Raw genomic sequence first — 115,343 nt, forward strand, 5'->3', positions numbered from 1 at the left:
ACATTATACATTATACATTATACATTATACATTATACATTATACATTTTACATTATACATTATACATTATACATTATACATTATACATTATACATTATACATTATACATTATACATTATAAAAACCGTCTATCATTCATTTCACGTTAAAAAATCACAGATACCAGCTTTTTAAGTATCGGTTGTCTAGCTTTGTGATGATTAAAAATTAGAACTATGATTACAGGATTATATGAAACACATGTTCAGGTAAGCGATTTGGAAAAAGCAGTAGCGTTTTATACAAAAGTATTAGGATTACAATTAGCACACAGAGATGAGACAAGGCCTATTGCCTTTTTGTGGATTGGAGAGGACAAGAAATCTATGTTGGGATTATGGGAGCAAAAAGAGAATCTTCAAACCAGACATTTTGCATTTACGAGCCATAAAGAAGATATCCTGAATTACTCTGTGAAATTTTTAGAAACTAAGAATTTACAACCTTATAATTTTTTAAAGAACGGCACCGTTCAGCCAATGGTTTTTGCATGGATGCCGGCTCTGGCCATTTATTTTAATGATCCGGATGGCAACCAACTTGAGTTTATTTCAATTCTGGAGGGTGAAGGAAAACCAGAGCTGGGAGTACTTACCTATGAAGAATGGATCAATCTTCAATAAATCCCATATGAATCCTGAAATCCTTTATACCCAGGATACCAACCGTTTTCTGGCAGCTATTCCGCAAAAAAACAATTATTATGTGGTTTTATTATGCTTGAAAGGAAACACACTGGTCAAAATCGGGCATCATAGTTTTGAGCTTGGCCCGAATATGATTTCTATTCTTTCACCCGGTAAAATTTTTTCTACCGAAAATCCTTCAGTTGATCTGGAAGTTATTCAATTACATTTTGATCAATCATTTCTCAATAAAACTTTTGTACGGGAAGGGATTGTAGATGAACTTTTAGAACTGAATACCGACTATCCTCCTGTTTATGCTCTGGATGATTCTTTCCCCCGTGTGCTGGAAAAATTCAGATCCATCAGGAATGAACTGACAGAGCAGTCAGCTTATCATCTGGATCTCGTGCGTCTGATCACATTAGAAATATTATATGAGTACAACAGGGCTTGCGAATTCTGTTTGCTAGGCTTCAAAAAAAATATGAATCGTAATTATCAGATCACTTATGAGTTCAAAAAACTGGTTGACAAAAATTTTACCCATTGGAAAACAGTGGCAGATTATTCTTCTTTTTTAGGGATCACGGCCAAACACCTCACAGAAGTCATCAAGATAGAAACCGGATATACGGCATTACAACTTATCCATGAAAGGCTGTTGCTGGAAAGTCAATATTTATTAAAGCATACAACTTGCTCTGTCAAGGAATGTGCCTATATTTTGGGATTCGAAAGTCCTTCCTATTTCACCCGTTTTTTTAAAAACAATACCGGAAGTAATCCTAATACATATCGTTGTCAACCGTAAAATGTGACAGATAAACCGCAGTTTAGATATTGCCTTTCTTTGGCTTAGTCCTGAAATTTGTACTCTTATATTATCACATCATATGAAGGGTACAAACAATCGATCAACAGCTATAGAAAATACCTCCTGGTATGCTTTATTTTCTAATGGAAACGGAATAAAAGCCGTCACCTTGGCATTGGGGGTTATGCTTCACGCTACCAATGTTTATCTTGCTACAACAGTGATGCCTTCCATTATAAAAGAAATTGGAGGATTAGAATATTACGCATGGAATACTACTCTATTTGTAGTAGCTTCCGTTATTGGCTCTGTTATTTCTGCTAACCGGATATCAAAGCTGGGGCCCAGAAAATCTTATCAGCTGGCCATTCTGGTTTTTTCAGTGGGAACCTTAGTCTGCTCCCTGGCTTCATCAATGCCTATTTTACTACTAGGTAGGTTTATACAGGGACTTGGTGGAGGATTGTTGTTTGCATTGTCATATGCCATGATCAGAATTGTATTCTCGGAAAATTTATGGCCCCGTGCTATGGCACTCATTTCAGGAATGTGGGGTATTGCAGCTTTTTCAGGGCCGTTTATAGGGGGGATTTTTGCGGAACAAAATGAATGGCGATGGGCGTTTGGGGTCCTTTTGATTATTTGCCTGGTTATACTGATCATCTCTTCCCTTATTCTTCCTAATACAAAAAGTGCAAAGGAGATTCCTTCCATTCCTTTTTTGAAACTTTTAATGCTTGTTCTTGCTTCTTTTTCTGTTTCGGCCGGAAGTATTTTTGAGAATAGTTCAGTCAATATTGCCGGAGTAGTTCTTGCCTTATTTTTCCTGTATATGGTAAAGATCAGAGAAAATAAAAATTCAGAAGTCCGTCTTCTTCCTTCCGGTTCTTATAGCCTCTCTTCCTCTTTAGGAAAAGTATATGCTGTTATGTTCCTTTTGACAATTGCAACCTCCATTGAAATTTTTGTCCCTTACTTTGCTCAGGTACTTAATGGATTCTCACCAATACAGTCTGGATACCTTACCGTACTTATCGCTATCGGCTGGACTCTCTCTTCTATATTATTTTCGGGGGTGAAGGCTGATTTTTCCAACAAGCTGATTCTCTCCGGATGCACCCTCATGCTTATAGGTCTAGCCGGGCTCACTATCATTTCATTTCCTATGGATATCACCTCAACATCTACAAAGCTTGTTTTAACCTGTATTTTCCTGTTTGCCATAGGCATGGGAATCGGAGCCGGCTGGCCCCATTTATTAACCAAAGTATTCTCTTTAGCTCCTAAGGGAGAAGAGGAACTGACTTCAACTTCAGTAACTACAGTACAGCTCATCGCCACAGCTTTTGGAGCTGCATTGGCAGGTCTCGTGTCAAATATTGGAGGCATCACAAATCCCGGAGGTTTTGAAGGTACCCAAAATGCATCCTTAGTATTATACGGAACATTTTCATTAGCCCCTCTCCTTGCGATGATAATTATAGTGTTTAGAAATAAAAAATAAATAGATATTGAATGTTACCGTTATCCTAACGGATTCCGGCAAGCCCAAAGGGCTTGCCGGAACTATATATTAAACCTTAATCGGTCTTATTCACAATCTTTTTCACTGCCAGAACATGTTTACAGGGGCCTCTCTCCCCCTGGTATTTACTGAACCATTCGCAGGTACAGCGTTCTTTTTTATCTTCAATAATTACCGTATGATGAACACCTGTTCCTTCTACTCTGGCTTCAGTTCTTTCTTGAGTATGATGTAAAATTTCAACCTTTCCTTCTTCAATTAGTTTTTCAGCATTCTTCAGACGGGGATTTAACCCTACAATACGACTCAGTTTAAACGGCAGTTTCCGGTAGAAAAATCCATTATCATCCAAATCATAGCCCAATATTCCCATTGCTGCCAGCCTACCTGTAAGATCAGCAACCTTTTTCAGGCTGACATTTTCTTCCAATGCCAGAACTGTTGTGTTAAAAGATTGATTGGCATAAGCATATTTATCCAATGCATCTATCCACTCATCAGCAACATCATTAATTAAATTGTCTAATACAGCACCTTCTCCGGAAAATCCACGCCAGCTTTCTCTTGATAAAGAAAAACTGAATTTTATATTCCCCATATAAAGCTGCCATGTAGTAGACTGCATATTGGGATGGGCAAAAACCTTCATATGATCTATATAAGGAAGAAGAGGTTCCAGCAGACGAAGCCTGTGAATACCTCCCACACAAACTGCATCCATAGATTTCACAGGAGAAAACATGGGTTTATTTCCTCTTACAATAAGGTAATAGTCTGATTTCACTACTCCTTTCGGCATTCCTCTGAACAGCTGCTGTGTCTGAATTTTATTGAATGTATGCAGCCTTTCTGATTTGGATAAGTAAACCTGAACGGTTCCCAATCCATTGATCCATTTTAAAGGCAGAGGAACTTTCCTCTCCACTACTTTTGTTTCTTCTTTATACAGGCCCACTTCTTTTTCGCCTACCGAAAGTACAATACTCTCGTTGGGACGAATGCTTCCTAAAGCATTAATCATAGGTTGGTTAAAATCTACATTTGTAGTACCACTTTCCAGAAATTCTCCATCCAATCCATCAGGCAGAACATCTATACGTGCATACACTCCTGCACAGTGCGAAAATCCTTCAAAACGTAACCTTTCATTCCCTGCAGTCACAATCGGATCTTTAAGCAAGGCCATTTGAAATGGAGAAAGATTAAAGCTCGACTTTACAATATTTGAAAGACTAATCAGGCATCGGGCCAGGATAAATGGCTGTCTCACATTGCCCCAGAAAAAACAGGGGACATCAGTATTCTTCTGAATCTCGCTATATTTTGCAAGAAACAGTTCTTCCAGCGCTCCCTTTTTTACCAAAGATGATGATCTGGAATAGTTGTAAATAAGCGTATCTTCCATAAATTTATTTTTTAAGAAGAAGATTGCAGATTTTTTTCAGGCTTGAGTTTTCTTTCCAGTCGTTTAATTTTTGTTGTACATCTCCATTAGCTTCCGACTGGTTTAAAGCTAAGACTTCGTGATAAACCTCCAGTAATTTTTTCAAATTAGTGACAGGTTCTTCCATTTGAAGTAATATATTTGATATTAATTCTTCCAGTGCATGATTATGATTTTTACTGACATTCAGCATATGATGCTGCATAAGATCAGTAAGCCTTTTAACAGGCGCCCATTCCAGTTTTTCATGCAAGCCGATCACTTTTCCTAACCGTGCATTGTTGATCATTTGATGGGAAACATGTTCCAACCATATTTCGGCAGCAATCCCCCTGATTGTTTTATCGCCATCCAGGAAAATAGTTCCCAAAAAGAGATATCCCATTTCATCCAAAGGCTTTTTAATCTGATAAAGGGCCTTGGCAGTATTCAGAACCAGATTTCTTTCATATACTTCTGCCAATCCCGAATAGAACAGACATATTTTAATCACTCTGGCAAGAATATTGGCCTGGGCATTGGGGAAACTCCACATAAAAGCAGGAATTTCAGAAAAATCCTTTTGCTCCGCAATAAAATACTCCATAAGCAGCTGATCCTTTCTCTTTTCAAAACGGTATTTTGGAATACTTATATTGAGCTCAACAGGGTAATATGAATTCTTATTACTGTCTATTGTCTTCCATTCATAAATTCCGGAAAAAAACTCCTGAGGGATATTTTCATAGCCAAAATCTTTAAACTCGTCAAAAGCAACGTCCTGAGATCTTGTGATTCCAGCGGTCACCCACCATGCAGGATGTTCAAATTTTCCTTTAGGGCTTTTATGTTTTCCAAACAGGAACAACAGGAGATCTTTATATTCTCCTTTCAGATTTTTCTCAGCCAGTGACACTGCTTCAGAAACATGGTCTAATGCACATCGTTGTAAAGCCAGCTGCACATCCAGCGGATTGGGCTCAATATTTTTATTTTGGTAGCTTTCAAATCTTTCTACCAACTTCACCGGAGAAATCCAGCAAGGAGCATGGGTTATGGTAGACAGCAATGGGGTCTTATCACCTGATTGGATTTTATGATAAGCATCCATGGCAATTTCCTTGAATACGTTCATAGCAAGACCTCCTACACCAACCCCTTCTATTGGGCCTATTTTTTTATAATAACTTGAATAGGATTCTCTTGACGCCTCATTTTCACGCGTCTTAGCATATATTTTCTCCAGGTTTTTCAGTTCTAATGGGAATTTCTTCAATAAGCTTAATCCATAATTAATAACCAGGTTGCAGAGGATCACATTAAAATAGGGAACCTCCCATTTCGCAATTGTTTTACAGGCTTTCAGAAATACAGGTTCTATTAATATTACAGATTCTGTATTCACTTCATCACCAAAACGGATGAGCCCGGCCAACGCAATATCATAATAATAGCTTTCCGGATTTTCTATTGCCAACGGAAGAAGGAACATTAAATCTTCAAAGCTTTTAGGTTCTTCAACCCTGTTTTCTTTGGTAATTAATGCTAATTTCTCAGTCGTAATATCCTCCAGCTCTTGTTGCTGTGTATCTTCAATATACTTTGCCAAAACAGGACGTATATTAGTCAGTATATTATCTGAATAATGAGAAAGGGCTTCTTTTATATTTTCAGAAACAGGAATATATTTTATAATAATCTTTGATGCTTTAGACTGTATTCCGTCATCCTTACTTACAAATGCCGTGCTTAAAGCTATTCCCAACATCTCCGGGTTAACTCTTCTTCTCTGGAAAATTTTTTCCGTGAGGATAAGGCTGGAGGCCACTACGGTTTTGACTTCAGAACTTAATAAATTAGGCAGATAATGGGAAAATTCATCTATTTTAAATTCAGGATTCTGAATTATTTTTTTCAAATGTATCAATATGGTATTGATTGCTTTGGATTGGGCAGACGTTAATCCTGCCAATAATTCATTCTGAAGCTCCACAAGCTCCTCATCTGTTGGTTTTAATGCAGTAAATACATCCATAAACCAACCGGTAACATTTTTATTAAAGTTTCTATTGGAAGCCAGCAGGCATTCTCTCAAAAATCTTTTTCTGTCAATTTTCTTTTCTGCAACCAGCTTTTGAATGATAGGAAACCATTCTTTATGGAATGGTAATGATTTAGAAGGATATTCACACAAATACCAGAAATGGGTTTTCAATGTTTCAGGATGTTTATCCAGGTTCTTCGGATAATTGCACAGATGATACCCCAACAGCTCAGGTTTAGGGTGTATATATCCTTTCTCAGCCCATTCCAAAACGTTCTGATAATTAAATGTTGTAGATTCTGCCTCTACAGATTCATTGATAAAGTCTGAAAACCAGTCCGGGCATCCCCACTCCAGTATTTTCTCAGTCTGCTCTATATTCCGGAAAAGACTCCAGTAGTTTTTTCCAAAATTTTTCTGATCCATACAGGCAAGTGATGCAATATCTACAATAGAATGCTGATCTACAGAACCGGCAGTATGGTAGGAGTTTTTAGTCATGACGATCTTATTGATCTCCCTGTCCATTTTTTTTATCGTCGGTACGAGTGCTTTTCTTTCGTCAACAGAAAGTTGTTTCAAAAAAGGTACGATCTCATGTATTTTTCCCTCATTAAGGATCTCATAAAGTCTTTCTTTCATGTGTTTTAATTTGATGAATAATTTTTTTCAGGTTATTTTCTCTTTCCCAATCCTGGAGCTTATCAGCAATAGCTTCGTATGCTTCGGATTGGTTCAGGTTTAGTAGTTCATAATAAAGCTCAAGGATTTTTTTCAGATTAAAAACAGGTTTTTCAATGGCTGTAAGGGTGGAGATCAGCAGTTTCTCAAAAAGCTGATTATGTCTGGAACTCAAATTGATACATCCAGCCAGTCCGTCTGTCAGTCTTTTAACCGGAGCCAATTCAAAATTGATATTTTCACCGATTAACATTCCTAGTTCCCGGGCATCAAAATCCTTTGAAAACGCCCTATTTATCAGTACTTCAAAAGCCATACCAGAGAATGTTCTATCTTTATTCAGCAAGCCGGCAGATAGAAATACATAATGTATAGGCTGAAAAGGTAAATTCAGCTTCATCCATGCATCAAGGAATTTTATATTTCCTTTAATATCATACTGATAAACAGCATTGGATAAAGTCTCATTATATTTTTTTGCGAAAACAGAGCCTGAAAAATAAGGAGCTGTATATAGAATACAAGTCAGGTCATCATGATAAACGCCATGATAAGAATTGAATAAATAATCTAAAAGAGTTGAATCTTCCGGAATTTCTTTCCGGTTTTCAATACTTACCAATAATTGAGGAATTTCCTCCGTATTATTCCATTTATAGACTTTTCTGCTGCTTAGTTTCCAATCAAAATCACCTTCAAGATAGGCATTCTCATACCTGTCTGTAAAGTAATCCGGGTTGAAAACAGGTTTCAGAAAATTAAAATATTCTGCATTTAGCAGTTCTTTTGCATATTGTTCAGCTTGTTTCAGGTTTTCTTTTTTCACCCGAAGGACAGCCATTTGAAGGTCGAAAGCTATAGGCTGCTCATGCTGATCCTGGTATATCTTTATTTTATCAATCAGTGTAAAAGCAGAAATCCAGCAGGGGGTATGATCCGGAACTGAAAGAAGCGGAAACTTCTTTCCTTCTTTTAAAGATTCGAAAATATCTAAAAAAAACTGTTGATAGGCCTTGAAAATTAAAGGAGTTCTTTTTTCACCCCAATTTTCCAATCGGGGAAATTCTAACCGGGCTTCCAGCAGAATATCAGAAGCTTTCTTTTGCTTCAGCAAGCCATAATTGATGAAAAATGTAGCTAATAAATGGTGTAGCCCCGATGTTCCTTTTAATTTATAGGCTGCTTTAAATGCGGGCTCAAGCTTATTAAAATGATCATCTTCAAGTTCGTGATTAAGCCTCATCAACGTTGCCAGAAACTGATCGATATGATAAGTTTCTTTGTTATTGAACACCCGGGAAGCCAAAAATATAAAATCTTCTATCGTTTCTACAGAAGCTATAGGCTGTGGTTCATACCACAAACCACTTACAAAATTCTGCCCTTCCTGATGTTCAGGTTTTTCTTCGTCAATCAGAAACTGACCTAATAATGTGTGGGTATCTGAAAGAAAATTCTCTTTATAATACTTGAGTTCTTCTTTTATAGTATGAGATTCCGGGTTACCATATTTAGCAATAATTTTGGCTCCTTTCGTCTGTATCGTTTTATCTTTATTTAAAAATACAGGCATCAAAAGAACACCTATCTTTTCTCTGAATTTTTCATTGCTTTTGGCAATCTTTTCCAATGCCAGCAATACTCCATTTAAAACATTCTTTGTAGAGAGTGTCAACAAAGGTTCTACAGCATCTAAAAATGCTTCTGTTTTAAAATCTTTTTCCGTAATAACAGGATTTAAAATCTTTAGTATTCCGGAGAACAATGACTGTTGTGTAGAATGAAAGACAAGAAACAGCTCTTCCTGTAATCTCAAAATTTCTTTATCTGTAGGCTCAAGATAGGCAAAAAGCTCCAGGTACCAGGCGTTATATTCTTTGGAAAAATTAAAGTGAATAGCCTGCAGAGCTGATTTTAGCACCCTGTTCCGGTCAATTTTATTTTGCTCAACAAGATTTTTTAACAGATCCTTCCAGTTTCTATCACCATAACGTTCCGTAACACTGCTTTCATATTCAAATAAAAGCCAGATATGTGACTCCAGGGTAACCGGATAGATAGATAATTCATCTTCTGAAAGTGATGATGTAAGCAGGGATGCACCTATTTCATCATTCACGGTAAGATAACCTTTCTGCTCCCATTCCAGCATTTTTAAATATCCAACTTCCCGTAAAAATGAATAGCTTTCCCCCAGCCATTCGGGAACATAAGATTCCAATAACTCATCAATAAGTGCTACCGGCATAGAATAATATCCCGGGCTTACTTTTTCATATTCATTTTTGGTTTTACAGCACGCCAAAGCCGCCAACACAGAAATACTATTGTGCCCCCATTCTTTATTTATAAATTTCTTTAAAAGAGCGGCAATTTCTTTTTTGTCTTTCGGTGTAAGCTTCTTCAGAAAAGGAACAATCTCCTTAATTTTATAGTCTAAATATATGGCTTTAAACCCCTCCTCAATAAGCATAAATTCATTCTTGGCGGCTAAAATAACAAAAAATGCCAGACACGCAGTAAATTATCCCATAAAAGTGATTTTTTTAACAAAATATTAAGTTAATAAAAGCCGTTGTACCACATATTTTACATATTAAACTAAAATCCCCTATTTAAGATATATGTTTACAAGGGGCTCAGGAATTCACTCCCCTCCTTAAATTAAACCTTAGGTTTGTTTGTTTCATTTCAACCTTATTCTACATTCTAAAAAATGGGTTAAAAAATGATCCTGTTTTTCAGCAGCACTGCGGAAAAGATATCGTTGATTACCTCGAGAAAATGGATTACATTTTAAAAGTTCTTTCCACTTCTGTTAAACCCATTTTTGCCAGATGCCTGTAGACTGTTGGCAGGCTGAGATTTCTTTTTTCGGCAATTTCAAAAGGAGGCATTCCCTCATCAAATAATTGGAATGTAATAAGATGCGTGGGCTTTTTTACAACAAGTATAGAAGTATCCATTTCATTGACTTCATCAAATAAAGCAACATCCAGCAAATAACATGCTTTCAGCCTGTCGATATAGTCTGCAAGGTCAGCAAGGAATATCTTAGTTTCTTCATTATAAGCTTTTAAACCTTTAGTACCTATCGTTTCTGAGTAAAAATCTTTTAAAGGCAGCAAAAAATCTTCAGCCACACTTTTATAAAAAAAGGTTACCGCGCCTTTACATTTATCTTCAATTTCGGACCATTGACTATTTCCTGCTGTAAAGCTTTTGGCCATTTGCTGAATGACCCTTTTAAATCTTTCAGATATTTTAAAAAGTTTTTCACTTTCTGCTTTACAATTCTTTGACAACACTTCCCATCTTTTCTGATCCGGAATGTCTGCTGATAATGCAGTATTTGTCCAGACCATTACTGCATCTTTTAACCATCCTGCATCTACGGTCATCTGAACTTTATGCAGCGTATGATCATATTTTTCCTGTTCAAGGAGCTCCTTCAGAATATCAGTAGCATCGGTAGCAGTCTGAAAATCTTCAATCCTGGGATCTTTATAGATTGCTTTCTGCGGAATTTCAGATTTCAGAACAATTCCATCCAGTGTACGACAACGGCTTAATGCTACATATACCTGACCACTGGCAAAAGATTTTCCGGCATCAATAATCACACGATCAAATGTCAGTCCCTGGCTTTTATGAATGGTAACAGCCCATGCCAGACGTACAGGATACTGTTCAAAACTACCCAGGACTTCTGTTTTGATATTCTTGTCAGCATCAAGGCTGTATTTTTTATGTTCCCAGACCTCCTGCGTCAGCGTTATTTCTTCTTTGGTTTCATGTAATATGGCTTTTACAGTCTCATCATCCAAATAAGAGATTTCTGCAAGTTTACCGTTATAGAATTTCTTAGCAGGTGATGAATCATTTCTTATGAACATAATCTGGGCTCCTTCTTTTAACTCCAGAGTTTCCTCATTCGGATATTGGGATTCTTTAAAATCACCAATCACCGTAGCCTTATACAAGTGGGAATCCTCAGTGAGCTCAGCCAGTTTTTTCTGGTTAATATGATCTGCAATACGATTGTGTGAACACAGGTGGATATAGGATTCATTGTCAGGTTCAAATTCCGGTTTGTACCGACTATTCAACTGATCAAGCTTTTGACTGCTAATATCTGCATGCCGGACTGCGTTAAGAATATCGAGAAATTCTTCGTCCTGCTGACGGTAAACTTTCATGAGCTCTACGGTCACCAAAGATACTTTCTGTAATGCTTTGGCAGAAAAGAAAAACGGTGTTTCATAGAATTTGGATAAAATTTGGGCCGCATCATCTCTTACTACCGGAGGCAGCTGGTATAAGTCCCCTATTAACAGAAGCTGCGTTCCTCCAAATGGTAACTGATTTCTTCTGACCCGTCTCAGAGAATGATCCATCATATCCAGAAGATCTGCTCTTAACATGGATACTTCATCAATAATAATCAGTTCGATCTCGCGGAAAAGATCCAGTTTGTCTTTTCTGTATTTGAAATGAGGAAAGAGCTCATTGATATTCATTGCCAGGTTAGGATCAATGTGTTCTGTGGTGGGCACAAACGTTCGTGACGGAATAGCAAACAGCGAATGAATTGTTACGCCACCGGCATTTATTGCAGCAATACCCGTTGGTGCCACAATGATATGCTTTTTACGCGTTTTTTTCACAAAATCGTTGAGGAAGGTCGTCTTCCCTGTTCCTGCTTTGCCTGTCAAAAATACGCTTCTGTTTGTATGTTCGAGTAATTCGACGAGTGCCTCCAATGAATAAAAAGTTTTAATCAAAGTTAAATCATAAAAAGCGATTCGCAATAGTAGCCATAAAAAAACTCCCTTTTTCAAGGGAGTCCATAGGATCATAGCGTTTAGCTGACGACTGCATTTTAATAGTTTTTCAGGCACCAGTGCAGAATCTTTGCAATATTCCTGGCATCATCAACTCCCCGGTGATGGGTTCCTTCCAATGTAAGTCCCAATTCACCTAGAGCCCTGTTCATCCCTACACTTTTTCTTATGGTAGGATGAATCTCTCCGAATAAGGTTTTCACATTCATATGGTCATCTCCATGGGATAATCCAGATAAAATCTCTGTGCCTGATCTTTAAGCATATTCAGGTCATAGTTTCCATAGCTGGCCCATGTCAATTCTTCAGAATCGTACTCTGCTCTCAGGATGTCAAATGCATCTTCCAGCATGATTCCTTCGTTATCCAGCATGTTCTGGGTAAGGGTTGTAAGTTCCGTACAAAAAGGACTTACTTTCGAGTATTGCGGCTTCACCAAAATACCTTCATTTTTGGAGATCTTTCCAGTCTTTGCATTCATAATACAAACCCCGATTTCGATGATCTCACTTTCCTGACCTCTGGGCGGGCGGTTGTCCCAGCACGTTGCTTCCAGGTCTACAATTAATATATTTTCTGTTGTTTTCACTTGTTTAATTTTTTTAAAATGTTTTAATTAGAGGGTTAAGAGCGAAGAGTCAAGAGCCAAGAGTCAAGATTCAAGATTCAAGAGGTTGGGAAATTTAAATACCTAACCTTACGTTTAGCTTTTGGGGCAAAAATTCTCCTGCTCTATAACTCACTCATTATTCTCTCGGTCCAAATGGAGGTGTCCATTTTTTCTTTTTCATTATTTCTTTAACTTCCTCATAGGAAACCGGATAGAAATCATGACAGTCTACCCCTACATCAAAGCTCAACGCCATTTCATCATCCGGTAATGTTCCGTGTGAGTGCCCGTATAATTGCCAGATTCCACGATGGGATCCGTTCCAGGTGCGCATGGCGTAATGAAAGAGAATAATTTTCTGTTTTCCATTACCGTTCTCGGGTTCATCAACCTTAAGCTCATGGTAATCCCTTATCGAAGCAAACCGTTTGGGGTAAGTCAATGCTGCCCCTTCATGATTTCCTTTTATTAAATGGATATTACCATTCAGCCTGTCTAAAATTTCTTTAGTAAAATCAGGTTTTCCTAAACTGATATCTCCCAAATGGTACACGGTATCCCCGGGTCCGATTTTCTCATTCCATCTTTTAATCAGTTCTTCATTCATATGTTCCAAAGACTCAAAAGGTCTTTCGGAAAATTTTATAATATTTTCGTGACCAAAATGATGGTCTGCGGTAAAAAATATATTAGGTTTCATTTTTTTTAATTGTTGTTTAACCACCAAAGGACTTCACAATAAATAGTCATCTGATCTTCTTTATTTGCTGTTGAGATTCCTACGGAATGACCAACTGGATGTATTATGAAAATCAAGTATTTTCAAAATAACATAGGTGTTCTTCTCAAACGATTCATCGTGACTAAAAAATAACTAAATGCTTACCTTCTTTTGTGGTTTAGGTTTTATACATAAAAAAGTTCCGGTAAAAAATACCGAAACTAAACTTTAACGGTCATCAATTCTTCTTTGATAAAATCAATGACTAATGCATTCAACTTTTTGTTGATTCTTTTCTGCTCTTCTTTTTCAATGGTTGTGAAGACTGCCGGAAAGTCTTTTTCAAAATCTTCCAAAATATCCTGAGCAAAAAGCCCGATAACTTTCCCTATGATTTTAGGTTCAAATTCACCAATCTTGCTCACTACATTATTCAGCCTGTTGACTGTTGCATACCTTTGTATTTCTTCCCAAATATTCTGAGCTGTTTCACTAAAATGGATTTGTTTTTGAACGGTTTTAGCCTGTTTTCTCACCATTTTAGATTTTTCAATCCATTTTTCATTCTTATTTTTTAGAATGACTCTTGCACCGTTTCCAAAATATTTCGTTTTCAAAGTCTTTACAATAGTTCCTTCACACATATTGTTCATTTCCGGTAACCCTAACCAGGTTGGAATTTTAGAATTGAAAACATTAGGGAACCTCAAAGCTTCTTCCAGGCTACCCTGAAACAAGGTCTTAGCATAGAAAAATCCCGTTTCCTCAAAAATTGAATTGATCATTTCTGTATCCAGATAAGTGACTCCGTTTAATTTGATATCGAAAGCATAAAATTCGTTGTAAGGGGCATACTCAATACCTTTTTGCACTTTTACAGCACCTTTTACCGGTTCTACATCTTTATGTTCGTAGCCACCACCGAACAATTCGCCATAGATCACTATAGTTTCAACATTCGGATCAATAGTTTTCACTTTCTGAAACACTTTAATTACATTTTTCCTGTAACGTTCCAAAATCTGATGGGCATTGAAAAATTTTTCATCTTTTTCAATAAAAGCAGTTCTCTTCGCGATCTTAATTTCCTTTCCGTCGGTAAAGAATGAGAAATTGGCACCGTGAACTTTTTCCTGTACGATGAAAACCTCATCTCCAAAACCCTGCATCCTGATCTGTTCGATCACGCGGGCCTGGTAAGCATTTTCTATAGAGTTATATGTTTTGAAAATCATTTTTTTTAGTTTTTAATAGTTTTAAAATTTTTTAAAAGGCTCATAATATTGTCCTTTCCTACAGGATTCATCGAGTGGCAGTAGAATTTGGGTAAGTCTAAAGAATTATCCATACAAAATTCTATCAGCCATTTGGCGCACTCATATCCTGTTTTTTCAACACCTTCCGGGGAATCTGTTTTCAGATAACTTACATCTGCAAGGTCGTGGTCAAAAGAGATCATTTCCGGAAGTCCTTTTTCCAAAATCCTATTGACAAACTGTTCGTAATTCCGAACGATATGCCAGTCTTTTCTGAGAGAAATTTCCTGTTTGGTATAATGATATGCTTCAACAGGAAACCTTATATCATCCAGAAATAATAATCTTTTTGTCATTTCTATAATTTAATCTTTATAACTTGCATTTCTTACTGCTCCCAATTTGCATTAGACTGAACTAAGAAAAACATGGTTATTAATTTTTAAAGATTCTTTTATTTACTTTTTACCATATGAATAAATGATCACAATATCTCCTTATACCATCATATCAGCACAGTTGGAACTTGCGAAAGCAAAAGGCTTTGCTTTGAACACATATCCCATTCCCAGAATATATCCCATCGCGTCTTTTAATGCTACATTGGATTTAAAATCAGGATCGGTATTAATATCCGCGTGTACCTCCATTTCTACTCCATAGGTATCCAATACAGAACAAATTGTGTAGGCAATTTCCACAGATTTGTTGACTTCATTCAGCATTCTCTCTTTGATACTGATACTCTGTATTTCTCTTTCTTTTCTAATAAAGGTAAACGCTCCTTTTCCTTCACGAATAAATACTACTGCCGTAGCATAATTGATGGCTTCCCCATATACATGAGAATCTGATCCCACACATACTTTCAGACGATGTCCGTTTGCCAATTCGCGAATGATGGCTTCTTCTACCAGCTGTGTGATAGAGTGTTGGAAAATCTTTCCGTTCATATTCTGCCATGTTTGTTGTTGCGTTTCCATTTTTTCTACATATGTTTATTGATAATTAATAAATGATTACTGATTGATGAATGGCCAACAGTGAATTTAAAAAACTGACCGCAATGCGGATTGACTATTCATTTTTTTGCACTCCGAACTGGACTCGAACCAATACTGTCAGTTTTGGAGACTGAAATGCTACCATTACAATATCGGAGTGGATGATGTTAATTCATTAGGATTCGAACCTAAACTACAAGAATCAAAATCTTGTGTGCTCAACCATTACACTATGAATCAGGCTATGAGTAATAAGCAATGCCAGAACTAATCATGTAGTAATGATTGCTTATTACTTATCATTCATGTTTTGTGGAACAGACAGGAATTGAACCTGTACCTTTAGTTTTTCAGACTAACGTGCACACCTTGTACACCACTCTTCCGGCTTTTTATAGGTAATGAGTCATCGATAATTTCACATTGCTCATTCCTTATCATTTATGTTTTGGTACGGAAAAAGGGACTCGAACCCTTAAAACCCTGATCCTAAATCAGGTGTGTCTGCCATTCCACCATTCCCGCAGTTTTTTATTAGTAATGATTTGTTTTTCTATGATTATTCATTACTTATTTAGGTTTGAGAAAGCTCTGTCTATTTAAAAACTATGCCTGTTAGTATTTGTAAAGATCAACTGCGCTTGACAAACCTTTCTCTTTTCCTAATTTCCATGTGCATGATGACTGGCCAAATGTATTTTCAAACTTGAATTTTCATGGTATTATTGTCATTCAATATTGACCAGTTCATGTACATTCTGTACTCTATAAGGGGATCGAACCCTTATTTTCTGCTCGAAAGGCAGGCGTCCTCACCATTAGACGAATAGAGCAATAAAACCAACTGATCAGGAATCGAACCTAAACAACAAGAGTATATTTCCTGCATGCTGCCATTACATTATCAGCGGTTGTGGAAGTAGTAGGATTCGAACCTACTCAGCAATGAAGCAACAGATTTACAGTCTGCCCCGACTCTCCAACTTCGGCGTACTTCCATTTTCATGAGTAACTAGCAATGAGTCCCGTTTTCCAAGGGAGGAAATAAAGCTTGTCTTTATTTTTTTGTTTGATATAAGAACTTCTACGCTCGACAAACTTTTATATTTTCTCCTGAACTAATCTCATTTTAGTTATTTGAGATGGCTATGGGATTCAAACCCACTCAGCATATGCAACGGTTTTGCAGACCGCCCCGACTCTTCCACTTCGGCGAACCATCAGATGATAAATGATGAATGGTAATGGATTGATTTTTACCACTATCATCTCGTTTAGATATTTAAAAACAAGAGCCTGTCATTATTTTTTATTTGATATAAGAACTTCTACGCTCGACAAACTCTTCTTTTTTTATCAATGTCAATCAGTTTGTGGGAGAAGGAAAAAGCTTGTCTATAATTTTCGTGTTTGGCGTAAAGATCTTCTGCTCTCGACAAACTTTTACTTTTCTCCTGAAACAATTAACATTTTATTATCTGCGATTCTGGAAAGACTCGAACTTTCAACTTCCGGTTTAACAAACCGGTGCTCTACCATTGAGCTACAAAATCTTTTGTAATTCCGGAAGGACTCGAACCTTCAACCTTCGGTGTATCAGACCGACACTCTAACCACTTGAGCTACGAAATCATTTTACTATGTGAACAGTCAGTGTTCTTTATGGTTGTATTTTAATTCACTTATATAACAACATTTACCATTGACTTATTCACTTTTTTGTCTGGAAAGCAAGATTCGAACTTGCGACCTCCCGCGTCCAAGACGGGTAAACAACCACCGTTATCTTTCCAGTTTTACAGATTCACTTCAAAATTCTTTTCCGAGAGACAGTCGGAGCTGAAATTTTCCGTGAATCTTTGTGATTCCGAAAGGAGTCGAACCTCTAACCCTGGGTTTAGAAAACCCATGCTCTATCCAGTTGAGCTACGGAACCGTTTTTGTAATCTCAGAAGGACTTGAACCTTCAACCTTCGGTGTATCAGACCGATACTCTAACCACTTGAGCTATGAGATCATTTTGGGTGTCTTCGGGGATCGAACCCTGTTCTCCGGTTCCACAGACCGGCGCTTTACCAAATAAGCTAAAGAAACCATAAAAAAAGCACCTCTTTTCGGGAGGTGCTTTATATATTCTAACGTAAGAAATCATTCACTGACCCACGTATATAAGCACCTTTTATCCACAATTCCACGATCAATAATACACAGAGGAGATACCGGCTCTTGTCCGAATACTCTTGAATACAGATTGAATATGTTATGTAATTGTTTCATTTTATTTTTTGTTTGTTTTTAAATTATTTTTTGAAATTCTGAAAACCTGTTGCTTTCAATTTTCGGTTGCAAAGTAAATATGATTTTTTGAAACCCGCAAATAAATATTCAAATCAACTCATTGAAAATCAGTGAATTATGTTATGTTTTAAGAATAAGGAATACCTGTCCGCAATATATTGCGGATATCTTAATTACCTAAATGACTGTCTCTCACCGGGTTGCTTATCACTCTATTTTATCGTATTAAAGTTTCATTGTTAGTTATTAAATTTTCATGTTTATGGTTATTTTTTTTCATTCTAAATAATTTCTGACCTAAAAAACAAAAAACGCCTCGAAAAATCGAGGCGTTTTTGCAGTATTTTGATTAAATTTTTACGGGTTTACAGTAAATAATTTCCAAAGTCAGCACATTTTGCCTCATTCCATATTGTCCATTCATATCCGAATAACCCCTTTGTAGATGGGCGTCCGCATAGTTCTGCATTGATATGTGCTCTTTGTATTGTCATAATTTTCTGGGGCAAAGATAAATCTTTTTTGTAATTATTTTATAATTTTCACAGGATGGGGTAATAAAACAGTTGTTTTGAGCGCTCATTTTTTTGCTACAACTGACTTTAAAATTCATACTATTTTCTAATGGATTTTAAATGCAACGTTTACTTTCAATGTCTGAACATCTTATTTCTTCCGGTCTTAAATCTGGAGATATCTTTCAGGATCACCTCATCATCGGGATTGAAATATTTCAGTTCGTTTACAATTTCCGAACGTGTTCCTACTTTTTCGGCAATGATTTGATAAGCAATGTTTCTGGTTGTTGTTTGTAATTTCGGATCTTTTCTGAACTCATGTTTCATCGCATCCAGGTAGGTCATCTTTTTATAATCCGGGGTCTTTTCATATAAATTCCTAATTTCCGTTTCCAGCTTCTGAACATCATGGATATTGGCAAAATAGTTATTCAGGCAGTTGAAAGGATCTTTATCCTCTTCCCATCCTTTCAACAATACTTTTTGTGCCTCTTCTCTATTTTCCATCTTTTTACGATAGACCAGAGAAGCCTTTACCATCTGATTATTGGCTGTATAGTCATCAGCAACCATTTGGTAATAAGTATGGGCGTTTTCAAGGTCATTGATTTTTTTATAAAGATCACCTACCTTCTCCTTCTGCTCCATCTCTTTGTAAAGATCAATAGACTTTTTGTATTGTTTTGCTTTTTCATAGCAGATGGCAGCATCAGATTTATTGTTTAATTTCTTAAGATATACCGCAGCAGCTTCATTGTAAAATGCCCCATCTTCCAGTGTTTTTGCTCCTCTGTAATTGTCCTGAAGTAAATTCATGTAGACTCTTGCTGCTTTTTTATACTCTTTTTCTGCAATATATTTCTCAGCGAGTTCTTCATATTTACTTCTTATTCTGTCAAACAATGAGCTTTCCAGATAAAAGCTTCCTCCACCTGCGCCTCTTTTTCCTGAGTTTTGTGCATTCCGTTCTTTATCTTTTAAAGCAGCAATTACAATAAGGATAATAAATGCCACTACTAAGAAAATCACCAAAGTACCTACCACGCTCCAGAAACTTTCATGAAACAGCTGGGCTACGATTCCGATCACCTTAAACATCACTAAAAGGACAAAGGCAGCCATGAATTTGTCTATAAATTTCTGTTTATTCATCATCTTCAGTGTTTAAAATGGTTTTATCTTCCCTGAACAGACGGTAAAGAAGTAATATAACACAAATGATAAGGGCCCATACAAACCAGTTATAACCAAACATTTTCACTAACGGATAAAACAGGTATACCAACATGGTGATAAGTATTGCAATTAAAAGAAATTTTATCCAGCCCGGTACATTATCACCTCCGAGATGTAAGGCTTTTTTCTTAAAAATAAAGAGATAGATTCCCACCGCACCAATCATAAAAATAATCAGATAAAGAATATCCGAAACCGGAGCCTTTTCTTCCGGCTTACTCCCTCCTGCTTCCACTCCTTTTACCTTAGATTTTCCAACAGGTGCTGAAGAAGCATCTATGAGATCTATGGTACCATAAAGTCGTCCTAAAGAATCTGCCATCAGGACCTGTTTCTTCTTTACCAGGTATTTTACCACATCTCCATTGACAGGTTCTCCTCTGCTATATTGTTTCAGGGAATCTGAAAGCCTCCGTTTCAGTTTTTCTGTTCTCTCTTCAATATGCTTTTTAATCTTCTTGGTGTACACTATTTTGAGAGAATCCCTGCTCTGTTTTTCTTTGGTAACAAGCTTGTCTATATCAGGGCTGATTTCATTAAGGCTTCTTCCTCCTGCTTTTCTGTACTGTTCTCTTTCCTTCTCTTTGGCCGCTATCATTGTACTCGCCACGCGTACTTCCTTAGATAAGGCTGTCCTTTTTTCCTGATATATGGAATCAATTTTCTGATCTATTTCCGAGATTCCGGATTGAAAGGCCACCATATCTGAAGGGGCTTTGACTGCATCGGTAACAATACTTCCTGAAGAAATGCCAGTCTCTTCCTGTTCTTTCTTATTTTTATCGGATGGCAATGCAAATCTTAAAATAACAGCAATCACCAATACTGCCCAAAAAATCCGTCTTGAGTTTCTCACCCTTTTAGTTTCAGGTTTTCCATCAGAGCTTCCAAATAAACCTTCAAACCAGGTAAATTTTTCAAAACCATCTCCTCTGGAAGTCCCCATAATATCCAAAGGAACTCCTAGCTCGATAGCTCTTTCAGGATATTTTTCAATATATTTTAAATACTTTTCAATTTCTTTTTTATTTCCGGCCATTACCTTTTTGAGATCAAAAGGCAGGTTTTTCATCCATTCTTCTTCAGTTTGTTTTGGCTGTAATGCTTCCAGGATTTTTTCATCATCCATTTCTACAGTATAGCTCTCAATGTTCTGAGGAATATGAACACCATTTAATGGCTTTCTGATTATTTCCTTTATTTTGTCAGGTTCCTGAATTAAAGTAATCCAATCGATTTCTTCCGATAGTTTGACCAACCCAAACTCTGGATGCATAATGATAAGCCGGGAATCCAGATGTTCCCAGTCTTCCGGATTAATCTTAGGATAAAAGGTCGTATTTTCAGGTATAAAAAACCTGTCATTTACCGACTGAAAGTAAGCATTTCGCCCAATCTCATGTGGAATTTGATCGTTAAAAATAAGAAAACACCCATACAGTATATTGGGAATATCTGATGGGATAGCAAAAGATTGAACGTGATTTAGGTTGATCTCAAGTACCTCCATTTCCTGAAGCCATACTACAGGTGAAGAGCCTTTAATTAAAAGCCCTTTTTTAGGATATCTGTTTTTCGGAAAAGGTTTAATTCTAAGCTCCATAATCCAAGATCTGTTCTATAAATGCTTTTAAAAACCGGGAACACATTTCTTCCATAGTTTTCACTTTCAACAAGGCATGTTCGGGAAGATAATATTCTGAACCTCCAAATTCTGTATACGTAGCCAACGATAAAAATCCGTATGCTGTGGAGGGAACAAAAAACTCTTCAATTCTTTTATTACTGCTTATAAAAGTCAGTATTCCCCGGGAATCTGTAATAATTTCGCTTCCATCGGGAAAGGTAAATTTATTTTTATTCTGCTCTGCAAAAATTTTAATTTCAGATTTGTTTTTGCTAAGATTTAGTGAATTTTCGTAGAGACTGCTAAGCTCATTATCTGAAATCACGAGATTATGATTTTCATTAATTCCTATTTTATTAAAACTATTGATAATTTTTAATCCGCTTCTATCGAGTTTGGCTACTTCCGCCTCAACTTTCACTTTGTTTCTTTCTATTTCTTTTTCCTTGCCGGAAATAGCTTCCAGCGAAACATTTCCATCAATATTTATTTTGTAATGAACTGGATTGGCAGAATGGTACAGATAAAAACTTTTACCAAAATACAGCAGTTCATAGGAATCTCCAATATTCATTCCGGTGAGATTCTGCTCAGAATATTCTTTTGTATTGATGTTAAGCTTGGAAATTAATTTTTTATCGGCCTGATATTGACACAGGATAAAATGCTGCTGTTTATTTTTTGCCAATGCAAACTGTCCTCTTGGTTTTACAGAGATCTTTTCAAATAAAACCTCACAGCCATGGAATGTTTTATAATAGTCATAAGAATGTCTGTCATAATAGTTATCTGACAGATAGGTTTTCAGCAAATGCTTTTTGGAACTTAAAACAAAAAATTCCCCTTCATATAAAAACTGAGCTATCTTGCTGACAGGCATTGGAAATAAAATAGGATAATTTTGAGGAAGATCTGTTTTTTTTCCGTTGATATTTTCAGCCACATGCTTTCTTCGTGGCGGATTAGCCCATAATTCCTGTAGAGGGAGTTTTATTTTCTGAATATGTTTTCTTGCTCCTTTATCATGTTTATAAAAATTGATCTCTCCGTCTGATGTAGTTGTTACCAGAAATTTGAGTTTTTCTCTGTTTTCATGGATTACTCTCTGAACCTTTTCATCTTTTATATTTTCCTGATGGGTAATAAAAAAAACTTCAATATCTTTTTCAGAATACTGTCCGCTAAAAAAACTTTCCAGTGTCTCTGAAACCTCAAGAACGGGGCTCACTTTATTAAGGTTTTCAATAACTTCTTCTACCTTGTTGAGCGACATCGGAACACTATCTTGTCCCAAGGCAAAAACCCTGCATTCTGAGTGGGCTTTGGGATGTTTAATAATTGCCAAAGCTGAAGCAAAAGCCAACACTTTTGGGGTTCCCCAATTTCTAAGGGAGGTGTCGATCAGGATTACCCGCTCAAAAATATTTTCTTCAGGGGGAATTTCTCTTTGTATATAAAGAGCTTCATTATTGGCCACACGGCTCATAAATATTTCATCTTCATTGGCAAATTCTGAAAGAAGCATTCTGTGAAAGTCGCCTTTATTAGTCATATCAGAAATTCCTCCAATGGGTTGCTCTCCCGGAGAAAGGTGACGCATCGGAATTTTCAGTCCGCTCCAGATCCTTTTGATAAGGCTTCCTACCTGAAATGTTTTGGGCTCTTCCACCAATTCCTTAATAAAGTCTTTATCTGTATCTGAGGTTGTTTCTTCCTGTACCAGTTCATCATCCAGTTCAGGTTCCTCCACAAGTCCTTTCATTGCATCAATGATAGACTGAACGGTAGGAAATTTCTCATTGAGATCCAATGCTTTTAAATCTCTATTCAAAACAGATGGTCCGGCATATTTTTTTTCTGCACTTGAAGCCAGTTCGTGAGGTCTTTTATAATAGGCATTCAGATTAAGTTCTGCATTCACAGAAGAGATCCTGTGATGTACATCTTTAAAGAGAATCTGCAAAAGTATAATTCTATTTTGTCCCTGTTTATAAGTTTTGGGGAGTGATTTTATTTTTTCAAGAAATTCAATTTCTCTTTCTGCATTAAACTCAAAATTCCCCATACTGTAGAAGTCAGCTGTACGTTTTAAGGGAGTTTCAAAATCGGTATATCCTTCCTGCATGGCATATAAAACCATAAGCAATGCTCCAAACGGAGGCCATCCCTGCAGCTGCAGCTCTTTCAGGATTTCCATTACATAGGGTCTGTAAGCAATGGCTCCCACTCCCGGGACAGAGAGCAGGTTATGATCATGATACCCGGAATCTCCGGGAACATCTTCATCGGTTTTCCATTCCCAGAAATAATTTTCATAGGACTGGAAGTATACCTTTAATTCCATTCTTTTGATTTTTCAGTAAGACGGAATGAGCTGACAGACAACTGACGGAAATCAGTATCCTTTAAGGAAAGATAATTTCCATTTTCATCCCATAAAAGCCACCCGTCTGATTCTTTATTATATTTCTGCTGTAAAAATGTACTCATATTTTTAAACTCAAAATCCAAACCTGAAGGCAGAAGATGCTTATCTTTTGTCCAATATGTTTTTCCCGGAAGGCTTAATAACGGTGTTCCTAAGAACAGTGCTTTATCTCCTATGATTGTCCAGTTTATTCGTTCAAGTTTAAATTTTGCTGTTCCGGCTATGCTTTCACTAATGTCTGATATTCGGCTTAATAAAGCAATTACCGGCTGTTCTTCATTATTTTCTTTTAAGCGGATCTGAATTTTTTCACTAATTCCGAAATAATTTTGATTAGAAGCCGGAAATGTAAGGCGCAATGCCTTATCTATCGGCGTCCAAAGTAAAGCAGAGCGCATCTTTTTACTTGGAACCAACGCATCTTTCCGGAATAAAAGACCATCATGCAGCTCATACAGTAAAAAATCTGGAAACTGATAAATTTTCGAAGCTATAACCTGTTCATCGGTAAAACCTTTGAGCCAAATCGTTTCATCGTCCACTGCAATCAGTACATTTTTCCAGTCTCTGATTGACCCCAGAAAATCTTCATCCCTTCTGGGAAGTTCTGCCCAAAATTCTTTTATACACTTTGAAGGATCTTCTGCCATAAGCTTTCAATTTCTTGCCGGATATATTCTTTCTGTTCGGGATTTCTGATCCAGTCACAACGGGTCTGGAGGTATCTCAGTTTATCTTTAATTACATTCTGTTCTTCAAAACTCAGTGTTCCGCCATTCCATTTATCGGTAAGGATCTTCACATCCTTCATTACTTCTTCCGGATTGGGCGTTTTGTTGTGCATCGCCTGTGGATGAGAATTGGGGTGGTCATCTTTTTCAATGGTCCTGTTGATGATTCCTTCCAGGATCTCAATCTGCTCTTCTGTATCCCAAATATGTTTCAGAACCCAGAGATCGGAGAGAATGGCCTCATTTCTTCCACAGATCAGGGCACTTGCAGCAATCAGGTTTTGAAGCTTCACGGCTCTACGGTCTGAAATGGCAATTCCGGTATTTCGTAGATTTATAATAGTATTCAGATAAACTTCATAAATGGGTCTAAGATCAATTGTTTTACACAAATTCTGAAGCTCTCTGATCTCATGTACCTGAATTTCGGGAGTTTCAGTTTCTTCTTCATTTTCAAGTTTTCTTCCGGCTAAAAGAACCTGATGTAATAATTCGGGATTTACATAATCTACGTTGATTCTCACCAGAAAACGGTCAAATAATGCATTTAATGCTTCATCTTCGGGAAGAACATTACTTGCACCTACAAACATCAGTGCCGGTAAATGTTTAGTTTCTTTCCCTCTTTTGAATATTTTTTCATTAAGGGCCATCAACAGTGAGTTCAGGATAGCGGAATTGGCATTGAAGATCTCATCCAGGAATACCATGGACGCTTCAGGCATCATTCCTTCTGTATTGGTAAGAAGCTCTCCTTCTTTTAATTTTCTGATATCAAAAGGTCCGAAGATTTCATTGGGTTCTGTAAAACGGGTCAATAAATATTCAAAGTTTTTCCCATCTTTTACCGTTTTGGACAATGTTCTGACAATGGCTGATTTTGCAGTTCCCGGAGGACCATATAAAAAAGCATTTTCTCTCGCCAAAAGACAGATTCCCAGTAGATCTACTACATCATTTTTACCTACAAAAGTATCTTTTACGTAGGTAAGGACTGTATTAAGTTTATTGATATTCTGAGTCATTAGTTTTCTTCAGTTATTATTTTTAGTTCTCTCCAGAATGCGTCTTTATGCATTCCCAATTCTGCAATAAGCATTTTATTGATCGTTGGAATTTCCGCCAGTTTATAATCTCTTTTTTCAAGAATTCTTTCGAGATACAATTTCCGGTATGTACTGTCTTTTAATTCTTCTTCCCAGTTTACACCCTTCAAATCAAGATCATATCCTATTCCCGAATAATGAAATTCTCTCAGAATATCTTCAAGCATCCCAATCAAAACATCTTCCGGATCCAGTGTATTCAATGCTACAATGATCTGTGGCAGGAATCTCAAAGACAAATCCGCAGATAGTACAGAAGAGATATCTTTTTTTTCTTTAAACCTGAAAATAAGGCGATCTATATTTTTTGCTGTATTTTCTCTGATCAGATAAAGCTGAGCACTGTGATACAGTATTTTTCCTGCCCACACTGCTGCTGCTCTGTCACATGGCATTCTTCCAGATAAAAATTCAAGCCTTTCCTTTTCAAATTCTGTCTCAAAATAATCCCCGGCCTCTGCTTCTTCTTTGGGAGAAATCTCCTGGAAGTTTGAGAAAAGGGTAATGCATTCAGTTTTCCTGAGCAAAAAGATCGTATCTAAGAATGGTGACCTGGTTTCCATCATCTAACAAAAATAGAATTATTTCGTTGAGAATAAAACTTTTGAATAGGGGATTGATGTTAAATGTTGCTTTCTCTATTTCAGTCCCCATATAACAATATCAGGCTACTATTTCAACAATATTGTTTTCCGGATCAAGAATAACACTTTCATAGTAACCGTCACCTGTAGTTCTGGGTTCTCCGGCGATGGTATAACCATCTTTTCTCAGGACTTCTGTAAGTTCATTTACATTTTCTTTAGTTTTGACAGCAAATGCCAGATGGACAATCCCAAACTGTTGAGAATCATAAGAACCTGTATTTTCTTTAATATCGGGACGGGTCATAATTTCAAGACGGCTGCCACTATCAAAACTCAAAAAATAGGACTCAAAATTCTTAACAGGATTATGGTATTTTTTGTTGGAAACAGCCCCAAAATATTTCTGATAGAATTCTCTGGTTTTTTCAAGATCTTTTACCCAGATGGCAATATGTTCAATTTTCATTTTTCTCTATTTTACTATTGTATAGCAAAGTTAGCAGGCTTCACTTTGCAATATCCGCTCTCTGTTATTCTATTCTTGTTCTGTATTTGCCAAAAATACGGGCTGAAAATCATTTAAAAGTTCAGGTTTGCAATGAATACAGGCTCTCTCAATATGAAGTTTTCAACAGACGGTATACAAAACCGTATTTAAAATACTTATATATGCCATTTTATGCATTATCTTTTCATGAGGTGGCTTCGTTATTCACTCCCTGTAATGTCACAGACAATCTAAAAGTTATTATCTTTGCATCTGTCAAAATAAAATTATGAGTATTCACATCAGTGCAAACAAAGGAGAAATTGCTAAAGTAGTATTGCAGCCGGGGGATCCGCTTCGTGCACAGTATATTGCTGAAAATTATTTAGAAAATGCAAAACTGGTAAGCAAAACCAGAGGTATATTTTATTATACAGGTCTTTATAAGGGTAAAGAAATCACAGTAGGGGCAAGTGGAATGGGCTTTCCAAGTATTGGGATCTATTCTTTTGAACTGTTTACAGAATATGAGGTAGATACTATCATCAGAATTGGAACTTGTGGTGCTTATAATACAGATCTTAAGCTTTTTGATATTTTGAATATTGAAAATGCAGCCAGCGAAAGTACATATGCTAAATATGCATGGGGAATTGAAGATGAGATTCTTCCTCACCAGGGAAATATCTTCAACACCATTAATGAAACTTCTAAAGAATTATCATTACACGCAAAAGCAATCAATATACACAGTAGTGATATTTTCTACAGAAAAGATCCTGAAACTCCTGCTATTGCTACAAAATACAATTGTCCTGCAGTAGAAATGGAAGCTTTCGGATTGTTTGCGAATGCTCAGCATTTAGGAAAAAATGCTGCTACTATCCTTACGGTAACTGACATTATTCCAACGCATGAAAAAATTTCTGCTGACGAAAGAGAGAAAGCCCTGAATCCAATGATGGAGCTGGCTTTGGAATCAGCATTGAAAAGTCTATAAAAGCGAATTCGCTTAAGAAATAAAAAAAGAGCTTTACTGTATCAGTAGAGCTCTTTTTTATAGCCTGAAAAATTTCCTGGCAACTTCTGTGGTTTCATCTGCAACTTCGGAAATACTCATCTTCTTGAGATGGGCAATGGATTGCGCAACATACGGTAAAAATGAGGGTTCGTTCCGCCTGTTCTGAAGTCTCGGCATATTCTTCGGAAGCATGAAAGGAGCATCTGTTTCAATCATCATCCTGTCTAAAGGTGTGTATCTGATGACATCTTCCAGGTGTTTAAATCGTTTTTCATCACTGATCGCTCCGGTAAAGCCTAAGTAAAATCCTTTATCTAGATATATTTTTGCTTCATCCAGTGTTCCGGTAAAGCAATGAACTACTGCTTCCGGTAATTGGGAAAGATATTCGTCTGTAATATCATTAAACCTTTTAAATGCTGATCTTTCATGAAGGAAAAGAGGTTTATTCACGTCTATGGCTAACTCAAGCTGAGCCTTATAGCATTTTTCCTGAACGGGTCTTGGGGAGAAATCACGATCAAAATCCAACCCGCACTCTCCTACTGAGATCACATGTTCCTGTTGTAAAAGTTTTCTAAGTTCGCTGATGCTTTCGTTATTAAAAGATTTAGCATCATGAGGATGGATTCCTGCTGTAGAAAATAAAATGTCCGGATAGTCTTCTGCTATTTCTGCAGATTCTTTACTTCCACGTACGCTTGTTCCTGTGAGAATCATATGTTCTACTCCGTTATCCAAAGCACGGTTGATAATTTCATCATGTTCGTTATAGAACTGTTTATTGGTCAGATTAATGCCAATATCAATGTAGGTATTCATTTCTTTTTTGTTTTATTATTTTTCATATAAAAATATCTTGTTACATATTGGTTTTTCACAGCATCTTTCAATTCTTTTTCTGTATAAAACCTTTTATAATCAGAGCGCTTCAATCCGTTAATTTCTTTTGTTATTTTGACCCATATGGTTTTTCTACGGGCTTTTTTAGTCTTGAGGAAACGTACTTCTTCTTTCAACTGATCTTCGATAGCAGATTTTTCGGTCCTCCGCCATTTTTTATTCCCATATTTCTGTAATTCACAGGAAATCTTACCCTCTTCTCCGGCTCTGAAATCTCCTTTGTTGTAAATATTCCTCATGGTTATTGAATAAAAATGATCATCAATAGGTATAATCGCTATTTAATTTCCGCAAAATTATCCGTTAACAGCGCAACCTTTTTACGCAGTAAAAATTATTCATTGATAAATTTTTCCAGAAAACCTATCAGTTTTGTTCCGCCGTGGCTCCATCGTATTCCGTGGCCTTCTTTTTCCCTGACTTCAAAGACCAAACCGTGTTTATAATGAAAAAATACATTCCACCAGGTTTGGTTTTCGAGAATATAGCAGATCTTCTTCATTACCTTCTCCTGCTTCTGTTGGTTATTGCCTTTGACTTCGCCCCAAAAATGATCATCCATTCTTCCGGTATGTTTTTCCCAGGCTCTCTGGGCAATGGTTATTTCATTGTTGAATGGTTCTTCGCATGTATTAATTAATACATGCTGAAGAGGAGGAATAGCATTCTCATCACGGATACTTGCCGGGGTAAGCCTTTGCCCCAACACAATAAGCCAATCTTCAAAGGAAGTTTCTTCTAATTTTATTGCTTTAACCTCATCAGAATTATTGCTTTCCAATAAGCGAATAATCCTATCAAAAATGTCATGGCGGTTTATTTTTATTTCTTCAGTAAAATAAGGCAAATCCCAATCCAGCCTATTTTCTTTATAGGCCCGGATATTTCCCTCCAGGTTTTTCACATGTTCTTTTTCTAAAATAGCCTGGTGTTTTTCTTTCCAGGAATCAGAAATAAAGGGAATATACTTTTCAAAGCCGTCCATTCTTCACAATGTTTTTATAAGATTGACGGAAAGAGACTCTTCTTGAATCAGATATCCAATAAGATTAAACCATTGTTTACAGTGATCCAAAATCCATGCATCGGAAGAAATAATGATTTCTGAACTTTCTGCCAGAAATTTATCTGGATTAAGCTGGAGCTCACTCTCCCAATTCAGGTTGTTTTCTGAAGCAAATGCAAGGACCATCTGTTTTACTCTTCCACTGTTGGAAACCGGTTGGTCAAAAACCCAGACCAGCTTTTGAACTTTATTTTTTTGAAAGAAAGAAGCTACCAATTCTACAGCTTTCAACGTCTGATTAACTCTTTTATAAGTTCCGTGAATTCCGGAAAGGTCGCGAAAACAACCGTCTGCACCTTCAAAAATATAAGCTTCGGAAAGCAGACTTTCCAACAAAATCAATACATTAAAACCATCAAGATAAATTATTCTGTCTTTTAATTCTGAACTCTTCAGTTGTTTTAAATTTCTCTCATGGATCTGCATATCGGAAGCTGATGCACCGCGTAAAGCCTGTATTTGTCTGGTCTTTAATCTATATCTGTTACCTACAAGTTCTGATCCTGCTTTTTCCGCATAACCTCTTGTCAGCAAATACTGCATATCCTGAACAGCCAGTTTCAGCTTACCGAGTTGCTTTTCTGAACCGAACAAGTTATCATCACCTGTATTTTTTCCACGGTTTCTGTTATTCATACTCAAAAATAGAATTTTTAAAGGTTTTTTACCTATAAACTTTTCCAAAAGAATCTTTTGCAACACCACAATAATATCATTTTGTTTACTTTATCATCCATCTGTTATATTTCCTACAACAAAAGAGATACTTTATACAATGTTTTGGTGTTGATTAGGAATAAGTTTGCAAAGACTTAAAAAATACCCTTATGAATACACTGAAAAAACTATGTTATCTGTGTGCAGCTATGCTTTTAACAGCATCTTTTGTATCATGTTCTGATAATGATGACGAAATTATTATAGAACAGCAGACTCCCTCACAGGTTCTGTCTTCTACTCCATGGGAAACTACAGGAGCTAAAGATAAAAATGGAAATAATATAGCATTAACTGATGCCAGCGTAGCCGGATATGTAGGCTTTGCTTACTTCAAAGCAGATGGAAAATTTGCTATTTACGGGCTGGATGATATCTTAAGATCAAGAGGAACCTGGTCTGTAGATGCGCAAGGTAAAAAAAGAACTATTGCAGCACTTAATCCGGACGGCTCTACTATTTTCACCCGTGATGTTGATATTCTTGTCCTTAATAAGAATGAATTCACCTATAGAATCTATCCTAGTTCAGCGGATCCATCTCTTTATTATGACATCATTCATACAAGAACTTCTCATGCCGAACCGGGCAACGGACAGCTTACTTTAGCTTCTACTCCGTGGGAAACTACCGGTGCTAAAGATAAAGACGGAAATAATGTAGCATTAACCAATGCCAGCGTAGCCGGATATGTAGGATACTCTTATTTCAGAGCCAATGGAACATTCAAAATTGTAGGATTGGATGATGTTTTCAGATCTCAGGGGAAATGGTCTATTTCTGCTGACGGAAAGAAGAGAACCCTTATTGGGATCAACCCTGCTACCGGAGCAGTTACTTTTACAAGAGTGGTAGATATTCTTACCCTGAATGAGACTACTTTCACCTACAGAATTATTCCTGATGCAGCTAATCCGGCAGTATTCTATGACATTATACACACTAAGGTTACCCATAGTGAACCTCAGTAGTGATTATTTTTTTGATAATTAAGGAAGAACCTGCTCAATATGGGCAGGTTTTTATTTTAATTAATGATGTACAGAAAAGATCAGACATAGTCTTCCCACCATTTCTTCCAATCTGTTTTATCCAGGTTGTTTAAATTCACTTTCTCACCCATAACAGGTAGTGTAATAGGCTGCCGGTTTTCTTCTGCATATTTTGAAACCTGCTCAAGTGGTTCGTACCAGGTATGCTGTGCTAATTTAAATTTTGAATTATGAACAGGAATGAAGTTTTTTGCTTTCAGCTCTTTCACTTCTGTAATAATCTGTTCGGGTAAAGAGTGAATATAAGGCCATTTTTCATTGTACTGTCCACATTCCATTACCGCTAAATCGAATGGTCCATATTTTTCTCCAATTTCTGTAAAATGGTTACCATAGCCACTGTCTCCTCCTAAAAACAGGTTCATAGTCGGGGTTTTTAATACAAAGGAAGTCCAGAGTGAGATATTCCTGTTCAGCAGTCTTCCGGAGAAATGCCTTGCCGGAGTGAGAGTAATCCTGAACCCTTCTGCCATATCAATACTTTCCCACCAGTTTTTTTCCACAATTTTCTCCGGTGCCCAACCCCAATATTCAAAATGCTGGCCGGTTCCCAAACCACAGATTACCTTTCCTACTTTATTTTTTAAAGCCTGAACCGTTTTATAATCCAGGTGATCCCAATGATCATGGGAAATAATAAGGAAGTCTATATTCGGCATATGTTCCGGTTTATAATAATCTGCTCCCGGAAATGCTTTTATGGATCCGGGCATGGGAGAAGCATTTCCACTGAAAACAGGATCTATCAAAAACTTTTTGCCATCAATCTGTATGAAATAAGAACTGTGTCCAAACCACACGAGAATATTTTCGTCAAGTTGAAGATTTTTAAGATCTGTTACTACAAACGGAAGCGCAGTTCCGGGTGATGTATTTTCTATTTTACACAGGCTTCCCAGAAGGGCTTTGGTCATACTTTCCCCTTCTAACAAAGCCGGTGTTACCAGTATATTTTGAAACTTCCCATGGGTATAATTGGAAAGTGTACTGAAATATTCTTTTCGTTTTTCATCAGGGAATTGCCCCAGTTGTTTTACTAAATTCATTGTATTTTTTTTTACATCCTAAGTCTCTCCTCTTCCATATCCAATCTTGTCAGATAATGTCTTATATATTCTTCGTCAATATTCGGGTTACGTCTGTTTTCTTCCCGAAGCCAAATTCGCTGTTGCTCCAAAGTCTCAAAATAGATTTCTTTAGCTTCCCCGGAAAGCTTATGAACAGAATCTTCTTTGTCTTCCTGTTCCCAACGGTCCATCAGTTTGTTGAAGTATTCATTTTCATTTCTCCTCTCTTTATAGTTTTCATCCAGATACCTGAAAGCAACCCTGCGCATTTCTTTTTTCAAAAAACGTTCTGATTCGTCTTCAGACATATATCCTCCATTGGAGTCGGATAAATTCAGTTTCTTTATCAATGCCGGCAAGGTCAATCCCTGAAGGATCAAAGTAACTAAAATGACCACAAATGTAATAAACAGGATAAGGTCACGATGAGGAAAAGGTTGCCCGTTCTCCATGACAACGGGAATAGATAATGCCGCCGCCAGTGAAACCACCCCCCGCATACCAGTCCAGCCCATTAGAAATGGGGCTTTCATACCGGGGTCCCGGTCTGCTACATTGATGAAATTCCGCATAATCAATGTTGTAAATACAGCACCAAAAGAAGCCAGAAAACGGACAATAATCAGTACTGCTGTAACCAACAATCCATAGCTTACTGCTTCGGACAGGCTTATTCCTTCTTTGTTCAGTCCTACCATAATTTCGGGAAGATCCAGCCCTATCAGCAGAAAAACAATTCCGTTGATCAGGAATACAAAGCTTTCCCATACGTTGGAGCCTCTCAGTCTGGATTCTGAAGTTCTGAAAATTTCATGCCTTCTTACGGAAAGAAAGAGTCCGCCACTTACGACTGCCAGCACACCGGAAGAATGAACTTCTTCAGCAGCAATATACATGACATAAGGTGCTACTAAACTGAGTATGGCATCCATATTAACATCGGTGGGGAATATTTTTTCAATTTTAAGAAAGATAAAAGCCAGTACAACACCTATTCCAAGGCCTCCAAACACCATCCATCCAAAACTTAGTACGGCATCCTGCCAGATAAACTGTCCTGTCGCTACGGCTACCATGGCAAATCTAAAAATAATCAGAGAGGAAGCGTCGTTGAATAAACTTTCGCCTTCTAAAACAGTGGATACATTTTTAGGAACCTTTACAAATTTTAAAATAGCTCCTGCACTTACGGCATCAGGTGGTGACACTATTCCTCCCAACACAAAACCCAGGGCTAATGAAAATCCCGGAATATAGGAATTGGCTACAAAAGCCACAGATATTGCAGTAAGGAAAACAACAATAAAGGCAAAACTGGTAATGATGCGCCGCAGTTTCCATATTTCCTTCCACGAAACCGCAAACGCAGCTTCATATAAAAGCGGAGGTAGAAAAATTATAAATATAAGCTCCGGATCAATCTTTATAGCAGGCAATCCGGGAATGAAACTGATCAGCAATCCTGCAATCACCAATATAATAGGATAGGCAACTTTTAAACGATTGGCCAGCATTATCGAACCGATAATCACCAGAACCAATCCTAAGTAATAAATAAAATCTTCCACCATTGTTTTTGAATTATTTGTAAACCAAATTATATCATTTCTGAAAAAGAAAATGTCTCCAATTTGATTTTTAAAATAAATATAAGCATTCAATGTGGAAATTTCATACTGCTATATAAAGAAATGTACAGCAGTATTTTTTTTAAACCAGTTTTTCCTTAAAGAACGGAATCAGTTGTCCTACAGCTTCATTTGCATAATTTCCTCTGTCGTATAAGGACATATTCCCCTTAACATTAATATAATTTTTATTGGTTTCTGAATACTTTGGGTGACAATCCTGTTTTTTTACGGAAGAATCTGGCAAAATAATTGGGATAGTCGAAGCCAAGGCTATAAGATATTTCACTTACAGAAAGTGTCGTATTTTTTAATTTGTCTTTAGCCAGTTTTACTACATGGTCATGGATGTGATCTAATGGAGATTTACCGGTAAAATGTTTAATGAGATCGCCGAAATAATTGGGTGAAAGATTACTTTTTTGGGCAAAAAAAGCGACAGAAGGCAGTCCTGCTATATTTTCGTTTTCTCGGAAATAGTTTTCCAGGTTTTTATAAAACTCGTCTATGACTTTGTGATAGATAGTGCTTCTGGTATCAAACTGCCTGTCGTAAAAATCTTTAACATAGGTCAGTATTAAATTAACATAGGAGATGATTACTGTTCTTGAATAATGTTCTTTTTGAAATTCATTGTTTGCTTTTCTGAAAAGATCCCATAAAATTGTTTCCTCATCTTTGGTGAGAAAAAGAGCTTCGTGATTATTATAATGAACAAAGCTGTAGTCCTTGGCATATCTTTCAAGGTATTTAGCATTTATCATAATGCAAAGCCCTGAAAACGGAGGGGCAATTTCCCACTCCAATGTATTCTGAGGGCAGTCTACATACATATAAGAAGAGTCTGACTGATCTTCCAGCAATGGATAGGAAACAAACTTAACCTCCATAGGCGGTTTGATTGCTAAGAGATAAAAATCTATTGTAACAGGATCAGACTTTTGCCTGATATCTTTTTTATCCTGAAAATCTACAATATGAAGCTCATCACTTTTTAACCCGTCAACATTCAGATAACGGCTAAACTCCGGTATGCTAAGTATTTTTGTTTTCATTTTTACAGGGCTTCAATAATGGGGTAAAATTAGATTTTTTAGGCTATCCCATCAGGATACAAATTCAGGAAAAACGGATACATTTTACTGTTTCTCTATGTAGAATAGTTATTTTTTAAGTTGCTAATTTATAGAGTACCAAACCAGATACCAGACATACAAGCATCAATACACCTCCCACTTTGAGCATGGAAGTCCAATACTCCTTTCTATCGCATGTAAAATCTACAGGATTGATACTGTATACAGAATAAATCCAGGGATTTATACGCAAGTCCGGTCTGAAGTGTGCAATTCCCTGTAAATACCTTCTCCGCAAAGCTTTCAGATTTTTTATATAGTAAGTATAGCCGGCATCCATTCCTTCAAAATCAACATCTACTACATATCCTCTGTCATTCACCTGCAACATATATTGTTTGTTTCTGGGGCTGAGACCTACATCATATTCATCTGAAAAACAGTATTTTTCTAAATTAGCATACAAAACCTCATCTACACTGCCGTCAAACCTTTCATAATGAACTCCTTTGTCATCAACCACAATTTTCTTCACCTCTCTCTTTCTTATTTTTTTCTGATAGCGAAAAAAACGGTAAAGCAGAAACGCTACAACAGGATAATACAGTATTCCCACTGCTACCAACACCATTACCTGATTACAGAGTATAGCAGGCAATGCCAGAATTGCCAGAAACACGATCAGTAATATAAGTACCCCAAAAATTCTGGTCAGCCAGGTCATGAACCACGAAGGTTTAGAAATAAGGGGTGAAAATTCTTTCATTATATCCTCTTGCATCTGTTCAAGATACAAAAAAAATATTAATATAAAAGAGCCACAGTAGCGTGCTGCAGCTCTTAATACAAAATTGAAAATAAGATTTGTTCTACTAAAAACTATGATTAAAATTATACGATTGTATATGTTTTTTCTGTAACGGTATTATAAGTATCGGAAATTATATTGTCTACAAACCTCCATTCTGCCAGAGAACTTCCGGAAGTAAATTTCACATGCAGATATCCTCTTTTATAAAGGTTGGCATAATCCAGATCGTCGATCAACATTGAAAATGCCTGAGCCAATTCTATAGCTTTCGTAGGGTCGGATGAAATTCCCAGATATCCTTCAAGTCCCGGAGAAGATACGGAACTGCAGGCAAGCTCTGTCCCAATGTGATTTCCCTGGGCATCTTTCAGTGTTCCCATCCACGCATTATGAGTATCCCCTGCCAGTACCACTACTTTTTTCCCGGCAAGAAGAGAATATAAGTGTTCCCTTTCCATAAAATAACCATCCCAGGCATCTAAGTTATAAGGTAATGTTGTCGTAATTCTTGCAATTTCCTGTGGGGTAAGGGTTGGATCCTGTTGTTTGTATCTTGTTTTCAGAACAATCAATTGGGTAATGGTCGTCTGAAGTGCCAGCATGGTAGCCGGCTGTGCACTTCCGTGCTGTTTTATTTCTGCAAGAATCTGATTAAGCAACATCAGGAGTTCAGCTGGGACCATCATTTTTGTCATGAGGATCTGCTGTCCCAAGACCTGCCATTTTGCAGTGCTCCCATTGATCTGAGAGCTCAGCCATGACATCTGCTCGCTTCCGATCAGTTTTCTGTTGGTGCTCAAAAAATCTGCTGTAAACTGTGCCTGATTAAAGTTTCCGGCGTTATCCAGATAATCTGAATATTCCATTTGTTTATCTCTTGCAATCACCCTTGTATCCATCATGTGAAGGGAAACAATATTACCGAACTGAAAACTTCTGTAGATCTTCAGATCTTTTCCTGTTTTCAAAGGGATATATTCACTATAAGCCTGGAAGGCAGCCATCTTTCTGGCCTGGAAATCTCCTTCATTAGGCTGATGATTTTCCGCTCCGGATTTGTAGGTATCATTCGCAAATTCATGATCATCCCATACGCAGATAAAAGGTTTTTTCTGGTGAAGAAGCTGAAGGTTTTTATCTCCTCTGTACTGTCTGTATCTTTCCCTGTAATCATTAAGACTAAGGATTTCCTTAGCCGGTTTATGGGCTCTGCCAAGTTGGTTGGTATAAGGGTTTGTTCCATATTGTCCCGGAGCGTATTCATAGATATAATCTCCAAGGTGTACCACTACATCGGCTTCAGATTGGGCAATAGCACCATATACATTAAAAAGCCCTGCAGGAAAGTTAGAACAGGAAACCACAGCCATTTTCACTTCGTTTACGGTATCTGTTTTTGAGGGTAATGTAAGGGTCTCTCCAACAACAGAGGCTTCTTTGGTGGTAATATTATAAAATCTATAGTAGAATTTAGTATTTGATGGAATATTCTGTACATCAACAGCTATGGTAAAATCATTAACAGATGTAGCTGCTGCCTTGCCTCTTCTCAATACTTCTGAGAAATTGCTGTTTTTACTTATCTCCCAGGTAATTTCAGCATCAATACCTGTAGAGTATCTCGTCCAGATAATAATTCCCTCTGCTGTAGGATCGAAACTCGCTACTCCGGATTCAAAACCTGCATTTTTAAGGTCAGAGGGAGCATTTTCATTGACATCGTTAAAATCATTATCTGTACAGCTTTCAATTAAAGGAGCAATAAAAATCCCTCCTGCTGCCAGTAGTGAATTTTTAAGAAATCTCCTTCTATTAATCGGGTTGTTGTTTTCCATCATTATTTTTTCTGCAAAACAACGTTATCTGATCAAGAAGGCTGTTAACTCAATTTTAATTATTCTTTATGGTTTTTTAAACATTTGTTTAATTCGAATTTTACCTGTTTCCGGAAACGATATTATCTCGAACATTATTTTTCCACACCTATAATTGAAAATAGGATTATTTAAGATTTTGTCAGTTTTAATTGGATCTGAAATTCATTAACCATTTTATCAAATACAATTTCCAATGAGCCTATCTGAAGATTCGAGGTATTTTTTATGATAATCAATGGATTTTTACGATCATCAACAGTAGAAGTATATTTTAGATCTTCATTATGGTCAATCTCCTTAATTATGTTCTGCAGGTACTTCTTCACTACACTTATATCAGCATCCGAATAGAGCGTAATTTTAAAAATAGATTTTGCAGGATACACCAGCATTTCGAAGGGCCTTCCCCTCAAAAACACACCATAAGAAATATAATCCTGATCTGCATACTGAAAGCCTATACCATTGATAAAGTCTTCCGGCTCTCCATTCTCAATTCTGTCATGAATCACTGCAAGATTGGCTATCAGGTCTTCAACAGACTGGTCACATTTATAGCAGTCTGTTACTTCATTTTCCTTCCTGTTGGCATAATATTCTTTTGAATTTTTAGTATTCAATAGTGCAGTATAATACAAAGAACCTATCTGTCCGGGAAAGACAATCTGGCTTTGAAATTCTCCTTTTACCTCCTGAAGCATCTCAAGAATACTTATATCCAATGATTCTGATATAAGCTTTGTTTCTCCAGGCTTTAATCTTACCATCGAGTTTACCGCACTGGAAATGATAAAACCGTTATACTCTTTAGGCTTAGATTTTAACAAGATGGAATAATTAATTAAAATGGAATCTTTTGTATTGGAATTGGTAATACTCGTTTTGTAATTAATTTTCTGATTCGTAACATCTTCAGAGGACTCAAGAACTTTAAAATGGATATATTTATTAAGCTCTTTGGAAAGGTTTAAGATTTTACGGGCAGTCCAAAGGCTCCAACTATCGTAAAAATAATTCCACTTTTCTGATTCTACATATTTATAGTAGATATCATTTTCTGATTTGGAAATAACTTGATTATAGTACTCGTTTTCCATATTAGAAAGAGGTCCATGAGCTTTTAAGTAAGCAATTAACCGATGGATATAAGCCACTTTCATTCCCATTTCAATGGCAATTGTCCTTTGGTAGGAATTGGCACCTCTTGCCAGATAATTTCCATTTTCCCCTAATGAAAAAAAAAGTTTCAATGCATTTATTTCGTTCTTTTGTAATTGCTGATCAAAATTCAGGTCTTCCAAATTGAATTCAGATATATTATCCAATCCCTTTACTGAAATTTTTTTTATAAAATTGAATACAGGCTCAATATCCTTATAATCCTTGGTGTCCATAGCATTGTAACCCGCCACTAGATCGGCCTGGGTCTCATCTACTAAGAGCTGTTCCTTAGAAACAAGCGAAGAGTATCGTTTAAAGATTTCTTTTCCCCATTTAAAATACTGTTTTGCATGCATTTTTTCATGAGCAATAATCAGACGTATTAGAAATCTTTTGTCAACATGATCGAAATTTTTAATTTTTTCCAGAATTTCATTTTTGTTGATAATAACTCCATAATCGTAATCATATTGAATGCCACTGATATCACTTATCCAGATATCTGTTTTGTACAGCGTTTCGTTCAGTTTAGCATTTTCCTGAAATACCAATATTTCAAAATCATCTTTTACGTTGGGTTTTCTAATTTTACCGGGGTCTATCTGTCCGAACACAAAATGCTCACAGAATAGTAAAAAAAGAATACAGAAAAGCTTCATGGCTATTCATTTTTCATGTTTTTACATTTAAGGGCTTGCAATCCGCATATTAAGGTAATACTTGCAAGGGAAATCAAAATGCAATATCCAATATTTAAAACCTGCATATTCTTTTTAATTTCCTTTTCAGGCCATATTTTATATAACTGAGTGACATCAGTAATATTTTCACAACTCTTAATAATCTCAAGATCCGGGATATCAGGATTCTTTTTTCTTATCGATTCGGCACAACTCCTTATCGCAACAGCAAACTGATCCCCTTTTACAAATCTGGAGGCCTCTACCCCATCTGAAGAAAAGATGACTGTCTTTTTTTCTATCAGGTGATTATAATAAAAGAAACTCCCGATAAAAAGAATACCGAATACAATAAACATTATAAACCAGTTTCGGGCAAATATCCCTTTTGAATAGGTATACCCCAGAAATAAAAAAATGATTGAAATAAAGATCAGAATGAAGTTGTAGATATTTCCACCGGCAAACAACTCAGTTTCTCCCTGATAATTAAATATACCAGGTTTTAAAACAAAAAGTCCAATGATCTGGAGTAATACTGCCGCAAACTGGACAATATTTTCTAATGTGGTTTTAAATTCAGTTGTCATAAATCAGGTATTTTTTGTCCAGTACAATAGGAAGTATACAAATATCATTGGCCGATCTCCCGGCCGTCAGAATAAATTCTTTGCGATATTTCTTTTCTTCAAAAAATATTTCAATGATATTCTTTCCATACGAACCACTTAATGACAATTCTCTAATATCATCACAGGGAAAAGAATTAAACTCTGTTTCACTAAGCTTTCTATTTTGGAATCCTACTTTCGTATATTTCAAAACAGCACATTTCAACGTATCTATTTTATTATTTTCTGATTTTAAAACAATAAATTTAACTTTACGGGAAATCGCACATTTAGGACATGGTTCCAACCCTTTTATGCTCTTTAACGAATCTAAATTGGCATTGTAGATCTCAAAATCATTTACCGTGCCTTTAATATATCCGGAAACATATGCCTTGTTAATATAATTAGCTTTCAGCATTGATAATTCTCTTGTTTCCTCAGTCATGATCCGCTTTCTTTCTACCGTATCTTTAATCTGAGAAATGAATTCGTATTCGTTTTGCTTTAAAGCAATTACATTCTTTAGATCATAATTCGAAATGGTATTGTCTTTTAGGATATCTGATTTCTTTCCAATAAGAAAGCCTATATGATCATAATACATTTTCTTTAGCTGCTTATTGGATATAGTGTCGGTTTGGGCAAGGCTGGGAAGAGAAACTCCCAACATGATCATTATTATAAGAGTTTTCATCGGTTTTATTTTAGTTTTTAGTTTTTTTCAAAAGTGATTCTGTAATCACAACATGATACTCTAATTTACACTTTTTTGTATATATAAAACAATAACCCTCTGATTTTTAATGAAATAATTTCATAGAAAGAAACAGAAAACTGCCCTGTTGGTTGGATGCTTACGTAAAAAGCAAATAACAAAGCACTCACATTATTCTGCAAGTGCTTATTTCATTGGGTTAGTTCTTCAATATATATTCCCCGGAAAAGTGTACTCTGTAAACTCTAGACCGTGGTCTACTGTATTTATAGGAAATATTGCATAGCCGTACAATTGAACAAGTACATGCCAGTTACATCCATACCTTATAGTACTTCCGGATTATCGTTCGCTGCGCTTACTGTCTTTTCAATTTCCTTCAAGTAGATGGAAAGAGGAGTTCCCGTTCTTTTTTTGAAAGCCAGTGTGAAAGCCTGCTCATTATTGTATCCTAATTCTTCTGCAATAAAAGGTATTTTATAAGACCGGAATCTTCTATCCCTCGCCAATCTGCTGATCGCATAGTCAATACGAAGATCATTGAGATAAGCTGCAAAGTTTTTCCCTTTATGGGTATTGATTACTTCTGACAAGTATTTAGAATTTGTTTTTACTTTTTTCGCCAGAGTTCCCAATGTAATTCCCCTGTTTAAAAACTGTTCTTTATTTTCAAAAGCATCAAGCTCCTTCAGAATACTTTGCGTTATATCTTCCGAAATCGTTTTCGTTGCTTTATCTTCTGTGTTTTCTATATTTTGAGGTAAGACAATATCCGGTACTACTTCTTCTTTTTGTATTTCAACCTCTGGTTGCTTCTTATTTTCATTAACAGACTGAATTAAGTCCTGAGCAATTTTTCGGTATTTTTTTTCAGCGTTTTTATATTTAAAATAAAAATTTATAAACAATAAAAGAACTATTAGTAAGGCTCCCAGCACTATATAAAGGAATATCTTTCGTTGTTTGAGCTCTTTGGTAATGCTCTCTTTTTCCTGTAACAGATTAGGAGTGTCATACCTTCTCGGTAACTCTCTCGATATATACCTGAAACGGGTATCCAATACTTTATCGACATCTAAAAATCTTTCAACATAATAAAGCTGTTTTTCTTTATCTTTTTTCTCTTTATAGTAATCAATAAGGTAAGTATATACTTCTCTGAGCTCAGGAAAAACATAATTTGTTTTGAGCACCATAGAATCTATTTTAGCAAAATTCTCTATGGCTTTATCACTTTCCTGTAATCCCGCATAAGCCTTTCCTAAATTTAAAAGAGTATAATTTTGATTTCTTTTGCTTGGATAACTTGCCGTGAAAAAGAAGTTTTTACACTTCTGTAAATTTTCAATAGCTACATTATATTTTTTTAATTTTAAATTATAATAGCCCAATAATCCCAAATTCTGATGGTAAGCATATACGTTTTTGCTTTTCTTAGCAGCCAGTAATCCATCCTGGATCAATATATATGCAGAATCCATTTTATTGATTTCTATATAAGCATCTGCTAAATTTAGTTTAAGAATAGTATGCTCACTCTCATTCATATAATCAGCATTATACAAATAATATCTAAGAGTTTTAGCTGTTTCGGCATGCTTTCCAATATAATTCTTCAAATAGGCAATACTGATCTCAGCCATCGCAATCTGTCTTTTATATCCCTTCTCTTTCGCATACTTCAGACCCAGTACATAATTATTCAATGCCGCCTGAAGATTGTCAGATTTAAAATATAAATTCCCTCTTAATAAATAGGTCCGGGCGGGATAATAAATTTCTTTGGAATTTTTGGTAATAGTCTGTAAACTGTCCAGATACTTTAATGCATTGGGTAAAGATTCATCAACGTGGAGCATGACATACGCCTCCGCAATCTGAACTTCATCTTTTTCTTCTTTCGCTTTTTGGAGATAGTATTTTGCGATATCTCTTTTACTTTTTACATCTTCAGGTTTAGTTTCATAGAATTTTTTCTCCAATTCCTGATAGGTATACTCTTTTAAAACACTCTTCTGAATATTTTCTACATTACCTGTCTGTGCATACAATAGATTACACACCACACTTAACAATAAAAGCAGCTTTATTTTCAACATCTGCATCTCATTTTTTACAAAAATATTATTTAAAAACGAGAGTCTTATAAAAATTTAAAAAATTCATCATAAAACACTACATATCAGTTAATTAAAATAAGTGCAAAAATTATAAATTCATGAATTTATGCATACTTTTTCCCAAGATAGAGAAAAAATAGCTTTATTTGTAAACAGCTACTTAAAACATTTTAAAATGAAAAATAAGAACGAAACAAAAAAGAAACTATCTTTAAAAAAATTACAGATGGCAAAAATTGACAATCTCAACAAGGTACACGGCGGCGGTGGCGGCGGCAAGCACATGCAATACATTGATGGTTGTGTAAATGGCGATGATGGAAGCATCATTGATGATAGCCTGGGGATACCACCACCTGTTCTTACTAAATAATTTCTTATGCAGTATAAAATATTTCTCACTTCTATTCTTTTAACAGCATCTTTCAAAGCACAATTAAGTAATCTGGCTCCTTCTGTTCCTGCTACGGATCATTATTTTGGCACCAAAATAATAGATGAATACAGGAATTTAGAAAATTTACAGGATCCTAAAGTAATTAACTGGATGAAGTCCCAGTCGGATTTCACGGCTTCAATATTAAGCTCTATTCCTAATAGAAATTATTATTTAAATAAAAGGTTAGAGTTTGATAAGAGAGAAGGATATTCATTATATGATTTAAAAGTAACTGAAAATGATAAATATTTTTATTTGAAAAGAAATGTTGGAGAAAAAACCGCTAAGGTTTATTACAGAAATGGATTTAACGGGAAAGAAAATTTACTTTACGACCCTGCCAATTTTGTATCCTCCAAGAAAACAACAGATACTCCCAAAACCGGCAATTTTATAATCAATCTTGTAAGTCCCAGTGGGGATGGAAGTAAAGTGGCCATTTCTTTAACCCAGGGAGGTAAAGAATTATCTGAAGTTATTGTGATGGATGTGGATAAAAAAAGTATTTATCCACAAACCATCATTAATACCAATCCTGCCTCTATTGGAGGCATAAAATGGCTTGATGACAACAGTGGTTTCTTCTATACCTATTATCCGGTTGTAGATCTGCAGGCTAAAGAGTTCAGGAAAAATACCCGCGCTATGCTTTATAGAATAGGAGAAGATCCTAAAAAGCTTAATGATGTTTTTTCAAGTACCCATAATCCTGATCTGAAAATAAGCAACACAGATTATCCTGCTATTCTGGCTTTCAACCCTGAAGATCAACACTACATCGGAATATTGGTAGATGCGGAGAACTTCAGAAAAACTTTTTTTATTGAAAAGAAAGAACTATTAGAGGGGAAAAATAACTGGAAACCTTTGTATGATAAGGAAAGTAAAGCATTTTCCATAAGGTTGTCAGGAAATGACATTTATTTTTTATCAGGATATAACTCATCCAATTATAAGTTATGCAAAACCAATATGACCACCAGAGATTTTAAAAATCCTGAAATACTGGTTCCTGAAAAAAAAGATGAAGTTATAAAGCAATACACCATAACAAAAGACGGGATCTATTATGTGACTGCCAAAAACGGTGTGGAAGCTAAATTATATTTGTATCAAAACGGAAAAGATATTCCCATCAAACTACCTTATGTTTCCGGCAGTATAGATTTACAATCAAAAGGAAAGAACTTTTCTGATATATGGATCAGTTGTTCGGGATGGGCCAATGAAGAAGAGCGTTTTAGATATACTTTATCTACCAACACTTTCACCCAGGAAAATCTTGTCCCAAACATCGATTTCCCGGAATTTAAAGATATTACTGTAGAAGAAGTTTCTATACAATCTTACGACGGAACAGAAGTTCCTTTATCCTTAATTTATAATAAAAACACTAAGAAAAACGGTAAAAATCCGGTACTTATGGATTGCTATGGCGCTTTTGGAGAATCTTCAATACCATTTTTCGCTAAGAGTTATCTATTATGGGTCAACCAGGGAGGTATTGTGGCTATTCCCCATGTAAGAGGAGGTGGAGAAAAAGGAGCACAATGGCATACTGACGGACAGAAAGATAAAAAACCTAATACCTGGAAGGATCTAATTGCCAGTGCAGAATATCTTATTGATCAGAAGTTCACGTCACCGGAAAAAATCGCGATCTGGGGAGCCAGTGCGGGAGGTATTGCAATAGGAAGAGCAATGACCGAAAGGCCAGAGCTATTCAAGGCTGCAATTATAGAATCCGGGGTATTAAATACAATCCGTTTCGAGAACAATGGGATTCAGGCAACCAGCATCAAAGAATATGGAAATCCGAGTGATCCGGCTGAGTTTAAAGGATTATTAGAAATGGATTCTTATGAACATATTAAAAAGGGGAAAAAATATCCTGCTGTTTTACTTTGTGCCGGAATTAATGATCCAAGAGTTTCACCGTGGCAATCTACAAAATTCGCATCGAAACTATTAGCGAGCAGTACTTCAAAAAGACCTGTTTTATTAAATATCGATTATGAAGGAGGCCATGGCGCAAATATTCCGGTAGCCCAACGGTATTCTAACCTGTCAGACATCTTTGCATTTGCATTCTGGCAACTGGGACATCCCGATTACCAGCCTCAAAAAGATAATAAGAAATAGATGTCTCGTTTTCCTTACCATTTTTTTGATGAGTATGTTTTTCGTACCCCCCTGTTTTCACGGAAGCAATTCCATGAAATGGCAGGTAATGATGAAATTCAAAAAACGGCATTGAAGTCCATATATGCAGATCCTGTTTTTCAGGAAGCTATTTATTTGGCATCTCCTTATCTCCACAAAAAACTGAATGACTGGCTCAATCTCAGTCTCCATGGATCCAAGAAAGAAAATCAGAAACTGGAAAACAGTTTTCTAAAATATTACAGCCGTATGAGCACCCGTTCTATTCCTTTTGGTTTGTTTACTGAAGTGGGAGTAGGAAAATTTGGGACAGCTCCAAATCCATTTTTCGGGAAAGAGAAATTTACCCATGAGCATCTAGTGAGGGAAACTCAACTGGATATGCACTTTCTGGTTGGCCTAGCCAATCATTTGGTAAAAACTCCTGAGATAAGAAATAAATTATTATTTTATCCTAATAACAGTATTTATACGGTCAGGAATAGAATCCGCTACGTTGAATACCAATACACCCAAGGGCAAAGAGAATATATCATCTCATCAGCTCCGCTTTCTGAAGAATTACAAAACATCTTAGATTTTTCAAAAAAAGGGAAAACCATACAGCAGCTTTCAGCTCTCCTGATTGATGAAGAGATCAGCCGGGAAGAAGCTACGGAATTCATCAATGAATTAATAGACAATCAGGTTCTTGTAAGTGAACTGGAACCTAATGTATCCGGAAAAGACTTCTTAGATATTATCATCGGATCTTTACAAAAAACAGGAATCAGCAATGAATCTGAAATCCTGACTTCTATAAAAACCAAACTGGACACCATAGATACCACTATTGGAAATCCTGTTTCTTTATATGCTGAAATTGAGGATTTAATTACATTATTCAATACAGAATATGATCAGAAATACCTGTTTCAAACTGATCTTTATTTCAAAGAAAAATTCATTTTACCTCCGTACTGGAAAAAAGAATTAAAAGAAGCGGTAAGCTTTTTAAATAAAATTACACTTCCTCAAAAGGATAACCACCTGGAGAGGTTTAAAAAAGCATTTCACGAAAGGTTTGAAAAGCAGGAAATGCCACTGGCTTATGTATTGGATACAGAAATCGGAATTGGCTACAGACAAGATATTCCTACCAAAGGACTGCATCCTTATATTGAAAACCTGGATTATTCATCATCTCATCATCAATCAACTCTAAGAATTGAACTGGATCCTATCCAGCAAATTCTCAATGAAAAAGTGCAGGAAGCCTTACTCGACAATCAGTACAAAATAAAGCTGTCTGAAAAGGATTTTGAAGAATTTGAGGAAAACTGGAATGATCTGCCGGATACTATTTCTTTTGTCACGGAAATTATCTCTGAAAATAATGAGGAAAAGCTTTCTCTAAGCAGCGGTGGCGGTGGCAGTGCAGCCAATATTCTGGCAAGATTTTGTTCTGAGAAATCTGAGGTCCAAAATTTAACAAAATGTATTGCACAAAAAGAACAGGAACTTAATACCGGTTATATTTCGGCGGAAATTATCCATCTTCCTGAAGCAAGAATAGGAAATGTTATCAGAAGACCTACGCTGCGCCCTTATGAAATCCCTTTTCTGGCACAATCCATTCTGCCGGAAGAAAATCAGATAAGTATTGATGATTTATACATTTCCCTAAAAAATAATAGAATTGTTTTACGTTCTAAAAAACTGGACAAAGAGATTAAACCTTACCTGACCAACTCACATAATTATTCCGCCAATCCGTTGCCGGTGTATCATTTCTTATGTGATCTTAATCGTCAAAATATCAGACCGTTCATTAATTTTAACTGGCGAGATTTACAAAACATCTATCAGTTTTTACCAAGAGTGGAATATAAAAATTTAATTCTTTCAAAAGCCTGGTGGAAAATTACAGAAAAAGAGCTTACTCAGTTTTCAATATTGAGCAGCTATGAAGCAGGGAATAAAGAACAGTTATTATCCGGTATACAATCCTGGAGAAATAAAAGACAAATCCCAAAGTGGATTCAGTGGGTTCAGTTTGATAATAAACTCACTATTAACCTGGATAACTATGACCTGGTGAACGTTTTTATTGATACCGTAAAAAAGTTAAAATCAATAGTCATTGAGGAGTTCCTGTATAACGAAAATACTGACTTTATGCACCAGTTTATTTTTTCAATGTATAGAGAGGTTGAGGGGCAAGAACCAAGAGTTAAGAGTTAAGAGTTAAGAGTTAAGAGTTAAGAGCAAAGGTAAAATATGCAAGATAAGGGATGATGGTAAAAAGAAAGTTTGTTCCGGGAAGTGAATGGCTGTATTTTAAAATATATACAGGAATAAAGACTGCAGACATTATTTTGGAGGAGTCTATTGAACCGCTAGTGGCCTACTTCAAAGAAAATAATTTAATTTCACAATGGTTTTTTATCCGTTATAGTGATCCAAATCCTCATCTCAGGCTTAGGTTTAAGCTTACGCAAACAGAAAACTATACTGACGTTCTCCAAAAGGTCAATACTACCCTCACTGAATATACGAACAGTGGAGAAATTTCAAATATCCTTATCGACATTTATAACCGGGAAATAGAAAGATATGGCAGCAATACGATAGAAGAAGCCGAAACCCTATTCTGGAACAACAGTGAGTTTACATTACAATGCCTGCATTATACCGATGAGGAGAAACTCATGATCAGTCTTTTTTATATTGATGAACTCCTAAATCAGCTCAATCTTCCGATTCAGGAAAAACTGAACTGGATAAAAGATTTCAATGAAGTATTTAAAAAGGAATTTAATGCCGATAAAAAACTTAACAGTCAGCTGGATAAGAAATATCGGGAATTTAATCCCCAATTATTAGATTTTATCCAATCTGAAGAATTTTCTGAGGAAAGAAATACCATAATTTCCACCATCAATGAAAGTGCTTCTGTATTACAAACGATTCTCAACCATCATGAAAATGAGTCTTCAGAATCCTCACTTCAAACATTCTTTCAAAGTATTTTTCATATGAATATTAACAGGATGTTTATCTCCAACCAACGCCTCTTTGAAATGATTGTTTATGATTATTTATTCAGATATTATAAAACGGTTGCGTTCCGGGTTTTGTAGGAGGACTGATTTGTAATTTGACTCATACCCCTTTTCAATACCTCCCTGAACTTTTAAAGCATGGGATGTAGTATATCTTCTTTTCTCTTTTTTTAGTTGATATTGTAATCATTGTTTTTGATTTTTGAATTGATAAAGCATAAGGTTCATGAGGAGACATAGTACACCAGCTATCACCTTGATTGTATTACTGCCTGCGAAATTTTTCTTTCTATTCTTACTGGTGGAGCGGGTACTTCCCTGCTGAGAACTCGTGGGGTTGGAGGATAAGGGAATTACGCGTAAATAAAGGGAGTCGAAAATTTTTTTCAAAATTTTTTGTACAAAGAGATCATAAGACAGAATTACAGAAGTAACATTGATTCCCCTGTTTCCACAATTGAATACTAATAAGTCTCAATTCATAAAGGGTAAATTTCTTACGAAAACAACAAGAACAGCCTAGTAGCTGCTCTTGTTTAACATAGTTTTTATGGGTTTTATTTTGTAAAAGCCCTTTAATAATGAAAGTTTATTGCTTAATCAGTAACATCTTTTTCAGAAAGTCTTAAAAATAAAGTATCTTCTATCACTGGTTGTGCTACAAACTTTGCTTTACCAAAATTGAGCTTTGAAAATCTTCGTAAGTATTCTGATTCTCCATAGTTTCCTTTTAATGCTTTATCATAAGGATAATAGTTCTGTTTAAATTTCGATGAATAGCTTTGTTTAAACATTATCATCATTGATTTAATAACTAAATTATATTTAATCTTAATTTCTACTCTACTTTTTAAATAAAATACAGAATTTCCATCACTAGGTCTTTCATCTCCTATAAAATAACCATTTCCAATTTCGGTTAAATATCCATTATAAATGCTATCATATTTTTTCTGATATAATAATGGAGATTGATCTGGTTGTATTAAAGCATACACATTTATTGGATAATCTTCTTCTTTATTACCTCTTGTAGAAAGACTTTTATAATTTTTATCTCCAAATTCTAAAGAGTTAGGAACTAAAAATATAATATCTTGGTTAGTATTGTTTTTAAATTGAAGATATAGATCTTTTTTATCTTCTATATATTGTAAACTAAAGGCGCTCTTTTGCTTCTCTTTACATGAACCAAAAAGTATAAAAACGACTATAATAATTATAAAATTTTTCATTTTAAACGATTTATGATTCATAGAATTCTGCCGGAAACATTTCTTTATATTCCTTTTTTGATTTTAAGAGATTACGGATTTTATAAAACAGATCAATATATTTATTGATTTCTTGTTTGTTTGTACTGTCACATTTAGTCTTTTTAGGACTAGAAGATTTTAATTGAAAACTAATTTTAGAACTTGTTTTATCTTCAAAAGTATACCAACAAAGATTCCCTTTTACATTAATACTCTTGTAAAATTTGTATATTTCCTGTTTATCACTATCAGTCAATTTAATAATTACTTCTTCCGGTCTTCTGTTTTTTAAAACGCCCGTTTGACTATCATAAAAAAAATGACTTCTATCAATCTTATTTGTATCATAATAAGTGCTTGTAATAGAAAATTCTGGTGTAACTATTTTTCTTGCTGATGAACAACCGATTAGCAAAAAAACAAGTAGTATGTTAAATAATTTTTTCATTTTAAGGGAATTTTATATCAATGCTTATAAAATTTATATAAGATAAGAAGAGCTGAAAAGAACCTTCTATCTAAATTCTCCATTTGGCATCAACAGGCTATTCATCATATACTCGTCTGTAACTATACAATATTACATTTGTTAATCCGTTTGTGGAAACGCTTTTTTATATTCTTCGCTTAACTTAATTAAATCAATAAGTTGAAAATATCAATATTACCCTGTAATTTTACCAAATAACATTAATTAATTTTTCAAAAATAATTAATATTTGTCTTTTAATTAATGCACCATCATTTTTATGACCAGTTTGTATTGTCATTACTCATAAAACCTGGGGAATGCGTCCTTATATTCTTTTTTTGTTTGCAAAATATTTTTTATTTTAATATAAAGCTGTGAGAGCTTGTCAATTTCGTTCTTGTTTGTACTGCATTTTGAATTATTTTTTTCATTCCCCATAATAAAAGTGGTTTTGATAGTAATGCTATCTTCATATGTCTTACAACCTGAAATACTTTGCATGTTAAGTTTTTTAAATAAATTATAGATTTCTTGTTTTTCATTACTATTGAGCTTAATAATGACCTTCTCTGGCCTTCGATTTTCTAAAATACCAGAATAACTATCATAAGAGAACTCACTCTGCAAAATATTATCTTTATTATAAGAAATATCAGAGAAATAAAAATCCTTTTTATGTTGCTTAATAGAAGAACAACTGAAAAAAAATAAGGTAATACCAAGTAAAAATATAAATCTGTTCATATCAAGGAAATTTAAAAGTTTTATTGAAAATTGGAAAAAATTTATTATACATAAAATTATACAGAATTTTTTGCCCTGAGTTTAGCCCATTTACTGTTCTTAAAATATCACCCATTTCGACATAATTACTTTCATAATTAGGTAAAATATTATTTTTTAAAGCATATATACGCTCCAATCTTTTTATGGCAAGATGTTCAACATCATATAAAAGCTGATCAAACCTCTTATTCTCATCTATTTTCATGTAGGGTATACCTAATGAAAAAGAAAGAGCGTGTGAAGTTTCATGTGCCATCGTTTTCCCTAAAAGTTTAATGTTTGAAGCTGCTTTTGTAGAATACAATATAGTTGATTTCCCTGATCCGAAACTAAATGTGGTTCTCCCTAAAATATTGAAATCTCCATTTTCATTCATCATAAGTCCTCTAGAGTCACTCAGCCCTACACCTTCACTTTCAATCTTGTATTGTCCATTATCAGGAAGATTAGCTCTGGCATCTTTAATGTTTTTAGTCATAGTTTGTAAGTCTGGCTCTACATCAGAGTTAGCGTCAACTGCTATATCATTTGTAGTAGTATACTTAGGTTTATTATAGCCATTAGCATAATAATTTGCTGTGTAACTTATGGCTGCAACCCCTCCACCTATCACAGCCCCTTTCAAAACTCCTTCAAGGAAATTCTGTCCGGTAATCAGAGCAGTAACCCCTCCGGTTCCGGCACCTGTTAGAGCTCCATTTGCCACAGTGCTCCAAAAGCCACTGGCACTAAAGACCTCACCCAGGCCTGCTGACACAGCACCTGTGGCTGCACCAAGTAAAATAGATTTTGCAAAGCCTCCCCATGAAAAGTTATTGTTGATGGTTGCCTGTAAAATGTAGATTCCCATGCTTATAGCAGCACCAATAATAGCACCGGACAAGACAGTAGCCGCAAACCAGCCAATTCCTATTCCCACTAAAAAGGGAAGAACCTCACCACTCGGGTCATTGTACATCAAAGGATTATTTACAGCATACCCATATTTATTATAGATTTGGGTATTGGTCGGGTCCTGAATATTTTCATCAGCATTTAAAAATCTTCTGAGTAACGGGTCATACAATCTTCCGTTCATATGGATAATTCCTACCTCTCCAAAATGCTCATGGCTGGTATATCCTCTGTCTACTAATAACGCTGTATTGTTTATTATATTTTTATCGGTGATAATAGCCCCGTTCCCTATCTGGAGATGAGTGAAATTACCCCATGCATCAAAATGCCTTTGTTCAAGTTTATTTCCTGCTTCATCACTGACGGCTAAAATACTTCCTATATAATCTTTATGTAAAAATTTGTAAGAACCGCTGCTCTCTGTATAGTCTTTTAAATATACAATATTACTTTCATAAGGTGTTCCTCCAATGTATAGAATATGCTTTTCTTTTCCGGTTGTATTATCTTTTACAACTTCACAGCTCCCATCTTCACTATAGTATTTGGTGAATTTACCTTCTCCATCAGTACTAAAGTTACCTCCATAGGTAACTCTTTGCCTCATACTCGAAAGTCCGTATTGGAAGGCAACATCACCTTTCATTCCATCAATGAATACAGGATCATTGTTTTCATTATAAACAATACTTTGCACTAAATCATTATTATAATTTTGAGCTCCTGCAGCATTAAGGGTCATACCTGTTGGCTGGTAGATTTTAGAAGAATTGTCAAATCTAATTTTTCCTACCTGATCATTTTCCAGGATTCTTCCTTTTGCATCGTAAACGTTACGGGTTGCATTCTGTACTTTAACTCCTGTTACCGGATTAGTCCAGTTGATAAGTCTATTATTACCATCATAATCAAAGGATTCTACTATATTAAAATCTCCACCAGTGGTTCTGCTCTTAAGCTCATTTTTGATCGCATCAAATGAATAGGAGAGCTGGAGAATACCAGGTTTCACCTGTGAAGAATGGTTAACACCAGTTAAAAAACCATTGGTATCATAGGTGTTGTTAATGCTTGCAGCTCCTAATTTAGCCGTTAAAACCTGACCTTTTGCATTGGTTTCTTTCAGCTCCCACAAGATTTTACCTGAGGTTTTATCTTTTATTTGATAGAGTTCTCCATTCCATGCACTGTACACATTTTCTATTTGCACTTTAGTCAAAGTTCCGGAAGAATACAATTGCTTTTCATAAGAAATCACTCTTGCCTTGTCATCATACGTGATTCCTTTCTGAATAAAATATTTACCATTGCTATTTTCCGAGGAAGATAATAGTCTTCCTTGGGGATCGTAGGCTACATTCGAACTATAAGCTTTTCCTTTGGAAGTTCCAGCTTTTGAAATAACTCTTCCTTTATTGTCATAGGTATAAGAAATGGTTTTATCTGTTGCCTGTCCACCATCAGTAGTGGAGAGATCTTTTTGTGTAATAAGCTGTCCTAAACTATTATAGGTATATTCTTTCGTTCCTTTAGGACTTATCATCTTTTTGGGTTGACCAAATCCATCATATTCATATTTGTAGATGCCATTGGAAGGATCATTAAACTCTGATTTTCTTCCCCACGAATCATATTTGGTGGTAACAATATTTTCGGCATATTGTGCTTTGATTTGTTCTCCGGCAGCATTGTAAGTGAATTGTATTGTTCCTCCCTTATCAGTACTTGAAATCACATTTCCTAATGCGTCATCAGTTTTAACATTTTTCCTACCGTAATCCGCAGGACTTGATTCTTTTACTGTTGTAGTTAGGCCGGAAACAGACGTTTCCATTTTCTTACCACTAAATGCAGTAGCAGTTATTTTAGCAGGGAACAAGGAGTCGTCATATTCTATTGTGTTCCATTTAGAGGAACTCTGTCCTTCAAAAAAAGGTTCAGATTCTTTTATTTTTCTTCCTAAAACATCATATTGAGTAGCTTTTAAAACAAAATAACCCTGGCCGAAAGCTTTAGTCGAATACATAATTTCCTGACCTAATGTATTGGTGTATTTTTTGGAAACATCCCCATTCGGGTCATATTGTGTAACAATTACATTGGAGAGAAAGTCTTTTCCATACTGATAGGTAGTAGTTCCTCCTAAATTGGTCTTAGAAGTCAACAGCTTACCCCAGCTATCATAGGTATTGGTAAGCGCATTACTTAATGCATCAGTTTGTTTTTTTATCTGCCCCAAGTCGTTGTATTCAATATGGGTTTCTAATCCTAAATTATCTGTTTTCTTTACAACAAATCTTCCTTTAGAATCATATTCAGTTTTAGCAGTTTGCGTTTGTGAATCTACACTGTTACTTATCGTTTTCTGGGTAATATTTCCAAAACCATCATAGCTGTAGGTCTCAGACAGATAACCCGTATTATCCCTGTTCCAGGTTTTAAGGGTTTTCAGTAGGTTATTTTCATATGCATATTCTTCTTTAGCAGATTTTGTATCACCATAAGCTTGAACAACATCTGTTTTAGATTTTGGACGCCCAATATAGTAGTCTGCTCCTATACCTGCCGGATTGTGGACATATTCAAATGTGGAAGTCGTTACTCCATATCCGTTATTGATATTGGATACACTTTGTACCGGAAGATAATAATTTCCATAGGTAATAGTACTTTCCGTCATAGTTCCTGTCAGGAAATTCTTAGTTCGGGTACTTTTAGGAATTATTGCTTTTACAATTTTTGGCTTATCAGCATTAGTAACAGACGTCACAATTTGTCCGTTGATAAGCTGATCTGTTTGAAAGACGGTGGATTTAAAACTCAATAATTGGGAATTGTTTTCAGAAATATCCGCCGGGAAAATCTTCGATTCGTCTGTTGTTCGGACGGACCATTCTTTTACAGGTACTCCTTCGTTTAGCGGGTCTGTTTCAATTCCGTTCCATATTTTGGTATTTTCCAGACCGTCCGCATACCAGGAAGAGCGCGCAGTTTGACGAAAACCTATCATCCCACGACCTTGAAGGTGTGCCATCATTCCACGGTAACGAAAATCCTGTTTTCGACCTTCCTGCTGAAGCTGCAATACAGCAAAGGCTTGTGGAACTTTATCCAGTTCCATATAAGGATATTTTTCCTTCTTACTGCTTTTGTAAAAGTTAGATGCAGGATTGGGTTCTAGTTCTCCATAAGTTATTACTGTTTTTATACCTCCTTGATCAATAGTGTTGATTCTGGCTTCTTTAGAGATGTCATAAAAACTAATTTTCTTTACCCTGTCTCCGGGAATGGTTCTGCTGGCATTGGGTGAAACAAGAATGATTTGATGAACTGACTGATTGATTTTAAAGTTACCTAAAATTTCCTGAAAATCATATCTTGTTCTTTGGTTGAACTGGGTATTTCCATCCGGACTGGCATCACCTATAGGTCCTTCATTGAAAGCATAGCGGATATCATTATTAAAGCCTTTTGCTCCTGATGAAATTTTAATATCTACAGTCGTATAATAATTAATATCAAAATTAGTTAGACCAATAGGGCGTTTACTCCTTTCTTTTCGATAATTGAAAGTAACAAAATCACTTTTTCCATCTTTATCGAGATCATAAGCCTGGTGGCTGATTCTTTCAAAAGTTGCAGTACCGTCATTATTGGAAACAAAATAAGGGTCCTGTCGGAATAAGGCAAAATTAGATTTGAACTCTTCATTGAATGATTTTCCAGTTGACTGATATAAATACCAATCTGTTGTAGTGGCTGAAGAAGGTATCAATAAATCGCTTTTCCCATCTCCATTAAAGTCACCTATAACAGCTCCTTTTATTATTCCTTTAATTCTTTCATCATTTACATAAAAGCCCTTTTCGATGGTATGATAAAGATTATTAGACCCTTTACCAAATTGAACAAGAAAAGCACGATTTCCACCATCAAATCTCAAAAAATCAGTTTTTCCATCTCCATCAAAGTCCCCCATTTTATAAGAATCCAAAATGTCAGTATCATAAGGATAGAAAGACATTGAGGTATAAGATTGTGAAGAATCAATCTGATGATCCATATTAATGACAATATACTTTTTCCTGTTTTGAAAAGTTTCATCAAATTCAGGCAGACTTATAGGGGCATTAGGGTCTTGAGGTTTTTTAGTTTTTATATGTTCGGCATCATTAAAGCCTAAAAATAATTCAGAAATACCGTCTCCATCTAAATCCATTTCTATCAATTTTAAAGGAGTGGTTTTAACACTATAACCTTCTTCCATAGGACCTAATTCAGGAGTCGTAGAATCATATACTGAATTGGGAAGGGTCTTGGTAAATTGATATTCCAGCTGATTGGCCTGGTTAATTGAATACACAAACAATTGAATATCCTTTGTATTACCAGTTACTTTATAAAAAGCAAACCCTTGTCTATTTTCTATAATTCCCGATGAACTTTTAAAAGAAATTGGTAAAGCTTTTTTGAATTCTTCTTTTGTAATATCCAGTGTTCCAACATATATAAGATCCCTCTTTGATTGATCTAAAGCTTTCTGAACTATATAAAGACCTGCCGGATTATCTTTAGGATTAACACATGTTCCTCCGTTAAAGCCAGGAGTAAAAATTTCACAGGTTCGGAAAGGCTGATCTTTATACTCCAAAGCATCTATTTTACCATCTCCATCAAAATCACCCAATACTCCGGATTCAAGGGAGTAGCTTATTGATTCTTCCCAACTGGTTGCTCTTGCAGAAGCTTCATAATTAAAAATAACAGGATTGGCAGCCTCATCGGAAGCATTATACTCTGCTATCTTGTCTACAAATTGATAATTTGATCCGTTGCTATCTTTCTTATAATTAATGTGATATGTTTTAAAAGGCTGCGAATTAGAAGTTACTTTAATTTCTGATAAAAGTTGGCCCTGCTCATACTTATCACCCTGTACATATATCTGTTCTTTTAAATCCCGATCACTGTAAATGAATACAATTGAATTAAAATGGGGTTTATCAAGTGTTTCATTTCCTCCCCAATCTATCGATGATATTCTCATGACACGATTAGAACTTCTGAAACCTCCTAAAGCTGCATCGGATATATAGTTGTAGCTAATGTAATTTCCTTTGGAATCTTTCCATTTCACAATATTATATTCCAAAGGTGTTGTTGCTACCGGATTATTTGGAAAGCCTGCATTGTATAAACCATACCAGGCTTGTGATCCATCTTCAAAAGTAACTTCAAAATGAGCAGGCCCAACATTTTGTCCATTAACAGGGAAAGTTCCCACCGATTTAATTTTTACATTAGAGTACATCTCTGTAACATATTCTGCTCCATCTTTTCCATATTCTCCGGATTTCAAAATCAACCGCTGCCCGTTGAAGCTATAATAATCCGAGTAATCAACCTGTACATTTTGGGCTACTCCATCTTTTTCAATGGTCTTTCCTGTTCTTGAAATAGCGGTAAGACCAGATAAATTCCACCCATAGCCAGCAATCCCGTTTCCAGAACTGCTATTATATACAAGATTAACTTGTGGTGCTACACTTTTCACTCCTGGAGGTAAAGCAATGGGTAAAGTGAATTGTAACTGGCCTGCTCCGTTTACCTCAATATTCCCTTTGGTATCATGAAAATTTTTCCCATCCGGAGCTGTAGTCCCTGATGGATTGGTTGCTCCTGCTCCTGAATCCACAGGACCTCCTCCCTGATTTTCTGTATTAGGACCAATTTTAGCTATGAAAGGATTGGAAACATCAGATTTAGCATGAAATCCCTGTGCAAGAACAACTGTCTGTGGATCCTGAACTGTTCGGGATGTTGTTTCTCCCTGATACAGTATGGTCTGCGAAAAACCCAATACTGAGCCTAACGACAATATAATTGATGAAATAAATTTCATATTTGTATTTTTTAATAATGATTGATAAATAATATTCAAAATGACCATCAGCTATAAGCCGAAAGCCTAATATTATCGTTTCGTAATATTTCGCCCAAAAACTCTTCCGTCTTTCAAGGTGAAACGTAAAATATACACGCCCCAATCATATCCAGTCATATTGATTTTCAATTGCTTATTTAGATTGGGTAAATTTTGTTGTTGAAATTTCCAATGGACTGTACTATGCTGGTAGAGTGAAACGGACTCTATCAATCCATCTGCTTCTTCTGTCCAGTCAATGGTTAGCACATCATTAACCGGAACAGGATATAGTCTTATTTGCTTCCAGAAAGTTGCTTCATCCATAATTTGAGATTGAGGATCAAGCTGACTTTGGGCTACAGAAACAGTTTTAGCTTCTGTTTTTGAAGGTTCTTGTGCTGTTTTTCCTGCGGAATTTGTTCCCCTGTATCGTTGGTTTCCGGCTTCATCATATTTGAAATATACTTCAGTCTGAGAAAAACCTAAAAAGCCTATGAATAAAGAGAATATCGAAAGTAATTTTGTTTTCATTGGTGTCTTTTTATTTCTTTGTTGATAATAGTTGCTGAACTTGTTTCTTTAGCTCTTTTATGTCTTCGGATTGAGATTTCAGAGTTTTATTTTCTTCCTGTAGATGTCTAAGTTGTTCTTCCTGAAACTTTAGCTGCTTATTTTGTTCTATTGAATAGAGGGTAAGTTCTTCAATTTTTTGTAACAATTTAATCTGGAATTCGCCTATATTGACTCCTTCTTTTTCCATTTCTTTGGCAGAAGCAACTTCAGGAAGATGTTTCTTTTCTCTGATATGCTTTTCAATTTCCTCTAATTTTGGCAATTGATAGTCTTCTTCAAACACAAAATCCGCGGTTGGAGTGGCAGTAACCTTTACTTCTTTAGCTTCTACTTTACCTCCCACTTTCATATTATCACTAAAAGAAGATTTTCCTAATACATCAAGTTTATATTGAGGATTATGTATTCCTACTCCAATGTTTCCATTCGCTCGTATGTTAAATAAAACTTCATATTTGGAAGGCTCGGTCAATCCAGATACTGTCATTACACTGGGATTGTTTGGCTGGTATTTTCCATATCTGAGAAATATAAGATCATTCCCGTTTCCAACATTATCAGAATCATTTCCAACAAAAAATACATCACTGTCTGCATTCGATACTATTTGCGATCTCCCATGTACTTTTAAATTGATTTCAGGGTCTACCGCACCGCCTACTGCAATTTTACCGTCCGAATTTATCCTTACTCTTTCAGTATTGTTTGTTTTAATAATAAAATCTTTATTATCAGATGTTCCTAAAAAATTAGTGCCAGGATTCGTTGCTGAGTTTCCGGTCAAATTCCATGTCTGTCCGTAAATGGTTAATGATAATAAAAGACTTGTAATCAATAAACTTTTTTTCATAATTGTATATTTAATATTATTTTTTTGTTGCATAAATCATTTTTAATCCTCTAAAAGAATCAGGAATTAAGACCGTAAATCCAAAAGGCAATAGGTCCTGTTTTAGCTCATCTAAACTATATGGATCATGTAATTCTATTATTATATTATCCACATTATTAAGCCATTCATTATTATTTTTCAGGAGCGATTGCTCTAAGCCCTCAATATCTATTTTCAGCAAATCTATATGGTCAATTTCCAATAATTCCATATAACTTTTCATGCTATACGCCTGAACTTTTTCTCCGATTTCTGTTACAGTATCTGAAATTTTAAAGTTATAGGATAAATCAGGAGAAGAAAGAAATACTATTCCGTCTTTAGTATCAATAGCTCCATGTTTTGAAATGATATTCTCAGAGAAAGAAACATTCTTTTCCAGGATTTTGTAATTGTCTTCTTCTGCTTCTAAAGCATATATTTTTGCATTGGGATATTGTAATGCAAAAAAAATGGATGTCAAGCCTATATTAGCTCCTAAATCTATTATAATTTTACTCCCAGTTGAAAAAAGCACGTCGGGGATATAATAAGTTTTTTTCCAGAAAATCTCATAAAATATGTCAAAATCACCCGAATAAGTTCTGATACAAAGAGGAACTTTTTTTCCTGATAAAAAAAGATCATATTCTACAAGTTCTTTATTTTCCGTTCCTAAAAGTTTATTTTTTTTATATGTTGAACTATATCTTTTAGAATTTTTTATAAATAGAAGAGTTTGAAGAAAAGAAGAATTTATCTTAAAACAAAATAAAGTCTTTGAAAGGATTGTATTTAGTTTATTTATAAGCATAATATTAACTGTTTTTGATTTAAATTAGTAAAGTCAAATTTGATTATGAACCAACATAAACCACTATTTTTTTTAATTTCGCAAATATAAAATTTTATAATCACATAAGGGAGAGATATTAAGTTCATTATAAAGTAATTTATTCTAAATTGTTACGCTGTAAAGCTATTTTCTACAAGCGTCAAAATTAGACGATTAAAAGTTTTTTTTACTATAACTCTCATTACATTGCCCAATAAAAATCGCTAGGGGTAAACCTCTAGTTCAAAAACCAGCGATAATTTAAATTACTCAAAAAAAAAAGATAATATTTTGCTTTCAGGCTTAGATAAATGCTGATATAACATCGTTCTATCTATAAGCTAGGTGAGTGATAAAATATATACTGAAATGTTACAGTACTGCTACAGTCAGAAAATAAAAAAAGCACCTACATTTCTGTAAGTGCTTGATTTAAAAAGTGGTCCCACCTGGGCTCGAATATTTTTTATTTTTCCCTTTATTTATGGTACTTTCAGGCAATATAATTTTCAAGGGGGGCGTTTTAGGGGACTCTTTATGTTTTAGAAAGACTTTTTACAACTTCTCTAAAACTATTTAATGCACTTTCTAAACTATCTATTATTTCTTGTGCTAATACTTCGGGCTCAGGTAAGCCGTCTAAATCAATAAAGCTATCGTCTTTGAGCCAGGTTATATCAAAGTTAATTTTGTCTCTTAGAAGTAATTCATCATAAGTATATTTTCTAAAACGTCCTTTCATTTTATCTTCGCTCCATGTTTCAGGAGTTTTTTCTCTATTTTTAGAATGATAACATTCAACAAATGGTATTAAATGCTCAAATTGTAATGGATATTTTTTTAAGGTATGATGTATATTAGTTCTATAGTCATAAAACCAAATCTCTTTAGTATTTTGGGTACTATTTTTTTTCTTTTTTTCTAAGAACAAAACATTTACTTTTACACCATTAGCATAGAATATCCCTGTTGGCAATCTTAAAATTGTATGAAGATTGGTTTCATCTAATAATTTTTTTCTAATAATTTCTCCTGCACCTCCTTCAAATAGGACGTTATCAGGAAGTACAATAGCTGCCCGACCATTTTCTTGCAACATACTTATAATATGCTGAACGAAACACAACTGCTTATTACTCGTCGTAGTCCAAAAGTCAGTTCTTAGTATATATGATTCTTGCTTAGTTAACTTTTCATCATTGGTTATTGTATAAGTACTACTATTTCCAAATGGCGGATTTGCTAAGACTATTTTTACCTTCTTTTTTGGTTGTTCAAGTAGACTATCTTCAACTTTTATTTCGGGAGTTTCTTTCATATCTCCTATACCATGTAAAAATAGATTCATTAAACATAATCTGGCTGTCGAAGGGACAATATCCCAACCATGAAATGTTTTAAATTGTAAAAACTCTTTTTTATTTTTATATTGTAATTCCTCTGAATAATTTTTATTCAAATATTCTATTGCTCCTAGAAAAAAACCACCAGTACCACATGTCGGATCTGAAATTGTTTCTAATGGTCGAGGCTCAACACATTCTATAATAGCTTTAATGATTGAACGGGGAGTAAAATATTGACCTGCTCCACTACTTTCTGCGCTTTTTTGTAATAAGCTTTCATAAATATCACCTTTAATATCCACCGCTTCAGATACCCATTCATCTTCATTGAGAAGTTTTATTAATTTTTCTAATTTAAATGGATCATGTATTTTATTTTGGGCACCCTTGAAGATTTTACTTAACATTCTGCCCGAATCAGCTAAGATATTTAACGCTCTAACATAATCTAAAGTTAAACCTTCAAGTGGATGATTTAAAAAAAATTGCCAGTCACACTTTTCAGGAATATCAAAATTTCTATTATATGGAGGTCGTGAATACTCATCAGCCATTTTTAAGAATAGTAAATAAGTAATTTGTTCTAAATAGTCTCCATAACTAACCCCATCATCTCTAAGTGTATCACAAAAAGACCAAATTTTTGCTACTAAATTACTACTTATCATACAGACATTTGCTTTATTTGCTCAAATAGCACATTATTATTACAATTTTCTAAAAACTCATAGTATGAAAATTTCAAATGATTTTCAATTTTTATTTCTTTTGGATCAAATAGAGTTTTATATTTCTTTAAATAATTTTTCACTTCATCATGATTTGTAAATCTTACAGAATGAAGATTTATTATTTTTTTCAGATCATTTAACCAAGTACTGTGTTTAATAGATAATATATATCTTTTTTTAATTGAGTATACATCATTCCAAGTCTGAGTATAACTATCATTAGGTAAAATATTGATCTTCCACTCTCCTTCACTATTATTCATATCCGTATCAGGAATTATACTACCACTTAAATCTATTTTGATATTATTTGCTTGGAAAGAGTCATTAAAAATAAAGGGATAAGAAAATAATCTACGTACATCTGAATTATCGTGATAAAATACATCTTTTTCCTTCTTAAACGTTTCATTACAATCATCACATGATGGTGCTATATTTTTTAAATCAATTGATGAAAGTGGATACTTAGACTTTAAAGCTAGATGATCATAATCAGCTCTCCTTAAAACTGGTATTTTTAAATATTCTAATCCACAAAATGGGCACATTTTTGATTGAGGAAGTCTTTTATGAAATTCTTCATAATGTTTATCAATTTCCCAAGCATTATTAGAGCTTAAATATTTCCAAAGTGACTCCATTAATTGTTTGAAAGAATCTGTACCTATGATCCTTTTAATATTTTCGTTTCTTAAAAATGAGACTTCATATCTATCACTTTTTTCAAAGAATAAATATAGATCTTTAGACATTAAAACTAATGTATAAAATTCTTCTTTTAGAGATTGATCTAGTTTTTTAAAATCGTTAAAAAAAGCTTTAAATTTAGTTTGAATTTCTACATTCACTTTACCTTTTGGAGCGATTTTACCATCACTACTTAGAAAACTTGAATGAAAATATAGTTGAGGTTTGAAAGCTACATTCTTTTTTACATTTCTTATCTTTCTAATAAAATATAGAAAATGTTTGTATAATTCCACCATTTTCTCATTCTTAATAAATTCGTACCTATAAAGCATTATTTCTCCTTACCAAAGTTTAACATTATAATTCGATTCATTAAATTTAGTTTTTCATCTGATTCACCAAAATTATTCAGTTTCTCTTTTATAACATCAGGATTTTGGTATTTTCTTAACTCATCAATTTCTTTTAACGAATCTCTAGATATTGGAATTTTAATATCAAATGCCATATCCAAAATATTATCAAATGAGGCTCCATAGGTTTCTTTAGGAGGATTTGTTATTCGAAGACAATCTCCATCTCTTTCAAAGATAAAAACACTTTCATTTTTACAATCAGAAACTACAAAAGGAGAATGAGTTGTTACAATCATATCTTGAATTTTACCTATGGTCATTTCTTTTAGAGTGCTTATAAAAATTCGCCTCCATTTTGGATTAAAATGTGTTTCAGGTTCATCCAAAAGAAATAGGCAATTTTCTTGGTTTATCATCATTAAAATGGTTCCAAATACGTTTAAAAATTGGTGTTCACCATCACTGAGACTCAAATAGTCGACAGTTGTACCATTTTTTAACATTAATTTTAATTCTGAATATCTAAGCACTTTTTCTTCATCAGGCACAGTTGGTAATTTTGGAACAAGTTGCAAGGCAGTATTTAATCTTTCATCTCTAGCTCTTTTAATATCTTTAACAATTTCATCCTTGATAATTAAATTATTTAATAATTCCAATTTATAAAAGGCTGTATAAAGCTCTAAAGCACTTGAAAAATGAATTTTAAACAAATCAATAGTGATAGGATCTAATTCATAATCTAATATCCATCTTTTAAATTTTTTATCATTTTCATCCTGCACTGCGTACTTACAACATTTAATCAGTTTATCAATCCAATTTTCAAGCTCCTCTGTCAATTTGATACCGGCATCTGGTCCACCTTTGGGCTTATAACCTGGTGCCATTTTTTGATTAGTTTGTATTGTAATCCTAAAACTAATAAGTTTTTCAACTCTTACAATATCTTTAACTAATTTTAATGCATCATTACCATCATCAAAAATTAAATTACTAATAGTTATTCCCAAATTTGTATTGTAATTCATAAAATACAATACAGGGTCATAATCATTAAATTCTTTGTATTTTTCTGGAAATCTCGCTCTTTTACCAGTAAAGTCTGCATATTCGTCATAGTACCATTCAAATGGTAAACTCAAAGTTTCATTATCACCAGAAGTATAGCCTATTACCTTATTAGGTAAATAATTTACAATTTCACTTGTATCTATAACTAAACCAGGAATATCTTCTTGTATAATTTCAAATAAAATATCTTTTGGCTTTGTATGAATTTTTTCACACTCAAATGATACTAAATACAAAATTTCATTTATTGTAATTTCATATTCAATTTTAAAAGCAAATGGTGAATTTATCTTTTTGGATAATATTCCTTGCTTTCGATATACCTTATCTAAAAACAAAAAGATTTCTGAGATTAATTCTAATAGCTGAGATTTTCCTGAGCCATTAACTCCAACTAAACAGTTCACATTAATCGAATCATTAGTTGATTTTGTAAAAAATATATCCACACCTTTCATCAAAGGTTTATATTCAATATCAAAAATTTGTAATCTTCTTAATTTCATTTCAGGGTATATTTGACCGTATTTGTTATTTTGTCAATACTAATGTTCAATTTGTTTTCTTCTTCAAGTTTTCTAAATTCATTTACAATAAAATCTCTGGACATATTAATATCATTGTAAATTTCAGAAAATGTAAAAGAAGTATTATAATATTTCTCTTTTAAAAATTTTATCAGATTGAATTCTTCTTTCTTAAATTTAGGTTTATTTTTTATAATATCAGCCTGCGTTATTAAATATTTAGATTTTTCTTCCCTTATTTTAAGAAGCGTACTTTTGACTGTGGAATCCGAATCATATCTTTCTGATTGTTTACCTTCAAAAGCTTCTTTAAGAAATTTAGCCCTTAAGCTTACATTATTAGTCATCTGAATACCAATATCTTCAAGAATTTTTTTATAATTAATAATTTTTAATTCTAAATCATTTATTAACTCAAACTGTATCTCTTTGGGAGGATAGGGGACAAGAATGTTTGACACAATATCTTTTGAAATAGAATTAAATGTACTCCCTGTACCTAGATCACTAATTTCATGCTTAATAGAGTCTAAATAATAAAATAAAAACTTGTAGTAGCCATTAAATCTGATTGCGCATAAGCCTCTTCCAATACTACATTCTGTATTTGCAATATTAACATCTCCCACGGGAGCTCGCACAGACATCAGTATATCATTTTCTTTAGCAATTCTAATTGGTGAAGTAGTCCACTTTTCGGGTATAGGAAATAAATTCGTGAATTCTTTTTTTCCTTGAAACAGCGGAAGTCCTATTCCTTGGTAATTATAACTTTTTGAATTCGGGGATTGTCCCATAATTATTTGTGAAACCTCGGATAATGGTAAACGTTTCGAAATTGCTTTAAATAGGTTAAAAATTGTCTTTTTAATTAATTTATCAACTAATTCTTTAGACTTTAATAAGTCATCATTACTTTTATCAAGTTCACTTAAAATTGATTCTATTTTTTCGACAATTCTATCTTGTTCTTCAATAGGTGATAAGGGGAACGGAAAATCATTTAAAACCTTCTGACTTATATTCGGTTGTGCACTTCCTTCTCTTTTATTTAACAATTCATCTTTAGCAGACATTAAATAATAATAAACATACTTAGAATTAATTACAAAGGTTTTAATACATGCTACAGCTTGATTTGTAGCTGCATCAGTTCCTAAAAAAGCCATTCTGCCTACCGTATTTCCATATAAAGCAATTAACAAAGAACCTTTTTCAAATATTTTGGCATTTGAAAATTCTAATGCTTCTAATGTTATATATTCTTCAGTATGAATAATTAAATTATAATTTAATTCTCCAGATTTTACCCAAGGAATATCACCTTTAAAATTTGAGGGATTTTTTCTATCTGGTGTTCCTCCACTATTTGTAATAGAAACCTCATTTAAAGTTACCCATTTCCAAGAATCTGGAATATCATAAAGTGTATTATCCATTATACAAAATTAATCTAATTAATTACTCTAATGAGTATTTAAAAATAAAAAAAAAACAATAAGAATTAATCTTATTGTTTCTTAATAATTTATATGTTAAAAATTACAAAATCTACTCTCGTTAATATCTAAAGACTCCCCCCAACTTTCCTCATAGATAATTTTTAATCTATTCTTGATAACGTCCCTTTCATGCTTTGAAAATTTCCTCCAAGAATACTTCTCAACATCTTCTCCTCTAAAGGAAAGTTTTGGTTTATCATTTCTTTCATTATAATCGAATAGCAATATAACATCATTATTTCCTAGCCTAAATGTAACTTGTAAATAAGTTACAAAATATTGCCTTAAAATATCATTGTGGTAGTTCTTATAACCTAATCCTTCTTCAAGATCTTTTATCAAAAATGGCAAAACAAGTTTATCATCAAAAAAAGAAAACTCCACCACTCTTTTTATGTATTTTGATGTGACGGTAGTTTTATTGTTTTCATCATAAACTAAAAAAACTACTCCCTCTTTACCATTATACAAATTCTTTTTCAGCTCAAAACTAATGTTGGGTAAATATTTGCTTGAATACCTATTGTTATTTTTTTTATCGAAATCAATATATGCTAATTGACTTCCCATAGCATCATGTAAAGACTTAACAAATTTTAAAGCTTCTGAACTAGCATTTGAAGCATTTCTAAATCTCACTCTATTTTTTGTTTTATTCGTATTATTAATCATTGTATTCTGTATTAAATTTTAATCTTAGGGAAAAACCCTTCATAAAGTATTTAAACGCATAAGAGGCATATTTACACTATTCTCTTACTTACTTGTTTGTTTATTATAGTACATTTCCGATTCTTCTCTTAAATAAAAGCCTGAGAAATGTAATTGCTACCGTTCTCCCTTGGATTTTTTTGGATGCTTTTTAATTGATCTCATCCACCTCCGCAGCTTACTATATCTTTCTATATTAGTTATATATATTAACCTTAGTTACTACTTGAAATAGCAGGCATGGCAAGTTTATTGATACTTGCTGACAATTTCCGATGAAACTCTTTTTTCACAAAATCATCATCTCCTTTATATTGATTGTAAATATCTTCCAAACTTGCAAGATATTTATTTCTATTATTTGTATTCAAGATCGGAGATGCGAACTCAATAAACTTTTTAACTCCAAAATATTTCAATCCTAGAAATTTCAGATATTCATCAAAAGCTTTTGAGCTCTTGCTATTTAACTGAGACTTCACAAGACCCTGAGTAATATCTGGCAAAATATCATTTACAAAGGAAATATTAACAAAAAGTTTGTATAATTCGTTACCTAACAAATAAAAATTTTCTCTGATAGATTCCAGAGTTTGTATTTTACGTTTTATGGAAGCCCTATTAAATTGACTAACTCGCTTCACTCTCAACTCGATTCTAACAAAGCTATTATTCTTTGAGATTTTTTTCACCAAATGCTTTCTTCTTACTCTGCTCGAGTTTTTGAAAACTTCACCCTGCTGAGCTTCTCTACCTAATTTATCATAAATCGCAACTTCATATTTTTGATTTTTAAAGTTGACAGTATTTCCTATTCGTAGTGTATTTTCCATACCTTTCATTCTTGAAACACTACTCATAATAGAAGCTATATTCATATTAAATCTGATATTTACCCCCAATTCTACCTGAGTAATTTTTGCCTTCCAGAATTTTTCTTTTTCAATCCCGAACTCGTGCGCATACAGTTCGATTATTTCAACAAAATTCAAATAATTGAGGTCAGCAAATGGATTTAAATTTTTGATGCGGATAAAGTCTTTTCTTATGTTTTGGCAAACCGACAATCTTCCTTCTTTTGCGTTCAATTTTCTTTTAAAGCTGATAAATTTGTTCTGGTATGACAGCTTTTTAATAATATTTTCTTGTTGAACTACAATTTCAGATTTTGGTAAATTACAGTTTTCAGCTTTTACCTTTTGGGACAAAAAAGAAATCATATCAGGGTCAGCTTTAAAAATTTCAAATCCACCTTCCTCTCTTATTTTCATAAATTTTGTTGCTAGGATATAATCGCTTAGCAATACATTTTCAAGATAAAATTTAATTAAATCTACCATACTACTTTTTTTTGTAAAAAATTTTCCATTTCCGCTCTATTAACATAAATCTTCCCGTTCCTATTGGGCTGAGAAGCTTTAAAACCTTTTTTTCTCAATCGATCAAATGTTGATCGGCTCATATTAAATAACTCCAATGTCTCTTCTACAGTCAAAATCTCTTTTGATTTAATGTTCTCTAATGCTAAAGATTCTAGTACTGCTATTCTTTTTTTAAGTTTGTTAGTACGATTCAGTAAAAAAAGAAACCGTCTTTCTTTCAGTAATTTCATTTTGAATGGTTTCTTATATCATAGCAGGGAAACAAAAGTAAAATGATGAAAATTGCGTTAATTTTTTGTTAAAGTTTTCTTAATAAAGGTTAAAACACGCAAAAATAGACGGCTTAAAAGCCGTCTACAGAGATCATATTTTTATTAAATATTATTCGGAAGAGCCAAATATTTAGTAACAACTGATTAGTTTCAAGACAAAACAAGTCTTATCTGGTCAAACTTTCTTTTCCTTTAAAACGAAAAAGATAAGCATTCGAGTTTTACTTCACGATTTACACCATCCTTAGACTACTCTCTCTAGGGAAACCATGCTTTTGTTACTTACATTCTTCCAAGCTATCAAATACTTCTGTTATATGTGTCCTTCCAGAAAACATAGAATTCTTTGTTTTCCCATAGTTATTAATTGTAGTGGTGGTTTATTTGTACTTATATATCAGCTTCTAGAAACAAGATTTATATTGAATTCTTTTTATTAATGAATACAAACTAAATTATTCATCGTAAATCATGTTCTTCTTTATGCCCTTTGTTTTCTATACTTATTTTTCCTCCTGTACTACACATACAAAATGAATCTTCTGTAAGAATTTTATAACTATTGATAGTATCTTTTTCTGTTGTTTTTTCCCAAGCGGTTGGTGCAGGAATACACGGTAAATATCCTCCTGAAGTAGGTTTTAATTTACATTGTCCAAAAGGTTTAATATTTACATTCGTCTGTTTATCCTGCTCCGTAGCAATATGTTTCCCTTCAGCCGTAGAAAAGTTCTGGCTGGTAACACTTAGATTACTTGGTGTTGTTCCTTGGTTACAAGATAATTGGGCGGTATCGGTGATTTTTTGTGCCATAATGATTATTTTTTCTCATACAACACTTCCGCAGAATCATTATGTTTTCCATTTATTGAGGTAACTTTTAATACATTCCCATTATTACCATCTATAACAATTATTATTCTTGCTCCAAATTTTCCTTCATATTTTCCTCTATAGTTAATTAGATAAAGTTTTTGAGAACCTTCGTCGTAATTCTTATCTATATGAGTATAATCTGAGAATAGATCAATTTCATGTTTTTTACAATAATCAATAATATCATCTGCCGTTATAGTATATCCTTTATCCATATCAGTTTTCTTGATAAGTTTTCCAGAGTCATCATATTCATATTTGAATCCTACTGGCCCACCACCATTTCTAAAATTCACCCATTTTTTAAGTATAATACCTTTATCATTAAATTCCTTATATATTGAAAATATTGAATTTTTAGGAGTAGAATTAGCTATAAACCAACTTCCTCCTTCACCTGAGCTTTCTTCAATTTGAGTGCCTCTATCTTCGTAAGTTTTCCCTAAACCATCTGGATTATTTTCATAGTATTTTTTTATGTTAAAATGTTCAATTTTATCACTAATGAGATTGGCATAATTATTTTTTTGATTCATTGTATTATGTTTTACTGAGGTTGGGGTTTTGGTTGCTTTTGTGTCTTCCTTTTTATCCTGAGAATTACAGGATGACATAAATAATGCAAAGCAGATGTACAGAAGTTTTTTCATTGTTTAATAATTTTTTTCAGTTCAATATTTTCATTATCTAATTTATAAAAATACGAGATAGTATTCTATTCTTTTTCTGACCTGCTTTGTAAGATTGCCCACTGCCAATGATAGGTACTGATAACAGGTAATCCTTGTAAATCAGAATAATCCATTATATTATCTGTAATAAATTGTTCAAAAGTGAACTTGGAATCATTATCAAAACTATGATATAGTCCCATGGAATGAAATACTTCATGGGCAACAGTACTATCATTAAATCCAGCTTTAAAAACAAGTATAGTTTTTGCAGCAGGATCATTCATGGTTCTACCGATTCCTGCTATGTGCGGGTTCTCTTCATTTATGAAATATACTTTGTAGATATTCTGATATTTTTTCTTTCCATACTGTTTATAAAGTTCATCATTTAGGTAGTCAGATAAATTATCTCCTATTGAATTTTCAATCCATTTATCACTTCCCCCCTGTGGGTCATTAATTATATTGGCTATCCTATTAAAATTTTTCTTTTTATTATGTTTTCTTTTAGTTTTTGGATCAGTATCAGAACTTACATCCAGCGATAGTGTTTTTTCAAAATAAGGGGTAATTAACGCTTGATTCATATATTTTTTCAATTCGTTTTCTCTACCTTTCGGTTGTCCTGTTCTTTTTCCATTTCCTATATCAGTTGAAACTTGTATAAATACTACCTTTGCTTTAAATCTTTTTTTGTTTTGAGCAACCCTAAGTTTTCCCGCTAGTGATTTTTCTTCTGTTCCTTTAGAGTCCTTATAAGTAGCTATAACTTTAATAGGCTGTTCGCTTTTAAGTTCTTTTAAACAAGTTACTGTTATTTCTATTTCATGTTTACCAACTGTAAGAGGTAGAGGTTTATTAACTATGTTGAGTAATTTATCATCATATTCAAGTTCTAATTTTTCAGGTTTTTTTTGAATATTTATGATGGTTCTTAAAGTGGCTGTAGTATTACTATAGGTTGATGTTAATGTTGTTGGAACAATCTTTCCATTAGGTTGTTTAATGTTCTTCACGATGGTTTTAGGATAAAGAGTTATCCATGGTACACAATAGTTTACCATCACTTTTTTCCCTTTTTTATTTTTAACACTATATGCATGGGGATTAAAATTGGACATTAAAGAGATAAAGTCATTTTTATCATTGATGAAAAAACTTACAGGTGGTTTACCGTCTTCGTTTTCATAAACCTGAAATAATGCGCCACTTGAATCTCTATATTTTCCGACTTCTTTTCCATAATAAACATCTCCGGGAATCTTTGTATCACCAACTCTTACCCAGTCAAAACCGTATCCTTTTCCTCCCCAATCATTTTTGGGTCTAAAACTTACTAGACATCTTTCATCTACATAAACAGGAACATATTTATAGTTTTGAGGTTTATTAGTCTGATTATTTCCCTGTTTACCATGCATATCTACAATTCCCTTACTGTTTACAATTGTATTTTGATCAGAATGCATAAACAGTTTCTGGGTTCCAGCTACGTTGGTTTCCTTTGCTTCAATTTTTATCTCATTTTCAGAATTAAATACAGCTTTGCCTGCTTGTGTGTGGAAAAATTCTGTTATATTTTGCAATAGGGTCGGAGAGTTAACCATCATTTTTTGAAAAATGTTGAGCATTGCATTATTCACAACATTGAATGTCATATTGTTTCCAATATTCATATCCAAATTATTTCCAGCCTCAAGTATGATATTGTTAGGAGCATTTATTCTAATATTCCCTTCACCATCTAAATAAATAAAGTTGGTACTTCCATCCTCTGTTCGTATACTTCCTTGTCCTTCAGTATCATTAAAAAGAATCTTATTTCCACTACGTGTCTGTATGGACTTAAGATGATTATCAGCACCTCCACCTAAACCCACTTTACCATGAAACATTCCTCCCATTGCAAAGGGAAAGTCTGGATTATGATATTCAAAACCTACCATTACCTGATCTCCAATTTCTGGAATAGCGACAAAACCTCTATTTTGACTTACTCCATCTGTTCCACCTGCATCAGGACTCATCATTCGGATAAAATGGGTAGTATCATTTAGTTGCCAGTCAAACCTCACTTGTATTCGTCCCTGATTTAATGGATCAACATTAGATATAACCGTTGCAACTTGAGGCTCGGCTTTCGGCATTACAAAATCAGGCTTAGGCATGAAGCCCGTTCCTTCAGCTATTGCTTGAAAACTTCCTGTATAGTACCCTCTTGCATCGACTTCATGATGTACTTCAGTTATCATCAAAGTCGTAAAATGTGAAGTTTGATTACTATCTGGCTTTCTCATCGCTAAATCAGCAACACAACCAATATACAAAAATGGAACTGTTGTTTTCCCTGAAGCCGTAAAAACTTCTACTGCTTTACTTCCTCTTGCGCTTCTTTGAGAATCATCTATATCAAGGAACATATTAGGATGTAAAGGAGCAGGGGTAAGCGAGCGGGTTTTAAATATATTGTCGTTACGCTCATAAGTTTCTGATGACAGCTCTCCTAAATGTTTAATGCGATTATCAATACCAAGCATTTTTGCATGATTACTGCTATTATAGCCAAAGTATTCAGTTTTGGCATGTACTGCATTAAGTTCTATCTGTACATCACTAACATTGCTTCCATTAATAAGGTTAATAGATGTTTCATGAAACGGTAATTTACCAAAATGAAGTACTTCTCCATCATAATAAAACTGCTCTCCATAAGCTTCTGCAATTCTGGCAAGATAATTATAATGAGTTTCACAATATTGTGAACTGTAATTAATGTAACTATTGTTTTGCGAATCTATTCTAATATCAAAATCATTAGTATCCAATGCTTCTTTAATTACTCTATCAGCAATAATGGAAGTATTTACAGGTTGACTACCTCCAAAGCTTTGAGTATGTGGAGCAGAATCCATTAAAATAGTAGGACTATTTCCTTTCAATACAATATTTCCCAGACTCATTTCCTCCTGACTAAATGCCACTTTCATAATAACTCCCACAAATGTTCTTTCAGGACTTTCGTTTTCCGGATCTTTATATTTGAAAGTTACTGTCAGTCGTTTTCCAAAAAATTGTTTTGCCTGCTCTAAGTTATGGTTTTGTATTTTACCTAATGAATCGTGCGCTAGAGTAAGTTCAAAGTAATGGTGGGTTTTAGCGCTTTGTTGTAATCGGAAGTATTTAAAGTGGCTAATGGGCTTTCCATCAATCACAATGTCAAGCTTTACCACACGGTTAATACCTGCTATATGATTCTCCGAAATTTTCTCAGCATTAGATCTATTTTTTTTCATGATGATTTGTGTGTTTTTTATATCACTGAATGTAGATAAAAATAATGCCAAAACTAAACTTTTTTGACACTATTTCAAAAATTGTAGTAGAACTACGATTCGAGTCAAATAATTGTCTTTATTTTTACCTTTAAAACGGAAATTTATCACAGGTAAGAATATGGTGTTTGGCATTTTTAAAACTTTTTACTTGTATTGCTCAATCTCTTACAGGTTAAAAGTTTCGATTTTTCCTAGTATCAGGCTTTTTCCTTTTTAGAATTCATAGAACCCTTTCATGAAGCCCTTACTTGCTTCTTCTTGTATTCTGACTTCTATTTTCATGTCTATTTTACTTGTTATTTTAGTAAAACATATCATGCTTTTACTTACTTTCCTCTTGTTTTATTTTTCTTTCCAAAATCTTATTTGTAATATTTGATTTTCTCAGCTTTCATAAAGCTTTCTAAATTTCTGAAGGTGATCTTATCTAAGCTATTGGTAATATTCTGAATATACGCCTTGCTATTTTTGCATTTTCTGGAAGTAAAATCAATAATATTCCCGTTATCATCTTTATACATCTCGGTTTTTTCCAATTTTTTAGCTTTTACATTTTGGTAAAGAGCATAATATTGTACTTGAATCGCGCACGTAGTATCAAGTAAGAAAAAATCAAGGCTTTTCTCAGCCCCAACCAAGATTCCTTCTTCATTGAAGTAATAATCATAAGATGTTTTGCTATCTCCAATATGCCCCCATAAATCATCAGATTTACTGATATAAACAATTTTATTATTTTTTCTAATAATTTTATAGAACAAATCCCATTGAAGCTCAAATTCTTCAAGCGCATTATCGGTTTTACTTTGCTTTATTCTACCGTCAGTCAGTTTAACGTATTGGATAACTTTTGACGGCTGATTTTTAAAAATTCCTTTCACAAACAATTTAGTCTGCCTGAGTCCGTTTTCGTAAGAGTTTTGAGAATAAAAAACAGAAAAAAGGCATAGATTGATAAGTACTATTAAGTTTTTCATGATTAATTGATTTGTATTGAGTCTTCTTCCAGTTTTTTATTTTTCCTATTGTTGAGTTCATCACGGTAGATTTCGCCTGATTTATAATTAGCATTGGAATTATTATATTTATTCTCATAGGCAGGCTGATAGAATTCATTAATTTTGGAAGACTGCTTCCTTTCTCCAAAAATTTCCTCATGTTTCAGACTTTCATCTTCAAATACAACCTTTGTTAATCCAAACATTCCGTAAGCAGTGATGAGATTTTCTTGTGAATTTTCATCTCTGAATACCAATTTTCTTAGAATTACCAAATCCTCCTCATAAACAGCTATATTTTTATATCCTTTTTTTGAAATACTATTCATAATAAAATGTTCAGCCCCCTTTACACTAAGCTCTTCACCAATAAAAATATCTTTAATTGTTTTTATAAGTTGAGGTTGAGAAATCATAATTTCATCAACAATCTTATTCTGCATTTTAGCCCGATCAGGCTTTAAGAAGAAAGCAGAAACACTAAACAGTATGATTACGCCAACGATTATATAAAATGAATAACTTTCTCCTGATTGCATTTTTTGAGTGATGTAAAGGTCATTTACAGCCTTTTTATTAACATCTCTATCAACTGAATCCTGACCCTCATTAGGAAACATGATTGAAATATCCCGTAATATCTCTAAAGCAAGATCATTATTATATTGTTCAACAATTTTAGGAATTCTGAAGAGGTCAATAATTGCCCAGATAAAAAATCCTCCCACAGTAAGAATATATAATATCAGCCAACCCCATTTTTTAAGGTAGGCGTAATGCCATCCTAAAAGAAACCAGAGCAGGTAAGATATTCCTACTGATTTCTTTCGTCTTTCAAATTCGCTAATGAAGATTCGTTGTTGTTCTGAGTTCAGCTCTCGAAATTTTTTCTGAATCAGATAAGAAAAGTTTCCCATGATTATTAGTAACCATTCAGTTCCAAAACGGCAATTTAATCCATAGAAAAAGCGTGGAACTTTAAGCCAATCCGTTACAGAGGTACCGCTAAGAACCCTAAACCCAGATATGACTTATCGCCCACGCCAATAGATGACACGGGCGTAAGCCTATCGAATTTGGGTTTATAGAAGATTAGCGGTTTTCTGTAACCAATACGATAGCTTACGCTTTTATGTTAATTATATTTTTATCTTTTACAAATTTATTAATTTATCCGAAACGAACATTACTCATTACGTTTTTAAGATTATTAATATTTGAATTTGTATAAATTAAAGTATTGGCAATATTTACATGTCCTAGTAGCTTACTTACAATAGGAAGGGAAATATTACAATTGTTTACCAAATAAGAAGCAAAAGTATGACGTCCAACATGAAATGTTATATTTTTATTGATCTTACACTCTTTTGCTATTTCTTTCAGAATAGAATTTCCTACTTGATTACTGACCTCTCTAAAGATTTTTGTATTGGATTTTTGACTTACAATATATTTCAAGAGTAATGTTTTTATTTGACTATTCATTGGAATATCAATATTATGTTTAGTTTTTAACATCTTCTTTGATATAATTTCTTTGTTAAAGTCTATATCTGATACTTTCAATGAAAACAGGTCGGAATACCTTAAACCTGAATAACAGGAAAGTAAAAACATATCCCTTACTGTATTAGCTAAAATACTATCACTTTTAAAACCTTTAAACTTAACTACTTCATCTTCATCTAAAAAGATAGTTTTATGTTTTGGACTCTTGATTGTGAACATATCTTTACCATACGGCTGCTCAATTTTTGCTTTCTTATATCTATTAGCTTCATTTATAATACATTTCAAGCACTTATGATGATTGTAAATACCCCCATCTCCTATATTCAAGTCTTTTAAATAATTATCAAATCTTGTGATAAAAGCAACATCAATATTGGAAGTAGAGATTCTCGGTTGAAATGCTTTTAATCTGCTACGTAAAGTAGCATACTTATATTTAGTATCATTACAAATTTTAGGTTTCTTTATTTCCATGACTGAATCGAAAACATCATAAAAATTGCTATTCTTTGTCCCATTTAAAAATCTATCTATATCAGAAAATGATAATTGATACCCTGCTATAATAGTATCTGCGCAAAATTCCTCTAAATCGCTTTTTCGCTTATCAATCATCTTATTCAGATTGCCATATCCCTTACCTCTTGCACGACCTGCATCCGTATCCCATTCTGAAGGATGTATTTTTTCTCCGATTGAAATTCTTTTTTTATCTCCATCCATTCTGATTTGAATACATATAGGACATTCGCCTGTTTTTTTATCAGCCTTATCAGTTCTGATGATTGCTTTAATAATTGGCTTTCTCATTTTATAATATTTAATTGTTATTCCTTATTCATACATCGGTAACAATTAAAAAATCAGCTAAGGTAGATAAAAATATTGAAATATCAAATCAATTGATTGATTATCAAATAATTACAACTAAGTTAAAGTTTGTTAATTTCTCGTTAAAGGGATTTTCAAACAATAAAAGAGTATATTTCTTTATAAAAATTAATGGTTCTAGTTACAAAAGCATTCATTAAATACATTGCGCTTTGTTCATCATATATCCGACTTTCAATTTTTGTCCAATATTCTTTATCATCAACTATGAAGAAATCTGATGCTTTTAGACTTTCGGCTTTTAGTTTAGGGTCTTCACGATTACCATCACTTCGATTTTCTTCCAATGAAATAGCTCTCAAATTGGCGTTCATATTATGCCAATCTCTAACCTGAGGATTAACATTTTGTTGTTGATACACCCAACTACTTGGATAGATGTGATCATAATCCCAAGGTCTATTTGTATCACTTAAAACTTCTAGACTATTGAATTCCTGAAAGTTTTTACTAAAATAATCTCTTTGACAAAATATCAAAACGTTACGATTCCAAGCCAATTGATTTGCAAGATGGTTCCATTGGTTTTTATAAATCTCATATTTTTCACTTTCATCAATACCTTTTTCTTCCAAAGCGCCATCAAAAAGTTTTAAATAATCTTCCTTTGAAGGATAAAATTCATTCCATCTAACTTTCTTTTCAATTACCATTTTATAAACTATTTGCAAATCAGATATTTTAGGCATTCTAATAATTAAATTGTTGTCACTAGCAAGTTTTTTTAAGCTTTGGTAATTCCAAAAAGAAAATTTTGATGATTCACCCCATATCTCTCTTGATAATCTATTTTTATCTAACGTAAATAATGTTAAATAGAAAAAGCCTTTTTTTATTTCTAAGAAATTTTCTGGTTTGATTTTGTAATAATGTATATAGACCCAATTTAAATAAAAAAGAAAGATTTCTGGGTAATCATTTATTAAACTTTTCACTAAGATTACGGGTAATTTGATTTCATTTGCAGACAATAAAATTTCAAAGGATCTTTTAAAAACTTTATTTGCCATGCTACCACTATCATTACCAATGAAGTTTTCTAACCTTTGTAAAAAATCCAAATTACTTAATCTATCTCTAAATTGATTTACACTGAACGAGTTTGGATAACTATTTTGATTTAAGTCAGACCAAACCAACCTATTCACAAATGATAATAATCTTGAAGGTTGAATAAAATCAGCACTGATTGACTCTACTAAGTTTTTACTTTTTGGAAACTCGGCTTTATAAATCGAATAAATTAGCTCTTCTCCATTAAGAGGAGTTCCTTGTGAATTTAATCTTACGAATAATGTAGGATCCTCCTTTTCTTGGCTATTAGCTACTTTTATCAATGAATTATTCAAAACAATTGCTGGAATTGAGTAACTCTTCAAATTCTTACCTATTTCATCAATAAAATCATCAAAAGCATTTGAAGTAATAAAATCTTCATATAGACTCTCTTTTTGATTATTCATTTTTATAGCAGCAATCTGATTAATTAGCATTTTTTTGGAAGATGAAGTATCTCTATTTCCATAAATATATTTTAATAGAAAAACTAATGGAATAGGAAGATTTGCATCAAAAGGAAAGACATCGATGTTTTTCAGCTCAGTATATTTTACTTTTCTTCGATTGTTACTGAAAATATCCAATGCTTTTTTTCGATCAGAGACACTTAGAGTAGAACTATTATTTTTTGCTTGATACCCCCAAGGATGAGATCTTGTTAAAACTCTGATTAAATATTTATTAGTATTACTAACTTTTTCAGGGTTTAAGTCAATCCAAACTGTAGGAATGTGATCGTAATCTTTATTTTTACTATCAAAAAATGTTGCAGAATTTTCTTCCCAAGGATTAAAAAAACCTAAAGAAATGGAAGTAGAACGTTGCTGACCGTCTAATAACTCAAAAGTACTATCCGTAGTTTCTGCTAAAAGAAATGCTCCAATGGGATAACCTCTCAAAATCGAATCCCAAACAGTTTCTATTTGATTTGGCTTCCACACAAAAGATCTTTGTAGAATTGGCAACTTAATTTTTTCATCACCTTTTAATTGCCAATTAGCAATGTCTTTTAAAGAATAAAATTTGTTTTTTGATATACTCACGATTTATATTAGTTTTTTTCAAATATATCGAAACAAACTAATACAGTCATCAATTCTACAATAAAAGAAGGGGGGCGGATCGGGGAACGTTATTCTGACGAACGATGACGAATGGTGACGAAACAAAGCATAAAAAAAGCCCCTAAAATAGGGGCTTTGTAATTTTTTGAAGAAATCTATTCTTCACTTTCGTGGTCCCACCTGGGCTCGAACCAGGGACCACCTGATTATGAGTCAGGTGCTCTAACCAACTGAGCTATAGGACCTCAAAACTTGGTTAAATTTTGTGTTTGCAAAAATAGTAAAAATTCTTTCACTACAAAATTTTTTATTGCTTTTCTTGACAAAGTTCTACCAGCACGCCGTTTGTAGACTTTGGATGGAGGAATACAACTAATTTGTTATCAGCACCTTCTTTCGGTTCTTCAGAGATAAACTGAAATCCTTCTTTTTTTAATCTTTTTACTTCTTCCAGGATATTTTCAACACCAAATGCCAGGTGATGGATGCCTTCGCCCTTTTTTTCGATGAATTTTGAGATGGGACTTTCAGGATTACTGGCTTCCAGCAGCTCAATTTTACTTTCACCTGTTTCGTAGAAAGAAGTAACGACACCCTCCCTTTCCACAGTTTCTTTTTTATAGGATTCCTTTCCTAATAGTTTGGTAAAAAGCTCGTCAGAGATTCCTAAAGATTTTACGGCAATACCGATATGTTCTAGCTTCATAAATACAAATAAAATATAATTAAATCGTAAATTTGATACTGCAGCTGAATTTGAAAGTATCAATTCAAACAAAAGTACTAAATTTGCATAAATTATGGAAAGTAACAGACAAAGAAAAGTAGCACAGATTATTCAGGAAGACTTCGCAGAGCTTTTCCGCAAACAGGCTTCAGAAAGCAAGCAAAGTATATTGGTATCCGTATCAGATGTAAAGGTAACTGCTGACTTAGGAATTGCTAAAATTTATTTAAGCATTTTCCCTCAGGAATTCCGTACTGCAGTAATGAAGGAGATTGAAGAAAACAAACCTCAATACAGAAACTTCATTGGCCAGAAAATGGCAAAACAGGTACGTATCATCCCACAGCTTAACTTTTATCTGGACACCGCTCTTGATGATGTTGAAAAATTGGAAAGAGAATTAAGAGGCGAAGGCGACAATCCTGTTTTATAGATCTTGAAGAATATTGCATTTTACATAGCATCCAGATACCTTTTGGCTAAAAAAGGAAGTACTGCCGTTACGTTTATTACGTGGCTTTCGGCAGGGGCTATGACGGTTGCGGTAACTGCAATGTTCGTCATTATTTCTGTTTTTTCGGGCCTTGAAGACCTGAATAAAGATCTTATTTCCAATCTGCATGCTGATCTCACCTTAAAAAGTGTTTCAGGAAAGACCATTAAAAACCTGGATAAGGTTAATAAGACATTAAGCAGTAATAAGGAAGTCAGCAGCTTTTCCCGTGTTATTGAAGAAAAAATATACATCAGTTTCAATGGAAAAGGCGATATCGCTTACTTAAGAGGGGTTGATTCCGCTTATGTAAAAGTTAATCCGATCAATAAAGATGTCTTCTACGGAACGTATCCTAGTTTCAAGTATTCTAATGAGGTATTAATGGAAAATAGTCTGGACAACAGGCTTTCCATTCCGGTAGATTCATCCAATCATTATGCAACGGTATTTATGCCGAAGCCGGGAACGGGGATCATCAATAAGGAAGAAGATATTTATAATAAAAAAGACATTCTGGTAACGGGAGTTTTTCCTGGAAAGGATCAACTGGACAATTATATTATTTCTCCTATTGAACTTACTGAGGAACTGCTTAGCCTGCCTAAAAAATCTGCGTACCAAATTGTTATTAAACTAAAAAATCCGGAAAATGCAGATGCCGTAAAGCAAAATCTTCTTTCTGCTCTCGGAAAAAGTATTGAAATAAAAACCAAAGAAGAAGAAAATGCAGCCTTCTGGAAGATGATCAACACGGAAAAAATGTTCATCTATTTAATTTTCGCACTGGTTATTTTCATTACCACCTTTAATCTTGCAGGGGCCATTATTATCCTGCAGCTTGATAAAAAAGAACAGGCAAAATCATTGATATCACTGGGCTTTCCTTTAAGCCATTTAAGAAGAACTTATTTCTACACTGGAATTCTCATTGTCCTTTCAGGGGTCTTCACCGGATTGATTGTTGGAACAGCACTTTGCTATTTCCAGCTTTATACAGAATTCTTCAGAGCCAATGAAGTACTTCCTTTCCCGGTGAAAATTGTAGGAAAGAATTATTTCATCGTAGCACTTACCGCTTCCCTGTTTGGAATTGCTATTTCGTGGTTCTTCTCAAAAATCAGCAAAGAGTATATTACTAAAAATTAATATATTGAGTCTACAAATTTAATAACACCAATCTTTTCGGATTTCATTTTTTCATACCTTTACGCCCCAATTTAAAAAAAATGAAACGAATTCTATCTTTTTTTCTGTTAAGCCTGGTATTCATCAGCGCTCTAGCACAACCACCTGCCAATTATTACAATGCAGCGGCAGGTTTAACAAATGCACCTCTTAAATCAGCACTGAAGCAAATCATTACCACCGGACACGCCTCCAATCTCTCTTATAATGATTTGTGGACCGCATATCAAACCACTGACCGTGATTATGACTACGATAATGATGGAACTATATTAGACATTTACTCTGAATTCCCTATTGGTCCAGATAATTATAGCTATCCTTACGGATCTTCGCAATGTAGTGGAACCAGTGGTCCTGAAGGGCATTGCTACAACAGAGAACACATCGTTCCTCAAAGTTTATTTAATCAGGGGTTACCTATGAGATCTGATGCTCACTTCGTAAGAGCTACAGACGGAAAAGTAAATGGAGAGAGAGGAGATTTACCTTTTGGAAAAGTGGCAACTGCCAATTATAATTCACAAAATGGATCTAAAAGAGGAAATTCTGCATCACCAGGCTTTACAGGAGTAGTATTTGAACCAATTGACGAGTTTAAAGGAGATGTAGCCCGAATGATTTTCTACTTTGTAACAAGATATGAAACTCAACTTTCCGGATTTGGTACAGGAAATATGCTGGGCGGCTCTGCTTATCCTGGACTTCAGAACTGGGAGCTTAATCAACTTATCATATGGCATACACAAGACCCTGTATCATCAGCTGAAATCAGAAGAAATAATGCTACCTATACATTTCAGGGAAATAGAAACCCATATATTGATCATCCGGAATATGTAAATATGGTTTGGGGAACTCCGGTTCTTGATACGGAAGCTCCTACCATTCCTACCAACTTAGCAGCCACAAATCCTACCTCAAGCACTGTTGCATTGAACTGGACGGCTTCTACAGACAATATTGGAGTAATAGGCTATGACATTTATGCCAACGGAGTTCTTAAAACAACTGTATCCGGCACCTCTACAATTGTTACAGGATTGTCTCCGCTTACAGCATACAATTTCTATGTAATTGCTAAAGATGCTTCAGGAAATGCTTCTACACAAAGTAATATAGCATCAGCAACTACCCTTGACGGACCTGTAGGTGGAAGCTGTGGAACTGAAGACTTCACCAACATTCCAACTTCTACGACTCCAGCCTATGATACAAGAGTATGGACTAATAATAGTATAACATGGACTGCAACAGACGCAAGAATTGATCAAACAATTAATGGAAAAGCTATTACAATAAGAAATGGGACTTTAACCAGCTCTACTGTTTCTGGAGGAATCCAAAGCTTAACCTTAACAACTCAGTTAAAGTTCTCAGGAAATGCTGGTACTATAAATGTTTTTGTAAACGACGTTAACGTAGGAGCAATTCCTTACAGCTCAACAGCTACAACCACTACAATAAACAATATTAATGTAAGTGGGAATGTTACCATTAAATTTACAAACTCCTCTACAACTGACAGACCTGCTTTAGATGACTTAAGCTGGACATGCTTCAATACTTTGGCAACTTCTGAAATCAAAAAAGACAAGTCAGAATTCACCATCTACCCTAACCCGGTAAGAAATAACGAAGTGTTTGTAAAAGGAGAAAATCTTACTAAAATTTCAAAAGCTGAAATTTATGATCTTTCAGGAAAACTGATTGAAACGATTGTAAGTCCTTTCAAAAATTCAAATAAGATCAATCTTAAAGGATTGGTAAAAGGAAATTACATTCTGAAAACAGATCATTTTACCACAAAATTCATAGTAGAATAAATATTAAAAATATTTCAAATCAAAGGCCGGATTTATCCGGTCTTTTTTTTTATTTTTGATCAATGGATTCCAATAAAAAATTAGGATTGATAGGACGTAATATTTCCTATTCTTTTTCTAAAAAATTCTTCGAAAACAAGTTCCAAAAGCTTATGCTTAAAGGCTTTACTTACGACATATTTGATCTGAACGAAATTGATGAAGTAGAACATCTTTTTTCTTCTCCTGAACTTTTAGGATTCAACGTTACGATTCCTTACAAAGAAAAAATCATCGATTATCTGGATGAACTCAGTGATGAAGCCGAGAAAATTGGAGCAGTAAACTGTGTTCTTATTCGGGACGGAAAAAAGACAGGTTACAATACCGATGCGTTTGGTTTTGAAAAAACCCTTTTCCTACATAAGCAACCTACCCAGGATAAAGCTTTAATTTTAGGAAACGGAGGGGCTGCCAAAGCTGTCAAATATATCCTTGATAAAAACAATATTCCTTCCAAAATAATCTCCCGAAATACAGAAATTAATTTTGAAAACCTGGATCAGGAAACGGTTAAGGAACACAAAATTATCATTCAATGCACTCCTGTAGGTACATTCCCCAATGTTGAAGACTGCCTGAGCTTTCCATTCGATGCAATCTCTTCGGATCACCTGGTAATCGATTTAATATATAATCCGAATTATACGAAGTTTATTATCAATGCCGCAGAAAAAGGAGCAAAAACAGTCAACGGTTATTATATGCTTGAACAACAAGCAGAAAAAGCCTGGGAAATTTGGAATTTTCAAAAAAAATAACATAAATTAGTGCTTTAATTGGCTTTATAGCTATATTCAAAGGATATTATTAACGCCACTCACATAAAAGATTTGCTATGACTACAGAAAACAATCTTTCTGAAAACGAAGAAAAGAAAAGTCCGAACGAAGTATCTCAGGAAACATCAGAAAATAAAGATTCTCATGATGTAATTCCCCATGAGGATGATGCTGAGCACCTGGAGGACCATGATGCTGTTGAAATTTCCCTGACAGACGCTCTGAAGGAAATGGAAAAAATCATCAACACTCCCAATGCCGGTGAAAACTTCAAAAGATTCAATCTGCTGAAGGAAAAAGCAAGTCATTACATTCATGATGAAGTGGAAGATAAAAAACATGAATACACAGAAGGTGGAAATCCCTCTGAAAATTTCAGTTACGAACACCCTTCACAAGCTAAATTCTCTGCTTTAGTCAATATTTTCAGAGAAAAGCATGATGATTTCCAAAAAGGACAGGAAGAAGAGCAGAAAAAAAATCTGGAACACCGTCAGAATATTATTGAAAGACTTAAAAATCTCTATACCAATTCTGAACCGGGAGTTAATCTTTTCAAATCCATCCGCGAGATCAAGGAAGAATGGACGAAGGCAGGCCAGGTTGCAAAATCTGAGTTTAAAATCCTTAACAATAATTATTTCCACCATTTAAACCAGTTTTATCAAATGCTGGATCTTAATAAGGAATTTTTGGAGCAGGAATACAGCCATAATTTAGAAAAGAGACAACACATCATTGCCCGTGCTCAGGAGCTTGAAAATGAACCTGTCATTCAGAAAGCTTTAAATGAGCTGCAGTATCTTCATAAACTTTGGAAAGAAGAAGCAGAGCCTGTAGCAGAAGAATTCCGTGAAAAAACATGGGAAGAATTCAAAGAAATCTCCAATAAAATTCACGAAAGAAAATCTGAACTTTCCGCAGTGATCGAACAGGAACAAAATGTTAATCTTGAAAAGAAAAATCAGATTATTGCTGAAATCAAGAAACTGTCTGAACCTGCTGAAACCCCTAATCACAACTATTGGCAAAACTCTATCAAAAGAGTGGAAGACCTTCGTTCTGATTTCTTAAAAACAGGAAGTGTTCCAAGGAAACTTTCCAATCAAAACTGGAATGATTTTAAAACCATACTGAGAGGTTTCAATACAACAAAAAACAACTATTATAAGTCTTTAAAAGGTTCTCAACAGGCTAATCTTGAAGAAAAATTAAAACTGATACAGACCGCCAAAGACAATATGAATAATGAGGAATGGGATATTGTAGTTCCATTATTCAAAAAACTTCAGGAAGACTGGAAAAAAGTCGGCCATGTTCCTAAAAGCATGACCAATAAGATTTGGGATGAATTCCGTGATGCATGTAATGCTTTCTTTAATAATTACAGAGAAAAAAGCAATACTTCTACAGACAACTGGAAGGAAAATTATAAAAATAAAAAAGCTCTTCTTGATGAACTGAAAATGGTGACTGATGAAGACGGAAGTATTGAGAAAATAGAGCAGATCAAAACGTCTTGGAATAATATCGGAAAAGTACCGAGAGATAAAATTTCAATCAACTCTGAATTCAACAAGACCTTAAGAGAGAAATTAAAAATCAATAAGATCAATGAGCTTGAGCTGAAAGAAGAAGGATTATCTGAAAACCAGCTTACCGACAAAGCAAGAAAGATCAAAAATCAGATTTCAGATCTTGAAGCAGAAATCGTTAAACTGGAAAACAACCTTGCCTTCTTTACTAAGCCATCAAGAGAGAATCCTCTTTTAAGAGATACGTACAATACGATTGATGAAAAGAAAGCTCATCTGGAAACATTAAAACAGAATCTTCACAACATCATTACAGGAGATTAAATTCTAATACAATACATAAAGGCGGAGCAAAGCAATTTGTCTTCGCCTTTTCTTTTCTACACCTATGAATAAAGACGAACTTTATATTAAGAGATGCATTGAACTGGCACAAAAAGCACTGGGTAAAACCTATCCTAACCCCTTGGTGGGAAGTGTCATTGTTCATAATGGAGAAATTATTGGTGAAGGCTACCATCATAAAGCAGGAGAAAACCATGCTGAGATCAATGCAATCAATGCAGTTAAAAATAAAGACCTTATTCCGGAATCTACCATTTATGTTTCCCTGGAACCTTGTGCCCATTACGGAAAAACACCTCCCTGTGCTTTAAAGATTAAAGAATTGGGCTTTAAAAAGGTAGTTATCGGAGCTATGGATTCCCATGATAAAGTCAACGGAAAAGGAAAGAAAATTATTCAGGATGCCGGCATCGAAGCCGTTTCAGGAATTCTGGAAAAAGAATGCATTGACCTGAATAAAAGATTTTTCACATATCATGAAAAGAAAAGACCCTACATTATTTTAAAATGGGCAGAATCGGGTGATGGTTTTCTGGATAAAGACTTCAAACCGACTGCTGTTTCAAATTCTTTAGTGAATCAGTTTGTCCATCAGCTGAGAGCTGATGAACATGCTATCCTGGTAGGAACCCAAACAGCTTTGAATGACAACCCCAGCCTTACGGTAAGGAATACAGAAGGTATAAATCCTGTAAGAATATTAATTGATTTTGATCTGAAAGTTCCGAATACCTTCAAAATTTACAATAAGGAAGCCAGAACATTGGTTTTAAATTCTATTAAAGAAGGAACTGAAGAGCATATTCAATTCATCAGAATTGAAAAAGAGAATTTCCTACAGGAACTCATGGAGAAACTCTATAAAGAACAGATCCAATCTGTTATTATAGAAGGAGGGCGTTTTACTTTACAACAGTTCATTGATGCCAATCTTTGGGACGAATCCATTGTGATTAAAAATGAGAATTTGAAATTAGAAAACGGGACTAAGGCACCGATCTTTAATCATACAGCCACTAGAATTGAAAGTTATAGAGATAATACAGTTTCTTTTTTTAAATTAAAATAAAGTATTTTATCACGTAGAAATGAAATAATTCCCTATATTAGTTTCTACAAATAAATATTATATGAAAAATTTAAAGAAAATCTCAAGACAGAGTTTAAAAAAACTAGCGGGAGGTAGCGCACCTGAATGTTGCTCTTATTATCCTCCTTCATTACAACATTGTTGCCCTACTCCTTCCAGCATGAGCTGTCCACCACCATGGCTTGACGGATCTTTCCCATGCTAGAATACGGAAACAATATATAAGATTAAAAGAGCGGAAACGCTCTTTTTTCATTTATTAAATTTTTCGTTGATATTACATACATAGTGAATTTTAAAGTTTTAAATTTGCACCAGCAATTGTTGAGAGGATGACGTTTGAATACAAAACCATAGAAAAACCCATAGAAAACACTTTAATAAAAGAGAAAGGAAGTAAATTCATAGGATTTGCATACCCTGTAAATAATGAAAGTGAACTGAAAACTGCATTGGAAAAAGTTAGGGAAGAACACCCAAAAGCAACCCACCATTGCTATGCATTCAGAATGGGAATGAATGGAGAAAATTATCGGGCCAATGATGACGGTGAGCCTTCAGGAAGCGCAGGATTACCTATTTACAATCAGCTATTAGCCCACGAAATCACCAACGTACTTGTTATTGTCGTGCGCTACTATGGAGGAACCAAGCTGGGAGTGTCCGGATTGGTGAAAACTTATAAAGAATCAGCCAAGATGACTTTAGAAGAAGCCAGTATTATCACCAAGGAACTGGAAACTCAAATCGAGATTCAATTTAATTTTAATCAGCAAAATACCATATTTACTCTGCTTTCAAGATTTGATGCTAAAGTGTTGAATTTTGATGCTAATGAAAACTGTATCCTTACTGCTTCGTTGAAACTCATTCAAAAAGAAAACATCTCGGAAAAACTATCCGAGATGCAATATGTTACATTTGAATTTAAAGATTAATCCCTTCTTCCACCAAGAAGTAAGGAGCCCCAATAAAGAAGCTGCGCCAGGGAACCTAAAGCAGCCACTACATAAGTTCTTGCTGCCCATTTCAAACTATCCTGCACCCCAACGAATTCTTCCGTGGTTACAGTTCCCGTATCTTTAAGCCATTTCATAGCTCTGTTACTCGCATCATATTCCACAGGGAGTGTTACAAAAGCAAAAAGCGTTGTCATGGCAAACATAGCCACACCAATCGCCAAAACTGTCGTATTTCCGTTTGGATTCTCAATACTTCTTGATGCTGCCATTACCGCAATACCTGCAATAAGTACAAACTGCATCAGATTAGAACTTATATTAACGATAGGAACAAGCTTTGAACGTAAATTCAACATTGAATATCCTACAGCATGCTGCACGGCATGTCCACATTCGTGAGCGGCTACTGCCGCAGCCGCAGCATTTCTCTGCATATAAACCCCTTCAGAGAGGTTTACGGTTTTATCTGCCGGATTATAGTGGTCCGTCAACTGCCCGGGAACAGATATTACCTGAACATCATTAATCCCGTTATCTCTCAACATTTTTTCCGCTACTTCTTTCCCCGAAAGACCATTTCGAAGATGTACATTGGAATAATATTCAAATTTAGATTTCAACCTTGAGGAAACCCACCAGCTCACCAACATTGAAATACCAATAATGATATAATAACCCGTCATTTTATATAGATTTTGTGTTTAATTTTTATTCATAATGATATAAAAACTGTGCCAAAGTATACGATATTATTATTTATATTTGTCCTTAAATTACCATCAAAAATTATGTCTAAGGTTTCAATTATTGAAGTAAAAACAGCCGGTCAACTCAAGCAATTCGTAAGATTTCCTATGGATCTGTACAAAAATAATCCGTACTATGTTCCATCCTTTATTAAAGACGAAATGAAAATCTGGGATGCAAAAGAAAATCCGGCCTTACAATATTCAGAATCCAAACAATTTCTCGCAGTAAAGGATAGCAAAGTGGTTGGAAGAATTGCTGTAATGATTAATCATAAAGAAGAAAAAGAATTAGGCATTAAAAAAGTACGTTTTGGATGGATCGATTTCATTGACGACACTGAAGTTTCAAAAGCTTTAATTCAGACAGCTACCGATTACGCCAGAGAACATAAAATTGATATGATCGAAGGACCAATGGGCTTCACCAATCTTGACAAAGCAGGAATGCTGACCATGGGATTTGATAAACTGGCAACAATGATTGGAATTTATAATCATGCCTACTATCCGAAACACCTTGAAAACCTTGGATTGACTAAGGAAAAGGAATGGGTAGAGTACGAAATGAACTTCCCGAAAGTACTTCCTGAAAAAGTAGAAAAATTCAGTGGTTTAATTGCTCAGAAATACAAACTTAGTGTTCTTAATTTCAAATCAAAAGAAGAAATTCTTCCTTATGTGGAACCTATGTTTAAACTATTAGATGAAACATATAAACATCTATCCACCTATACGCCGATTTCGGATGAGCAGATTAAAACATATAAAGAAAAATACTTCCCATTTATCGATAAAAACTACGTAATCTGCGTAGTAGATGAAAATAAACAACTGGTTTCTTTTGCTATTACAATGCCTTCCTATTCAAAAGCTTTACAAAAGTCAAAAGGGAAGCTGTTTCCTTTCGGATGGTGGCATTTCTTACAGGCCGGCAAAAAAAATGACCGTGCCAACTTTTATCTTATCGGAATTCACCCTGAATATCAGAGACGTGGTGTAACGGCAATTATATTCAAAGAAATTTTCGTACGATTTACAAGCATGGGAATTAATTTCGCAGAAACCAATCCTGAGTTGGAAGAAAATAAAAGCGTTCAGCTTCTTTGGCAGGATTACAACCCGGTCAATCATAAAAGGAGAAGAACCTATTCTCTACAGGTAAATAATGAGTAATACGATGCAAAAAGTATACTGCATCAATCGTTTATAAGTATTGAGTCTGAAGGGTAGAATTATAATGACTCTATCCTTTCACTCACTTATCCCCAAACTCTCCCACCCTCAAACCAACCCTCCTCAAAAATCCGGAACTTCCTAACTAATTTTCTTATCTTTATCCTATGAAACCGCAACTTATTATTTTTGCTATTCTCATCTCCGGCTTTATTGCTTACAACTTCTTTTTCCAGTCGCAGGATGACAGAACAAACACAATAATTAATATCGTGTTTGCCAGCGTTCTTTTTGGATATATTTCATTCATGGCATATGCTCTTCTTAAAAAAATGAAGAAATAACTCCTTATTTTTATTGATTCTAAATTGTATTTTTTCTCCATTTTAATCCGACTTTTAAGCTGATTAATTTCATGCTTTCTTGTTTATTCGCTAAATTTGCAAATTGAGATAATAATGCAAAAATGAATTTACCTGAAAGTTATATTCCAATCCTTATCCAGGCAGGTGTAGCAGTAGCATTCGTAGCTGTTTCCTTACTTGGAGCACATTTCTTAGGTCCAAAACAGAAAAAAGGAGATTCTGTGAAAAACCAAAGCTGGGAATGTGGAGTTCCTAGTGAGGGAAATGCGAGAACACCGTTTTCTATCAAGTACTTCCTGACTGCGGTATTGTTCGTACTATTCGATATTGAAATCGTATTCTTTTATCCTTATGCAGTAAACTTCAGAGAATTCGGCTTAGAAGGATTCTTGGCTGTACTTACATTCGTTGCGATTTTCTTCGTGGCGTTTTTCTATGTTTGGAAGCGTGGTGCACTAGATTGGGATAAATAAATTTTAACATTAAAAGGTTGAATGGTTTAATCATCAAAAAAATCAGGAATGATTTTAAATTTTTAAATGCTTTAATCTTTAAATATTTAATCAAAGAAAATGTCAGATAAAAAACCAGTAATAAGAACAGATGCACCTGCTCCCGAAGGATATGAAGGAGAAGGGTTTTTCGCAACAAAACTGAGCAGTGTAATCGGTATGGCTAGAAAGTTTTCACTTTGGCCGTTACCATTTGCAACCTCTTGTTGTGGTATCGAGTTTATGGCTACCCTGAACCCTACTTATGATGCTTCAAGATTTGGTATGGAAAGAAACTCTTTCTCTCCAAGACAAGCAGATATGCTGATGGTTTGTGGAACTATATCAAAGAAATTAGGACCAGTCCTAAAAGAAGTATATACTCAGATGGCTGAGCCTAAATGGGTAGTGGCAGTGGGAGCTTGCGCTTCCAGCGGTGGTATTTTTGATACGTATTCCGTGCTTCAGGGAATTGATAAAATTATTCCGGTTGACGTTTATGTTCCTGGATGTCCTCCAAGACCAGAACAGATTATTGAAGGGGTAATGCAGGTACAGGCTCTTGCAGAAAGCGAAAGCATCAGAAGAAGAGACATGCCTGAATATCAGAAATTATTAGATTCTTACAACATAAGCAACTAAACGGAAATGACAAACGAATTTGTATTAGAAGCGATCACCAGAGAATTTCCGGAATCTGTTATTTCAAGTTCAGAGCCGTATGGAATGCTGACCATTGAGGTAAAGAAAGAAGATATCAAGAAGATTATCCACTATCTTAAAGATTCATCATTAGAAATTAACTTCCTTACTGATATCTGTGGAATTCATTATCCTGAATTCCCGGACAAGGAAATAGGTGTCGTATATCATTTACATAATATGATGGCCAACTTCAGATTACGTCTGAAAATCTTCATGTCCAGAGAAAATATCGAAGTGGATTCTCTTGTAGAATTATATGCCGGAGCTAACTGGATGGAAAGAGAAACTTTTGATTTCTATGGAATTAAATTTAAAGGACATCCTGATCTTAGACCTATCCTGAATATGGAAGATCTTGGATACCACCCCATGTTGAAAGAATATCGACTTGAAGATGGTACAAGAACCGACAAGGACGATAATATGTTTGGAAGATAAAAAGCGAATGGCCAGTGGCATCCAGCCAATAGCCTGAGCAAATAGCTAAAAGCAATCATTATGAAAGATAACTCATTATCTAATATACTAAACCAGTACGAAAGTAAGGAACAAATTGACGGACAACTGTATACCCTCAATTTAGGACCTACTCACCCTGCGACTCACGGGATTTTTCAGAATATCCTAACAATGGATGGAGAAAGAATTCTTCATGCTGAGCAAACGGTAGGTTATATCCACAGAGCATTTGAGAAAATTTCTGAAAGAAGAAACTATTCTCAGATTACGACCCTTACTGACCGTATGAATTACTGTTCTGCCCCTATCAATAACTTAGGTTGGCACATGACAGTAGAGAAGCTGATTGGTGTAGAAGTTCCAAAGCGTGTAGACTATATGCGTGTTATCCTAATGGAATTAGCCAGAATCGGTGATCACCTGATTTGTAATGGGGTAACCGGAATGGACTCCGGAGCTATTACAGGTCTTACGTATATGTTCATCGAAAGAGAACGTATTTACGATATGTACGAGCAGATCTGTGGAGCAAGGATGACTACCAACATGGGAAGAATCGGAGGATTTGAAAGAGATTTCACTCCAAAATTCCATGAGCTATTGCAGGATTTCTTAAAAACCTTCCCGGCAAGATTTAAAGAATTCGGTACTTTATTAGAAAGAAACAGAATTTTCATGGACAGAACCATCGGTACAGGAGCTATTTCTGCTGAGAGAGCTTTAAGCTACGGTTTCACAGGTCCAAACTTACGTGCAGCAGGTGTAGATTATGATGTAAGAGTTGCACAACCTTATTCTTCCTACGAAGATTTCGACTTTATTATTCCTGTAGGAACTTCAGGAGATACTTACGACCGTTTCATGGTTCGTCAGCAGGAAATCTGGGAATCCCTTAAAATTATCAAACAAGCATACGAAAATCTTCCTGAAGGGCCATTCCATGCGGATGTTCCTGATTTTTATCTTCCGGAAAAGGCAGATGTATATCAAAAGATGGAAGCATTGATCTACCATTTCAAAATCGTAATGGGAGAAACTGATGTACCGAAAGGAGAAGTTTACCACGCTGTAGAAGGTGGAAACGGAGAATTAGGGTTCTATCTTGTGAGTGACGGAGGAAGAAGCCCTTACAGACTTCACTTTAGAAGACCATGTTTCATCTACTATCAGGCATATCCTGAAATGATTACAGGTTCTGTAATTTCAGATGCCATTGTAACGATGTGTAGTATGAATATTATTGCGGGAGAATTAGACGCATAAAATTGTAAAAAGTACAATGTAGGATGTACAATGTACTTGAAAAAAAATAAACAGTTAATAAATACTTTGTACTTTGTACAATGTACATTTTACAACCAAATAAAATGAGCGAAACAATAGCTTTTAAACCGGAAAGTTTAGCACAGGTACATAAAATTATCGCAAGATATCCTGAAGGAAGACAGAAATCTGCTCTTCTTCCTGTACTTCACTTAGCACAGAAAGAATTCGGAGGATGGTTAGATGTTCCTGTGATGGATTATGTTGCCGAACTATTAAGTATCCAGCCGATTGAAGTATATGAAGTGGCTACTTTCTATACCATGTTTAATATGAAGCCGGTAGGTAAATATGTTTTGGAAGTTTGCAGAACCGGACCTTGCATGGTTTGTGGAAGCGAAAAAATCCTTGATCATATCAGAACCAAACTGAATATTAAGGATGGAGAAACTACCGAAGATGGCATGTTTACATTAAAGCCTGCTGAATGTCTTGGAGCATGTGGATATGCACCAATGTTACAACTGGGGAAATTCTTTCATGAAAATTTAACGATAGAAAAAGTAGATGAAATCCTTGATCTTTGCAGACAGGGACAGGTTGCTTTAGACTAAATAAATTTTAACAAATTAAAAATAGCCATAAGCTAAAAGCCATAGGCCAATAGCTGACCGCTAAAAGCATAATAAACAATGAGTAAAAAACTTTTACTTAAAGACGCACATATAGAAGGTATTCGCTACTTTGAAACATACCGTAAACAGGGAGGTTACACGGCAGCTGAAAAAGCCTTGAAGATGACTCCTGACGAAATTCTTGAAGAAGTAAAAGCTTCAGGATTAAGAGGACGTGGTGGAGCTGGATTCCCAACAGGAATGAAATGGAGCTTTTTGGCAAAACCTGAAGGTGTTCCAAGACACCTTGTTGTGAATGCGGATGAATCTGAACCTGGAACATTCAAGGACAGATATTTAATGGAGTTTCTTCCTCATCTATTGATTGAGGGAATGTTGATTTCATCTTACTGTTTGGGTTCCAATGTTTCTTATATCTACATCCGTGGAGAGTATTCATGGATTCCTGATATTTTAGAAGAAGCTATTGAAGAAGCTAAAGCAGCAGGATTTTTAGGTAAAAATATCCTGGGAACAGGTTTCGATTGTGAAATTTATGTTCAAAGAGGTGGTGGAGCATACATCTGTGGTGAAGAAACTGCATTGCTTGAATCTCTTGAAGGAAAAAGAGGTAACCCAAGACTAAAACCACCTTTCCCGGCTGTAAAAGGACTTTGGGAAAGACCAACAGTGGTAAACAACGTTGAGTCTATTGCAGCTATCGTTCCAATCATTGATATTACAGGTGCTGAATATGCTAAAATTGGAGTGGGAAGATCTACGGGTACGAAACTGATTTCAGCTTGTGGAAATATCAATAAACCTGGTGTATACGAAATAGATATGACGATTACAGTAGAAGAATTCATCTACTCTGACGAATATTGTGGAGGTATAGCCAACGGAAAAAAATTAAAAGCATGTATCCCTGGGGGAAGCTCTGTTCCGATTGTTCCTGCTAATTTATTACTGAGAACAGTAAACGGAGAACCAAGATATATGAACTATGAATCATTGGCAGATGGTGGCTTTGCTACCGGAACGATGATGGGTTCAGGAGGTTTCATCGTTTTGGATGAAGACCAGTGTATTGTAGATCACACCATGACTTTGGCAAGATTCTACAACCACGAAAGCTGTGGACAATGTACGCCTTGCCGTGAAGGAACGGGATGGATGTACAAGATTTTGAAGAAAATCGAGAAAGGAGAAGGAAAAATGGAAGACATCGATCTTCTTTGGGATATCCAGAGAAAAATCGAAGGAAACACAATCTGTCCATTGGGTGATGCAGCAGCTTGGCCGGTTGCAGCAGCAATCCGTCATTTCAGAGATGAATTTGAGTGGCATGTAAAAAACCCTGAATTGTCTCAGACACAAAATTATGGATTGGCACATTATGCAGATCCTATTCCGGCTGTAGAAAAAAATGCATAGTTAAAATGAAGAAGTTATTAGTTGTTGGTTTAATGATGTCGGGACTTGCTTTTGGGCAGGTTAAAAAAGATACATTAGAGAAAGAATATAAACTGGAAATAGCTCCTGCTGATCAAGTAGAAAAAAAACAGAAGCCTAATCCATTAAGTAAGAAAGGTCAGGTTTTCGTTTTCTATGGTTGGAACAGAGGCGCGTTCAGTAATTCTGACATCCATTTTACGGGAAACGGGTACGATTTTCAATTGAATAACGTATCAGCACAAGACAGACCTACAAAATTTGGAATTGTTTATTTTGATCCAAGTTGGTTTACCGTAACGCAGTATAATTTCAGAATAGGATATTTTATTAAAGATAATTTAGCACTTGTTTTAGGGATTGACCACATGAAATATGTGATGGATCAAAATCAAACTGTTAACTTTAAAGGACATATTTCAGATCCTGAATATGCAGCAATGGTGCAAAACGGACAGGTAAATCTGGCAGATGAGAAGTTCCTTACTTTTGAACATACAGACGGATTAAATTATGAAAATTTAGGTCTTGAGAAATACAAAAATCTTATTCATAAGAAAAATATAGATTTAGTATGGTCTTATGGTGCCGGGATTGGGTTTATGTTTCCTAAAAGTAATGTCAAACTTTTTGGAAATGAAAGAAGTGACCGTTTTCACGTTGCAGGTATGGGAACCGATATCAGATCCAGTCTTAACTTAGTTTTCTGGAAAAACTGGATGCTAAGAGTAGAAGGAAAAGCCGGTTATATTAATATGTGGGATATCAAAACTACATTAAATAATAAACCTGACAAGGCACGACAGGATTTTGTTTTCGGACAGGTCCTTGCGGGAATTGGATATACATTTAATACGAAAAAATATAAATAACAAAGCCTATTGCTGAATGCATAAAGCTTAAAGCATACAATATGAGCGAAGAAGTTAAAAAATTCACAATAACTATAGACGGACAAACTACTGAAGTTTTGCCAGGTACTTCTATTTTGGAAGCTGCAAGACAAATCGGTGGAAAATCTGTACCTCCAGCGATGTGTTATTACAGCAAACTGGAAACCAGTGGAGGGAGATGCAGAACTTGTCTTGTGGAAGTATCTAAAGGATCTGAAGCCGATCCTCGTCCTATGCCAAAATTAGTGGCAAGCTGCAGAACCAATGTAATGGACGGTATGGAAGTAAAAAACCTTACTTCTGAGAAAGCTCAGGAAGGAAGAAAGGCGGTTACTGAATTCCTATTGGTTAATCACCCGCTGGACTGCCCTATCTGTGACCAGGCAGGAGAGTGTCACCTTCAGGACTTAGGTTATGAACATGGTGTAGACAGTACAAGAACAGAATTCGAAAGAAATACTTACGAAGCTGATGATCTTGGACCCAACATCAAGCTGAACATGAACCGTTGTATTCTTTGTGCCAGATGTGTGCTTACAGCAAACCAGCTTACAGAAACAAGAGAACACGGTATTCTTTTCAGAGGAGATCATGCTGAAATTTCTACCTATTTAAATAAAGCCTTAGACAATGACTTCATCGGAAACATTATCGACGTATGTCCTGTAGGAGCATTAACAGACAGAACAGCCCGTTTTGCAAGCAGAGTATGGTTTACAAAACCAATGAACGCTTCTTGTAAATGTGATAAATGTTCAGGAAAAGCTGTTGTATGGATGAAAGGTGACGAAATTGTAAGAGTAACAGCAAGAAAAGACCAGTGGGGAGAAGTTGAAGAATTTATCTGTGATACCTGCCGTTTCGAAAGAAAAGCATTATCAGACTGGAACATCGAAGGTCCTAGACATATCGACAGACACTCCGTAATTTCATTGAACCACTACGAAAAGCCTAAAGATGAGCTGAGAGTTTTAGACAATCCAATGGCTAAAGAAATCAGTGAAAAAGACGAAAAATAATTTTAATTAAAAGACATCAGATTTCAGATTCCATACTTCAGACCATCTGATATATAGTATCTGACATCTAAATATCTAAATAAAAATGGATTTAATAACATTTAAACTTATACTTGTACTAGCGCTTTTCCTGCTATCGCTAACGATTGCAGCCTACTCTACATGGGCAGAAAGAAAAGTTGCCTCTATCATGCAGGATAGAATTGGTCCTAACAGAGCCGGACCTTTCGGACTATTACAGCCTCTTGCTGACGGTGGAAAGTTTTTCTTTAAAGAAGACTTTACTCCGGCCAATGCAGAAAGATTCCTTTTCGTATTGGGACCTGCCTTGGTAATGTTTATTTCATTAATCACGGGAGCTGTTATTCCTTGGGGTAAAAGTTTAAATATTGCAGGTACTTCTTTTGATCTTCAGGTAGCCAACATCGATGTGGGGGTACTTTTCATCATCGGAATGGCCTCAATTGGTGTTTACGGAATTATGATCGGAGGTTGGGCTTCGAATAACAAATATTCATTATTAGGTGCTATCCGAGCTTCTTCTCAGATGATTTCTTATGAATTGGCAATGGGATTAGCACTTCTTTCCATCATTATGATGTCAGGAAGTTTAGATCTTAAAGAAATTACTGAAAGTCAAACTACTGGAAAATTATGGGGAATAATTCCTTGGGGTTCTGGTATGAACTGGAATATTTTCTACCAGCCAATTGCCTTCCTTGTTTTCTTTGTAGCAGCCTTAGCAGAAACCAACAGACACCCGTTCGATTTACCTGAGTGTGAATCTGAATTGGTAACAGGATACTCTACAGAATACTCTTCCATGAAGTTAGGATTATATATGTTTGGAGAATATGTGAACATGTTTATCTCCAATGCTTTCATGGTAGTTCTTTTCTTCGGAGGTTATAACTATCCTGGTATTGAATGGGTAACTCAGAACTGGGGTGAAAACATTGCAGGTATCTTGAGTATCGTAGCATTCTTAACGAAGACTGTAATTGGAATTCTGATCTTTATGTGGATCAGATGGACACTTCCAAGATTCAGATATGACCAGTTAATGCACTTAGGGTGGAAAACATTGATCCCAATGGCATTAGTAAACCTATTGATTACAGGAGCTGTAATTTTAGCATTTGCAAACTAAGAAATTTGAAAATGAGCTGATTTGAAAATTTGATAATGAAATCAAAGCTTTATCTTTAGCGTATCATATTCAATCATCAATATTAAATAATTAAGATAACAGACAAGATTAGTCTAAAATCTAATGTCTAACATCTAATATCTATAATTAAATGAAACTTACAAACAGATCAAAAGTTGTTTCCAATAAAGAAATGACCCTTGCTGAAAAAATCTACCTTCCTGCTATTTTTACAGGAATGGGGATTACATTTAAGCATGCTGTAAGAACCGTGATAAAGGGTGCTCCCGCAGTATATTCGTATCCGGAAGTACAGAAGCCAAGAACTACCATCTGGAGAGGTCAGCACGTTTTGAAAAGAGACGAGGAAGGCAGAGAAAGATGTACGGCCTGTGGACTTTGTGCGGTAGCCTGTCCTGCAGAAGCCATTACGATGACTGCTGCTGAAAGAACCAAAGAGGAAAAAGGCCTTTACAGAGAAGAAAAATATGCTTCAGTATATGAAATCAATATGCTGAGATGTATCTTCTGTGGAATGTGTGAAGAAGCTTGTCCTAAATCTGCCATCTATCTTACAGACAGATTGGTAGACGTGGAAACCAACAGAGGTTCTTTTATCTATGGAAAGGATAAATTAGTTGAAAAAATAAATGAAAGGATTGACATCACAACAAGACAATCCGAGAAACAAAAAAATGCGGTAAAATAATGGATCAGTTTTTATTTTTCTTGGTGGCGTTTTTAGCAGTGGCAAGTGCTGTTTATTTTGTATTTGCAAGAAATCCTTTATATGCTATTTTGTCATTAATCGTCACGATGTTTTCAATTGCAGGAATGTACATTCTTTTGAATGCACAGTTCTTAGCTATTATCCAGATTATAGTGTACGCAGGTGCCATTATGGTACTTTTCCTTTACATCCTAATGATGCTTAACCTTAATAAAGGAGACGAAAGTAAGAAGAACAATACTTTAAAATTTGTTGGAGTTTTTACAGCAGGTCTTCTTTTAGTGGGAGTATTAGGGGTTTTCAGAGGAGTACAAGACAACCACATCGTGGTGGAAAATGTAGACAGAGGAGTGGGTCTTACTAAAAATCTGGGTAGACTTTTGTTTAATGAATATGTTTTACCGTTTGAGCTTGCTTCCATCCTAATTTTGGCAGGTATTGTAGGCGCGGTATTAATCGGTAAAAAAGATTTATAAATTATGGGAGAAGTAAATACATTTATACAAAGCATCCCTTTGGAGTACTTCATCATCCTTTCTTCGGTATTGTTTTGCCTGGGAGTGATGGGAGTATTGCTAAGAAAAAATGCTATTGTGATTCTGGGCTGTGTAGAGCTTATGCTGAATTCTGTAAACCTTTTGTTGGCAGCTTTTTCAGCATATAAAGGCAACGGCGACGGACAGCTTTTAGTTTTCTTCATTATGGTAGTGGCTGCTGCTGAAGTAGCAGTAGGTTTGGCAATTATTGCTATGCTATATAGAAATACCCGTTCTGTAGATGTGAGTATATTTAATAAATTAAGAGGATAAGAATGGAGAATTTAGTATATGCAATAGTACTTTTACCACTTTTAGGGTTTCTTATTAACGGTTTATTCGGGAAAAATCTTCCCAAAATATTGGTTGGATCTTTGGCCACTGCAGCAGTGTTCGGATCTTTCTGTATTGCTGTAAGTCTTTTCATGAATTTCAATTCTGAAAGCCAGCCTGTAATCGTAAAAGCTTTTGAATGGTTTAGAGTAAATGGGGTACAAATTAATTTTGGATTCCAGATTGATCAGCTTTCTTTAATGATGGTGATGATCATCACGGGTATCGGATCCCTGATCCACCTATACTCTATCGGATATATGAGTCATGATAAAGGATTCTATAAGTTCTTTACTTACCTGAATCTTTTCATCTTCTCGATGTTACTTTTAGTAATGGGAAGCAACTACCTTATCCTATTCATCGGATGGGAAGGTGTAGGTCTTTGTTCTTACCTGTTGATCGGATTCTGGTATACCAACGAAGAATACGGTAAAGCAGCAAGAAAAGCTTTCATTATGAACAGAATTGGTGACCTTGCATTATTGATCGGTATCTTTATGATTGCTGCTCAGACCAATGCTGTAGATTACCTTTCCGTAGCAGAAAATGCTTCAAAATTTGAATTAGACGGAACAGTGATTATCTTTATCACCGCCAGTTTATTTATCGGTGCTACCGGTAAATCTGCTCAGGTTCCTTTATATACATGGTTACCGGACGCAATGGCCGGTCCTACTCCTGTATCAGCGTTGATCCACGCGGCAACGATGGTTACGGCAGGGATCTATTTGGTAGTAAGATCAAACTTCTTATTTACTTTAGCTCCTACTGTACAGGGAGGAATTTTATTAATCGGATTCTTAACGGCAGCTTTAGCAGGATTCTATGCACTTCGTCAGAACGATATTAAAAAAGTATTGGCATACTCTACAGTTTCACAGCTTGGATTTATGTTTATTGCTTTAGGTCTTGGAGCTTATACAACAGCTATGTTCCACGTAATGACGCACGCATTCTTTAAAGCTTTACTGTTCTTAGGGGCAGGTTCTGTAATCCATGCTATGAGTAACGAGCAGGATATGCGTTTCATGGGAGGTCTTAAAAAATACATTCCTCTTACCCACGCTACATTCCTTATCGGAACATTAGCCATCTCAGGTTTCCCTTTATTATCAGGGATGATCTCTAAAGACGAAATTTTAGTAGCAGCTTTCGCTAAAAATCCGGTTTACTGGGTAATTTTATTTGTTTTAGCGGCAATGACTGCAACCTATATGTTCAGATTATACTATTTGACATTCCACGGAGAGTTCAGAGGTACTGAAGAGCAAAAACACCACTTACATGAAAGTCCGTCAAATATGACATTACCATTGATCGTATTGGCTATTCTTTCTGTAATCGGAGGTTTTATCAACCTGCCACACTTCATCGGTCACGGTCATTATGCTAAACTGATGGAATGGTTGAAGCCGGTTCTTACGGAACAGAGCTACAACCAGATGGAAGCTACTCTTTCAGGAGTACCTTTTAATACTGAAATGATCTTACTGGCAGCTACAGTGGTGATGTTCTTTACTGTATGGTTCATCGTTAGAAATACTTATGTAAGTAAGAAAAAGATGGCTGTTGCAGAGGAAAACTATACCGGATGGGAAAAGCTTTCTGCTAAGAAATTATACGTTGACGAACTTTACAACGCATTGATTGTAAAAACTGTTGAAGGATTAGGACGCGGAGGAAAGATGTTTGATAAGGGTATCTTAGACCGTTTTGTAAACTTTGTAGGTGATGGTGCTGAAGACAGCGGAAAAGCTATGAAGCGTGTTCAAAACGGAAATGTAGAGACGTATATTCTTATCATGTCTTTAGCTGTGGGAATTATATTAATTGTTAACTTTTTATTACAATAATAATGTCTTGTTTATTATTAACATTATTACTTTTACCTCTAGTAGGTTCGGGATTAGTTTTTGCATGGAAGAGTAATTCCAGCAAATATTTGGCACTGGGAATTGCATTGGTACAAATGCTTCTTACATTTTATATACTTTCGGATTTCGATTTTACTCCGACAGTAGATAGTGTATTGCAGCATGAAATCAATTATCCCTGGTCACAATTTATGAAGAGTTCTCTTCACTTCGGTATCGATGGGATGAGTATGCTTCTGCTATTGCTGACTAATATTTTAGCGCCAATTATCATTTTATCTTCTTTCAATGAAAGTGTAAACTACAGAAATACATTCTACGGTTTGATTCTGTTGATGCAATTTGGTCTTGTAGGAGTTTTTACTTCTTTAGACGGATTGTTGTTCTACATTTTCTGGGAAGTAACATTGATTCCAATTTGGTTTATCGCCGGACTTTGGGGACAGGAAAATAAAAGGTTCGAATTCACTACGAAGTTTTTCGTATATACATTCGTTGGATCTTTGTTTATGCTGGCTGGATTGATCTATGTGTACAACCACTCTGCATCATTCGCCCTAACAGATCTATACAATGCACAACTTAACGAAGTACAGCAGACTGTGGTATTCTGGTTCATTTTCTTTGCATTTGCAGTGAAATTACCGGTATTCCCTTTCCATACATGGCAGCCTGATACCTATACCTACTCTCCTACTCAAGGATCCATGTTGTTATCAGGGATCATGCTTAAGATGGCAGTGTACGGGGTAATGCGTTATTTACTTCCAATTACTCCACTTCCTATTGCTGGAATTTCAGGACAGATTGTGATCATTCTTGCTATTGTAGGCATTGTTCATGGAGCACTGATTGCTATCATCCAGACGGATATGAAGAGAATCATTGCGTATTCCTCTTTTTCTCACGTAGGATTAATGGTGGCAGGGATCTTTGCTTCAGCAGTGGTTACTTTAAGAGGAAACTTCAATGTTGAAGGTGCTGAAGGAGCTTTGGTACAGACTTTTGCTCACGGTATCAACGTGGTAGGATTATTCTACTGTTGTGATATTTTATACAAGAGATTTAAATCAAGAGATATCAGACAGATGGGAGGTTTAGCAAAAGTAGCTCCTAAATTTGCAGTGTTATTCTTGATCATTATATTAGGTTCAATGGGAGTTCCATTAACCAATGGATTTATCGGAGAATTTATTCTATTGAAATCAGTATATGATTTTAACGGAACAGCAGCGGTAATTGCTGGTCTTACGGTAATTCTTTGTGCTGTATATTTATTGAGGTTCTACGGAAAAGCAATGTTTGGAGAAGGAGATGAAGCAGTTCTAAGCACAGCAAAAGATTTATCAGGTGTAGAGTTTTCTGTATTGGCAAGTTTAGCGGTTTTTGTGATTTTACTTGGTATTTTCCCACAACCGGTAATAGACATGGTGAGCAGTTCAGTGAAGTTTATCTACACGGCGATGGCCAACTAAAAATTAAAAGATTTAAAAATTAAAAAATTAGGAGATTAGAAGAGCGTAAGAGGCAGGAGACTGAGAGATTAGAGACAGGACATCAAACCTTGAACCTTATCCCTTACATCTTGAATTTTAAACTTCAAATCTCACATCTCAAATCTATATTATGAGTGTTTTAATTATTGTTTTCCTAACGGCAGTTATTGCGTTATTTTCAGGAGTTTTTGAACAAGGAAAATTCGCAAGATACATTGGGATTTTGGGATTAATCATTGCATTGTACGTAAGTTTTATGCCGGAATGTTCGTTCTTCGACCATTACAAGCATATGTATGAGTACAGTGCCAATACAGCATTATTCACAAAAATATCCATTGTAACAACCTTATTGTTATTCTTCCTTGGAGGTTTTGCATTCAGCAATCACAGAAGCCACCAGTCAGAATTATATGCTTTGATGCTATTTGCATTATGTGGAGGGATCATCCTTTTCGGATACCAAAACCTGGTGACCATGTTCCTGGGTGTGGAGATTCTTTCTATACCACTCTATGTAATGGCCGGAGCCAACAAAACTGATTTAAGATCAAACGAAGCTTCAATCAAATATTTCTTAATGGGTGCATTCGCGACAGGTTTCTTACTTTTCGGAATTGCGTTCATCTATGGAAGTGCAGGAAGTTTTGATCTCTATAAAATCCATGATTTTGGAGTAGCAAACACTGGGAATGTAATGTTCATCTTAGGGGTATTACTCATCCTTTGTGCATTGGCATTCAAAGTCGCTTTGGCACCTTTCCATATGTGGAGCCCTGATGTATATGCAGGTTCTCCTTCATTAATCACGGCTTTCATGGCAAGTGTAGTAAAAATCTCAGGATTCTTCGCACTATTCAGATTAATGACCATTGGTTTTGCTGGGGTTACCCACGAATGGATCAATGTTTTAGGAGTATTCTTAATTATTACTTTGCTTTTGGCAAACGTTATGGGTCTTGCCCAGACCAATGCCAAAAGAATGCTGGCTTACTCTTCAGTTTCTCACGCCGGATACATCGGATTGGTATTCTTCGGAATGACCAGCCTTTCTACTTATAATTTAGCATTTTATTTATTTGCGTACTCATTATCTACAGTAGGAGTTTTTATGTGCTTAATCTGGGTAGAGAAATTAAAGAGAGAAACTTCTTTCGGAGCATTCAAAGGATTGGCAAAAACAGAACCTTTATTGGCTACTGCAGCAGCAATCTCTATGCTTTCCATGGCAGGGGTTCCATTAACAGCTGGTTTCATGGGAAAATTTGCTTTATTCTCCCAGGCTATGAACGGTGCGGCTTTCCTTGTATTGGTAGCAGTACTAGGTTCTGCCCTATCTATCGCTTATTATTTAAGACTGATTGTAGCTATGTTCTTCTTTAAAGAATCAACATTCAAGTCATCAGAGAAAGTAACACTTACTTATAATATCATTGCAGTAGTTGTTATTGCGTTGATTATCGTTTTGGGAATTTTCCCGGATCTGTTTGCAAGAATATTCGGACTGTAAAAAGTTATCCACATTATATTAAAAACCTTCCAGAGATCTGGAAGGTTTTTTTTGTCAAAATTTTTATAAATTTCATACAGTAAAATAAATTTTATTCTCTATTATTATAACCATCATCACACATTATTAAACACACCAATCATATGATCACGTATATGACTCTTCCAGGCGATACTCTAGAGAAAATTGCGTCTGACCTGAAAGTAGAAAATCCCAACTATATCAAAGAGGTACATAATAAATACTGTGCCTTGCAAAACAGACTGGTAGAACCTGTGCAACTGAAACCCGGAACACTCCTTCATATTCCGTTTGGGGACGAAATAAAGGATCTCAATACTAAAATTAATGAAAATGGGGACAGTTTCTACTATCATCCGCCCCATGGAAAGATTCCGCTTCAAGTCCCTTTATTGGATGGCAGCTATAAGATTAGGCATCAGAAATACCGGGACCTCAACATAGAGGCAGATTATCAGTATCAAGTGGAACTTAAATATCTGAGAACGGAAAACGACCAGCACTTTTTTTCAATGCAGGTATTGGGTTCCCAAAAAGACGGCCAAGAATCAGACAGCAAAATTTCCAGCTTGGCGAAAGCCTGCGCAGCAATCATATATCCATTGCAAATCAAAATAGATACAACAGCCAAACTTTTAAGTGCAGAGTTTATGCATACTGAAACAGTCATTACAGAGGAACTGGAAGCGCTGAAAAACTATTTTACAGACGAACTTTCAGCTTCTTATATCGATCAAATGAAAAAAAAGGCAGGAGATGAAAAACAGGTCCTTGGAGCTATAAAACATACACTTCCTATACAGTTTTTATTTGGATCCTTTTACAGAGCCCAATATGGAGACTGGACCGACTCCAAAATCTATCATGAGTTTCTTCCTTGGATTGCCAATGCTTCGCCCATACGTTTTGAGCTTTATAACCGGATCTTACCGAAAGATTCTGTTACAGATAATGAAGTTCTGAAAATCATTCAGACTGGCAGTTGCTGTGATTACCGGAATCTCAATCAGCTTTATGATAAAAACTATATTTATCTTGAACAAACTCCCATTAATGAAAATTCTGTAAGCTGCCGCCATGAAGCAGAATATATCTTTACCCGGAATGACCTGGCGGTTCAAAAAATATCCGGAAGTTTTGAAATTCAGATTGGTGATGTAGCAGAAAAAGATGTTTTTGTGATCGAAAAGCAATTAAAATAAATTAGTATCTTTGAGACAACACCATCAAAAACGCAAAATATGTCCGAATCCGCATCACCACATGACGGAAAACACTTTGTCATACAGAAAGGAAAAGCCCAGTGTAATCAGGGTGATCTCTTTCCACAATTTAAAGTCACTTCCCACCAGAAACATTACTGGAATAATGAAGAAGGTAAGGCAGATTATCTGGCCGTTACCGAGGATGATCTTCAGTTTAATCCTCAAGGCCCAAGTTTCGGAAAATGTAAACTGAAACCGACCCCCGGAGGATATCTTCCCTGCGCATATGCTCCTGCAGGAAAATGGCAAAAAACTTACGAAAAAGTAAAGGTAATGGGTAAAAGCTGCGTTACAGAAATCTCAGAACTTATGTGCTCTACAGGTGGAAAGATTACCATCATGGAACATGGACAGACTGCTGCTATGACTCAGCAGAATGTTAAAAATGCAGACCCTCAGGAACAGCATCATATTAATCCTTTTGTTGATTTCAAAGAATTCCAGAAGGAAACGGATGCCAATGAAGTAGATGCCTATTAACCATACACTTTTCGGCCATGTCAAAACAAGGAATTTATAAAATATCGGGAAATACAAAACCGAAAGTTGGCGAACAGGTTACCTACAAAATTGATGAATGGTATCCTGCCACTCCCAGAGAAAAAAGGAATCCGGCGCTCGTTACCTGGCATCTGTTCAAAAAGGTGAACGGTAAGTTTGTTCCCACCACCATTAAGAAAAAAGGAATAGGTAGCTTTACCTTTAATACAACAGCCTATAAAGATACTTTCAGGATTGAAGCCTATCTTCATAATCCGGAAGGAAAAACACCTATGGCGCTTGAGATACAGCCCCAGCCCAGCGATGTTCCCCGGATCAATAAAGTTGAACTAAAATATATAGACGATACTCCGGGAACAGTTTTCAGCTTCACAGAAAAACTGGTGGCCGAAGCCAAATGTATGAATCTGGAAGCCCAGTATCTGCAATTCACTCTCTGGGAAGATGATTCCAGAGATTCAGGACATAATGCTCAAAATACCCCTATAGACACTAAAAAAGAAAAGGTAAAAAACGGAACTGCCAGGGCAGAATTTATGCTGACAAAAGCGCTTATGCGAAAAGCAATGCAAGGCGAAACAAACCCTCAGCAGCTTGAATTCTATGTAACCGTAGAATACTACGCCCATAAAAAGCATGCAACAGATAATGTAAATATCAATACCCCTCCAGAGTTACGCCCTGCATCGGGTCAACAACAACAACAACAACAACAACAACAACAACAACAACAACAACAACAACAACAACCTGCTCCGTCACCTCAACAGCATCCTGAGCCACAAACAGCTCATGGGCAAATCAATAACACCCAACCGGTAACACCACCATCATCAGGAGGAGTCTCTCCTACCGTCATCAATCAGGTAAGGGTTGAAGACCTTCTGGATGCCTATTTTGCAAAAAAAGAATATACCAGAAAAACAGGAGAAGAGGACGGAACTCATACCTATACTTTCGGAGGAAGCAAAAGTGGCAACAAAACAGCTACTGCAGAAGAAAAAAATAAAGTGGCCCAAACCATTCTTAATAAAATTAAAGAGAACCTGAAATCCTCAAAGAAATATACCACTCTTGAAGTGATTGCTGCTGCATTAACCGCCGAAGCTTATGGAAAAGATACAACCAATCAAAAGACTGTAACTTTTAAAACCTTCAAGCTGGGGGTCGATTTTAAAAAGGTTGACAGTGCTCCATTGGATGATAAACTGTACCTGGTTGCCAGAACTATGCTTCTGGACGGAAAACAGGTCACCATATCCATTAAAGAAAAAGACGGAATTATCAAAGGTTCAGCAGATGCTGTTCTCCCTGTTCTGGAAATTACTGAAGAACAAATGGAACAGAAAACGCCTGCCGGAGGAGAAGTTCCGGGAACCGAAAAAACAGAATTCTCAGGAACCGTAAAAGACAATCTCGTAAAAATTCCTATTCACCTCCGTCCGAAATCCGAAGAAGAGCTGAAACAGTGGAAAGATAAGATCAGCAAAGGAAAAGAAGATGGAACCTATACCTATACATTTGGAGGTACTACCAACATAACTAATGAAACACAAAAGGCTTCCACAGCAAAAATTATCCTCACAAATGCCCAGAAAGGCAATGCCAAAAACCCTAAAATAGAAGAGGGCAAAACCTCCAGTATAGAAGAAATAGAAAAAGTTTTAACCATAAAGGATTACAAAGCCGGAGATACTATCACCTTTAAATTACTGAAAAAGGTGCCAGAATTCCTGTATCTACACGCAAAAGCACAGGGTGAGAAACAACATGATAAGAAGTTCCTGAATAAAGATGGAGCATATTTTGAAATTTCTAAAAAGTGTCCACGTTGTGGAGTTTTAACAATGGAAGAACTTAATGCGATATTTACTGGCGCAAGTGAGGATAAAAAGAAAACACTACAAGAAGCCTTTAATAAAGCCAATAGCAAACTAGGGTTAAATACCTGTCAACAAAAAGCACATTTCTTTGCTCAGGTAAGAGAAGAAATAGGTACATCAATGAATGTTAGTGATGGAGAGAACCTTAGATACTCAGCGGATGCTTTATATAAAGGAGTATGGAATGCTAAAAAGAATAGATATGATGTCTTATTTAGCTATTATCACCACAATAGAGAACGTTCTGACAGAGACGGAAGAACAGCCACGCACCCTTCCAATCCGGTAGCGATTGCGAATAATGCATATGCTAACAGAAATGGTAACGGCAATGCAGCCAGTGGTGATGGATGGAAATACAGAGGACGTGGAATCATCCAGATAACAGGGAAAGAAAAGTATGATAAAATAAATGCCCGATTAACCAGTGATTATCCTGCCTTTGGTATAGCTATAGATGCTGATAATATTAATAATTTAAACGAAGGTACCGTAGCCAGTATGGCTTATTGGAAAGATTATGGCTGTCAAAGCGAAGCTGAAAAAGGAATCGCAAGAAAAAACTTTGATAACATAGTAAATATCGTCAACAGTAATACTTCATCCAGAGAGGCTAGATGGGGACATTTACAACAAATGGTCCGAGTTTTTAAAGTATCCGAATGCAATGGTAATGAAGCTGAGACAGATTCTGCATGGCATAACCCACTTGATAATATGGAATTAAGAGGATGGTACTCAGACACCCAGTGGTCACCAGGGAAAAGTGATTTCCATGGAAGGTCAGGTGGCAAGCATGATGGTTTAGACCTGTATGCACCAGTTGGAACCCCGGTATATGCCTGTATTGATGGAGAAGTAACCTATAGGGCTGATCCGGGAGGATATGGCCACAGAACATTCTTAGAAGGAACCTACAATGGAAAAAAATACTACTTTATGTATTGTCACCTTTCAGAATATAAAACAGGGCAATTTAAGGCAGGTAAGGAAATCGGGAAAACCGGACAAACAGGTAATGCCTCAGGACAAGCTTCAAAAATGGCACATTTGCATTTTGAAGTTCGTACAGAACAAATGTCTAAACCTTCATTCAACCCTTTAACTGAAATACCGGAACTTGGAAAATCTGTTAAAACAAACCCTGATCGTAACTCACAAAATGGATTATAATTTATGAAAATTTCAAAATACCTTATCATTGTTAACATATTCTTTCTATCCTGTAAGGAAACTTCAGGACAGAAAATCGGTAATAAGCCCTCTGATAGAGACCCTAAAATTGAACAGCTTATTCCCAAAGATCAGAAAGTAGTAAGTAAAGAAAAGATTGATATTGATGGTGACAATGAACAGGAAACAGTTATAACAACCTCAGATGCTGATGCTACAACATCTTATGAGTATTGGTTTAAAAATGGTAAACTTTTGTATCAATTCTCTTATCCATGGGGTTCTATCAACAAAAAATGGTTGATAAATATTGATAATGATAAACAATATGAAATCATCAGAGCTATTGGGTATGAAGATGGAATTGACTACGTCATCTATGACATTCAAAATGGAAAACAAATTCCCCTGCTCTACTTTAACCCAGCCCTACAGGATACCCGATATCCTGGAAAAACATTTTGGGGATATCCTGGAGATATAAAAGAATTGGTAACAGATGCTGACAAGAAAATCCTGGTTTCATTAAACAACAATTTTGAAAGGGATGGTGATTATACAATGCCTAAGGATCAACGTGAATTACCATTCATTTATTTTAAGGGAAGTACATCGCAGCCTGATATGGTCATCAAAGAAATTTATACGCCACAGTATAAAAGCTTGGACGAAATTCGTGTTCTTGTAAATATAGCAGGCTCAACCACAGAACAGGCTGTCTTTAACGCTAATGCAAGCTTCAATAACGACCAGATAAAATACAGAATTGAAGTTTTAAAAAACAATTCAGATAAAGATGCATATGACCAGCTGCATTTTAATCTGCCTATAAAGATCTACAAAGGGAATACATTATGGAAAAGCAATGACCATTTGGTTTTTGAAAAACGAAATACTTGTATTTCTGAGGGCTTCAGTACAGTGGCGGTGAAAAATAATTACTTTACGATCGAGCATCAGGACTGCTCAGATTATAATGTATTAGTGAGCGCATATATCACCTTTAAGGTTATCGGAAATGAAATTTACCTCCATAAATACGGGGAAAGCTATTTCGACAAGAGTAATCATGAAAGAAGTATTCCAATGAAGGTATGGACAGAAAAGAACTTCGGAAAAATTAAATTTGAAGATGTAACTGCTGAATTTTTTCAAAAATTGAAGTAGTTTTTCTAAAAATAATTAAGGTTTCTAATGATGGCAAAGTGATAAAAACATATTCTCCTTAAACGATGTACTTACGTAAAATACTATATACAATTGGATTTTTATTACTACTTTCCTGTAAAGAAAAAAAACAAGAGGTTGTTCAAATTAAAAAAACAAAATCTGATACTTCAGTAGCATATTCAATACAGGAAAATGATACTTTACAACAATCAAAAGGCCCAATAAATATAAAAAGTGTTGAAGATAAAACCTCCCCAAAAGAAGAAGAATACTCTCCTGATGGAAACTGGCAGGTAGACTGTAAAAAAGGAGCCGGAAGCTTATCTATCGATGGCAATGAGGCATCACTGACGGTTTTGTATAATCAAATTTATATCGATATGAAAGAACTCAAGAAATATGATTTTGAAAAAGGTATTGCCTATACACTAAAAGAAGTTCCGGAAGATATCGGAAACATTGGAAGAGGGCTCAACTGGAAAGAATATGTAAATAATGAACCTATAGCATATCTGAAGATAATTGATGAAAATACTATGCTTTTCTACTGGTACGGATTTTACAACAAAACAACAAAGCAGAGAGAATGTAAAGAAACTAATTTCCAGCAGGAAAGCAAAACCAAAGAAATCATTCTAAAAAGATGTTCTCCTTAAAATTAAAAATTACAGACAAAGTAATTTTGATATAAAAAAATGCAGGTAAACAATATCACTTTTATATTGTTATTTATTTTTCTCTTCTCATTGGAAGGGAACGCACAGTCATATAATAAAAATAATGTTTTAGGAATATGGAAAACTAAGTGCAATACTGATGATCATGTAAGTAATATTTTATTTTATAATAAGAACGAGGGAGAATTAAACATGTTTAATAATACAAAACTTGTTTCAAAGATGATGGTCGAAATTTCCCCAGATTACAAATTAATAAAATATATAGGAACAAATATTATTGGAGAAGGAGTAGATGTAAAAAAAATCACTTCACTTACAAAAGGAGATGTGATTGCAGTGATTGAGGGTATTGATTAAAATAAAATATCAATACATTGGTTAGGTTTTGAAAAAGAAGAACTATTTATTAACAATCCTTTTAGCCAAGGAAATACTACAACGTTAGTGAAATGTAATAAATAAATTAAACTTTCATAAAAAATGCTCATAATAATATGAAAGTATCTCAAATTTTATTGCTCGTTAGTGCTCTCCAGATTATTTCTTGCAAGGAAACCCATGGCAATAAAAACACTCCGGAACCCAATTCCAGTCCAAGGCATGAGAAGATTGTCACAGGGCAGCAAATACAGAAAACAAAAACGGAAGAAGATCCAGGTCAAGCTTCTGTACAGGAAACAGGATCTATCTGGAACGGGAAATATTCAGGTTCATTTTTAAGATTAAAAGATGAAACTGCAGATCCCAGAGCCTGGGGACAGATTCATCTACACATCCATGGGAAAAGTGCAACACTTTCTATCGATTCTTATGTGGAGAATGTTCAAAAAAAATTAGAAATACTCAGCGAATCAAAAGATGAACTCAGACTAAAAGATATTTCCGATGGGAAATCTCTTACCCTATCTAAAAAATCCGGTACAATCACTATGGAAGGTGACTTAATGGAATCAATAGTCGGAATCAGTGAAAAATATGAAATTGAAAAACTGTCAGATAAAACGTATGATGAAGTTTATAATACGGTAACATCTAATGGTAGATATCAGTAATCCAACTATGATGATCAACATTTCAACATCTTCGGAACACAGTTTATACTGGGATATAATGTTAAATTCTAATACTTATCATAAAAATCAGAAACTCTGAACACCAAACAATTAATGTATTTTTAAAATAATAAAAGTTGTCTCAGACCTATTGAAGACAACTTTTTTCATAACTTTACTTTAAATTTCAGCACTTGGCTAATCTTTACAAAAAAGACTCTCCCTTTCAGGTTTATATATCGTTCAAAAAATATTTGGATGTATTGGAGCATATCCGTTATAACGACCGTCTAGAGTACCGGGTCAATTATGCTGAATCCCTTATCGACAGGACAAAAAATTTCACTGAGCTTAAAGAAGGCTTTCAGGATACCACTCTATTGGAAAAACATGAAGACCTTATCAGGCTTCTCCTTGCTGACCTCTTCCCTACCGGCCTTACCCATAATGAGATCAAAGCAGCAAGCATTCCCCTTTCTAATATTACTTTTAATTATACTGAAAGGTTTAAAAACATCCTTAAGGACGCCGGAAAAGACTTTGAGATAGAGCTCAGAAATATTAGTGACAATGAATTTTATGTTTTCTGCTGCTGCCTGATTCTTCAGAGCTACTTTAAGAAAGATATCAAAAGTACAATCCCTTTTTATTATGACATCCCGAATAAACAGGGAATCATGAAACATTATAAAATAACAGTAAATTCAGACTTTACTGAAATTTATCCCACAGAAGAGGCAAAAATACCATCGGATGATATTTTGGAAATGCTGTTGGAAAATCTTGATGACTTTAAATTGTGGAAAAAGTATTTCCCTTCGCAATCTTGGATATTAAAGGGGTTTACAATTATTTCACTGGTAGACTGCACTTCCGAAGTCGCCCTATCAGATCTGAAATCAAGTATGATAGAGATTGATCCTGAAGATTTAAATCCGGATGAAAACCTGACTGAAATTTTCAAATCCTATTTTGAGGTATCAGATCTTAATTTCGGATTGATGACCTTCAATAAGAAAGAACAGAAACTTGATAAACTCCCGATTTACGAAAGTCTTCTAACCAATCATATCCTTGATTTCTGGATCAATACATTTGATGAAGAAACACGTAAAAACACGTTCAATAACTTAAACCACAATTCAAAACCCATTGTCGTTTCCAATGTCAATAATCTGGATGAAAATGTCAGACAGCTTCCTTCTTTCAGTATATTAAAGGACAATAATGTCAACAGTTTTATGGTCATTCCCATCATGAAAGATAATGAACTCCTTGCGATCATGGAATTCACATCTCCTCTGGCTGGAAGTTTTAATGGCTTAAAACTTAAAAAAATGGAGTTTTTCTCTGATATGATCCTTTTCTCTTTAAGCAGATTTTACTTTGAGAAAAACTACCAGATAGAAGCAATTATCCAACGTGAGTATACTTCTATTCATGACAGTGTGGTATGGAAGTTCAGAAATGAAGCGGAAAAATATTTTACAGCATCGCTTGGAAAAAAAATATATACTTTAAAGGAAATATCATTTAAAAATCTAACCCCTTTATTTGGAGTTTCAGACATCCGTTCTTCTTCGGAAAAGCGTTTTAAACTGATGCTTCAGGACCTCAACCAGCAGATTGAATGGTTAATCGATATTTTAACGTTAACCAATTCTGATTCTGAAAAGTTTATGCTGGCATTAGATGTTTTTGAAAATGAACTGAATAATGAGATCAAAGCTGACACCGAGCAGCGTTTTCAAAGATTATTGAGAGAAGAAATCCATCCGTTCTTACAGGGGAAGCTGGAGGTAAGATCATCCAGAGAATTAAAAGCTAAAATTAAAGATTACTTCCTGCAGGTACGGGTTCAAACTGACTTGTTTTATAATCACAGAAAAAAGCTGGACGACTCTATCACCCTTGTCAACAGGAAGCTGGCAGATATGCTGGATGAAAGCCAGGTGAAAGCTCAACAGATCTTTCCACATTATTATGAAAGATTTAAGTCTGATGGGGTGGAACACAACCTGTACATTGGTACTACCATAGCTCCGGAGCTTCATTACACTTCAAAAGTAGTTCACAAGCTAAGATATTCGCAGCTAAAAACCATCTGCAAAATGGAAATCGAGTTTCAGTCCTTTAAACAGGACCTTCCGATTCAGTTGGATATAGCTTCACTGATCTTTGTATACAATGAAAAAATAGACATCCGATTCAGAATGGATGAAAAACGCTTTGATGTAGATGGTGCTTACAATTCTTATTATGAAATCATAAAAAAACGTCTCGATAAAGCCCATGTGAAAGACTCTTCGGAAAGAATTACCGCTCCCGGAAAAATCACGATTGTTTATTTCGGGATGGAAAACCAGAAGGAATACCTGGAATACATCTCAAAACTTCAGAACAAAGAAA

Annotated in this window: 96 protein-coding genes and 14 tRNA genes (1 of these 110 running past the window's edge); 42 read left to right on the top strand and 68 right to left on the bottom strand. The window is 35.0% G+C overall.

The window, feature by feature from the left end; genetic code table 11:
* Positions 1 to 215: 215 nt before the first annotated feature.
* From DRF57_RS08760 to DRF57_RS08770, 3 genes are all read left to right on the top strand, one after another.
* Positions 216 to 662, top strand: a complete 447-nt coding sequence (locus DRF57_RS08760) for a VOC family protein (protein WP_115918043.1) — start codon at positions 216 to 218, stop codon at positions 660 to 662.
* A 7-nt stretch (positions 663 to 669) separates the two neighbouring features.
* The gene (locus DRF57_RS08765) at positions 670 to 1,479 is read left to right on the top strand and encodes a helix-turn-helix domain-containing protein (RefSeq protein ID WP_115918045.1); all 810 of its coding nucleotides are present in this window, start codon (positions 670 to 672) and stop codon (positions 1,477 to 1,479) included.
* Between the two features lie 82 nt (positions 1,480 to 1,561).
* The gene (locus tag DRF57_RS08770) at positions 1,562 to 2,986 is read left to right on the top strand and encodes an MFS transporter (RefSeq protein WP_115918047.1); all 1,425 of its coding nucleotides are present in this window, start codon (positions 1,562 to 1,564) and stop codon (positions 2,984 to 2,986) included.
* A gap of 76 nt (positions 2,987 to 3,062) precedes the next feature.
* Here DRF57_RS08770 and DRF57_RS08775 read toward each other — a convergent pair whose 3' ends face one another.
* The 31 genes from DRF57_RS08775 to DRF57_RS08905 form a co-directional block, all read right to left on the bottom strand.
* On the bottom strand, positions 3,063 to 4,412 hold the full coding sequence (locus DRF57_RS08775; protein WP_115918049.1) for an SWIM zinc finger family protein: 1,350 nt from the start codon (positions 4,410 to 4,412) through the stop codon (positions 3,063 to 3,065).
* Between the two features lie 4 nt (positions 4,413 to 4,416).
* On the bottom strand, positions 4,417 to 7,116 hold the full coding sequence (locus tag DRF57_RS08780) for a DUF6493 family protein (protein WP_115918051.1): 2,700 nt from the start codon (positions 7,114 to 7,116) through the stop codon (positions 4,417 to 4,419).
* Positions 7,097 to 9,628 (bottom strand): DUF6493 family protein, encoded by a 2,532-nt coding sequence (locus DRF57_RS08785; RefSeq protein ID WP_115918053.1) that lies wholly within the window; start codon positions 9,626 to 9,628, stop codon positions 7,097 to 7,099. Before DRF57_RS08785 ends, DRF57_RS08780 begins: the two co-directional genes overlap by 20 nt.
* A gap of 316 nt (positions 9,629 to 9,944) precedes the next feature.
* Positions 9,945 to 11,918: an AAA family ATPase gene (locus tag DRF57_RS08790; RefSeq protein ID WP_228450349.1), complete on the bottom strand. Its 1,974-nt coding sequence runs from the start codon at positions 11,916 to 11,918 to the stop codon at positions 9,945 to 9,947.
* A 119-nt stretch (positions 11,919 to 12,037) separates the two neighbouring features.
* Positions 12,038 to 12,202, bottom strand: coding sequence for a 3'-5' exonuclease family protein (locus DRF57_RS24185; RefSeq protein WP_307724821.1), 165 nt, complete (start codon positions 12,200 to 12,202; stop codon positions 12,038 to 12,040).
* Positions 12,203 to 12,204: 2 nt separating this feature from the next.
* A complete protein-coding gene (locus tag DRF57_RS08795; protein WP_307724822.1) occupies positions 12,205 to 12,588 on the bottom strand; it encodes a 3'-5' exonuclease in 384 nt (127 codons plus the stop codon).
* Positions 12,589 to 12,745: 157 nt separating this feature from the next.
* Positions 12,746 to 13,309 (bottom strand): metallophosphoesterase, encoded by a 564-nt coding sequence (locus tag DRF57_RS08800; RefSeq protein WP_084086766.1) that lies wholly within the window; start codon positions 13,307 to 13,309, stop codon positions 12,746 to 12,748.
* A gap of 242 nt (positions 13,310 to 13,551) precedes the next feature.
* Positions 13,552 to 14,565 (bottom strand): RNA ligase, Rnl2 family, encoded by a 1,014-nt coding sequence (locus tag DRF57_RS08805; protein WP_115918055.1) that lies wholly within the window; start codon positions 14,563 to 14,565, stop codon positions 13,552 to 13,554.
* 5 nt (positions 14,566 to 14,570) lie between these two features.
* Entirely contained in the window at positions 14,571 to 14,942 is a 372-nt protein-coding gene (locus DRF57_RS08810) for a cyclic-phosphate processing receiver domain-containing protein (protein WP_307724823.1), read from the bottom strand.
* Between the two features lie 141 nt (positions 14,943 to 15,083).
* The gene (locus DRF57_RS08815) at positions 15,084 to 15,569 is read right to left on the bottom strand and encodes a ribonuclease H-like YkuK family protein (protein WP_047489429.1); all 486 of its coding nucleotides are present in this window, start codon (positions 15,567 to 15,569) and stop codon (positions 15,084 to 15,086) included.
* A gap of 109 nt (positions 15,570 to 15,678) precedes the next feature.
* Positions 15,679 to 15,749: transfer RNA gene (locus DRF57_RS08820), tRNA-Trp, on the bottom strand.
* 8 nt (positions 15,750 to 15,757) lie between these two features.
* Positions 15,758 to 15,830, bottom strand: a tRNA-Gln gene (locus tag DRF57_RS08825).
* Between the two features lie 73 nt (positions 15,831 to 15,903).
* Positions 15,904 to 15,976 (bottom strand) — tRNA-Phe (locus DRF57_RS08830).
* Positions 15,977 to 16,039: 63 nt separating this feature from the next.
* Positions 16,040 to 16,115, bottom strand: a tRNA-Leu gene (locus tag DRF57_RS08835).
* A 236-nt stretch (positions 16,116 to 16,351) separates the two neighbouring features.
* Positions 16,352 to 16,423 (bottom strand) — tRNA-Glu (locus DRF57_RS08840).
* A gap of 81 nt (positions 16,424 to 16,504) precedes the next feature.
* Positions 16,505 to 16,588 (bottom strand) — tRNA-Tyr (locus DRF57_RS23585).
* 142 nt (positions 16,589 to 16,730) lie between these two features.
* A tRNA-Cys gene (locus DRF57_RS23590) sits at positions 16,731 to 16,812 on the bottom strand.
* A 259-nt stretch (positions 16,813 to 17,071) separates the two neighbouring features.
* Positions 17,072 to 17,143: transfer RNA gene (locus DRF57_RS08845), tRNA-Asn, on the bottom strand.
* A gap of 5 nt (positions 17,144 to 17,148) precedes the next feature.
* A tRNA-Ile gene (locus tag DRF57_RS08850) sits at positions 17,149 to 17,222 on the bottom strand.
* 90 nt (positions 17,223 to 17,312) lie between these two features.
* Positions 17,313 to 17,384: transfer RNA gene (locus tag DRF57_RS23595), tRNA-Pro, on the bottom strand.
* Between the two features lie 68 nt (positions 17,385 to 17,452).
* Positions 17,453 to 17,526, bottom strand: a tRNA-Arg gene (locus DRF57_RS08855).
* 7 nt (positions 17,527 to 17,533) lie between these two features.
* Positions 17,534 to 17,607 (bottom strand) — tRNA-Ile (locus DRF57_RS08860).
* A 5-nt stretch (positions 17,608 to 17,612) separates the two neighbouring features.
* A tRNA-His gene (locus tag DRF57_RS08865) sits at positions 17,613 to 17,685 on the bottom strand.
* A gap of 568 nt (positions 17,686 to 18,253) precedes the next feature.
* Positions 18,254 to 18,382, bottom strand: coding sequence for a penicillin-binding protein (locus DRF57_RS08870; RefSeq protein ID WP_167449355.1), 129 nt, complete (start codon positions 18,380 to 18,382; stop codon positions 18,254 to 18,256).
* 156 nt (positions 18,383 to 18,538) lie between these two features.
* The gene (locus DRF57_RS08875) at positions 18,539 to 19,561 is read right to left on the bottom strand and encodes a soluble NSF attachment family protein (RefSeq protein ID WP_228450351.1); all 1,023 of its coding nucleotides are present in this window, start codon (positions 19,559 to 19,561) and stop codon (positions 18,539 to 18,541) included.
* Positions 19,551 to 21,245 carry an APC family permease gene (locus DRF57_RS08880; RefSeq protein ID WP_115918061.1) on the bottom strand — a complete coding sequence of 565 codons (1,695 nt, stop codon included), beginning with the start codon at positions 21,243 to 21,245 and terminating at the stop codon, positions 19,551 to 19,553. Before DRF57_RS08880 ends, DRF57_RS08875 begins: the two co-directional genes overlap by 11 nt.
* Positions 21,235 to 23,613 (bottom strand): hypothetical protein, encoded by a 2,379-nt coding sequence (locus DRF57_RS08885; RefSeq protein WP_115918063.1) that lies wholly within the window; start codon positions 23,611 to 23,613, stop codon positions 21,235 to 21,237. The genes DRF57_RS08880 and DRF57_RS08885 overlap by 11 nt, the downstream gene beginning before the upstream one ends.
* Positions 23,604 to 24,347 (bottom strand): hypothetical protein, encoded by a 744-nt coding sequence (locus tag DRF57_RS08890; protein ID WP_115918065.1) that lies wholly within the window; start codon positions 24,345 to 24,347, stop codon positions 23,604 to 23,606. Before DRF57_RS08890 ends, DRF57_RS08885 begins: the two co-directional genes overlap by 10 nt.
* Positions 24,320 to 25,453 carry an AAA family ATPase gene (locus tag DRF57_RS08895; RefSeq protein ID WP_047489439.1) on the bottom strand — a complete coding sequence of 378 codons (1,134 nt, stop codon included), beginning with the start codon at positions 25,451 to 25,453 and terminating at the stop codon, positions 24,320 to 24,322. The genes DRF57_RS08890 and DRF57_RS08895 overlap by 28 nt, the downstream gene beginning before the upstream one ends.
* Complete coding sequence (locus tag DRF57_RS08900) at positions 25,453 to 26,100, bottom strand: hypothetical protein (RefSeq protein WP_228450353.1); 648 nt, start codon at positions 26,098 to 26,100, stop codon at positions 25,453 to 25,455. The genes DRF57_RS08895 and DRF57_RS08900 overlap by 1 nt, the downstream gene beginning before the upstream one ends.
* A 97-nt stretch (positions 26,101 to 26,197) precedes the next feature.
* The gene (locus DRF57_RS08905; protein ID WP_115918067.1) at positions 26,198 to 26,587 is read right to left on the bottom strand and encodes a VOC family protein; all 390 of its coding nucleotides are present in this window, start codon (positions 26,585 to 26,587) and stop codon (positions 26,198 to 26,200) included.
* Positions 26,588 to 26,897: 310 nt separating this feature from the next.
* On the opposite strand from DRF57_RS08905, the gene deoD reads away from it, so the two are divergent.
* On the top strand, positions 26,898 to 27,608 hold the full coding sequence (deoD, locus tag DRF57_RS08910; protein WP_047489445.1) for a purine-nucleoside phosphorylase: 711 nt from the start codon (positions 26,898 to 26,900) through the stop codon (positions 27,606 to 27,608).
* Between the two features lie 57 nt (positions 27,609 to 27,665).
* Here deoD and DRF57_RS08915 read toward each other — a convergent pair whose 3' ends face one another.
* The 4 genes from DRF57_RS08915 to DRF57_RS08930 all read right to left on the bottom strand — a co-directional run bounded on the left by DRF57_RS08915 (position 27,666) and on the right by DRF57_RS08930 (position 30,234).
* Positions 27,666 to 28,451, bottom strand: a complete 786-nt coding sequence (locus tag DRF57_RS08915) for a TatD family hydrolase (protein WP_115918069.1) — start codon at positions 28,449 to 28,451, stop codon at positions 27,666 to 27,668.
* Positions 28,448 to 28,771: a hypothetical protein gene (locus DRF57_RS08920; RefSeq protein WP_047489451.1), complete on the bottom strand. Its 324-nt coding sequence runs from the start codon at positions 28,769 to 28,771 to the stop codon at positions 28,448 to 28,450. The genes DRF57_RS08915 and DRF57_RS08920 overlap by 4 nt, the downstream gene beginning before the upstream one ends.
* Positions 28,772 to 28,866: 95 nt before the next feature.
* On the bottom strand, positions 28,867 to 29,517 hold the full coding sequence (locus DRF57_RS08925) for a hypothetical protein (RefSeq protein WP_115918071.1): 651 nt from the start codon (positions 29,515 to 29,517) through the stop codon (positions 28,867 to 28,869).
* A gap of 3 nt (positions 29,518 to 29,520) precedes the next feature.
* Complete coding sequence (locus DRF57_RS08930; protein WP_084086774.1) at positions 29,521 to 30,234, bottom strand: DUF434 domain-containing protein; 714 nt, start codon at positions 30,232 to 30,234, stop codon at positions 29,521 to 29,523.
* A gap of 191 nt (positions 30,235 to 30,425) precedes the next feature.
* On the opposite strand from DRF57_RS08930, the gene DRF57_RS23975 reads away from it, so the two are divergent.
* On the top strand, positions 30,426 to 31,286 hold the full coding sequence (locus DRF57_RS23975) for a DUF4822 domain-containing protein (RefSeq protein ID WP_206607187.1): 861 nt from the start codon (positions 30,426 to 30,428) through the stop codon (positions 31,284 to 31,286).
* Between the two features lie 80 nt (positions 31,287 to 31,366).
* On the opposite strand, the gene DRF57_RS08940 is transcribed toward DRF57_RS23975, so the two are convergent.
* From DRF57_RS08940 to DRF57_RS08980, 9 genes are all read right to left on the bottom strand, one after another.
* Positions 31,367 to 32,413, bottom strand: coding sequence for an MBL fold metallo-hydrolase (locus DRF57_RS08940; protein ID WP_115918073.1), 1,047 nt, complete (start codon positions 32,411 to 32,413; stop codon positions 31,367 to 31,369).
* A gap of 11 nt (positions 32,414 to 32,424) precedes the next feature.
* Complete coding sequence (locus DRF57_RS08945; RefSeq protein WP_047489584.1) at positions 32,425 to 34,005, bottom strand: Na+/H+ antiporter; 1,581 nt, start codon at positions 34,003 to 34,005, stop codon at positions 32,425 to 32,427.
* 245 nt (positions 34,006 to 34,250) lie between these two features.
* Complete coding sequence (locus DRF57_RS08950; protein ID WP_115918075.1) at positions 34,251 to 35,117, bottom strand: helix-turn-helix domain-containing protein; 867 nt, start codon at positions 35,115 to 35,117, stop codon at positions 34,251 to 34,253.
* A gap of 115 nt (positions 35,118 to 35,232) precedes the next feature.
* Complete coding sequence (locus DRF57_RS08955) at positions 35,233 to 35,919, bottom strand: hypothetical protein (protein ID WP_123863301.1); 687 nt, start codon at positions 35,917 to 35,919, stop codon at positions 35,233 to 35,235.
* 110 nt (positions 35,920 to 36,029) lie between these two features.
* Entirely contained in the window at positions 36,030 to 37,787 is a 1,758-nt protein-coding gene (locus DRF57_RS08960; protein WP_115918079.1) for an alkaline phosphatase D family protein, read from the bottom strand.
* Between the two features lie 167 nt (positions 37,788 to 37,954).
* Positions 37,955 to 39,646: a hypothetical protein gene (locus DRF57_RS08965; protein WP_123863302.1), complete on the bottom strand. Its 1,692-nt coding sequence runs from the start codon at positions 39,644 to 39,646 to the stop codon at positions 37,955 to 37,957.
* 2 nt (positions 39,647 to 39,648) lie between these two features.
* Entirely contained in the window at positions 39,649 to 40,257 is a 609-nt protein-coding gene (locus DRF57_RS08970) for a hypothetical protein (protein WP_115918083.1), read from the bottom strand.
* Positions 40,247 to 40,975, bottom strand: a complete 729-nt coding sequence (locus tag DRF57_RS08975; RefSeq protein WP_115918085.1) for a hypothetical protein — start codon at positions 40,973 to 40,975, stop codon at positions 40,247 to 40,249. Before DRF57_RS08975 ends, DRF57_RS08970 begins: the two co-directional genes overlap by 11 nt.
* A gap of 347 nt (positions 40,976 to 41,322) precedes the next feature.
* Complete coding sequence (locus DRF57_RS08980) at positions 41,323 to 43,095, bottom strand: helix-turn-helix domain-containing protein (protein ID WP_157969880.1); 1,773 nt, start codon at positions 43,093 to 43,095, stop codon at positions 41,323 to 41,325.
* A 196-nt stretch (positions 43,096 to 43,291) separates the two neighbouring features.
* Between DRF57_RS08980 and DRF57_RS08985 the strand changes: the two genes are divergently transcribed.
* From DRF57_RS08985 to DRF57_RS09000, 4 genes are read left to right on the top strand one after another with little or no spacing between them, the layout of a single operon-like run.
* Positions 43,292 to 43,489, top strand: a complete 198-nt coding sequence (locus tag DRF57_RS08985; RefSeq protein WP_084086783.1) for a hypothetical protein — start codon at positions 43,292 to 43,294, stop codon at positions 43,487 to 43,489.
* A 6-nt stretch (positions 43,490 to 43,495) separates the two neighbouring features.
* Positions 43,496 to 45,697 carry a prolyl oligopeptidase family serine peptidase gene (locus DRF57_RS08990; protein ID WP_115918089.1) on the top strand — a complete coding sequence of 734 codons (2,202 nt, stop codon included), beginning with the start codon at positions 43,496 to 43,498 and terminating at the stop codon, positions 45,695 to 45,697.
* Complete coding sequence (locus DRF57_RS08995; RefSeq protein ID WP_115918091.1) at positions 45,698 to 47,941, top strand: lantibiotic dehydratase family protein; 2,244 nt, start codon at positions 45,698 to 45,700, stop codon at positions 47,939 to 47,941. It begins immediately after the preceding gene.
* A 50-nt stretch (positions 47,942 to 47,991) separates the two neighbouring features.
* A complete protein-coding gene (locus DRF57_RS09000; protein ID WP_115918093.1) occupies positions 47,992 to 48,840 on the top strand; it encodes a thiopeptide-type bacteriocin biosynthesis protein in 849 nt (282 codons plus the stop codon).
* Positions 48,841 to 49,358: 518 nt separating this feature from the next.
* Here DRF57_RS09000 and DRF57_RS09005 read toward each other — a convergent pair.
* The 23 genes from DRF57_RS09005 to mce form a co-directional block, all read right to left on the bottom strand.
* Positions 49,359 to 49,997, bottom strand: a complete 639-nt coding sequence (locus DRF57_RS09005) for a hypothetical protein (RefSeq protein ID WP_123863303.1) — start codon at positions 49,995 to 49,997, stop codon at positions 49,359 to 49,361.
* Between the two features lie 10 nt (positions 49,998 to 50,007).
* On the bottom strand, positions 50,008 to 50,466 hold the full coding sequence (locus DRF57_RS09010; RefSeq protein ID WP_115918097.1) for a hypothetical protein: 459 nt from the start codon (positions 50,464 to 50,466) through the stop codon (positions 50,008 to 50,010).
* A gap of 321 nt (positions 50,467 to 50,787) precedes the next feature.
* Positions 50,788 to 51,234, bottom strand: coding sequence for a hypothetical protein (locus DRF57_RS09015; protein ID WP_115918099.1), 447 nt, complete (start codon positions 51,232 to 51,234; stop codon positions 50,788 to 50,790).
* 1 nt (position 51,235) lies between these two features.
* A complete protein-coding gene (locus DRF57_RS09020; protein WP_167449356.1) occupies positions 51,236 to 58,075 on the bottom strand; it encodes an RHS repeat-associated core domain-containing protein in 6,840 nt (2,279 codons plus the stop codon).
* A 72-nt stretch (positions 58,076 to 58,147) separates the two neighbouring features.
* Positions 58,148 to 58,630, bottom strand: a complete 483-nt coding sequence (locus DRF57_RS09025; RefSeq protein ID WP_115918103.1) for a hypothetical protein — start codon at positions 58,628 to 58,630, stop codon at positions 58,148 to 58,150.
* A 10-nt stretch (positions 58,631 to 58,640) separates the two neighbouring features.
* Positions 58,641 to 59,522 carry a hypothetical protein gene (locus DRF57_RS24110; protein ID WP_228450355.1) on the bottom strand — a complete coding sequence of 294 codons (882 nt, stop codon included), beginning with the start codon at positions 59,520 to 59,522 and terminating at the stop codon, positions 58,641 to 58,643.
* A 16-nt stretch (positions 59,523 to 59,538) separates the two neighbouring features.
* On the bottom strand, positions 59,539 to 60,357 hold the full coding sequence (locus DRF57_RS09035; protein WP_115918105.1) for an FkbM family methyltransferase: 819 nt from the start codon (positions 60,355 to 60,357) through the stop codon (positions 59,539 to 59,541).
* Between the two features lie 556 nt (positions 60,358 to 60,913).
* Positions 60,914 to 62,392, bottom strand: coding sequence for a class I SAM-dependent DNA methyltransferase (locus DRF57_RS09040; RefSeq protein WP_115918107.1), 1,479 nt, complete (start codon positions 62,390 to 62,392; stop codon positions 60,914 to 60,916).
* Positions 62,389 to 63,444, bottom strand: a complete 1,056-nt coding sequence (locus tag DRF57_RS09045) for a hypothetical protein (protein WP_123863304.1) — start codon at positions 63,442 to 63,444, stop codon at positions 62,389 to 62,391. The genes DRF57_RS09040 and DRF57_RS09045 overlap by 4 nt, the downstream gene beginning before the upstream one ends.
* A 35-nt stretch (positions 63,445 to 63,479) precedes the next feature.
* The gene (locus tag DRF57_RS09050; RefSeq protein WP_115918111.1) at positions 63,480 to 65,084 is read right to left on the bottom strand and encodes a restriction system-associated AAA family ATPase; all 1,605 of its coding nucleotides are present in this window, start codon (positions 65,082 to 65,084) and stop codon (positions 63,480 to 63,482) included.
* On the bottom strand, positions 65,081 to 66,544 hold the full coding sequence (locus DRF57_RS09055; protein WP_115918113.1) for a restriction endonuclease subunit S: 1,464 nt from the start codon (positions 66,542 to 66,544) through the stop codon (positions 65,081 to 65,083). The genes DRF57_RS09050 and DRF57_RS09055 overlap by 4 nt, the downstream gene beginning before the upstream one ends.
* Before the next feature lie 96 nt (positions 66,545 to 66,640).
* The gene (locus DRF57_RS09060) at positions 66,641 to 67,279 is read right to left on the bottom strand and encodes a hypothetical protein (protein WP_115918115.1); all 639 of its coding nucleotides are present in this window, start codon (positions 67,277 to 67,279) and stop codon (positions 66,641 to 66,643) included.
* Between the two features lie 254 nt (positions 67,280 to 67,533).
* On the bottom strand, positions 67,534 to 68,658 hold the full coding sequence (locus DRF57_RS09065) for a hypothetical protein (protein WP_115918117.1): 1,125 nt from the start codon (positions 68,656 to 68,658) through the stop codon (positions 67,534 to 67,536).
* Positions 68,652 to 68,930, bottom strand: a complete 279-nt coding sequence (locus DRF57_RS09070; RefSeq protein ID WP_115918119.1) for a helix-turn-helix domain-containing protein — start codon at positions 68,928 to 68,930, stop codon at positions 68,652 to 68,654. The genes DRF57_RS09065 and DRF57_RS09070 overlap by 7 nt, the downstream gene beginning before the upstream one ends.
* A 501-nt stretch (positions 68,931 to 69,431) precedes the next feature.
* Positions 69,432 to 69,785, bottom strand: a complete 354-nt coding sequence (locus tag DRF57_RS09075; protein WP_115918121.1) for a DUF4280 domain-containing protein — start codon at positions 69,783 to 69,785, stop codon at positions 69,432 to 69,434.
* Between the two features lie 5 nt (positions 69,786 to 69,790).
* Positions 69,791 to 70,498 carry a hypothetical protein gene (locus DRF57_RS09080; RefSeq protein ID WP_123863305.1) on the bottom strand — a complete coding sequence of 236 codons (708 nt, stop codon included), beginning with the start codon at positions 70,496 to 70,498 and terminating at the stop codon, positions 69,791 to 69,793.
* Between the two features lie 65 nt (positions 70,499 to 70,563).
* The gene (locus DRF57_RS23945; RefSeq protein ID WP_174772369.1) at positions 70,564 to 73,866 is read right to left on the bottom strand and encodes a phage baseplate assembly protein V; all 3,303 of its coding nucleotides are present in this window, start codon (positions 73,864 to 73,866) and stop codon (positions 70,564 to 70,566) included.
* A gap of 353 nt (positions 73,867 to 74,219) precedes the next feature.
* Positions 74,220 to 74,834, bottom strand: coding sequence for a hypothetical protein (locus DRF57_RS09090; protein ID WP_115918125.1), 615 nt, complete (start codon positions 74,832 to 74,834; stop codon positions 74,220 to 74,222).
* Between the two features lie 2 nt (positions 74,835 to 74,836).
* A complete protein-coding gene (locus DRF57_RS23950) occupies positions 74,837 to 75,772 on the bottom strand; it encodes a TM2 domain-containing protein (RefSeq protein ID WP_174772370.1) in 936 nt (311 codons plus the stop codon).
* Positions 75,773 to 76,025: 253 nt separating this feature from the next.
* A complete protein-coding gene (locus DRF57_RS09100; protein ID WP_115918127.1) occupies positions 76,026 to 77,180 on the bottom strand; it encodes a site-specific integrase in 1,155 nt (384 codons plus the stop codon).
* Positions 77,181 to 77,335: 155 nt separating this feature from the next.
* The gene (locus DRF57_RS09105) at positions 77,336 to 79,363 is read right to left on the bottom strand and encodes a GmrSD restriction endonuclease domain-containing protein (RefSeq protein WP_157969881.1); all 2,028 of its coding nucleotides are present in this window, start codon (positions 79,361 to 79,363) and stop codon (positions 77,336 to 77,338) included.
* 192 nt (positions 79,364 to 79,555) lie between these two features.
* Positions 79,556 to 79,629 (bottom strand) — tRNA-Ile (locus DRF57_RS09110).
* Between the two features lie 62 nt (positions 79,630 to 79,691).
* Positions 79,692 to 80,090, bottom strand: a complete 399-nt coding sequence (gene mce, locus DRF57_RS09115) for a methylmalonyl-CoA epimerase (RefSeq protein WP_047494405.1) — start codon at positions 80,088 to 80,090, stop codon at positions 79,692 to 79,694.
* Positions 80,091 to 80,184: 94 nt separating this feature from the next.
* Between mce and rbfA the strand changes: the two genes are divergently transcribed.
* From rbfA to DRF57_RS09150, 8 genes are all read left to right on the top strand, one after another.
* Positions 80,185 to 80,544 carry a 30S ribosome-binding factor RbfA gene (gene rbfA / locus DRF57_RS09120; protein ID WP_027373534.1) on the top strand — a complete coding sequence of 120 codons (360 nt, stop codon included), beginning with the start codon at positions 80,185 to 80,187 and terminating at the stop codon, positions 80,542 to 80,544.
* Between the two features lie 3 nt (positions 80,545 to 80,547).
* The gene (locus DRF57_RS09125) at positions 80,548 to 81,753 is read left to right on the top strand and encodes an ABC transporter permease (RefSeq protein ID WP_047494401.1); all 1,206 of its coding nucleotides are present in this window, start codon (positions 80,548 to 80,550) and stop codon (positions 81,751 to 81,753) included.
* A gap of 80 nt (positions 81,754 to 81,833) precedes the next feature.
* The gene (locus DRF57_RS09130) at positions 81,834 to 83,618 is read left to right on the top strand and encodes an endonuclease (protein WP_115918131.1); all 1,785 of its coding nucleotides are present in this window, start codon (positions 81,834 to 81,836) and stop codon (positions 83,616 to 83,618) included.
* Between the two features lie 62 nt (positions 83,619 to 83,680).
* Complete coding sequence (locus tag DRF57_RS09135; protein WP_047494395.1) at positions 83,681 to 84,418, top strand: shikimate dehydrogenase family protein; 738 nt, start codon at positions 83,681 to 83,683, stop codon at positions 84,416 to 84,418.
* A 77-nt stretch (positions 84,419 to 84,495) separates the two neighbouring features.
* On the top strand, positions 84,496 to 86,298 hold the full coding sequence (locus DRF57_RS09140; RefSeq protein WP_047494392.1) for a DUF349 domain-containing protein: 1,803 nt from the start codon (positions 84,496 to 84,498) through the stop codon (positions 86,296 to 86,298).
* A 64-nt stretch (positions 86,299 to 86,362) separates the two neighbouring features.
* A complete protein-coding gene (gene ribD / locus DRF57_RS09145; protein WP_115918133.1) occupies positions 86,363 to 87,388 on the top strand; it encodes a bifunctional diaminohydroxyphosphoribosylaminopyrimidine deaminase/5-amino-6-(5-phosphoribosylamino)uracil reductase RibD in 1,026 nt (341 codons plus the stop codon).
* 61 nt (positions 87,389 to 87,449) lie between these two features.
* Positions 87,450 to 87,614, top strand: coding sequence for a bacteriocin-like protein (locus tag DRF57_RS23600; protein WP_157969882.1), 165 nt, complete (start codon positions 87,450 to 87,452; stop codon positions 87,612 to 87,614).
* Positions 87,615 to 87,741: 127 nt separating this feature from the next.
* Positions 87,742 to 88,347 carry an IMPACT family protein gene (locus DRF57_RS09150; RefSeq protein WP_047494386.1) on the top strand — a complete coding sequence of 202 codons (606 nt, stop codon included), beginning with the start codon at positions 87,742 to 87,744 and terminating at the stop codon, positions 88,345 to 88,347.
* Here the strand turns inward: DRF57_RS09150 and DRF57_RS09155 are convergent.
* Positions 88,344 to 89,054, bottom strand: a complete 711-nt coding sequence (locus tag DRF57_RS09155) for a zinc metallopeptidase (protein WP_047494381.1) — start codon at positions 89,052 to 89,054, stop codon at positions 88,344 to 88,346. The genes DRF57_RS09150 and DRF57_RS09155 overlap by 4 nt on opposite strands.
* A gap of 105 nt (positions 89,055 to 89,159) precedes the next feature.
* Between DRF57_RS09155 and DRF57_RS09160 the strand changes: the two genes are divergently transcribed.
* The 25 genes from DRF57_RS09160 to DRF57_RS09275 form a co-directional block, all read left to right on the top strand.
* Entirely contained in the window at positions 89,160 to 90,293 is a 1,134-nt protein-coding gene (locus DRF57_RS09160; protein ID WP_047494379.1) for a GTP cyclohydrolase, read from the top strand.
* 167 nt (positions 90,294 to 90,460) lie between these two features.
* Complete coding sequence (locus DRF57_RS23895; protein ID WP_167449357.1) at positions 90,461 to 90,637, top strand: hypothetical protein; 177 nt, start codon at positions 90,461 to 90,463, stop codon at positions 90,635 to 90,637.
* A 122-nt stretch (positions 90,638 to 90,759) separates the two neighbouring features.
* Positions 90,760 to 91,131, top strand: a complete 372-nt coding sequence (locus DRF57_RS09165; protein WP_047494375.1) for an NADH-quinone oxidoreductase subunit A — start codon at positions 90,760 to 90,762, stop codon at positions 91,129 to 91,131.
* Positions 91,132 to 91,230: 99 nt separating this feature from the next.
* Positions 91,231 to 91,791, top strand: coding sequence for an NADH-quinone oxidoreductase subunit B (locus DRF57_RS09170; protein ID WP_002983540.1), 561 nt, complete (start codon positions 91,231 to 91,233; stop codon positions 91,789 to 91,791).
* Between the two features lie 6 nt (positions 91,792 to 91,797).
* Complete coding sequence (locus tag DRF57_RS09175; protein ID WP_084086804.1) at positions 91,798 to 92,292, top strand: NADH-quinone oxidoreductase subunit C; 495 nt, start codon at positions 91,798 to 91,800, stop codon at positions 92,290 to 92,292.
* Positions 92,293 to 92,352: 60 nt separating this feature from the next.
* On the top strand, positions 92,353 to 93,576 hold the full coding sequence (gene nuoD / locus DRF57_RS09180) for an NADH dehydrogenase (quinone) subunit D (protein WP_047494369.1): 1,224 nt from the start codon (positions 92,353 to 92,355) through the stop codon (positions 93,574 to 93,576).
* A 104-nt stretch (positions 93,577 to 93,680) separates the two neighbouring features.
* Positions 93,681 to 94,190: an NADH-quinone oxidoreductase subunit NuoE family protein gene (locus DRF57_RS09185; protein ID WP_047494364.1), complete on the top strand. Its 510-nt coding sequence runs from the start codon at positions 93,681 to 93,683 to the stop codon at positions 94,188 to 94,190.
* Positions 94,191 to 94,268: 78 nt separating this feature from the next.
* On the top strand, positions 94,269 to 95,627 hold the full coding sequence (gene nuoF, locus DRF57_RS09190) for an NADH-quinone oxidoreductase subunit NuoF (protein WP_047494361.1): 1,359 nt from the start codon (positions 94,269 to 94,271) through the stop codon (positions 95,625 to 95,627).
* A 5-nt stretch (positions 95,628 to 95,632) separates the two neighbouring features.
* The gene (locus DRF57_RS09195; RefSeq protein ID WP_047494358.1) at positions 95,633 to 96,517 is read left to right on the top strand and encodes a hypothetical protein; all 885 of its coding nucleotides are present in this window, start codon (positions 95,633 to 95,635) and stop codon (positions 96,515 to 96,517) included.
* A gap of 41 nt (positions 96,518 to 96,558) precedes the next feature.
* Positions 96,559 to 97,557: a 2Fe-2S iron-sulfur cluster-binding protein gene (locus DRF57_RS09200; RefSeq protein ID WP_047494355.1), complete on the top strand. Its 999-nt coding sequence runs from the start codon at positions 96,559 to 96,561 to the stop codon at positions 97,555 to 97,557.
* Positions 97,558 to 97,642: 85 nt separating this feature from the next.
* Positions 97,643 to 98,707: an NADH-quinone oxidoreductase subunit NuoH gene (gene nuoH, locus DRF57_RS09205; protein ID WP_047494352.1), complete on the top strand. Its 1,065-nt coding sequence runs from the start codon at positions 97,643 to 97,645 to the stop codon at positions 98,705 to 98,707.
* Between the two features lie 151 nt (positions 98,708 to 98,858).
* Positions 98,859 to 99,416, top strand: coding sequence for a NuoI/complex I 23 kDa subunit family protein (locus tag DRF57_RS09210; protein WP_040996950.1), 558 nt, complete (start codon positions 98,859 to 98,861; stop codon positions 99,414 to 99,416).
* A complete protein-coding gene (locus DRF57_RS09215; RefSeq protein WP_047494349.1) occupies positions 99,416 to 99,913 on the top strand; it encodes an NADH-quinone oxidoreductase subunit J family protein in 498 nt (165 codons plus the stop codon). Before DRF57_RS09210 ends, DRF57_RS09215 begins: the two co-directional genes overlap by 1 nt.
* 3 nt (positions 99,914 to 99,916) lie before the next feature.
* Entirely contained in the window at positions 99,917 to 100,246 is a 330-nt protein-coding gene (nuoK, locus tag DRF57_RS09220; protein WP_047494345.1) for an NADH-quinone oxidoreductase subunit NuoK, read from the top strand.
* A gap of 2 nt (positions 100,247 to 100,248) precedes the next feature.
* Positions 100,249 to 102,162, top strand: coding sequence for an NADH-quinone oxidoreductase subunit L (nuoL, locus tag DRF57_RS09225; protein WP_084086807.1), 1,914 nt, complete (start codon positions 100,249 to 100,251; stop codon positions 102,160 to 102,162).
* Positions 102,163 to 102,164: 2 nt separating this feature from the next.
* Entirely contained in the window at positions 102,165 to 103,658 is a 1,494-nt protein-coding gene (locus DRF57_RS09230) for a complex I subunit 4 family protein (protein ID WP_047494340.1), read from the top strand.
* A 151-nt stretch (positions 103,659 to 103,809) separates the two neighbouring features.
* Entirely contained in the window at positions 103,810 to 105,189 is a 1,380-nt protein-coding gene (locus DRF57_RS09235; RefSeq protein ID WP_047494337.1) for an NADH-quinone oxidoreductase subunit N, read from the top strand.
* 143 nt (positions 105,190 to 105,332) lie between these two features.
* Complete coding sequence (locus DRF57_RS09240) at positions 105,333 to 106,412, top strand: hypothetical protein (protein ID WP_123863306.1); 1,080 nt, start codon at positions 105,333 to 105,335, stop codon at positions 106,410 to 106,412.
* Positions 106,413 to 106,451: 39 nt separating this feature from the next.
* A complete protein-coding gene (locus tag DRF57_RS09245) occupies positions 106,452 to 106,955 on the top strand; it encodes a DUF4280 domain-containing protein (RefSeq protein WP_047494331.1) in 504 nt (167 codons plus the stop codon).
* 17 nt (positions 106,956 to 106,972) lie between these two features.
* Complete coding sequence (locus DRF57_RS09250; RefSeq protein ID WP_115918137.1) at positions 106,973 to 110,032, top strand: peptidoglycan DD-metalloendopeptidase family protein; 3,060 nt, start codon at positions 106,973 to 106,975, stop codon at positions 110,030 to 110,032.
* Between the two features lie 3 nt (positions 110,033 to 110,035).
* A complete protein-coding gene (locus DRF57_RS09255) occupies positions 110,036 to 111,199 on the top strand; it encodes a hypothetical protein (protein ID WP_115918139.1) in 1,164 nt (387 codons plus the stop codon).
* Between the two features lie 65 nt (positions 111,200 to 111,264).
* On the top strand, positions 111,265 to 111,858 hold the full coding sequence (locus tag DRF57_RS09260) for a hypothetical protein (protein ID WP_115918141.1): 594 nt from the start codon (positions 111,265 to 111,267) through the stop codon (positions 111,856 to 111,858).
* Between the two features lie 39 nt (positions 111,859 to 111,897).
* Positions 111,898 to 112,239 (top strand): hypothetical protein, encoded by a 342-nt coding sequence (locus DRF57_RS09265; protein ID WP_115918143.1) that lies wholly within the window; start codon positions 111,898 to 111,900, stop codon positions 112,237 to 112,239.
* 137 nt (positions 112,240 to 112,376) lie between these two features.
* Positions 112,377 to 112,934 carry a hypothetical protein gene (locus tag DRF57_RS09270; RefSeq protein WP_115918145.1) on the top strand — a complete coding sequence of 186 codons (558 nt, stop codon included), beginning with the start codon at positions 112,377 to 112,379 and terminating at the stop codon, positions 112,932 to 112,934.
* A gap of 194 nt (positions 112,935 to 113,128) precedes the next feature.
* Positions 113,129 to 115,343, top strand: the 5' portion of a protein-coding gene (locus tag DRF57_RS09275; protein ID WP_115918147.1) for a GAF domain-containing protein. It continues 86 nt past the right edge of the window; 2,215 of the gene's 2,301 nt are visible here — the first part of the coding sequence; it begins with the start codon at positions 113,129 to 113,131; its stop codon lies beyond the right edge, outside the window.

The sequence above is a fragment of the Chryseobacterium rhizosphaerae genome (assembly GCF_003385455.1).
Taxonomy (GTDB): domain Bacteria; phylum Bacteroidota; class Bacteroidia; order Flavobacteriales; family Weeksellaceae; genus Chryseobacterium; species Chryseobacterium rhizosphaerae.

What these genes read in the sequence shown, in the direction of transcription:
- DRF57_RS08760 (WP_115918043.1), top strand. Translation starts at nt 216, where the DNA reads ATGATTACAGGATTATATGAAACACATGTTCAGGTAAGCGATTTGGAA.
- DRF57_RS08765 (WP_115918045.1), top strand. Translation starts at nt 670, where the DNA reads ATGAATCCTGAAATCCTTTATACCCAGGATACCAACCGTTTTCTGGCA.
- DRF57_RS08770 (WP_115918047.1), top strand. Translation starts at nt 1,562, where the DNA reads ATGAAGGGTACAAACAATCGATCAACAGCTATAGAAAATACCTCCTGG.
- DRF57_RS08775 (WP_115918049.1), bottom strand. Translation starts at nt 4,412, where the DNA reads ATGGAAGATACGCTTATTTACAACTATTCCAGATCATCATCTTTGGTA.
- DRF57_RS08780 (WP_115918051.1), bottom strand. Translation starts at nt 7,116, where the DNA reads ATGAAAGAAAGACTTTATGAGATCCTTAATGAGGGAAAAATACATGAG.
- DRF57_RS08785 (WP_115918053.1), bottom strand. Translation starts at nt 9,628, where the DNA reads ATGCTTATTGAGGAGGGGTTTAAAGCCATATATTTAGACTATAAAATT.
- DRF57_RS08800 (WP_084086766.1), bottom strand. Translation starts at nt 13,309, where the DNA reads ATGAAACCTAATATATTTTTTACCGCAGACCATCATTTTGGTCACGAA.
- DRF57_RS08805 (WP_115918055.1), bottom strand. Translation starts at nt 14,565, where the DNA reads ATGATTTTCAAAACATATAACTCTATAGAAAATGCTTACCAGGCCCGC.
- DRF57_RS08810 (WP_307724823.1), bottom strand. Translation starts at nt 14,942, where the DNA reads ATGACAAAAAGATTATTATTTCTGGATGATATAAGGTTTCCTGTTGAA.
- DRF57_RS08815 (WP_047489429.1), bottom strand. Translation starts at nt 15,569, where the DNA reads ATGGAAACGCAACAACAAACATGGCAGAATATGAACGGAAAGATTTTC.
- DRF57_RS08870 (WP_167449355.1), bottom strand. Translation starts at nt 18,382, where the DNA reads ATGACAATACAAAGAGCACATATCAATGCAGAACTATGCGGACGCCCA.
- DRF57_RS08875 (WP_228450351.1), bottom strand. Translation starts at nt 19,561, where the DNA reads ATGATGAATAAACAGAAATTTATAGACAAATTCATGGCTGCCTTTGTC.
- DRF57_RS08880 (WP_115918061.1), bottom strand. Translation starts at nt 21,245, where the DNA reads ATGGAGCTTAGAATTAAACCTTTTCCGAAAAACAGATATCCTAAAAAA.
- DRF57_RS08885 (WP_115918063.1), bottom strand. Translation starts at nt 23,613, where the DNA reads ATGGAATTAAAGGTATACTTCCAGTCCTATGAAAATTATTTCTGGGAA.
- DRF57_RS08890 (WP_115918065.1), bottom strand. Translation starts at nt 24,347, where the DNA reads ATGGCAGAAGATCCTTCAAAGTGTATAAAAGAATTTTGGGCAGAACTT.
- DRF57_RS08895 (WP_047489439.1), bottom strand. Translation starts at nt 25,453, where the DNA reads ATGACTCAGAATATCAATAAACTTAATACAGTCCTTACCTACGTAAAA.
- DRF57_RS08900 (WP_228450353.1), bottom strand. Translation starts at nt 26,100, where the DNA reads ATGATGGAAACCAGGTCACCATTCTTAGATACGATCTTTTTGCTCAGG.
- DRF57_RS08905 (WP_115918067.1), bottom strand. Translation starts at nt 26,587, where the DNA reads ATGAAAATTGAACATATTGCCATCTGGGTAAAAGATCTTGAAAAAACC.
- deoD (WP_047489445.1), top strand. Translation starts at nt 26,898, where the DNA reads ATGAGTATTCACATCAGTGCAAACAAAGGAGAAATTGCTAAAGTAGTA.
- DRF57_RS08915 (WP_115918069.1), bottom strand. Translation starts at nt 28,451, where the DNA reads ATGAATACCTACATTGATATTGGCATTAATCTGACCAATAAACAGTTC.
- DRF57_RS08920 (WP_047489451.1), bottom strand. Translation starts at nt 28,771, where the DNA reads ATGAGGAATATTTACAACAAAGGAGATTTCAGAGCCGGAGAAGAGGGT.
- DRF57_RS08925 (WP_115918071.1), bottom strand. Translation starts at nt 29,517, where the DNA reads ATGGACGGCTTTGAAAAGTATATTCCCTTTATTTCTGATTCCTGGAAA.
- DRF57_RS08930 (WP_084086774.1), bottom strand. Translation starts at nt 30,234, where the DNA reads ATGAATAACAGAAACCGTGGAAAAAATACAGGTGATGATAACTTGTTC.
- DRF57_RS23975 (WP_206607187.1), top strand. Translation starts at nt 30,426, where the DNA reads ATGAATACACTGAAAAAACTATGTTATCTGTGTGCAGCTATGCTTTTA.
- DRF57_RS08940 (WP_115918073.1), bottom strand. Translation starts at nt 32,413, where the DNA reads ATGAATTTAGTAAAACAACTGGGGCAATTCCCTGATGAAAAACGAAAA.
- DRF57_RS08945 (WP_047489584.1), bottom strand. Translation starts at nt 34,005, where the DNA reads ATGGTGGAAGATTTTATTTATTACTTAGGATTGGTTCTGGTGATTATC.
- DRF57_RS08950 (WP_115918075.1), bottom strand. Translation starts at nt 35,117, where the DNA reads ATGAAAACAAAAATACTTAGCATACCGGAGTTTAGCCGTTATCTGAAT.
- DRF57_RS08955 (WP_123863301.1), bottom strand. Translation starts at nt 35,919, where the DNA reads ATGCAAGAGGATATAATGAAAGAATTTTCACCCCTTATTTCTAAACCT.
- DRF57_RS08960 (WP_115918079.1), bottom strand. Translation starts at nt 37,787, where the DNA reads ATGATGGAAAACAACAACCCGATTAATAGAAGGAGATTTCTTAAAAAT.
- DRF57_RS08965 (WP_123863302.1), bottom strand. Translation starts at nt 39,646, where the DNA reads ATGAAGCTTTTCTGTATTCTTTTTTTACTATTCTGTGAGCATTTTGTG.
- DRF57_RS08970 (WP_115918083.1), bottom strand. Translation starts at nt 40,257, where the DNA reads ATGACAACTGAATTTAAAACCACATTAGAAAATATTGTCCAGTTTGCG.
- DRF57_RS08975 (WP_115918085.1), bottom strand. Translation starts at nt 40,975, where the DNA reads ATGAAAACTCTTATAATAATGATCATGTTGGGAGTTTCTCTTCCCAGC.
- DRF57_RS08980 (WP_157969880.1), bottom strand. Translation starts at nt 43,095, where the DNA reads ATGTTGAAAATAAAGCTGCTTTTATTGTTAAGTGTGGTGTGTAATCTA.
- DRF57_RS08985 (WP_084086783.1), top strand. Translation starts at nt 43,292, where the DNA reads ATGAAAAATAAGAACGAAACAAAAAAGAAACTATCTTTAAAAAAATTA.
- DRF57_RS08990 (WP_115918089.1), top strand. Translation starts at nt 43,496, where the DNA reads ATGCAGTATAAAATATTTCTCACTTCTATTCTTTTAACAGCATCTTTC.
- DRF57_RS08995 (WP_115918091.1), top strand. Translation starts at nt 45,698, where the DNA reads ATGTCTCGTTTTCCTTACCATTTTTTTGATGAGTATGTTTTTCGTACC.
- DRF57_RS09000 (WP_115918093.1), top strand. Translation starts at nt 47,992, where the DNA reads ATGATGGTAAAAAGAAAGTTTGTTCCGGGAAGTGAATGGCTGTATTTT.
- DRF57_RS09005 (WP_123863303.1), bottom strand. Translation starts at nt 49,997, where the DNA reads ATGAAAAATTTTATAATTATTATAGTCGTTTTTATACTTTTTGGTTCA.
- DRF57_RS09010 (WP_115918097.1), bottom strand. Translation starts at nt 50,466, where the DNA reads ATGAAAAAATTATTTAACATACTACTTGTTTTTTTGCTAATCGGTTGT.
- DRF57_RS09015 (WP_115918099.1), bottom strand. Translation starts at nt 51,234, where the DNA reads ATGAACAGATTTATATTTTTACTTGGTATTACCTTATTTTTTTTCAGT.
- DRF57_RS09020 (WP_167449356.1), bottom strand. Translation starts at nt 58,075, where the DNA reads ATGAAATTTATTTCATCAATTATATTGTCGTTAGGCTCAGTATTGGGT.
- DRF57_RS09025 (WP_115918103.1), bottom strand. Translation starts at nt 58,630, where the DNA reads ATGAAAACAAAATTACTTTCGATATTCTCTTTATTCATAGGCTTTTTA.
- DRF57_RS24110 (WP_228450355.1), bottom strand. Translation starts at nt 59,522, where the DNA reads ATGAAAAAAAGTTTATTGATTACAAGTCTTTTATTATCATTAACCATT.
- DRF57_RS09035 (WP_115918105.1), bottom strand. Translation starts at nt 60,357, where the DNA reads ATGCTTATAAATAAACTAAATACAATCCTTTCAAAGACTTTATTTTGT.
- DRF57_RS09040 (WP_115918107.1), bottom strand. Translation starts at nt 62,392, where the DNA reads ATGATAAGTAGTAATTTAGTAGCAAAAATTTGGTCTTTTTGTGATACA.
- DRF57_RS09045 (WP_123863304.1), bottom strand. Translation starts at nt 63,444, where the DNA reads ATGGTGGAATTATACAAACATTTTCTATATTTTATTAGAAAGATAAGA.
- DRF57_RS09050 (WP_115918111.1), bottom strand. Translation starts at nt 65,084, where the DNA reads ATGAAATTAAGAAGATTACAAATTTTTGATATTGAATATAAACCTTTG.
- DRF57_RS09055 (WP_115918113.1), bottom strand. Translation starts at nt 66,544, where the DNA reads ATGGATAATACACTTTATGATATTCCAGATTCTTGGAAATGGGTAACT.
- DRF57_RS09060 (WP_115918115.1), bottom strand. Translation starts at nt 67,279, where the DNA reads ATGATTAATAATACGAATAAAACAAAAAATAGAGTGAGATTTAGAAAT.
- DRF57_RS09065 (WP_115918117.1), bottom strand. Translation starts at nt 68,658, where the DNA reads ATGGTAGATTTAATTAAATTTTATCTTGAAAATGTATTGCTAAGCGAT.
- DRF57_RS09070 (WP_115918119.1), bottom strand. Translation starts at nt 68,930, where the DNA reads ATGAAATTACTGAAAGAAAGACGGTTTCTTTTTTTACTGAATCGTACT.
- DRF57_RS09075 (WP_115918121.1), bottom strand. Translation starts at nt 69,785, where the DNA reads ATGGCACAAAAAATCACCGATACCGCCCAATTATCTTGTAACCAAGGA.
- DRF57_RS09080 (WP_123863305.1), bottom strand. Translation starts at nt 70,498, where the DNA reads ATGAAAAAACTTCTGTACATCTGCTTTGCATTATTTATGTCATCCTGT.
- DRF57_RS09090 (WP_115918125.1), bottom strand. Translation starts at nt 74,834, where the DNA reads ATGAAAAACTTAATAGTACTTATCAATCTATGCCTTTTTTCTGTTTTT.
- DRF57_RS23950 (WP_174772370.1), bottom strand. Translation starts at nt 75,772, where the DNA reads ATGGGAAACTTTTCTTATCTGATTCAGAAAAAATTTCGAGAGCTGAAC.
- DRF57_RS09100 (WP_115918127.1), bottom strand. Translation starts at nt 77,180, where the DNA reads ATGAGAAAGCCAATTATTAAAGCAATCATCAGAACTGATAAGGCTGAT.
- mce (WP_047494405.1), bottom strand. Translation starts at nt 80,090, where the DNA reads ATGAAGCTAGAACATATCGGTATTGCCGTAAAATCTTTAGGAATCTCT.
- rbfA (WP_027373534.1), top strand. Translation starts at nt 80,185, where the DNA reads ATGGAAAGTAACAGACAAAGAAAAGTAGCACAGATTATTCAGGAAGAC.
- DRF57_RS09130 (WP_115918131.1), top strand. Translation starts at nt 81,834, where the DNA reads ATGAAACGAATTCTATCTTTTTTTCTGTTAAGCCTGGTATTCATCAGC.
- DRF57_RS09135 (WP_047494395.1), top strand. Translation starts at nt 83,681, where the DNA reads ATGGATTCCAATAAAAAATTAGGATTGATAGGACGTAATATTTCCTAT.
- DRF57_RS09140 (WP_047494392.1), top strand. Translation starts at nt 84,496, where the DNA reads ATGACTACAGAAAACAATCTTTCTGAAAACGAAGAAAAGAAAAGTCCG.
- ribD (WP_115918133.1), top strand. Translation starts at nt 86,363, where the DNA reads ATGAATAAAGACGAACTTTATATTAAGAGATGCATTGAACTGGCACAA.
- DRF57_RS23600 (WP_157969882.1), top strand. Translation starts at nt 87,450, where the DNA reads ATGAAAAATTTAAAGAAAATCTCAAGACAGAGTTTAAAAAAACTAGCG.
- DRF57_RS09150 (WP_047494386.1), top strand. Translation starts at nt 87,742, where the DNA reads ATGACGTTTGAATACAAAACCATAGAAAAACCCATAGAAAACACTTTA.
- DRF57_RS09155 (WP_047494381.1), bottom strand. Translation starts at nt 89,054, where the DNA reads ATGACGGGTTATTATATCATTATTGGTATTTCAATGTTGGTGAGCTGG.
- DRF57_RS09160 (WP_047494379.1), top strand. Translation starts at nt 89,160, where the DNA reads ATGTCTAAGGTTTCAATTATTGAAGTAAAAACAGCCGGTCAACTCAAG.
- DRF57_RS23895 (WP_167449357.1), top strand. Translation starts at nt 90,461, where the DNA reads ATGAAACCGCAACTTATTATTTTTGCTATTCTCATCTCCGGCTTTATT.
- DRF57_RS09165 (WP_047494375.1), top strand. Translation starts at nt 90,760, where the DNA reads ATGAATTTACCTGAAAGTTATATTCCAATCCTTATCCAGGCAGGTGTA.
- DRF57_RS09170 (WP_002983540.1), top strand. Translation starts at nt 91,231, where the DNA reads ATGTCAGATAAAAAACCAGTAATAAGAACAGATGCACCTGCTCCCGAA.
- DRF57_RS09175 (WP_084086804.1), top strand. Translation starts at nt 91,798, where the DNA reads ATGACAAACGAATTTGTATTAGAAGCGATCACCAGAGAATTTCCGGAA.
- nuoD (WP_047494369.1), top strand. Translation starts at nt 92,353, where the DNA reads ATGAAAGATAACTCATTATCTAATATACTAAACCAGTACGAAAGTAAG.
- DRF57_RS09185 (WP_047494364.1), top strand. Translation starts at nt 93,681, where the DNA reads ATGAGCGAAACAATAGCTTTTAAACCGGAAAGTTTAGCACAGGTACAT.
- nuoF (WP_047494361.1), top strand. Translation starts at nt 94,269, where the DNA reads ATGAGTAAAAAACTTTTACTTAAAGACGCACATATAGAAGGTATTCGC.
- DRF57_RS09195 (WP_047494358.1), top strand. Translation starts at nt 95,633, where the DNA reads ATGAAGAAGTTATTAGTTGTTGGTTTAATGATGTCGGGACTTGCTTTT.
- DRF57_RS09200 (WP_047494355.1), top strand. Translation starts at nt 96,559, where the DNA reads ATGAGCGAAGAAGTTAAAAAATTCACAATAACTATAGACGGACAAACT.
- nuoH (WP_047494352.1), top strand. Translation starts at nt 97,643, where the DNA reads ATGGATTTAATAACATTTAAACTTATACTTGTACTAGCGCTTTTCCTG.
- DRF57_RS09210 (WP_040996950.1), top strand. Translation starts at nt 98,859, where the DNA reads ATGAAACTTACAAACAGATCAAAAGTTGTTTCCAATAAAGAAATGACC.
- DRF57_RS09215 (WP_047494349.1), top strand. Translation starts at nt 99,416, where the DNA reads ATGGATCAGTTTTTATTTTTCTTGGTGGCGTTTTTAGCAGTGGCAAGT.
- nuoK (WP_047494345.1), top strand. Translation starts at nt 99,917, where the DNA reads ATGGGAGAAGTAAATACATTTATACAAAGCATCCCTTTGGAGTACTTC.
- nuoL (WP_084086807.1), top strand. Translation starts at nt 100,249, where the DNA reads ATGGAGAATTTAGTATATGCAATAGTACTTTTACCACTTTTAGGGTTT.
- DRF57_RS09230 (WP_047494340.1), top strand. Translation starts at nt 102,165, where the DNA reads ATGTCTTGTTTATTATTAACATTATTACTTTTACCTCTAGTAGGTTCG.
- DRF57_RS09235 (WP_047494337.1), top strand. Translation starts at nt 103,810, where the DNA reads ATGAGTGTTTTAATTATTGTTTTCCTAACGGCAGTTATTGCGTTATTT.
- DRF57_RS09240 (WP_123863306.1), top strand. Translation starts at nt 105,333, where the DNA reads ATGATCACGTATATGACTCTTCCAGGCGATACTCTAGAGAAAATTGCG.
- DRF57_RS09245 (WP_047494331.1), top strand. Translation starts at nt 106,452, where the DNA reads ATGTCCGAATCCGCATCACCACATGACGGAAAACACTTTGTCATACAG.
- DRF57_RS09250 (WP_115918137.1), top strand. Translation starts at nt 106,973, where the DNA reads ATGTCAAAACAAGGAATTTATAAAATATCGGGAAATACAAAACCGAAA.
- DRF57_RS09255 (WP_115918139.1), top strand. Translation starts at nt 110,036, where the DNA reads ATGAAAATTTCAAAATACCTTATCATTGTTAACATATTCTTTCTATCC.
- DRF57_RS09260 (WP_115918141.1), top strand. Translation starts at nt 111,265, where the DNA reads ATGTACTTACGTAAAATACTATATACAATTGGATTTTTATTACTACTT.
- DRF57_RS09265 (WP_115918143.1), top strand. Translation starts at nt 111,898, where the DNA reads ATGCAGGTAAACAATATCACTTTTATATTGTTATTTATTTTTCTCTTC.
- DRF57_RS09270 (WP_115918145.1), top strand. Translation starts at nt 112,377, where the DNA reads ATGAAAGTATCTCAAATTTTATTGCTCGTTAGTGCTCTCCAGATTATT.